General features: G+C 46.1%; 108 protein-coding genes and 2 tRNA genes (2 of these 110 only partly in view). 24 read left to right on the forward strand and 86 right to left on the reverse strand.

The window, feature by feature from the left end:
• The 7 genes from glsA to MHI06_RS19630 all read right to left on the reverse strand — a co-directional run.
• A protein-coding gene (gene glsA / locus MHI06_RS19600) for a glutaminase A (RefSeq protein ID WP_340398826.1) crosses the window boundary here: on the reverse strand, window positions 1–301 show its beginning. It extends 641 nt beyond the left edge of the window; only the first 301 of its 942 coding nucleotides appear in the window; the start codon lies at window positions 299–301; the stop codon falls past the left edge of the window.
• A gap of 320 nt (window positions 302–621) precedes the next feature.
• Window positions 622–1,104 (reverse strand): GNAT family N-acetyltransferase, encoded by a 483-nt coding sequence (locus tag MHI06_RS19605; RefSeq protein WP_340398827.1) that lies wholly within the window; start codon window positions 1,102–1,104, stop codon window positions 622–624.
• Window positions 1,105–1,356: 252 nt separating this feature from the next.
• The gene (locus tag MHI06_RS19610; protein WP_169483157.1) at window positions 1,357–2,592 is read right to left on the reverse strand and encodes an OFA family MFS transporter; all 1,236 of its coding nucleotides are present in this window, start codon (window positions 2,590–2,592) and stop codon (window positions 1,357–1,359) included.
• A gap of 180 nt (window positions 2,593–2,772) precedes the next feature.
• The gene (locus tag MHI06_RS19615) at window positions 2,773–3,573 is read right to left on the reverse strand and encodes a LytTR family DNA-binding domain-containing protein (protein ID WP_340398828.1); all 801 of its coding nucleotides are present in this window, start codon (window positions 3,571–3,573) and stop codon (window positions 2,773–2,775) included.
• Window positions 3,574–3,583: 10 nt separating this feature from the next.
• Complete coding sequence (locus MHI06_RS19620) at window positions 3,584–5,245, reverse strand: sensor histidine kinase (protein WP_340402153.1); 1,662 nt, start codon at window positions 5,243–5,245, stop codon at window positions 3,584–3,586.
• 957 nt (window positions 5,246–6,202) lie between these two features.
• Entirely contained in the window at window positions 6,203–6,625 is a 423-nt protein-coding gene (locus MHI06_RS19625) for a hypothetical protein (RefSeq protein WP_340398829.1), read from the reverse strand.
• A 13-nt stretch (window positions 6,626–6,638) separates the two neighbouring features.
• The gene (locus MHI06_RS19630) at window positions 6,639–7,427 is read right to left on the reverse strand and encodes a hypothetical protein (RefSeq protein WP_340398830.1); all 789 of its coding nucleotides are present in this window, start codon (window positions 7,425–7,427) and stop codon (window positions 6,639–6,641) included.
• Between the two features lie 480 nt (window positions 7,428–7,907).
• Here MHI06_RS19630 and MHI06_RS19635 point away from each other — a divergent pair, with 480 nt between their 5' ends.
• Window positions 7,908–9,467: an IS1182 family transposase gene (locus tag MHI06_RS19635; RefSeq protein WP_340398831.1), complete on the forward strand. Its 1,560-nt coding sequence runs from the start codon at window positions 7,908–7,910 to the stop codon at window positions 9,465–9,467.
• A 325-nt stretch (window positions 9,468–9,792) separates the two neighbouring features.
• Here the strand turns inward: MHI06_RS19635 and MHI06_RS19640 are convergent, their stop codons facing one another.
• From MHI06_RS19640 to MHI06_RS19655, 4 genes are all read right to left on the reverse strand, one after another.
• On the reverse strand, window positions 9,793–10,080 hold the full coding sequence (locus tag MHI06_RS19640) for a stage VI sporulation protein F (protein ID WP_062835347.1): 288 nt from the start codon (window positions 10,078–10,080) through the stop codon (window positions 9,793–9,795).
• Window positions 10,081–10,194: 114 nt separating this feature from the next.
• Window positions 10,195–12,240: an ATP-dependent DNA helicase RecG gene (recG, locus tag MHI06_RS19645; RefSeq protein ID WP_062835348.1), complete on the reverse strand. Its 2,046-nt coding sequence runs from the start codon at window positions 12,238–12,240 to the stop codon at window positions 10,195–10,197.
• A gap of 10 nt (window positions 12,241–12,250) precedes the next feature.
• A complete protein-coding gene (locus MHI06_RS19650; protein ID WP_340398832.1) occupies window positions 12,251–13,114 on the reverse strand; it encodes a DegV family protein in 864 nt (287 codons plus the stop codon).
• Window positions 13,115–13,189: 75 nt separating this feature from the next.
• Window positions 13,190–15,001 carry a DAK2 domain-containing protein gene (locus tag MHI06_RS19655; RefSeq protein WP_340398833.1) on the reverse strand — a complete coding sequence of 604 codons (1,812 nt, stop codon included), beginning with the start codon at window positions 14,999–15,001 and terminating at the stop codon, window positions 13,190–13,192.
• Window positions 15,002–15,637: 636 nt separating this feature from the next.
• Here MHI06_RS19655 and rpmB point away from each other — a divergent pair.
• The gene (gene rpmB, locus MHI06_RS19660; RefSeq protein WP_017687459.1) at window positions 15,638–15,826 is read left to right on the forward strand and encodes a 50S ribosomal protein L28; all 189 of its coding nucleotides are present in this window, start codon (window positions 15,638–15,640) and stop codon (window positions 15,824–15,826) included.
• Between the two features lie 194 nt (window positions 15,827–16,020).
• Here rpmB and spoVM read toward each other — a convergent pair whose 3' ends face one another.
• The 19 genes from spoVM to MHI06_RS19755 form a co-directional block, all read right to left on the reverse strand.
• The gene (gene spoVM / locus MHI06_RS19665; protein WP_019424875.1) at window positions 16,021–16,101 is read right to left on the reverse strand and encodes a stage V sporulation protein SpoVM; all 81 of its coding nucleotides are present in this window, start codon (window positions 16,099–16,101) and stop codon (window positions 16,021–16,023) included.
• A 167-nt stretch (window positions 16,102–16,268) separates the two neighbouring features.
• Window positions 16,269–16,520, reverse strand: a complete 252-nt coding sequence (locus tag MHI06_RS19670; protein WP_169481517.1) for a hypothetical protein — start codon at window positions 16,518–16,520, stop codon at window positions 16,269–16,271.
• Between the two features lie 3 nt (window positions 16,521–16,523).
• Entirely contained in the window at window positions 16,524–17,183 is a 660-nt protein-coding gene (gene rpe / locus MHI06_RS19675) for a ribulose-phosphate 3-epimerase (RefSeq protein ID WP_017687456.1), read from the reverse strand.
• Between the two features lies 1 nt (window position 17,184).
• Entirely contained in the window at window positions 17,185–18,093 is a 909-nt protein-coding gene (gene rsgA / locus MHI06_RS19680; RefSeq protein WP_340398834.1) for a ribosome small subunit-dependent GTPase A, read from the reverse strand.
• A 61-nt stretch (window positions 18,094–18,154) separates the two neighbouring features.
• Window positions 18,155–20,365 carry a Stk1 family PASTA domain-containing Ser/Thr kinase gene (gene pknB, locus MHI06_RS19685; RefSeq protein ID WP_340398835.1) on the reverse strand — a complete coding sequence of 737 codons (2,211 nt, stop codon included), beginning with the start codon at window positions 20,363–20,365 and terminating at the stop codon, window positions 18,155–18,157.
• Window positions 20,362–21,138, reverse strand: a complete 777-nt coding sequence (locus MHI06_RS19690; protein ID WP_169481520.1) for a Stp1/IreP family PP2C-type Ser/Thr phosphatase — start codon at window positions 21,136–21,138, stop codon at window positions 20,362–20,364. Before MHI06_RS19690 ends, pknB begins: the two co-directional genes overlap by 4 nt.
• A gap of 7 nt (window positions 21,139–21,145) precedes the next feature.
• On the reverse strand, window positions 21,146–22,186 hold the full coding sequence (rlmN, locus tag MHI06_RS19695; RefSeq protein ID WP_036614609.1) for a 23S rRNA (adenine(2503)-C(2))-methyltransferase RlmN: 1,041 nt from the start codon (window positions 22,184–22,186) through the stop codon (window positions 21,146–21,148).
• A 253-nt stretch (window positions 22,187–22,439) separates the two neighbouring features.
• The gene (gene rsmB, locus MHI06_RS19700) at window positions 22,440–23,918 is read right to left on the reverse strand and encodes a 16S rRNA (cytosine(967)-C(5))-methyltransferase RsmB (RefSeq protein ID WP_340398836.1); all 1,479 of its coding nucleotides are present in this window, start codon (window positions 23,916–23,918) and stop codon (window positions 22,440–22,442) included.
• Window positions 23,915–24,868, reverse strand: a complete 954-nt coding sequence (fmt, locus tag MHI06_RS19705; protein WP_340398837.1) for a methionyl-tRNA formyltransferase — start codon at window positions 24,866–24,868, stop codon at window positions 23,915–23,917. Before fmt ends, rsmB begins: the two co-directional genes overlap by 4 nt.
• A 12-nt stretch (window positions 24,869–24,880) precedes the next feature.
• Window positions 24,881–25,369 (reverse strand): peptide deformylase, encoded by a 489-nt coding sequence (def, locus tag MHI06_RS19710; RefSeq protein ID WP_169481523.1) that lies wholly within the window; start codon window positions 25,367–25,369, stop codon window positions 24,881–24,883.
• Between the two features lie 118 nt (window positions 25,370–25,487).
• Window positions 25,488–28,037 (reverse strand): primosomal protein N', encoded by a 2,550-nt coding sequence (gene priA / locus MHI06_RS19715; RefSeq protein WP_340398838.1) that lies wholly within the window; start codon window positions 28,035–28,037, stop codon window positions 25,488–25,490.
• 3 nt (window positions 28,038–28,040) lie between these two features.
• A complete protein-coding gene (gene coaBC, locus MHI06_RS19720; protein ID WP_340398839.1) occupies window positions 28,041–29,276 on the reverse strand; it encodes a bifunctional phosphopantothenoylcysteine decarboxylase/phosphopantothenate--cysteine ligase CoaBC in 1,236 nt (411 codons plus the stop codon).
• A 141-nt stretch (window positions 29,277–29,417) separates the two neighbouring features.
• A complete protein-coding gene (rpoZ, locus tag MHI06_RS19725) occupies window positions 29,418–29,630 on the reverse strand; it encodes a DNA-directed RNA polymerase subunit omega (RefSeq protein WP_036614619.1) in 213 nt (70 codons plus the stop codon).
• Between the two features lie 156 nt (window positions 29,631–29,786).
• Window positions 29,787–30,359: a guanylate kinase gene (gene gmk / locus MHI06_RS19730; RefSeq protein ID WP_017687445.1), complete on the reverse strand. Its 573-nt coding sequence runs from the start codon at window positions 30,357–30,359 to the stop codon at window positions 29,787–29,789.
• Window positions 30,360–30,372: 13 nt separating this feature from the next.
• Window positions 30,373–30,633, reverse strand: a complete 261-nt coding sequence (locus tag MHI06_RS19735; protein ID WP_006209218.1) for a DUF370 domain-containing protein — start codon at window positions 30,631–30,633, stop codon at window positions 30,373–30,375.
• Window positions 30,634–30,684: 51 nt separating this feature from the next.
• Window positions 30,685–31,584, reverse strand: a complete 900-nt coding sequence (locus MHI06_RS19740; protein ID WP_340398840.1) for a YicC/YloC family endoribonuclease — start codon at window positions 31,582–31,584, stop codon at window positions 30,685–30,687.
• 19 nt (window positions 31,585–31,603) lie between these two features.
• Complete coding sequence (locus tag MHI06_RS19745; RefSeq protein WP_340398841.1) at window positions 31,604–33,493, reverse strand: bifunctional homocysteine S-methyltransferase/methylenetetrahydrofolate reductase; 1,890 nt, start codon at window positions 33,491–33,493, stop codon at window positions 31,604–31,606.
• 227 nt (window positions 33,494–33,720) lie between these two features.
• Complete coding sequence (gene dapF, locus MHI06_RS19750; RefSeq protein WP_062836116.1) at window positions 33,721–34,554, reverse strand: diaminopimelate epimerase; 834 nt, start codon at window positions 34,552–34,554, stop codon at window positions 33,721–33,723.
• A gap of 184 nt (window positions 34,555–34,738) precedes the next feature.
• Window positions 34,739–37,597, reverse strand: coding sequence for a calcium-translocating P-type ATPase, SERCA-type (locus MHI06_RS19755; protein ID WP_340398842.1), 2,859 nt, complete (start codon window positions 37,595–37,597; stop codon window positions 34,739–34,741).
• Window positions 37,598–37,956: 359 nt separating this feature from the next.
• Here MHI06_RS19755 and MHI06_RS19760 point away from each other — a divergent pair, with 359 nt between their 5' ends.
• Together MHI06_RS19760 and MHI06_RS19765 are read left to right on the forward strand one after the other, a co-directional pair.
• The gene (locus tag MHI06_RS19760) at window positions 37,957–39,729 is read left to right on the forward strand and encodes an NFACT RNA binding domain-containing protein (RefSeq protein WP_340398844.1); all 1,773 of its coding nucleotides are present in this window, start codon (window positions 37,957–37,959) and stop codon (window positions 39,727–39,729) included.
• Between the two features lie 193 nt (window positions 39,730–39,922).
• Window positions 39,923–40,369, forward strand: coding sequence for a GNAT family N-acetyltransferase (locus MHI06_RS19765; RefSeq protein ID WP_340398845.1), 447 nt, complete (start codon window positions 39,923–39,925; stop codon window positions 40,367–40,369).
• 141 nt (window positions 40,370–40,510) lie between these two features.
• On the opposite strand, the gene MHI06_RS19770 is transcribed toward MHI06_RS19765, so the two are convergent.
• The 8 genes from MHI06_RS19770 to MHI06_RS19805 all read right to left on the reverse strand — a co-directional run bounded on the left by MHI06_RS19770 (window position 40,511) and on the right by MHI06_RS19805 (window position 48,796).
• Complete coding sequence (locus MHI06_RS19770; RefSeq protein WP_340398846.1) at window positions 40,511–41,380, reverse strand: PHP domain-containing protein; 870 nt, start codon at window positions 41,378–41,380, stop codon at window positions 40,511–40,513.
• Window positions 41,381–41,444: 64 nt separating this feature from the next.
• Window positions 41,445–42,368: a selenium metabolism-associated LysR family transcriptional regulator gene (locus MHI06_RS19775; RefSeq protein WP_340398847.1), complete on the reverse strand. Its 924-nt coding sequence runs from the start codon at window positions 42,366–42,368 to the stop codon at window positions 41,445–41,447.
• Between the two features lie 131 nt (window positions 42,369–42,499).
• Window positions 42,500–42,937, reverse strand: a complete 438-nt coding sequence (locus tag MHI06_RS19780; RefSeq protein WP_017687436.1) for a hypothetical protein — start codon at window positions 42,935–42,937, stop codon at window positions 42,500–42,502.
• A gap of 165 nt (window positions 42,938–43,102) precedes the next feature.
• Window positions 43,103–43,366, reverse strand: coding sequence for a YlbG family protein (locus MHI06_RS19785; protein WP_095290540.1), 264 nt, complete (start codon window positions 43,364–43,366; stop codon window positions 43,103–43,105).
• Window positions 43,367–43,396: 30 nt separating this feature from the next.
• Complete coding sequence (locus MHI06_RS19790) at window positions 43,397–43,834, reverse strand: YlbF family regulator (RefSeq protein ID WP_169481534.1); 438 nt, start codon at window positions 43,832–43,834, stop codon at window positions 43,397–43,399.
• A gap of 152 nt (window positions 43,835–43,986) precedes the next feature.
• Window positions 43,987–45,705 carry a helicase-associated domain-containing protein gene (locus tag MHI06_RS19795; protein WP_340398848.1) on the reverse strand — a complete coding sequence of 573 codons (1,719 nt, stop codon included), beginning with the start codon at window positions 45,703–45,705 and terminating at the stop codon, window positions 43,987–43,989.
• Between the two features lie 36 nt (window positions 45,706–45,741).
• Window positions 45,742–47,436, reverse strand: a complete 1,695-nt coding sequence (locus MHI06_RS19800) for a DNA repair helicase XPB (protein ID WP_340398849.1) — start codon at window positions 47,434–47,436, stop codon at window positions 45,742–45,744.
• A 190-nt stretch (window positions 47,437–47,626) separates the two neighbouring features.
• Window positions 47,627–48,796 (reverse strand): M20 family metallopeptidase, encoded by a 1,170-nt coding sequence (locus tag MHI06_RS19805; RefSeq protein WP_169481537.1) that lies wholly within the window; start codon window positions 48,794–48,796, stop codon window positions 47,627–47,629.
• A gap of 211 nt (window positions 48,797–49,007) precedes the next feature.
• Between MHI06_RS19805 and MHI06_RS19810 the strand changes: the two genes are divergently transcribed.
• Window positions 49,008–49,355 carry a YugN family protein gene (locus MHI06_RS19810; protein ID WP_062835371.1) on the forward strand — a complete coding sequence of 116 codons (348 nt, stop codon included), beginning with the start codon at window positions 49,008–49,010 and terminating at the stop codon, window positions 49,353–49,355.
• Between the two features lie 13 nt (window positions 49,356–49,368).
• On the forward strand, window positions 49,369–50,658 hold the full coding sequence (gene ftsW / locus MHI06_RS19815; RefSeq protein WP_340398850.1) for a putative lipid II flippase FtsW: 1,290 nt from the start codon (window positions 49,369–49,371) through the stop codon (window positions 50,656–50,658).
• 177 nt (window positions 50,659–50,835) lie between these two features.
• Here ftsW and MHI06_RS19820 read toward each other — a convergent pair whose 3' ends face one another.
• The gene (locus tag MHI06_RS19820; RefSeq protein WP_017687428.1) at window positions 50,836–51,198 is read right to left on the reverse strand and encodes an Asp23/Gls24 family envelope stress response protein; all 363 of its coding nucleotides are present in this window, start codon (window positions 51,196–51,198) and stop codon (window positions 50,836–50,838) included.
• Window positions 51,199–51,381: 183 nt separating this feature from the next.
• Between MHI06_RS19820 and cax the strand changes: the two genes are divergently transcribed.
• Window positions 51,382–52,452, forward strand: a complete 1,071-nt coding sequence (gene cax / locus MHI06_RS19825) for a calcium/proton exchanger (RefSeq protein WP_074095776.1) — start codon at window positions 51,382–51,384, stop codon at window positions 52,450–52,452.
• Window positions 52,453–52,636: 184 nt separating this feature from the next.
• Here the strand turns inward: cax and MHI06_RS19830 are convergent, their stop codons facing one another.
• The 5 genes from MHI06_RS19830 to MHI06_RS19850 all read right to left on the reverse strand — a co-directional run bounded on the left by MHI06_RS19830 (window position 52,637) and on the right by MHI06_RS19850 (window position 57,709).
• Window positions 52,637–52,930, reverse strand: a complete 294-nt coding sequence (locus tag MHI06_RS19830; protein WP_017687426.1) for a YlaN family protein — start codon at window positions 52,928–52,930, stop codon at window positions 52,637–52,639.
• A gap of 225 nt (window positions 52,931–53,155) precedes the next feature.
• Window positions 53,156–53,401 carry an HPr family phosphocarrier protein gene (locus MHI06_RS19835; RefSeq protein ID WP_036614658.1) on the reverse strand — a complete coding sequence of 82 codons (246 nt, stop codon included), beginning with the start codon at window positions 53,399–53,401 and terminating at the stop codon, window positions 53,156–53,158.
• Window positions 53,402–53,496: 95 nt separating this feature from the next.
• Window positions 53,497–54,612 (reverse strand): aminopeptidase, encoded by a 1,116-nt coding sequence (locus MHI06_RS19840; RefSeq protein ID WP_340398851.1) that lies wholly within the window; start codon window positions 54,610–54,612, stop codon window positions 53,497–53,499.
• A 111-nt stretch (window positions 54,613–54,723) separates the two neighbouring features.
• Complete coding sequence (locus MHI06_RS19845; protein ID WP_340398852.1) at window positions 54,724–55,581, reverse strand: hypothetical protein; 858 nt, start codon at window positions 55,579–55,581, stop codon at window positions 54,724–54,726.
• Between the two features lie 136 nt (window positions 55,582–55,717).
• Window positions 55,718–57,709 carry a GGDEF domain-containing protein gene (locus MHI06_RS19850; protein WP_340398853.1) on the reverse strand — a complete coding sequence of 664 codons (1,992 nt, stop codon included), beginning with the start codon at window positions 57,707–57,709 and terminating at the stop codon, window positions 55,718–55,720.
• 465 nt (window positions 57,710–58,174) lie between these two features.
• Here MHI06_RS19850 and rpsD point away from each other — a divergent pair, with 465 nt between their 5' ends.
• The 3 genes from rpsD to MHI06_RS19865 all read left to right on the forward strand — a co-directional run bounded on the left by rpsD (window position 58,175) and on the right by MHI06_RS19865 (window position 64,394).
• Window positions 58,175–58,774, forward strand: coding sequence for a 30S ribosomal protein S4 (rpsD, locus tag MHI06_RS19855; protein WP_169481541.1), 600 nt, complete (start codon window positions 58,175–58,177; stop codon window positions 58,772–58,774).
• 267 nt (window positions 58,775–59,041) lie between these two features.
• Window positions 59,042–61,066 (forward strand): methyl-accepting chemotaxis protein, encoded by a 2,025-nt coding sequence (locus MHI06_RS19860; protein ID WP_340398854.1) that lies wholly within the window; start codon window positions 59,042–59,044, stop codon window positions 61,064–61,066.
• 229 nt (window positions 61,067–61,295) lie between these two features.
• A complete protein-coding gene (locus MHI06_RS19865) occupies window positions 61,296–64,394 on the forward strand; it encodes a transglycosylase domain-containing protein (protein WP_340398855.1) in 3,099 nt (1,032 codons plus the stop codon).
• 181 nt (window positions 64,395–64,575) lie between these two features.
• On the opposite strand, the gene acsA is transcribed toward MHI06_RS19865, so the two are convergent.
• Complete coding sequence (gene acsA, locus MHI06_RS19870) at window positions 64,576–66,300, reverse strand: acetate--CoA ligase (protein ID WP_340398856.1); 1,725 nt, start codon at window positions 66,298–66,300, stop codon at window positions 64,576–64,578.
• A 295-nt stretch (window positions 66,301–66,595) separates the two neighbouring features.
• On the opposite strand from acsA, the gene MHI06_RS19875 reads away from it, so the two are divergent.
• Complete coding sequence (locus MHI06_RS19875) at window positions 66,596–67,228, forward strand: GNAT family N-acetyltransferase (protein ID WP_340398857.1); 633 nt, start codon at window positions 66,596–66,598, stop codon at window positions 67,226–67,228.
• A 136-nt stretch (window positions 67,229–67,364) separates the two neighbouring features.
• Here MHI06_RS19875 and MHI06_RS19880 read toward each other — a convergent pair whose 3' ends face one another.
• The 4 genes from MHI06_RS19880 to MHI06_RS19895 all read right to left on the reverse strand — a co-directional run bounded on the left by MHI06_RS19880 (window position 67,365) and on the right by MHI06_RS19895 (window position 70,170).
• Window positions 67,365–68,060, reverse strand: a complete 696-nt coding sequence (locus MHI06_RS19880; RefSeq protein WP_340398858.1) for a 5'-methylthioadenosine/adenosylhomocysteine nucleosidase — start codon at window positions 68,058–68,060, stop codon at window positions 67,365–67,367.
• A 120-nt stretch (window positions 68,061–68,180) separates the two neighbouring features.
• Window positions 68,181–69,194, reverse strand: a complete 1,014-nt coding sequence (gene ccpA, locus MHI06_RS19885; protein WP_169481547.1) for a catabolite control protein A — start codon at window positions 69,192–69,194, stop codon at window positions 68,181–68,183.
• Between the two features lie 92 nt (window positions 69,195–69,286).
• Window positions 69,287–69,634 (reverse strand): bacillithiol system redox-active protein YtxJ, encoded by a 348-nt coding sequence (ytxJ, locus tag MHI06_RS19890; RefSeq protein ID WP_340398859.1) that lies wholly within the window; start codon window positions 69,632–69,634, stop codon window positions 69,287–69,289.
• Between the two features lie 122 nt (window positions 69,635–69,756).
• Window positions 69,757–70,170 carry a hypothetical protein gene (locus tag MHI06_RS19895; protein ID WP_340398860.1) on the reverse strand — a complete coding sequence of 138 codons (414 nt, stop codon included), beginning with the start codon at window positions 70,168–70,170 and terminating at the stop codon, window positions 69,757–69,759.
• Between the two features lie 277 nt (window positions 70,171–70,447).
• Between MHI06_RS19895 and MHI06_RS19900 the strand changes: the two genes are divergently transcribed.
• Window positions 70,448–70,972 carry a type 1 glutamine amidotransferase domain-containing protein gene (locus MHI06_RS19900; RefSeq protein WP_340398861.1) on the forward strand — a complete coding sequence of 175 codons (525 nt, stop codon included), beginning with the start codon at window positions 70,448–70,450 and terminating at the stop codon, window positions 70,970–70,972.
• Window positions 70,973–71,096: 124 nt separating this feature from the next.
• Here the strand turns inward: MHI06_RS19900 and ptsP are convergent, their stop codons facing one another.
• The 4 genes from ptsP to aroA form a co-directional block, all read right to left on the reverse strand.
• Complete coding sequence (ptsP, locus tag MHI06_RS19905; protein ID WP_169481551.1) at window positions 71,097–72,857, reverse strand: phosphoenolpyruvate--protein phosphotransferase; 1,761 nt, start codon at window positions 72,855–72,857, stop codon at window positions 71,097–71,099.
• Window positions 72,854–74,734 (reverse strand): glucose PTS transporter subunit IIA, encoded by a 1,881-nt coding sequence (locus tag MHI06_RS19910; protein ID WP_169481552.1) that lies wholly within the window; start codon window positions 74,732–74,734, stop codon window positions 72,854–72,856. Before MHI06_RS19910 ends, ptsP begins: the two co-directional genes overlap by 4 nt.
• Window positions 74,735–74,930: 196 nt before the next feature.
• Window positions 74,931–75,365 carry a CoA-binding protein gene (locus MHI06_RS19915; RefSeq protein WP_127545397.1) on the reverse strand — a complete coding sequence of 145 codons (435 nt, stop codon included), beginning with the start codon at window positions 75,363–75,365 and terminating at the stop codon, window positions 74,931–74,933.
• Window positions 75,366–75,424: 59 nt separating this feature from the next.
• Entirely contained in the window at window positions 75,425–76,720 is a 1,296-nt protein-coding gene (aroA, locus tag MHI06_RS19920) for a 3-phosphoshikimate 1-carboxyvinyltransferase (protein WP_145151207.1), read from the reverse strand.
• 106 nt (window positions 76,721–76,826) lie between these two features.
• On the opposite strand from aroA, the gene MHI06_RS19925 reads away from it, so the two are divergent.
• Window positions 76,827–77,132, forward strand: coding sequence for a rhodanese-like domain-containing protein (locus MHI06_RS19925; protein WP_340398862.1), 306 nt, complete (start codon window positions 76,827–76,829; stop codon window positions 77,130–77,132).
• Between the two features lie 145 nt (window positions 77,133–77,277).
• Here MHI06_RS19925 and MHI06_RS19930 read toward each other — a convergent pair whose 3' ends face one another.
• From MHI06_RS19930 to MHI06_RS19945, 4 genes are all read right to left on the reverse strand, one after another.
• Complete coding sequence (locus tag MHI06_RS19930; RefSeq protein WP_248278203.1) at window positions 77,278–77,787, reverse strand: shikimate kinase; 510 nt, start codon at window positions 77,785–77,787, stop codon at window positions 77,278–77,280.
• A 314-nt stretch (window positions 77,788–78,101) separates the two neighbouring features.
• On the reverse strand, window positions 78,102–79,511 hold the full coding sequence (gndA, locus tag MHI06_RS19935) for an NADP-dependent phosphogluconate dehydrogenase (protein ID WP_169481556.1): 1,410 nt from the start codon (window positions 79,509–79,511) through the stop codon (window positions 78,102–78,104).
• A gap of 173 nt (window positions 79,512–79,684) precedes the next feature.
• On the reverse strand, window positions 79,685–80,284 hold the full coding sequence (locus MHI06_RS19940; RefSeq protein WP_145322902.1) for a hypothetical protein: 600 nt from the start codon (window positions 80,282–80,284) through the stop codon (window positions 79,685–79,687).
• A 253-nt stretch (window positions 80,285–80,537) separates the two neighbouring features.
• Window positions 80,538–81,830: an MFS transporter gene (locus MHI06_RS19945; RefSeq protein ID WP_133385500.1), complete on the reverse strand. Its 1,293-nt coding sequence runs from the start codon at window positions 81,828–81,830 to the stop codon at window positions 80,538–80,540.
• 176 nt (window positions 81,831–82,006) lie between these two features.
• On the opposite strand from MHI06_RS19945, the gene MHI06_RS19950 reads away from it, so the two are divergent.
• Complete coding sequence (locus MHI06_RS19950; protein ID WP_062836119.1) at window positions 82,007–83,482, forward strand: aminotransferase class I/II-fold pyridoxal phosphate-dependent enzyme; 1,476 nt, start codon at window positions 82,007–82,009, stop codon at window positions 83,480–83,482.
• A 208-nt stretch (window positions 83,483–83,690) separates the two neighbouring features.
• Here the strand turns inward: MHI06_RS19950 and MHI06_RS19955 are convergent, their stop codons facing one another.
• The 4 genes from MHI06_RS19955 to MHI06_RS19970 all read right to left on the reverse strand — a co-directional run bounded on the left by MHI06_RS19955 (window position 83,691) and on the right by MHI06_RS19970 (window position 85,880).
• Window positions 83,691–84,008 carry a DUF1292 domain-containing protein gene (locus MHI06_RS19955; protein ID WP_169481557.1) on the reverse strand — a complete coding sequence of 106 codons (318 nt, stop codon included), beginning with the start codon at window positions 84,006–84,008 and terminating at the stop codon, window positions 83,691–83,693.
• Between the two features lie 97 nt (window positions 84,009–84,105).
• A complete protein-coding gene (locus MHI06_RS19960; RefSeq protein WP_036614723.1) occupies window positions 84,106–84,660 on the reverse strand; it encodes a copper amine oxidase in 555 nt (184 codons plus the stop codon).
• Between the two features lie 474 nt (window positions 84,661–85,134).
• Window positions 85,135–85,314, reverse strand: a complete 180-nt coding sequence (locus MHI06_RS19965; protein WP_017687398.1) for a hypothetical protein — start codon at window positions 85,312–85,314, stop codon at window positions 85,135–85,137.
• 146 nt (window positions 85,315–85,460) lie between these two features.
• On the reverse strand, window positions 85,461–85,880 hold the full coding sequence (locus MHI06_RS19970) for an organic hydroperoxide resistance protein (protein WP_017687397.1): 420 nt from the start codon (window positions 85,878–85,880) through the stop codon (window positions 85,461–85,463).
• 258 nt (window positions 85,881–86,138) lie between these two features.
• Between MHI06_RS19970 and MHI06_RS19975 the strand changes: the two genes are divergently transcribed.
• Window positions 86,139–87,350 carry a chromate transporter gene (locus MHI06_RS19975; RefSeq protein WP_340398863.1) on the forward strand — a complete coding sequence of 404 codons (1,212 nt, stop codon included), beginning with the start codon at window positions 86,139–86,141 and terminating at the stop codon, window positions 87,348–87,350.
• Between the two features lie 125 nt (window positions 87,351–87,475).
• Here the strand turns inward: MHI06_RS19975 and MHI06_RS19980 are convergent, their stop codons facing one another.
• From MHI06_RS19980 to MHI06_RS19995, 4 genes are all read right to left on the reverse strand, one after another.
• The gene (locus MHI06_RS19980) at window positions 87,476–88,162 is read right to left on the reverse strand and encodes a hypothetical protein (protein ID WP_340398864.1); all 687 of its coding nucleotides are present in this window, start codon (window positions 88,160–88,162) and stop codon (window positions 87,476–87,478) included.
• A gap of 2 nt (window positions 88,163–88,164) precedes the next feature.
• Complete coding sequence (locus MHI06_RS19985) at window positions 88,165–89,163, reverse strand: hypothetical protein (protein WP_340398865.1); 999 nt, start codon at window positions 89,161–89,163, stop codon at window positions 88,165–88,167.
• A complete protein-coding gene (locus MHI06_RS19990; protein WP_169481562.1) occupies window positions 89,150–89,422 on the reverse strand; it encodes a hypothetical protein in 273 nt (90 codons plus the stop codon). Before MHI06_RS19990 ends, MHI06_RS19985 begins: the two co-directional genes overlap by 14 nt.
• A 264-nt stretch (window positions 89,423–89,686) precedes the next feature.
• Window positions 89,687–89,759 (reverse strand) — tRNA-Val (locus tag MHI06_RS19995).
• Between the two features lie 144 nt (window positions 89,760–89,903).
• Here MHI06_RS19995 and MHI06_RS20000 point away from each other — a divergent pair.
• From MHI06_RS20000 to MHI06_RS20010, 3 genes are all read left to right on the forward strand, one after another.
• Complete coding sequence (locus MHI06_RS20000) at window positions 89,904–90,161, forward strand: hypothetical protein (RefSeq protein ID WP_340398866.1); 258 nt, start codon at window positions 89,904–89,906, stop codon at window positions 90,159–90,161.
• A 238-nt stretch (window positions 90,162–90,399) separates the two neighbouring features.
• Window positions 90,400–90,843 (forward strand): GNAT family N-acetyltransferase, encoded by a 444-nt coding sequence (locus MHI06_RS20005; protein WP_340398867.1) that lies wholly within the window; start codon window positions 90,400–90,402, stop codon window positions 90,841–90,843.
• Between the two features lie 112 nt (window positions 90,844–90,955).
• The gene (locus tag MHI06_RS20010) at window positions 90,956–91,192 is read left to right on the forward strand and encodes a DUF3892 domain-containing protein (protein WP_017687389.1); all 237 of its coding nucleotides are present in this window, start codon (window positions 90,956–90,958) and stop codon (window positions 91,190–91,192) included.
• A gap of 75 nt (window positions 91,193–91,267) precedes the next feature.
• Here the strand turns inward: MHI06_RS20010 and MHI06_RS20015 are convergent, their stop codons facing one another.
• The 4 genes from MHI06_RS20015 to MHI06_RS20030 all read right to left on the reverse strand — a co-directional run bounded on the left by MHI06_RS20015 (window position 91,268) and on the right by MHI06_RS20030 (window position 92,636).
• A complete protein-coding gene (locus MHI06_RS20015) occupies window positions 91,268–91,549 on the reverse strand; it encodes a hypothetical protein (RefSeq protein WP_340398868.1) in 282 nt (93 codons plus the stop codon).
• Window positions 91,533–91,754, reverse strand: coding sequence for a hypothetical protein (locus MHI06_RS20020; RefSeq protein ID WP_017687387.1), 222 nt, complete (start codon window positions 91,752–91,754; stop codon window positions 91,533–91,535). Before MHI06_RS20020 ends, MHI06_RS20015 begins: the two co-directional genes overlap by 17 nt.
• 196 nt (window positions 91,755–91,950) lie before the next feature.
• On the reverse strand, window positions 91,951–92,271 hold the full coding sequence (locus MHI06_RS20025) for a DUF3889 domain-containing protein (RefSeq protein WP_340398870.1): 321 nt from the start codon (window positions 92,269–92,271) through the stop codon (window positions 91,951–91,953).
• Between the two features lie 56 nt (window positions 92,272–92,327).
• Window positions 92,328–92,636: a hypothetical protein gene (locus MHI06_RS20030; RefSeq protein WP_340398871.1), complete on the reverse strand. Its 309-nt coding sequence runs from the start codon at window positions 92,634–92,636 to the stop codon at window positions 92,328–92,330.
• A 174-nt stretch (window positions 92,637–92,810) separates the two neighbouring features.
• Between MHI06_RS20030 and MHI06_RS20035 the strand changes: the two genes are divergently transcribed.
• A complete protein-coding gene (locus MHI06_RS20035) occupies window positions 92,811–93,713 on the forward strand; it encodes a manganese catalase family protein (protein ID WP_340398872.1) in 903 nt (300 codons plus the stop codon).
• A 135-nt stretch (window positions 93,714–93,848) separates the two neighbouring features.
• Here MHI06_RS20035 and MHI06_RS20040 read toward each other — a convergent pair whose 3' ends face one another.
• The 8 genes from MHI06_RS20040 to MHI06_RS20075 form a co-directional block, all read right to left on the reverse strand.
• Window positions 93,849–94,283 carry an Imm8 family immunity protein gene (locus MHI06_RS20040; RefSeq protein WP_340398873.1) on the reverse strand — a complete coding sequence of 145 codons (435 nt, stop codon included), beginning with the start codon at window positions 94,281–94,283 and terminating at the stop codon, window positions 93,849–93,851.
• 103 nt (window positions 94,284–94,386) lie between these two features.
• Window positions 94,387–94,815, reverse strand: a complete 429-nt coding sequence (locus MHI06_RS20045) for a DUF5071 domain-containing protein (RefSeq protein ID WP_340398874.1) — start codon at window positions 94,813–94,815, stop codon at window positions 94,387–94,389.
• Between the two features lie 46 nt (window positions 94,816–94,861).
• A complete protein-coding gene (locus MHI06_RS20050; protein ID WP_340398875.1) occupies window positions 94,862–95,431 on the reverse strand; it encodes a DUF3221 domain-containing protein in 570 nt (189 codons plus the stop codon).
• A gap of 125 nt (window positions 95,432–95,556) precedes the next feature.
• The gene (locus tag MHI06_RS20055) at window positions 95,557–95,886 is read right to left on the reverse strand and encodes a hypothetical protein (protein ID WP_169481572.1); all 330 of its coding nucleotides are present in this window, start codon (window positions 95,884–95,886) and stop codon (window positions 95,557–95,559) included.
• Between the two features lie 234 nt (window positions 95,887–96,120).
• Window positions 96,121–97,836 carry an ABC transporter ATP-binding protein gene (locus MHI06_RS20060; RefSeq protein WP_340398876.1) on the reverse strand — a complete coding sequence of 572 codons (1,716 nt, stop codon included), beginning with the start codon at window positions 97,834–97,836 and terminating at the stop codon, window positions 96,121–96,123.
• A 44-nt stretch (window positions 97,837–97,880) separates the two neighbouring features.
• Window positions 97,881–98,912 carry an iron ABC transporter permease gene (locus MHI06_RS20065; RefSeq protein ID WP_169481574.1) on the reverse strand — a complete coding sequence of 344 codons (1,032 nt, stop codon included), beginning with the start codon at window positions 98,910–98,912 and terminating at the stop codon, window positions 97,881–97,883.
• A 2-nt stretch (window positions 98,913–98,914) separates the two neighbouring features.
• Window positions 98,915–99,970 (reverse strand): iron ABC transporter permease, encoded by a 1,056-nt coding sequence (locus MHI06_RS20070; RefSeq protein ID WP_169481575.1) that lies wholly within the window; start codon window positions 99,968–99,970, stop codon window positions 98,915–98,917.
• 274 nt (window positions 99,971–100,244) lie between these two features.
• Window positions 100,245–100,982 carry a glycerophosphodiester phosphodiesterase gene (locus tag MHI06_RS20075; protein ID WP_340398877.1) on the reverse strand — a complete coding sequence of 246 codons (738 nt, stop codon included), beginning with the start codon at window positions 100,980–100,982 and terminating at the stop codon, window positions 100,245–100,247.
• 235 nt (window positions 100,983–101,217) lie between these two features.
• Here MHI06_RS20075 and MHI06_RS20080 point away from each other — a divergent pair, with 235 nt between their 5' ends.
• On the forward strand, window positions 101,218–101,484 hold the full coding sequence (locus MHI06_RS20080; protein ID WP_340398878.1) for a hypothetical protein: 267 nt from the start codon (window positions 101,218–101,220) through the stop codon (window positions 101,482–101,484).
• Between the two features lie 220 nt (window positions 101,485–101,704).
• On the opposite strand, the gene MHI06_RS20085 is transcribed toward MHI06_RS20080, so the two are convergent.
• The 5 genes from MHI06_RS20085 to MHI06_RS20105 all read right to left on the reverse strand — a co-directional run bounded on the left by MHI06_RS20085 (window position 101,705) and on the right by MHI06_RS20105 (window position 105,339).
• Window positions 101,705–101,833 (reverse strand): hypothetical protein, encoded by a 129-nt coding sequence (locus MHI06_RS20085; RefSeq protein WP_017687371.1) that lies wholly within the window; start codon window positions 101,831–101,833, stop codon window positions 101,705–101,707.
• Window positions 101,834–101,953: 120 nt separating this feature from the next.
• Window positions 101,954–102,538 carry a TIGR00730 family Rossman fold protein gene (locus MHI06_RS20090; protein WP_340398879.1) on the reverse strand — a complete coding sequence of 195 codons (585 nt, stop codon included), beginning with the start codon at window positions 102,536–102,538 and terminating at the stop codon, window positions 101,954–101,956.
• 231 nt (window positions 102,539–102,769) lie between these two features.
• On the reverse strand, window positions 102,770–103,189 hold the full coding sequence (locus tag MHI06_RS20095) for a hypothetical protein (protein ID WP_169481579.1): 420 nt from the start codon (window positions 103,187–103,189) through the stop codon (window positions 102,770–102,772).
• A gap of 19 nt (window positions 103,190–103,208) precedes the next feature.
• Window positions 103,209–103,877 (reverse strand): uracil-DNA glycosylase, encoded by a 669-nt coding sequence (gene ung, locus MHI06_RS20100; protein ID WP_340398880.1) that lies wholly within the window; start codon window positions 103,875–103,877, stop codon window positions 103,209–103,211.
• 241 nt (window positions 103,878–104,118) lie between these two features.
• Window positions 104,119–105,339 (reverse strand): MalY/PatB family protein, encoded by a 1,221-nt coding sequence (locus tag MHI06_RS20105; RefSeq protein ID WP_340398881.1) that lies wholly within the window; start codon window positions 105,337–105,339, stop codon window positions 104,119–104,121.
• A 250-nt stretch (window positions 105,340–105,589) separates the two neighbouring features.
• Between MHI06_RS20105 and MHI06_RS20110 the strand changes: the two genes are divergently transcribed.
• A complete protein-coding gene (locus MHI06_RS20110; protein WP_017687366.1) occupies window positions 105,590–106,297 on the forward strand; it encodes a helix-turn-helix transcriptional regulator in 708 nt (235 codons plus the stop codon).
• A 153-nt stretch (window positions 106,298–106,450) separates the two neighbouring features.
• Here MHI06_RS20110 and MHI06_RS20115 read toward each other — a convergent pair whose 3' ends face one another.
• Window positions 106,451–109,372: an insulinase family protein gene (locus MHI06_RS20115; protein ID WP_340398882.1), complete on the reverse strand. Its 2,922-nt coding sequence runs from the start codon at window positions 109,370–109,372 to the stop codon at window positions 106,451–106,453.
• Window positions 109,373–110,679: 1,307 nt separating this feature from the next.
• Between MHI06_RS20115 and MHI06_RS20120 the strand changes: the two genes are divergently transcribed.
• Both MHI06_RS20120 and MHI06_RS20125 read left to right on the forward strand, forming a co-directional pair.
• On the forward strand, window positions 110,680–111,384 hold the full coding sequence (locus tag MHI06_RS20120) for a hypothetical protein (protein ID WP_340398883.1): 705 nt from the start codon (window positions 110,680–110,682) through the stop codon (window positions 111,382–111,384).
• 23 nt (window positions 111,385–111,407) lie between these two features.
• Window positions 111,408–111,632 (forward strand): hypothetical protein, encoded by a 225-nt coding sequence (locus tag MHI06_RS20125; RefSeq protein WP_340398884.1) that lies wholly within the window; start codon window positions 111,408–111,410, stop codon window positions 111,630–111,632.
• A gap of 992 nt (window positions 111,633–112,624) precedes the next feature.
• On the opposite strand, the gene MHI06_RS20130 is transcribed toward MHI06_RS20125, so the two are convergent.
• The 3 genes from MHI06_RS20130 to MHI06_RS20140 form a co-directional block, all read right to left on the reverse strand.
• Window positions 112,625–113,917 (reverse strand): hypothetical protein, encoded by a 1,293-nt coding sequence (locus tag MHI06_RS20130; protein WP_340398885.1) that lies wholly within the window; start codon window positions 113,915–113,917, stop codon window positions 112,625–112,627.
• 293 nt (window positions 113,918–114,210) lie between these two features.
• A tRNA-Leu gene (locus MHI06_RS20135) sits at window positions 114,211–114,296 on the reverse strand.
• A gap of 235 nt (window positions 114,297–114,531) precedes the next feature.
• Window positions 114,532–114,981, reverse strand: coding sequence for a hypothetical protein (locus MHI06_RS20140; RefSeq protein WP_340398886.1), 450 nt, complete (start codon window positions 114,979–114,981; stop codon window positions 114,532–114,534).
• Between the two features lie 207 nt (window positions 114,982–115,188).
• On the opposite strand from MHI06_RS20140, the gene MHI06_RS20145 reads away from it, so the two are divergent.
• Window positions 115,189–115,343: the 5' portion of a hypothetical protein gene (locus MHI06_RS20145; RefSeq protein ID WP_340398887.1), read on the forward strand. Its footprint extends 70 nt past the window's final position; the window shows 155 of its 225 coding nt (coding positions 1–155); its start codon is at window positions 115,189–115,191; its stop codon lies beyond the right edge, outside the window.

Below are 115,343 nucleotides of genomic sequence, written 5' to 3' on the forward strand. Positions count from 1 at the left end.
AATCGTCGCCTGTAGGTTCTTTTCCTACATTAAAGAAGACCGCTTCTTCCCCATGATCCATAAGGGCAAGAATAAGGGTAAATACTTTGGAGATACTTTGCATCGTAAACGGGACACCGCAATCCCCAGCCGACACATGGTTCCCTTCGGCGTCCATGATATGTATACCAAGCTCATCCTGAGAGGCTTTGACAAGCTCCGGGATATAAGAAGCCACCTTACCCTGCCCCGTGTGCAGACGACTGGTCTCCAGCCACTCCGGCAGTAATGCATTCAGACGTTCCATGGTTGAATTGCTCATATGTCATCTCCTCCACATCTCTATATTTGCCTGTTCAAAAAGTCTGGTTTTCAGTACCGAGAAGATGGAATAAAGCTAGAAATGGAGTAGCGGAGCGTAGGGAAACTACGTGAGCAACGGACATTTCGGCTGAATTTCATCTTCGATGCTGATGATGCCGCAGGCATGATTCGTAATCAAAAGTGGACTTTTTGAACTACCTCTATATAAGCATCTTGCATGAAATGTACATGGGTGAACCCATGCACCATGATGATACTGAGTTCCATCCGTCTCATGCAAGATGCCCTATATATCTGATTACCCTCAGAACAGTCCTTTTATCGCTTCATTTGAAGATTTAACTCCAAGATCTCACCAGGAAGACCATCGTAATCGCCTGTCCAGGTGGATACAAAGTTCTGTCTGGTTAAGATCTGGCGGGAAGCAGCGTTAGTTGGATCGATAACTGCATAGAGCGATCCAATCCCTGCGGCTTGTGCCTGGATAATCAACCGTGATGCTATGGATGTGCCCTGCCCTTTGCCCCAATGTTCAGGCAGGATCATGTAACCTATTTCAGCTCGGGTCGGGTCTGCCTGATCCGGAATCAATTTGGCATACGCCACACCGGCGCCATCTTCATTAAATACCCGGTAATGCCCACAAGTGGAACGCTCATTAAAATCAAGCATGGACTCGAATTGTGATCTCGCCTCTTGCTCCGGTAGTGCACGTTCTGTAATCTGTTTCATTACTTCCATATTGGAAACCAATGCATAATAATCATCAAAATCAGGTTGTGTGTATTTAATGAAATTCATGATATGCCTCCTCTGGGGTACATAGCTTGGTCTTAGTCTTCCTAGATTCACCTAGAGTATAACAGAAGCGAATGATGGAATGCACACAAGGCACCACGCTCGCTGGCAGCCGAGTAGTCCGATAGGTCAACAGGCCGGCTGGCAATCTGGCAACATAGATACCAAAAAGCGGCCTCATTTGGAGACCGCTCTGTTTTCATTTACTTTTAAGATGAAGAACTATCCTGTATTCGTACTTACAGCTCATGTTGCTTAACTTGCCCGTGATGAAGGATTAAGGTTCATCTGTTTTTCACGTTGACGTGCTCGACGACCTTGACCTGGAGGGGTAATGATCAGTGCGAGCAACAGCGAGACAGCGCAGAGTACAGCAATCACAATGAAGGTTAGATGGAATCCGCCCAGCAGGGCGCTGATGAATGATCCAGCCAACGCACCAAATCCAAATCCCTGATAGATCACGCCATAGTTTTTACTCTGATTTTTCAGTCCGAAGTAATCGGCCACAATTGCCGGGAATACCGTAATGTTACCACCGAAGCAGAATGCAATAGCCGCTACACAGGCGAAGAAGATCCCGAAGGTCAGTGGAACCAGACTAAGTGTCATGACAGCTACGGCTGTAACCAGCAGCGCACCAGCGATGACCTTCATTCGTCCTACTTTATCCGACAGCGCACCAAGAATAATACGTCCTGCCGTGTTAAAGATCGCAACCATGGCTACCGCATTCGCAGCTGTAGCTACATCAAGTCCAGCCAGCTGTACACCGATATCTTTGACAATACCGATCAGATACAGGCCGCTCATACACGCCGTGAAGAAAATAACGAACAGCATATACGCTTCTTTCGTACGCAGCATCTCTTTCACCGTATAGTCATGACGTGCTACGACTTGTTTTGATCCTTCCTTGCTTGCCGGAGCCTGTTCACGAACAACCGCTTCACGGATCAGGAATGAACCCGCAACGACCAGAACCAGAACGATAATGCCCCAGTACATAAATGCCTGAGCAGGACCAACGGCACCAATCAATGCCGAGTTCACATATTTGAACAATAGACTACCGGTACCGAAGGCGCCGACCGAGATTCCCGAGATCAGACCTTTACGCTCCGGGAACCACTTGATCAGATTAGATAACGACGTAATATACGCCGTACCATCTGCAAAACCAACGACAAATCCAGCCAAAATGTACAGCAGTGTTAGCGAAGTGACTTGGGAACTCAGAATAAGACCCAGCCCAAGCACAACCCCGGCTACACGGATAAGACGCTGAAGACCCCAACGTTCCTGCAACCGTCCTGCAAACAATGTGGCAAATGCCAATGCAAAACTGGTAATTGAAAAAGTTATCGCGACCGAGCTGACGTCCCATCCGAAACGGTCAGACAGCGGTTGATTAAATAAACTCCAAGTATAGATGGTTCCAAGACCCATTTGTACAATGATGGTCCCCAAAACAATAAGCCAGCGGTTCATTTTTGTAGGTGCAAATGTTGATTCAGGTGTTGATGAAACGGATGAAATTGCTGCTTTCATCGTGATCTCCCCTTTGCCGATGTCATATACATGAATGCGTTCACAAGCTAATCATACATGAAAGGGGATTCATTACACCGTTTTGAGCATGAGTTGCATCAGATGCGGAATGAAATGCTTCTAGATGCGCATGAGTTGCCTGAATTCTTTGACTTTACCGCGACTCACAGGTACTTCAGCCTCCAGATCGCGCAGACGAAGCAGATACGTATTGTTAAACCAAGGTACAATTTCACGGATTTGAGACAGATTTACGACGTACGAACGGTGGCAGCGAAAGAACGTGTCCTGTGGCAGACGGCTGTGAAAATCCGTAATACTCACTGGCATGGTGAACTCCCCATTTTTGGTATATACCTTCGTCACTTTCTCTTGCGCTTCCGCATAGTAGATGTCTGCCGTATCCGTAACAATAATATTGTCATTCCGCAGCAGATTAATTCTTTTGTCCGTATGGGAATTCGTATCTCGTTCTCGTAACAGTTCCCCTTGCACAGAAGGTCCGTCCGCCAGAGGGGCTAGTCCATCCTCAACACGTTGCTCCACTGGCGCATGATCGCGCTTGAATGCCAACTCCAGCTTATGGAGCATCGCAGCAATTCGTTTCTCGTCGTAAGGCTTGAGAATATAATCGAACGCCTCCAACTCAAAGGCTTCTGCCGCATGTTCCTTGTACGCCGTAGTAAATACAATATAGGGTTTCGTTGCAAACTTCCCAATATGATGGGCCAGCATCATGCCGTCCAACGAGGGAATATTGATATCGAGAAAAATCACATCAACTTCTTGTTCCTGCAAAAATTTCAGTACATCCAGCCCGTCTTCAAGGCGATCCACCACCTCAATCTGACTGTGCTCCTGGATCAGGTAATTCAATTCCTCGCTTGCCAGAATCTCGTCTTCCACAATAAGAGCTCTCATTGATCCATCATCACCTTGTTACGACATCTCCTTTGGGCACATCAAATAAAATATCGGTTCCTTGTTCCAGTCTTGTAATGGTTACACCTTGTCCGTAGATAAGCTTGACCCGGCGATGCACATTGTATAGCCCGATCTGGTTACCAGGCATACGGTCGTGGTAGACACGCTCAATAATATCTGCACTGATGCCTGCCCCTGTATCACTGACACTGATTCGTACAAACTCCGGATAATCCTGTACCCGAATTCGAACAGTCCCGGGTCCTTTCACCTTGAGAATGCCATGAATAATTGCATTTTCGACGAGCGGTTGGATAACAAGACTCGGAATATGCACCGCAACCTCATCAATGTCATAAATCACGTTAAGTCGACTGCCGAAGCGAGCTTTCTCAATCTCTACATAATTGCGGACCTGCTCCAGTTCCTTATGAATATCGATTAACTCATCCGACAGCTCCAGATTGTAGCGCATGTACCCGGATAGGTTCACAATCAGCTCCCGTGCACGATCCGGTTTGGTTCGGATGGACGAAGCAATCGCATTCAGCGCATTAAACAGAAAATGAGGATGGATGGTTGTCTGTAACGCACGCAGCTCTGCTTTGTTGGCAGCAGCCTTGATCTCCTCTACCCGCGATACCTCCATCTGGGTCGAGATGATCTGCGACAAACCTACAGCCATCGTTTGCAATGGATACGTAATTTTGTACGCTTTGCGATAATAAATTTTCAGCGCACCTGTAATGTCTCCTCGTTCTTTGAGCGGAATGATTAACAGCGAGTGGATATCCGGTGTTTTTTCATCAATGACATCATTACTAATCGTAATCTCCCCGCTGGATATCGTCTTCTTCGTCATCTCACTAATAATCTCATTACCAATATGATATCGTTCCTCACCAAATCCTACATACGCCAGTACATTCCGAGTATCCGTAATTGCAACCGCATCAGCCTGAATATCTTCCTGAATAATCCGGCAGATCTTACGCAGAGACTCCTCATCAATGGAACGGAAATACGGCAAGGTTTTGTTCGCAATCTCCAGCGCCAGCTTGGCCTGACGAGCTGCAATCATCTCCTTTTCCCCTTCAACACTCTGCACCAGGAGCACAATCAGTCCAATATTGACTTCACCCAGAATCATAGGCAGCGCAATCTGCGAAACAATATCGGCACCCAGTGGATCGGGGTAGGAAAATAGCAAAATCAGTAACATCGTCAGCGCTTCAATGATCATTCCGGCACCAATACCAATAATCCATCGCTTGGGCTTGGGCGTATACTTATGTATATATCCGGATACCAGACCTGCCAGGATACTCGTGATCAGACAAGGTATGGCTGTAACTCCATCCATATCAATTAAATACCGATGCACCCCGGAGACAATACCCGTAATAATTCCCACAGGCGCTCCGAACAAAATACCACCCGATAACACGGCGATGATCCGCACGTTTACCAGTGAACCTTCAACATTAATCCCCGTATACGTCCCGAAGATGGCAAAAGCACAAAATAACAAGGTAACCGCAATATACTCCTGCCACCTTAATTTCCCCTTTTGCAGAATCTGCCTAAACCTCGGCACCCTCGACAGAAAGAATAAAAATATAATCAACAGCGCCGCCCGTTCAAATAAACCCAGCAGCATCGTAAACATTTCCAATCGTACTTCCTCCACATCTGTTTGAAATAAAAACATGTCTCATCTTAACGCAATTTCCTTCATCTCGTATGCAACAGTTTACCGCTCCCCCCAGAGGAAAGCAAAGTCCATCCTGTGAAAATGCATCAACAATACTGCACTATGCCCTATAACGGTTCATCCCTTAACTTCTATGAAAATGTCCGACTCCAGAAAACCTATGTTATAATCAGTTGTCATGTTATTCCAATTATTCAATGAAATTAATACAGAAAGGTGTTCATGCATACTTGCCATTCTACTCCTAGATTCATTTTTTCTTTTTAGTGTTATATGGTTCACCCTATACTTTATCTCCAAACGAAGCCAACATCCCGATCGATTATCGGCGATTGTCCTGCGAATAATCTTAAGCATCTCAACTATGGCACTCATCGTTCAAGTCTACATACTTAAAGGAAACCCGTATGACTTTATTTTAATATTAGTATTTATCGCTTCATTAATAGCCACTCGTTCTTCATATGCGGAATATAAAAAGGAATAAGCGTACTCATACGTTTTAGGGATTGACAACACACCTCTAACAAATAACAAACAGTAAATAGTATCTCTAATGAAATGCAGCGGATTGTACTAAATATCAACAGAACCAAAATCTCCAAAAAAATCCTATCTCTATCCATCATTGTCCTTACAAACAAAAAGGGTGTTCCATAAGTCATCTGACTAGTGGAACACCCTTCATGAATTACCACACCAACTTGAGTGTATCTTGGCCTTTATAAGTTGGAGAGGGAAGAACCAATCTGAAGAAGCTAAGCGAGCGCCTCTATCTTGTATTTCACCCTTTTCAGCTGAAGACAGGGAAATTATAAAGAGGCAAGTCTCCAATCAAAAGCGAGTGATGGGCCAAATTGTAATTCATTGTAATTTATATCGAACCTACATTTCTACCAATTGTAGCTCCCCTCATTTAGTCATATTGTACAAAGCTTTTACGACATTCTTCACAGCATTGCTAGAAAGTATTTTTTCTAATTCTTTTTTAAACTCATCTTCATGATCTATCTGATAATACCCATAATTTGAAGGACCATACCCTAATTCTTCCCAAATATTGCCTTCAATGCGTAATTCTAGTGGGTAAGGTATGATATTATGAGAAATATCTAATATGGTAAATTGATAATTTGGTAAGAATTCACTTTTGATTTGTAATTCAAAAGTAAAATTATTATTATTATCAGATAAATCTTCTTGATTGATAACCTCTACTTCTCCATACAATCTACCTTTCGTTAAAATTGTTAGATGCTTTGCTTGTTCATCTAACAATGATTTTGGTGTTACATAAGAATCTAAATTACCAAAATCCCCCCATAAACTCGTCATTTGAAAAACCTCCTTAATTAATAGAAAATTTGATTGGTAAATGATCACTTAACAGAATTTTTTTTTCATCAAGTAGTTTCTCTTTTTTTATATAAGTTAATATTTCTAATTTACTAAACCTCTCAATCAGTTTTGGTCTAACTAGTACCTGATCGAATAAATTCCAATATAACCCATCACTATTAGGAGATGCATGTAAATAAGTACCTGGAACAGTATCTTCATCACCTAAAAATCTCCACATAGGATTGTAAAACATTTCATAGTAATCGTCATCCAGTATTCGTTTGATTTTATTAGCTTCATATTTTGTTGGGAAAGCATGAAGTCTCCCAGCACCTATCATACCAACTTCAAAAGGATTCATATTAAAATCCCCTAAAAGAACGGTGTTTTTCGATTTAACTCTATCCTCAATACTGATGATTTCGTTGTAAAAATTAGCTGATTTTAAAGTGAAGTCATTTTCTCCTTTCCACAGCTTACTAAAAAAATGCACGGCGAATAAAGTTATATATCCCAACTCTTCATGTGGCAACCTTAAGGCTAGATAATGTCTTTTATCAGCTAAACGTTGTACATTTCCATTAGGAAAACTCATAAAAATTTTAATTCGTTCATATCCAGGGAGAGAATTATATTCATACATAGGATATTCCTCACTCAGAAACAACTCATGTAAATTTCTAGTACTATCTTTATATTCTGCTATAACCAAAACATTTATATGATTCTCTACAGTGGCACTAACAATAGCCTCATCTATACTTTGTCGGTCGATATTCCAAAAGAGAAAATTCATTGTAATCACCACTTATTTTATTTTACAATATCAAACTTGATTAATATATTAGCCTGAACATTTAAATCCCAAATAAATCAGTAGATGGAGTGGCAATTCTAATCAATAAATAACCTTCTCAATATACTTACTTTGATAGAGGACCTCGTGGCACGCCTTCACAAAGAGCTACTTTTATCTAATTAAAAATTCGTATACCTCCGATTATCCGCTTTCCTCCAGTGTGAAAGTGCGAGTTAAACGGAATGGTACAGTTAATAAAATTATTTTAGCACAATCTAAAGACTAGCGTTACCTATATTCTAAAGCCAACTCATAATGGATGTATAAAGCTCGCAACTGCGTGTAACTAAAGAAGGGGCTGTCCCATAAGTCATAAAATGGCTAGAGACAGCTCTGTTTTCAAAATTGTAAAACAAAAAGAAACCGTTCCTTGGTAAAATGGAAGTGCGACCCACCATTTGAAAGGAGACGGTTTCTTTGTACATTCAATATACCATGGATCAACTTTTCTTGCCAATGGATTTGGAGACAGATATCCCCAAAAATCACCTCGTTCGTGTTGTGAATAACGCAATCAATCGCCTCAGCGATTCCATTTTTAACTCGGCGTATCCTGGCGGGGGTCGCCATAGCTATCATCCCAAAATGCTCACCAAAATCATCATCTACGCCTACACCCAGCGCATCTATTCTTCCCGGCAAATTGCCAAGGCGGTTCGCGAAAATATCATGTTCATGTGGATAGCCGGGCGGCAACAACCGGATTTCCGGACCATTAATCGCTTTCGTTCCGAGCGGATGAAAGAGGTCTTGGAAACTGTGTTTACCCATGTGCTGGAGCTGTTGGTTCAGGAGCAATACGTGTCCTTGGATCACTATTTTTTGGACGGAACCAAGCTTGAAGCGAATGCGAATCGCTACACCTTTGTGTGGAAAAAAGCCGTCGTCAAGCACCAGGCCAAGCTGCAAGAAAAAGTACATACCTTGTTTCAAGCCATCGAAGAAGCGGAAAACGAAGAAGATACCCTCCACACCGGAACCGACCTGCCTGAACTTGGCGAAGTCTCGGCTCTCACTGCGGAAAAACTGGAACAAGCCGTCAAGCAATTGGAGGAAAAGCTAAGCGAAAAACCGAAGAGCAAAACATTAAAAAAAGCGGTGCGACAGTTGTGCAAAGACTTCCTGCCCCGGTTGCAAAAGTATGAGCATCAGATCCAAACTGCTGGTGAGCGGGGCAGTTACAGCAAAACCGATCCAGATGCGACGTTCATGCGAATGAAAGAAGACCACATGCGAAATGGTCAACTAAAGCCTGGATACAATGTACAAATCGGAACGGAAAACCAGTTTGTATTGGGCTACAGTGTACACCAGCGGCCCACGGACACCAAATGTCTGAAACCGCACCTGGATCATCTGGAAGAGCAGCTTGGTAAAAGAGTGAAAACCGTCATTGCCGATGCCGGGTATGGAAGCGAAGAAAATTACAGCTATTTGGAAGAAAAAAACATCCACGGCATCGTCAAATACGGAACATACCATAAAGAGAAAACGAGGGCATGGAAGCAAGCGCTGGGCAAAGTGGACCACTGGAGCTACAACGAAACCGAAGATACATGGACCTGTGCGGCAGGGCAAACGTTACCATTCCGGTATGAAAGTCAGGCGGTCACGGAGAGTGGCTACGCGATTCGAACCCGCCATTATCGAAGTGCAGACTGTAGCGAATGTCCCCTGAAAACCAAATGCACAACAGCGAAAGGCAATCGGGAGATTACCGTCAGTCTTACCTATATGCGTCAAAAAAACGAGATGCGGGAACGGTTACGTAGTGAGGAAGGATATACCCTTTCAGTTCGGCGCATGACGGAGCCTGAGAGTGTGTTTGGACAAATTAAAAATAACCGGGGATTCCGAAGATTCCTGCTTCGCGGCTTGCAAAAAGTGAGCCTGGAGGTTGGGTGGCTTTGCCTTGCCCACAATCTACTCAAAAAAGCCACATTGACAGAAAAACGCAAAAAGGACAAAGCAGAATAAACCTCTGCTTTGTCCTTTTTTGAACGTATGCGTGGTATTTCTTTTTGCCTATACTTTTTTCAAGGGCTTTTGAGACAGCCCCTTCTTACATTACAACACCAACTTGAGTGTAATTTGGCTTTGCTAAAGTCCTTCCGTTTACACAACAACGGAGAGGACAGAAATAACCTAAAGAAGCGAAGCGTGCGCCTTTATCCCCGGATTTTACCCTTGGAAAGGGCCATTCAGAAAATCCGGAGATAACAGCGCTCCGAAGGTTATTCTGTCATCGTAGTGCCCTCCGTGTAAACACCCCACTTTATCCCACCCAACATTACATCTAATCCTACCTAAACATCCCCCACAGCTTAATCAAATGAAACGTATTGTTTGGATCAATCTTCTGCGCGAGCACAAAAGCAACAAACTGCTCCTCCTGCGCTGTAGAGAAATTCTCATTCATAATGACTGCCGAAGACTTGACCAACCTTCTGACCTTGGCCTTATCTTGCAGATCAGACTTGGTCACGCCATCAATCAACTTTTTGATACGCTCTTTGACAGCGGGATTTTTCATCTTTAATTTGATCCGCTCCACCAGCTGCGGACTGATTCCATATTGTTGGTAACCCAAAACGTATAGCACCTCCCAAAGAATAAACTCACTTCTTATTCATATGTCGGGAGGGCTTGTACACTTGTCTTTTTTTACAAAGGTAATACGAAAAACCAGTCGCCATGGGCAGCTTTAGTCAATCAGATCACCTTTAAATACTTGCTGTTGCTGTAGAAAATCACGCAGAGGTGTATAGTCCACAGACGTCCAGAAATCCGCTTCTGCAATCAACTGGGATACATCATCTCTGGCTTGTTCCAGCACAGCAAAATCTGCTACCATGTCGGCAAGACGGAACTCGGGTAATCCGCTCTGTTTTGTACCAAAGAAATCACCTGGACCCCGAAGATCCAGATCCCGACGCGATACCTCGAATCCATCCTCGGTCTCCGTCATGACCTTCATGCGCTCCTGTCCAACCTCCGTCTTGGGATCAGCAATGAGTACACAATAGGACGCATGAGCCCCACGACCAACCCGACCACGAAGCTGATGCAGCTGGGACAGACCGAAGCGGTCCGCATCCATAATGACCATTAGCGTTGCATTCGGCACATCGACCCCAACCTCCACAACGGTAGTCGAGACGAGAAGCTGAATATCATTGCTGTAGAAGTCACGCATCATCTCTTCTTTCTCCGCAGCCGTCATCCGTCCATGCAACAGACCTACACGATATTTCGGAAAGTTCTGCTGCATCTGCACATGCAGATCAATGGCATTCTGCACATCAAGCTTCTCCGACTCTTCAATAAGGGGACAGATCAGATAAGCCTGACGGCCTTGATCCACTTCTCTGGAAATAAAACCGAGCACCCGCTCCATCATATCGTGCTTGACCCAATACGTAGAGATCGGAATCCGTCCCTTCGGACGTTCTGAGATCGTGGATACTTCTATGTCACCAAAAGCAGTAATGGCAAGTGTCCGTGGAATTGGCGTAGCCGTCATCGTTAACACATCTGGATTATATCCTTTGCGTCGTAAAACGCTGCGCTGATTCACACCGAAGCGATGCTGCTCGTCCGTCACCACAAGGCCCAGATCACGGAAGAAGACATCTTCCTGAATCAGGGCGTGTGTACCTACCACAATATCAATCATGCCCATTTGCAACGAGGCGATCAGATCTTTACGTTTACGGCCATTTACACTGCCCGTTAACAGCCCTACGGTTACCCCAAATGGTTCAAACAGCTTTTGCAGTGAGCGCATATGCTGCTCCGCCAGAATCTCCGTAGGCACCATCAGAGCCCCCTGAAAACCGGATCGAACAGTTGTGTATAGCGCAATCGCCGCAATAACCGTTTTACCCGAACCTACATCGCCCTGCAATAACCGGTTCATTGCATAGGGCGAACGCATATCATGCAAAATTTCAAGCTCCACCTTTTTCTGAGCATCTGTCAGTTCAAAAGGTAAGCTACGTACAAACTCGCGAATCGTCGTATTATCCGTAGTATGTACCACGCCATCCATGCGATTTCGATTCAACGCACGATAAGCCTGCATTTTCAACTGGAATAGAAACAGCTCTTCATACACCATCCGCTGTCTCGCCTGCTGACCTTCCCGGTTGTCCTGCGGACGATGAATCCCCGCAATTGCCTGCTTGCGTGGCATCAAACTGTATTTCTTCATCAACGATTGGGGCAGAATCTCGGGAATCATATCACCGAATTGAACTAACCCCTGATTGATCGTTTTGCGCATCCATTGTTGGGTCAGCTTGCCGGTTACCGAATATACAGGTTGCAATGTGCCTGAACGCCCATCCCCTTTATCCGGGAACTCCGAGTCTGTCACCGTCATCTGCATACGCTTTTGTTCCCATTTCCCTGTGATCACAATCTCCCGATTGGGCGTAAGCTGTTCTTTGAGAAAATGGCGATTGAACCAGGTGGCGGTAATCATCCACTCTTCCGTCATGATCTTACAGGTGAGACGGGACTTTTTGCCGTATCGTTGTAATACAGGAATACCCATTACCTGTCCCTGGACCGTGATCTTGTCCCCATCTTTCACTTCACTAAGGGAGCGCAGACGATAGTCCTCATAACGGAACGGATAATATTCAAGCAGGTCTTTAACAGTAGAGATGCCAAAGGCGTGAAGCTCTCCCTCTTTGAGAGCACTCACGCCGTTAATTTGCTTAACTGATATTTCTTCCAATTTCATGTCTAATCCCTCATTCCGGAACAGGCCACATAAAGATCGCAATGACACCAGGTCCAACATGACTGCCTATTACGGCTCCGATATTGGTATAGATCACTTCATTCAGTGTAAAATGACCACGCAGCTGCTCTGCACAAGCGATCGCTGATCCCGGGTCTGCGGTATGACCTACCGCCAGGTTCACCCGTTTGCCTGCAAGATCCTTCTGGAACAGTTCAATAATGCGTGCCATTGCTTTTTTATGACCTCTGACTTTCTCAACTGCATAGATCACGCCTTCTTCATCAATAGACAGGATCGGCTTAATGTTAAGCAACGTTCCCAAGATGGCTGAAGCTTTGCCAATCCGACCGCCCTTTTGCAGATACTCAAGGGTATCAACGAGAAAGAACAATTTACGAGATTGTTGCATCCCTTCAATAGCGGCAGCGATTTCGACTGCTGACTTGCCCTGTTCGGCAAGTTCAGCAGCCTGTACTACCATCAGACCGTATCCATAAGATGCTGACTTCGAATCCAGCACGGTGATGTCACCCTCACGCTCCAGCAAAGACTTGCCGAGCATGGCCGATTGATAGGTACCACTCATGCCGGATGACAGGTGGATCGATACAATCGGACGTTCCGGGTTCTCATCAAGCAGTGCCTGATATACATTCATGAAATCCGTTGGAGATGGCTGTGAAGTTGTAGGCAACACAGATACCTTCTTCAATTTTTCATAGAACTGTTCCGAAGTCAGATCAACGCCGTCCGCATACGTTTCTTCCCCGAACAGAACACGCAGCGGAACAATGTGAACCCCGTATTTGCGAATGAGTTCTTCTGGAATATCTGCCGTACTGTCCGTTACAATTGCAACCTTGTGGCTCATGACTCTCCTCCTCTTCGCTAAAGTGCTATAGTGCATGTTCAAGCAGTCAATTGGAGACTTTTTGAACAACCTCTATTAGGACTCCACGGAGAACAAGTAATAGTACACAGGCTGTCCTCCAAGATGTACCTCTACCTCAGCATCAGGATACTGTTCTTCAAGCCATGCAGCGAGGGCAGCGGTAACCTCAGGGTCAGCTTCTTCCCCTTCAAGGATCGTCACCACTTCATCTCCACTCTCCATCATCTGCTTGAGCAGACCTTCACATGCTTGAAGCATGGTTTCATCCGTCGCTACAATTTTGGAGTTATGAATACCGATATAGTGCCCCGCCTTAATATCTAATTCATCGTATTGCGTATCGCGAACCGCATGAGTCACTTGACCGGATTGCACCCGGCTAATCGCCTCGAGCATCTGGTCACGGTTCGTTTCTGCAGACTCATCCTCTTGGAAAGCAAAAGCCGCAGCCATTCCCTGTGGAATCGTCTTGCTTGGAATGACCGTAATCCGACGCTCGTCTTCAAGCAATTCACGAGCCTGCTCAGCAGCCAGTACAATGTTAGAATTGTTCGGGAGTATAAATACCTGCTCCGCAGCAATGGAACGAACGGCTTTCACAAAATCCTCCGTACTTGGATTCATCGTCTGTCCACCAGACAGAACGACATCGACGCCAAGACTTTGGAAGATCTCTGCAATACCATCACCGGAGGATACCGCAATAAAACCGTACGGTGCCATCTCATCCGCAGGAAGCACAGCCTCTTCAAGGCTACGCGCTGCCTCAGGTGGAATCTCTGCAAACAATTCAGGTGAAGGAGCAATGTCCATACCTGCCGTCAGGAGATCCCGATGCTGTTCACGCATATTGAGAATATGAATCTGTGTGATTTCACCATATTGAAGTGCCAGGTTTAAAACATCCCCTGGTGTCTTGGAATGGACATGAACTTTGATCACTTCATCATCGGCAATGATAATGATTGAATCCCCATTTACTGACAACGCTTTCCGGAATGCTTCGTCATCGAATGCCACTCCTGCGTTCTCTCCAAGCTCACGATTAATGAAGAATTCCATGTCATACAGGAATTCAATATCTTCCGTTTCCAATCTCGCCTGAGCGGACAACGGCATCTCTGGTGCAATCACCTGCTGCTGTGCAGGTTTCTTGACAACCACTTCTGCCAGTGCAGCCGGTTTCAAAGCAGATGCTGCCACGGATGGAGTTACTTCTTTCTTCAAAGAAGTACGATTCACTCCGTCACTTTGAAGCAATACTTCCATAAAGCCCTCGTAGATATATACAAGCCCCTGACCACCTGAATCCACAACACCAACCTGTTTCAGTACAGGCAGCAATTCCGGAGTCATTGCCAGTGCTTCTTTTGCTTTTAACAAAACTTCATTCATTAATTCAGTAATATCATTCGTCCGTCTTGCGTAGTAATTGGCATGTTTAGCCGCTTCCTTGGCTACGGTAAGAATGGTCCCTTCAACGGGCTTTACGACAGCTTTGTAAGCTGCATCAACACCGTTCTGCAGGGCTGCTGCGAATTGGAGCGTATTCAGTTCCTCATAGGGAGCAGCTGAACGACTAAATCCACGGAACAATTGCGATAGAATAACTCCCGAATTTCCCCGTGCGCCCATAAGCAAGCCTTTCGATAAAATACCGGCAGCTTCGCCGATGGAGGCAGAACTTTTTCTTTTAATCTCTGCAACTCCTGCACTCATTGTCAAATTCATGTTCGTTCCCGTGTCACCATCCGGCACAGGGAAAACATTCAGGGAATTGACGTGCTCTGCATGCTGTCCAAGTTGTTCCGCTCCGGCAAGTACCATTGCGGTGAAATCTGTTCCATTTAAAGAACGTATACTCAAGTGAGAATTCCCCTTCCTAGCTTGATACACGAACACCTTGCACCAAGATGTGTCTGGTCTGTTCATGCGCTAACGCGGACTGCGTTATTCTTCGTCCATACCTTGTCCGGCACAGGCATACAATACATAATGTCAGCCGGATTAACGGTCTGGGCGGCCGGGCTACCAATATCCTGCACTCTCTGCACCCCTAACTTCGGGGCATACGGATATGCACCGGTATCAAGAGCCGGCATGAATGCCGCATGGAGACTGGTGCCAATGATGGAATGCCGCAGCTCACAGCGTTGCCAAAAAGCAGACCACCGACCTCTAAGTACGGTTTATTCTCCGACTTCCTCGCGGCAACAGCCTGTTCACCACTGTATTATGGACTATTCAACATTGTACTATATTAGACAGGAGAAATAAATAAAGTTTTTGGATCAGTTGACGAAGCTTTTTTGATTATGATATTATATTCAAGTATTGTTTTATGCAGGTTAAGTAATGGAAATGATCCGGTCATGCCGGCTTAAACAACACCATTAGCTACTGAAACCTGATCTTCTCGGTCAGGAAGAACAATTTAGTCCTTATGGAATGACTTCTCGTTTCCGAAGGCAACTGGTTATTTTAGGATAGGAGGTGTAATCTATGTCTCGCAAATGTTATGTGACAGGTAAGAAACCGGGCACCGGTAACCACGTATCCCACGCTAACAACCGTAACCGTCGTACTTGGGGCGTAAACGTTCAGAAGGTCCGCATTCTCGTTGACGGTAAACCAAAACGTGTATACGTAAGCACCCGTGCACTGAAAGCCGGTAAAGTGACTCGCGTATAATCACGCAAAGCTACTATAAATCGGGTAAGCAAAAAGCACCTTGTTCCTTGCAGGTGCTTTTTTGGTATTCAAAAAAGGAATGCATGAATACGCTCATTAACATGTGAATGGCCGCCGCATGACGCTTCGCAGGTACGAATTCCAGATAAGCCTGAGCCAAAGCGGCGGTATTCCCTGTTACCTCATCAATCTGATCAGTTCTTTTGAAACGTATTAAGAATCGCCTTTACAAACCCTCCCAAAAACTTCGGCAGTTTGAATGTGTAAAATTTCATAATTCACCCTCCCCATCATGCTCATGCGTCCGCCGTATCCTATGCTCCAGGCCTTCTTTACCTCTAACACGACAAAAAAGGCTACATGAGAAACCTGCTCATGTAACCATATTTATGCGGAACCTTCGATCCCTATTCCACAATGACAAGCCCGAAGATCAGGTCATTTACGATTGGGTAGGAATATATTGATAGACAGCGATCATGAAAACGCTCAGTAAATAATACAGTATGCTGAATATGACAAAAGTAACCCGATGTCCCGTACGATCAAATTTGCGGAAATACATAATAACAACGCCCACCCCGATCAATGATGTAATGGCGTTATACGGGGATTGAATAACCGCAAACAAAGCAAGCACAAGTCCCGTCGCGAGACTCGCAGCCATCGTCCACAGCGTCTCCTTGAGGGTCATAGATCAGCCTCCGTAGCTACGACGGATTTCAGTAATCGCGGCAGCACGATCCTCACGACCAAATACGGCACTTCCGGCAACGAGTACATCTGCTCCAGCTTCCACCACAAGCGGGGCTGTATCGGCAGCAATTCCGCCATCTACTTCGATATGTACATCATGGCGTCCCTTTTCGTTCAACCAAGTACGAATCTGCTTGATTTTGTTCATGGTACCCGAGATGAATGCCTGTCCGCCAAAACCAGGATTTACTGTCATGACAAGAACCATATCCACATCATCCAGAACTTCGAGAATGGCTGACGCTGGCGTTCCCGGATTCAGGGCAACCCCTGCCTTCACTCCCTGCTCCTTGATCAGATGAATAACCCGGTGCAGATGCACACAAGCCTCAGCATGAACCGTAATTACTGCTGCTCCTGCTTTGGCAAATTCCTCAACATAACGCTCCGGATTCTCAATCATCAAATGCACATCGAGCGGCAAACTTGTATGTGGAGCGATCGCCTTCACAATCGCAGGTCCAAGCGTAATATTAGGGACGAAATGACCGTCCATAACGTCAACATGAATCCAGTCTCCTCCTGCAGCTTGGGCTTCTGCAACTTCAGCACCAAGTCGGGCAAAATCAGCTGATAATATCGATGGGGCAATTTTAATCATGTTAATACCTCCGCTTCTTATCTTTCATTTCGGTCAGGAACAGCACATAGTGTTGATATCGGCTTTCGGAGATCAGACCTTCCTCCTTGGCCGCAAGCACACGACAGCCTGGTTCATGTGTATGGGTACAACCTCGGAATTTGCACTGATCTGCAAACTGGGCGAATTCCCGGAAACAAGTGGAGAGTTCCTCCACACCGATCTCCAGAAAGTCCAGTTGGCTGAATCCTGGCGTATCCGCAACAAATCCACCATTATCCAACGGAATAAGCTCCACGTGCCTAGTGGTGTGTTTCCCTCGCCCTAGACGCATGCTGATCGCACTCGTCTCCAGCGTCAGCCCGGGCATCAATGCATTTAACATGGATGACTTGCCTACACCGGATTGACCAGAGAATACGCTAATCTTACCAGCGAGACGGTCTCTGAGCAGTTCACTGCCTTCACCGGTACGTGAACTTGTGGAGATCACTTCGTAACCAACCTGTTCATACAATGCTTTCACTTCAGCAACAGTGTCTTTGGCTGGATCAGCCAGATCCTGCTTGGTCAGCACAATCAGAGCATCCAACCCAGCCTGCTCGATGTGAACAAGGAACTTGTCCAACAGATTCAGGTTCATATCCGGTTCTTTGACTGAGAATAACAGAACAGCCAAACTTACGTTGGCTACCTGAGGACGGATGAGTTCCGTCTCACGCTTCCGGATTTCATCTACCGTTCCTTCTCCGTTCTCTGTCAGCATGTAGCTGACGCGGTCACCTACAAGCGGTGACGTTCCCCGTTTTCTGAAGATACCTCTAGCTCGACATTGAACGGCGGAACCTTCAACCGAAGGAACCCCGTTGTCTTCCACTGGCATGACATAATAGTAACCGCTTAGCGCTTTAACGATGATACCTTCTGGCATAGCTCCGTCGCCCTCCTTTAGATGGTGGTACATTTACTCCAGACGCCAGCATAAGCCGCCCTTATGGACGGCTTGATGCGTTAATGACTTCCTTTTTCTTCTCTTTTTCCTTACCTTGCCCTTTACCATTATTCATGGCAGAAGTGTCTTCATCTACATTGTCACCCTCACCGTCTGCCGGTGTGGACTCAGGTTCACCTTCCTGATTGGGATCAACACTGCCCTCATCTACGCTACCTTCACCTGGATCAGGCTCATTTTCTGGCGGCGTTTGCGTGCTTTGTTCCGGGTCAATGGAAGGTACATTCACTGTTCCGTTTTTGGCTTCACTGTAGGAGACTAGATACGTATCCAGGAACTGTCCATCGCGATATACGGACACAGCCCCATTTTCATTTGGAGCGAGCACAAGTGGAATGGTCAAGATCTGGGTTGAGTTCACGGTGCGTGTTCCCCATTCCTGATTCTTGCCGCGTGCATCTTCATATGTGATACGGATTTTACTATTTTTGCCCTCTTCTTTGGGTGATACATTGATATTAAAAGGATATTGCAGTGCTTCAGGCGGATACCCTGTACTGATAAAGATCGTAATCTTATCGCCAGGACTCACCTCTGCGCCCGCTTCCACAGGCCATTGCTGCGTCACTTTGCCCTGGTCCACCGTATAACTTGATTCTTCCTGCACCTGAGCAAGCACAAGTCCAACAGATTTAAGTTTTTCTTCAGCTTCACTGCGGGTATGATTTTTCAGATCAGGCATTTTGACCGTTTCGGTACCTTTACTTACGGTTAACTCAATCTGAACAATCTCAGGATCGAATTCCTCATTGACACCAGGTGTCTGGGAAATAACAGTACCTGAAGCCACATCATTGGAGAACTCATCTTTCCGCTGAATCTGATCTTCCTTAATGCCAAGCGCAGTCAATTGTTTGACAGCCTCATCATAAGGGTCTTGCTTGACATCAATCATCTTCACCAGTTCTTTTTCTGCACCAACACTGATCTGGACCTCGGAACCTTCTTTGACGACATCGCCTTCTTTTCTGCTCTGCTCAAAGACAATCCCGGGTTCAACATCTTCCTGATACAGACGGATGACCTCATCACTGACGACGAGTCCTTTCTCCTCAAGCATTTCCCGAGCCTTTTCTTCCGTCTGGGTAATCACGTTAGGTACGGTTACTTCTGGTACAACCAGCATACCCTTGACATACCATACAACGCCCACCATGGCGATTAGAATAAGAACGGTTAATGAAATGAGTAGTGTTGGCTTCTTCCAGCTCTTGGCTTTCGCTTTACCCTTACCAGTTACTTCGTCAGACTCCATCACAGGTACTGCACCCGTCGATGTAACTCCGCGCGGTTCAGGCTTGATGGCTGGCATAACGCGAGTCTGGTCTATATCATCCTCATCCGGAAAATCAATCTTCGTTTCATTACGTCTCTCCGGCATCAGGCAAGTTTCCAGATCCGTCTGCATCTCTTTGGCCGACTGATAACGTTCCTGTGGATTTTTACGCATGGATTTTAAGATGACATTTTCCACACTTTGCGGAATCAATGGATTGAATTTACGTGGTTCATCGAACTCTTCCTGCAAATGCTTCAATGCCACACTGATTGGACTTTCACCCAGAAACGGAAGTTGCCCAGTCAGCATTTGATAGAGTACGATCCCAAGAGAATATAAGTCCGATTTTTCACCAGTAACGATGCCTTTGGCATGCTCCGGTGAGAAGTAATGTACAGAACCAACTACAGAACCCGTCTGTGTGATCGTTGTAGATGTAACGGCACGAGCGATCCCGAAATCCGTTACCTTCACGCGGCCATTCCGGCCAATTAATATATTATGGGGTTTGATATCCCGATGAATAATTTGATTATGATGTGCATGATCAAGAGCATCTGCAATCTGGGAAGCGATTCGGACCGATTCATCCACCTGCAGAGGTGCACGCTCTTTAATAATTTCATTCAGGTTTTTGCCTTCCACATACTCCATGACAATATAATGAACGTCATCTTCCTGCCCCACGTCATAAATACTGACTACATTCGGATGAGAAAGTGATGCTGCCGATTGTGCTTCCCTTCGGAAACGGCGAATAAACTCTTCGTCATGCACAAACTGTTGTCTAAGAACTTTGATCGCTACATTCCGGTTCAGCAGAAGATCCTGAGCTTTGTACACGAGAGCCATGCCGCCACCGCCGACACGCTCAATCACTTCATAGCGTCCGCCTAGCTGGTGCCCAATCATGACTCACACCCCGTTTCCGTATCCACGGAACCTTCCTTCTGCAACTCAAACAATGCAACCGTGATGTTGTCATCTCCCCCAGCAAGTAAAGCCAACTGAAGCAGTCGGTCTGCACGATCTTCCAATGCCAGTTCCAGATTGCCGGCAACCTGAATAATCTGCTCATTGCTAACCAGGTTACTGAGACCGTCACTGCACAAGAGCAGAACTTCGCCTTCCTCCAGCTTGACGGTATCCAGATCCACCTTCACTTCAGCATCTGTTCCAAGGGCACGAGTCAGCACGTTACGACGGGGATGATGAGACACATCCTCTTTGCTGATCTGGCCATTTTTGAACAATTCGTTCACCAGTGTATGGTCCTCGGTCAATTGGATCACAGCTTTATTAGCAATTTTGTAGGCTCTGCTATCCCCGATGTGTCCAATAACACCTTCCGTATCGTTCAATAACGCCGCAACCACCGTTGTTCCCATGTTGTGATACTTGTCATCTGTTGATGCCGTGCGGAAGATAACTTCGTTGGCATGCAAAATAGCATCGCTGAGAGCCGCAGACAGAGACGCATGTGACAGACCTGGTTCCAGTGTTCCCAGATCTTTCACCAACGTCTCTACTGCCAAGCGGCTTGCCGTATCCCCTGCAAGATGTCCACCCATGCCATCGGCAACAATACCCAGAATATATCCTGTATCGAGATTACGAATCCAGGCTGAATCTTCATTCACCGAACGCACTCGTCCGATATGGCTCACATGAACTGTTTTGATCAAAACGTTCTCACCTCAACTCCATATGCTTTGCACGAAGCTGACCGCAAGCGGCAGCAATATCATGTCCCTGTTCACGACGAATGGTTACATTAACACCCTGTTCCGAGAGAATCTTCTGAAAATTAAAAATGTCGCTTCTCGATGTTCTTACGTATTTGCGTTCAGGTACATGGTTAACCGGAATCAGATTCACGTGGCACAACATGTTCTTAAGCACACTTGCCAGTTCTGCTGCATGCTCTGGCTGATCGTTTACCCCACCAATAAGTGCATACTCGAACGTAATTCTCCGACCTGTTTTGGCCAGATAATAACGAAGGGACTCCATCACGTCTTCAAAAGGAAAACGACGGTTAACCGGCATCAATTTCGAACGCAGTGCATCATTTGGTGCATGGATCGAAATGGCGAGGTTAATCTGTGTATCTTCATCTGCAAACTTGTAGATGTTCGGAACGATTCCGCTCGTGGATACCGTGATGTGACGCTGACCGATGTTCAGCCCTTTTTCATGAATCATAATGCGCAGGAAAGTCATCGTAGCTTCATAGTTTTCGAAAGGTTCACCCGAACCCATGATTACAATGCTGCTGACACGCTCGCCGCGTTCATCGAGAATTTTCTGAGCCTGCACAACCTGGGCAACAATCTCCCCAGCCGTAAGGTTACGCTTGAGACCACCCAATGTGGATGCACAGAATGTACAACCAATACGACATCCAACCTGTGTGGTTACACAGATGCTGTTCCCGTAGTTATGCTTCATGATTACTGTCTCAATGGCATGATCATCATGAAGACCAAAGAGGAATTTAACCGTTCCATCTTTGGATTCAAACTTGGTAATTTCCTTAAGCGTTACAAATTCAAATTGCTCTGTCAGTTTTTCACGCAATGGCTTGGACAGATTGGTCATCTCACTGAAATCATTCACACGTTTTACATAAATCCAGTCAAAGATTTGGCCACCGCGAAACGCCGGCTCCCCATTCTCCACAGCCCATTGCTGCAGTTGTTCCAGAGAATAATCATATATAAAAGGTTTCATTTTGTTGTCAACACCTATTCCTTCTTTTCTTTTCGTTTGGCTTCCTTCTTTTCGTTCCATTCGTCCTATTCTATCACAAAGACCACGTTACATCCATGTATACCCTTGATATCTGTACTTCATGCATTATAACATCTCAATGCCGCCATCGCACCCTGTCATCACATTCTCTGACAATTATATCGAAGTCCCATCACAAAGAAATCCGCCGAAGTTCCCCTCGGCGGTCATACTTCCGTGCTCTATTAAACTGTTATTCCACTGTTTTTGTCAACCGTGCGATGAAAAATCCGTCACTGTGAGCGTATTGTGGCAAAATCTGAATACCACCGTTCACAACCTTCAAGTTCGCTGTCTCCGATTCAGACCAGACGGATGCTTCTGCTGGGCTATATTCCGGATGTCGATTCAAGAAGTCTGCAACCATATCCTCATTCTCAGCAGGCTCAATCGTACACGTGCTATACACCAGAATACCACCTGGTTTTAACAACGGCGCAACATGATCAAGCAATTCACGCTGCAAGCCTGCGATATCTTCGATATCTTTTACGGTTTTGGTCCATTTCACATCAGGCTTGCGGCGAATAACACCCAGACCTGAACATGGTGCATCCAGCAAAATGCGGTCAAACGACGCTTCCGGATACCGTTCATTCAGGTCTAGCGCATCTCCAGTTACAGCATCAATACAAGTCAGACCGAGACGCTCCGCCTGATCCAGGATCAGCTGGCGCTTGTGAGCATGTACATCATTCGCGACAATACGACCGCGATCCTGCATTTTCTCAGCCATGTGAGCTGTTTTACCACCTGGAGCTGCGCAGCAATCCAATACAAGTTGGTCTACTTCTGGCGCAACTGCTTCAGCGACAAGCATGGAACTTTCGTCCTGTACAGAGAACAACCCGTCCCGATACCAGGACGTTAGAGCCATGTTTCCGCCACTACGTACAAGAATTCCATCGGAACTCAGCTGAGAAGCTTCAACGACTGCACCTGTACTGGTCATCTCATGCATCAGTTTCTCCCGTGTGGTCATTGTTGTGTTGACCCGGACACTCACCGCTGGCGGCTCATTATTCGCACGACAGATCGCTTCCGCTGTCTCTTCGCCGTACTGGGCAATCCAGCGTTCAACCATCCATAACGGGTGGGAATGCTCCAGTGAAATACGTTCTGCAACGGGCAGATGTTCTGGAATACGAAGTTCATCCCGATTGCGGATCATATTGCGGAGCACTCCATTCACCATACCCGAGATTCCCTGATGGCCCAGTTTCTTCGCCAGATTAACCGCTTCGCTCACCACGGCATGTTCCGGAATACGATCCAGGTAGATCATCTGATATGCGCTGATCCGAAGCAGGCTACGAACCCAAGGTTGTAGTTTGGATACTCCTTTTGCAACGAAACGTTCCAAGTAATAATCAAGTGTATTCAATCTAGCGATTGTTCCGTACACTAACTCGGTAGCTAGTCCAGCATCCGCAGGGCTTAAATCCGCCTCTTTCAGACGACGGTTCAACTCCAGATTACTATATGCTCCATCTTGCTCAACAGCGCTAAGAACCTTGACTGCCAATGTACGAGCAGATGTTTTGGGTTGCTGGGAGCGCGATGCACCACCCGATTTACCCGAATTCGGACGACGGTTTCCTTCACGTCCAGATGAATTTCCATTAGCTTTCTGGCCTTTTCCTGACGAACGACCTGGTATGTTACCGCTCATCGCAGCACCGTTCCAGGTTTCAGTGTACCGCCACGGGCAAAGTCAGCGGCTTGCATCACCTTTTTCCCCGCAGGTTGCACCTCAGTCAACCAGAGAGATCCATTGCCTGTACACACTTCAATACCTGCCTTATTCAACTGCAGCACCGTTCCCGGCTCTGCTTGTCCAGCATCCGAAGAAGAGGTTATGTTCAAATGATCCGGATTGGCGGCCGCCCAGACTTTGAAGACCTGATCATCCCACATCGTAAATGCACCCGAGAATGGCACAAGACCACGGATCTGATTGAACAATTCGCGTGATGTGCGACTCCAGTCCATTTTCTCGTCATCCCGAGTCAGATTGCGAGCATACGAAGCCTCGGCATCATCCTGAGGGACAGCCGTTGTTTCGCCTGCAACCAATCGTGGCATTTCAGCCAGTAGCAATCTGGATCCGGCCTCACTTAGTTTGTCAAACATCGTTCCTGATGTATCTTCATCTGTAATCGGCAGTTGCACATACGAGATCATATCTCCCGTATCCAGGCCTTCAGCCATATACATTAATGTGACTCCTGTCACGGATTCCCCGTTAATAATGGAACGTTGGATCGGGGCTCCCCCCCGATATTTCGGCAAAAGAGAGCCATGCACGTTCACACAACCACGAACAGGCATATCCAGCACGGCTTTGGGCAGAATCTGCCCGAATGCCGCGGTAACGATCAGATCCGGCTTCCATTCAGCCAAGCGGGCTACGGCTTCCGGATCACGCAGTTTAACAGGCTGAAACACCGGCAGACCGTGGCGTTCTGCTGCGGCCTTAACCGGTGTTGGCGTAAGTACTTTTTTGCGCCCCTGTGGTTTATCAGGTTGAGTCACCACACCCACCACATTGTATCCCTCTGCAATCAGCATATCGAGAGAAGGAACTGCAAATTCAGGTGTTCCCATAAAAACAATATTCAAATCAATCACTCCTTAATTACGACGCGGTCCCGTTTGATCTGCTGCAATTTCGTACACTTTCTCGGCGATATCCGTAAAGAGTACGCCATCCAGATGATCAATTTCATGCTGGAATGCACGGGACAACAGGCCACTACCCGTAATAATCAACTCTTTGCCTTCACGATCCAGACCCTTTACCGTAACGGTCTCAAAACGACGAACGTCACCATTAATTCCAGGGATACTCAGACAACCTTCCGGTCCGAATTGCTCTCCCTCACTTGCGATAATCTCAGGGTTAATCATCTTGATCAGTCCTTGCTCATCACCAGCGTCAATAACGATCAGACGTTTTAAAATGCCGACCTGTGGCGCAGCAAGACCCACACCTTCCGCATCGTACATGGTATCAGCCATATCATCCAGCAATTTTTGTACATTCGGTGTAATTTTCGGTACTTCTTTGGCTCTCTTGTGGAGCACCTCATCTGGTTCTTGAACGATAATGCGAATCGACATGTTGTAAGCACCTTCCTAATCCTCATCATAATTTCAGGACGATATTCTTTATTTTTGGTGTATTCATTTTTAATCTATGTTTATACCGCTTGTTTACATCCGCATTGCTGCAAAATGCTTACATTAACATTTGCGGGTCTACATCCAGACTAATGAGCAGTTTTTGCGCCTGAACATCATCGTCCATGCGCCGGGCTGTTGCCAGAGCGAGTCCGATGGCGTCTACATCCCCCCGCCATTTTATCATACATTGGAATCTGTATCTATTCTTGATCCGTGGAATCGGGGACGCTACCGGCCCAAGCACATCAAAGGCATCATTGCTGAAACGATCCAGACTGCCGAGCCATCCTGCTGCATTAGCCTTCTCCTTCAGTATTCGCGTGTAGTTCTCGGCAAGACGAATCAATACCGGAAGTTGTTCATGCGAAAAGGTCACCAGAATCAGGCGACAGTATGGCGGATATTGCAGATTGCGACGGTGCAGCAACTCCTCACGTACAAACGATACATAGTCATGCTGACTCGCATGCCCAATGGAGTAATGCTCCGGCGTATAGGACTGAACGAACACCTCACCAGGCAATTGGTGACGACCCGCTCGGCCAGCTACCTGTGTTAGTAACTGAAACGTTTTTTCGGCAGCACGGAAATCAGGTAAATTCAGTGCTGAATCCGCTGTTATCACGCCAACCAGGGTTACATCGGGGAAATCAAGTCCCTTCGCAACCATCTGGGTGCCTAGCAACACGTCTGCTTTTTTCTCACGAAACTGTTTCAGCAGCTTCTCGTGAGCCCCTTTTTCCGTTGTCGTATCCACATCCATCCGAATGACCCGAATGCCCGGAAAGAGCTTCGCAAGCTCTTCCTCGACCCGCTGTGTACCTGTACCAAAGTATCGAATATGCTCACTTCCACAATCTGGACACACTTCAGGAGCCGCTTCCGCATACCCGCAGTAATGACAACGGAGATTATTCGAGCGCTGATGATACGTCAATGAAATATCACATTCGGGACAACCTGCCACATATCCACAACTTCGGCACATCACAAAGGTCGAATATCCACGGCGATTCAGCAGAAGCACCGTCTGTTCACCGCGCTCCAAGCGCTCCTCTAAACCTTTGTGCAAAGCCCTGCTGAACATGGAACGGTTGCCATCCTTCAATTCTTCGCGCATGTCAACAATTCGTACTTCAGGCAACTTGTTACCCAGTGCCCGTGTTGGCATCTCCAGCAAGAGTGGTGCAAAATCATCGTTGCTCTGCGAGCGTGCCGCATAGTAACTTTCCAGCGAAGGTGTCGCTGAACCCAGAACAACCACGGCCTGATGCTGCTGTGCTCTTTTTACGGCTACATCACGGGCATGATATTTCGGAGTTTCCTCCTGTTTGTAAGAAGTCTCGTGCTCTTCATCCATAATGATCAGCCCAAGGCGACTGAACGGAGCAAATACGGCTGAACGTGCCCCAATGGCAACCTTCACCTGACCCTCACGAATCTTGCGCCATTCATCATAACGTTCACCGCCTGACAGACGACTGTGCATGACCGCAACCTGATCACCAAAGCGCCCTTTGAAGCGCTCTACCATCTGCGGGGTCAGTGCAATCTCGGGCACCAATACGATGGCCTGCCGATCCTGCTCGATGCATTGTTGAATGGTTTGAAGATAGACTTCTGTCTTGCCGCTGCCTGTGACACCATGCAGTAAAAATACCCCATGGCGCTGTTCCTGCAATCGGCCATTGATATTGTCATAGACATGTTTTTGCTCATCGGTCAGAACCAGCGGTTCAGTCGCTTTGAACGTCCTGCCCTGATACGGGTCACGGAAGACCTCAACGTCCTCGGTGACGATCAGTCCCTTTTCCTCAAGCCCTTTAATCGTTGCGGCCGATACCTGTAGTGTAGATAACACTTCTTTCATCGGCATGGGCAACAGTTCTTTCATTTCCAGCAAAAAAGCCAGAATCTCCTTCTGTCGCTGTGCTTTCGCCGGGAATGAAGCAAGTGCTTCCTGAGCAGCAGCAATATCTACAGCCAGATCAACGGACTTCATCGTTTTTTTATTTAACTTGTCCTTGATGGCCTGACTTTCCAGCAGCACGCCACCAAGCAATAATTTCTTAATTAGTGCAGCATGATTGGGATATTTTCGACTCAGTTGTTGCAGCGGTACCTGACCCCGACTTTTGACAAAACGGATGATATCCTGCTGTACTTTCTCGGTCGTAGACTCTTCTCCCCAAACAAATAACACCTCATCATCCGGTTGTGCTCCCGCCATCTGTCCATCAAGTGCATCTCCCAGCGAGATGTATCGCTCTGCTTTCCCTTTCAATGCCGTCGGCACCATGACCTGCAATGACAAAATCCGGTTACTGGCATAACGTCCACTCATCCATTCGGCCAACTCAACCAAATCCTTTGACAACGGGGGAACAATGTCCAGTAACTCCTGAATCTGCTTAAGCTTGAATGTTTCCTCTCCGGTACGCGGCACAAGATCAATCACGAATCCCTGCACCGTCCGATGACCAAAAGGCACACCCACCCGGCTGCCAATCTCGATCCATTCCCTCATCGATTCAGGTACCAAGTAATCAAACGGCCGGTCTGTTTCCTTCACAGGAACATCGACAATGACCTTGGCAATCTCCATATCCTAATTCCTCCCTGCAATGCGCTCCGCCGCAATCCGGAGCAACCGATGAGCCACATCGTCCTTGGCCATCACTTGAAGCTCCTCCACCAAACCCTCCCGGTCATAGATATGTACCGCGTTGGTGTCTGTTCCAAATCCTGCACCCGTGCGGGTTACGTCATTGGCTACGATCAGATCACAATTTTTCCGTTCCAATTTCTCACGTGCATACATCTCAACCGACTGAGTTTCCGCAGCAAAACCAATCAAAAACTGATGGGTCTTCTGTTTACCCAGTGTTTCAAGAATATCTATATTTTTAACAAGTTCGAGCGACAGCGTGTCGCCTTTCTTCTTGATCTTCTCGGTATAAACTTCCTTTGGACGATAATCGGCAACTGCCGCCGCCTTAACCACGATATCTGCATCATCCCACTCGCGTGTTACCGCTTCATACATATCCTGTGCAGACTGTACAGGAATCAACTCAACATTCTCCGGCGGCTTGGCTTGGGTACTGCCCATAACCAATTTCACATCTGCCCCCAGATCACGCGCAGCTGCGGCTATGGCAAATCCCATTTTGCCAGATGAATCGTTCGTAATATATCGTACTGGATCAATGCGCTCAATCGTACCTCCAGCCGTAACGACAACCTTCTTGCCATGTAACAATGGAGCTTGTCCCTGCCGACTAATGTCTGCAGACTTGCGCTGTTCAAAGAAACGTTCCACCACATCCACAATGCTCTCCGGTTCTTCCAGACGTCCCTTGCCCACATATCCACACGCAAGCAGACCTTCACCCGGTTCAATCATCATGGCGCCCCGTTCAACAAGCAGGCTCATATTATGCTTTACAGCTGGATGATCATACATATGTACATTCATAGCTGGTGCAATCATGACAGGGGCTGTCGTGGCAAGCAACGTCGTTGAGAGCATATCATCTGCCATGCCATGCGCCATCTTGGCAATCACATTCGCTGTAGCCGGAGCAACCAGAACAAGATCAGCCAGATCGGCCAGATGAATATGAGATACGACTGCCGGCTCACGCTCATCAAATGTATCGGTATATACGGTGTTTCGGGTCAACGTTTGCAGCGTTAATTCGGTAATAAACTGTGTAGCGGAAGCTGTCATAATCACATGAACATCCGCTCCCTTTTGCACCAGTCTGCTGCATAATGTTGCCGCTTTGTAAGCGGCTATGCCGCCTGTCACACCAAGCACGATTTTTTTACCGTTCAACATGTTTACTTCCCCCGATATTTATACGACGTCTAATTATTAAGATTCCGTTAAAATATGCTTATTCGTAAAAAAATAACAACCTCGCGGTTGTCAATTAATCCGGCTTACGCCGTATGCAGTTGAAGAGCAGCCGCAGGCGGCTTACTCTTCTTCTTCGTCCTGTCCTTTGATGACAACGAGCAGGTCTCCATAGATTTCTTCCAGTGCAACGCCAACTTGCTTATGGGATCTCGCACCTCTTAAATCCGTTTTTTCACCTTCACGTAGCTGTCTAGCCCGGCGGGAAGCAGCAACAACAAGGGAATACTTGCTGTCGACTTTGTTCATCATTTCATCAATAGAAGGATACAGCATATTAACAAACACCTCTTCGCATTAGTATAATCGCAAGTTGCCGCCTGACAGAACTGATGTGGCATGTCTTCACATTCAGGCAGTCCGAGAGGACTACTTCAGTATATGATATGACAACTGCCCCACTTATATCGCATTCTGCAGCGGCAAAAGGGATTATTTATTGATCTTACAATGTTCGGCGATTATGATGCTTTCTATTCTCTTGCACGCCAAATCAATTTCATCATTAACAACAGCGTAATCATACTGCTCCAGCAGACTGATCTCATCGACCGCCACAGACATCCGGTGATCAATGGTCGCTTGACTTTCAGTACCACGACCCTGAATGCGATCTTTCAGCTCGTCCAATGAAGGAGGAAGCAGGAAAACAAAGATGCCTTCCGGGAATTTCTCTTTCACTTTTAACGCGCCTTGAACCTCAATCTCCAGAATGATGTCGCGGCCTTCGTTAATCGTTTTCTCTACAAAATCACGCGGTGTTCCGTAATAATTACCGACATACTCCGCATGTTCCAACAATTGATCTTCAGCAATCATGTTCTGGAACTCTTCATGACTTCTGAAGAAATAGTTCACACCATGTTCTTCACCAAGACGAGGCTGACGGGTTGTCGCCGATACGGAATAGATCAATTCCGGCACCCGTTTGCGCAAAGCGCTGCATACTGTACCCTTCCCGACCCCAGATGGGCCGGACAACACTACTAGTAATCCCTTAGACATATTACACTCCATTTTATTCGTCGTTATCATCATCTTTCGAAGAAAGACGATGGGCGACCGTCTCCGGCTGAACTGCAGACAGAATGACATGATCGCTATCCGTAATAATTACGGCACGAGTACGTCTTCCGTACGTTGCATCAATCAGCATGTGACGATCTCTTGCCTCTTGTATAATTCTCTTGATCGGCGCCGATTCCGGACTCACGATGGATATAATCCGGTTCGCCGATACGATGTTACCGAATCCAATGTTAATGAGTTTGATTGCCATAATCAGGTTCTTCCCCCTATACATGCGACTCTTATGCCGAAATGTGGCCGTTCATTCGATATTCGCCGCTTGCTCACGAATCTTCTCCAGCTCCGCCTTCATCTCGACAACACGGTTCACCAGAGCCAAGTGGTTGGCTTTTGATCCAATCGTATTGACTTCCCGATTCATCTCTTGAATTAGAAAGTCCAACTTACGACCTACCGGTTCATCACTCTTCAGCAGTTCCCTGCTCTGTCCAAAGTGACTGAGTAGACGCGTAAGCTCCTCTTCTATGTTAGAACGATCGGCAAACATTGCAATTTCCATACCCAATTTATGCTCATCAAAAGGGAAAGAGCCTTCTTCCTGCATTTCCGTAAGCCTCTGCCTTAACTTGTTGCGGTAATCACTCACCACAGTCGGTGCAAGAGCAAGCATCTCGGTATGCAGTGACTCCAGACGGATAATCCGCCGTTCCAGATCACTGGCCAGATGAAGACCCTCGCGTGCGCGCATCTGCTCCAGACTGGACAGAGCCTCTCTCAATCCTTCCTGCAAAACTCGCTCCCATTCGTCTTTCTGCTCTTCGGGAATGGAACTTGTCCCATCCGAATGAACCATGACGTCCGGCAGCCCAAGCATATCCACAATACTTGGTTTTCCGTGCATTCCAAATTGAGTCTCCAGTTGCTCTGCAGCCTGCAGATAGGCCCTGACCGTCTGTTCATTCAGAACAGCGGGAAGAGCCTGGTCTTCCTCTTTTTCTTTCATTACATAAACATCAATCCGCCCACGTTTCAAACGACTCTGTACGATCTTCCTCAAACCGTCTTCATAATACGTCCACTCTCTTGGCAGACGCATCATCACTTCGCAATAACGATGATTAACAGATTTGATCTCTAATTGTACCTTATAGCCGCCAAAATGAAAGGCGGATTGACCGTATCCGGTCATACTGAATGACATCGGCATCACATCCGTTTTACTATTGTAATTGATTATTAGGGTTGAAACAAGTAGGACATTGATGCTCCGACTTCTCCCATACATATTGAGTCAGTTCAGCCGTCATGCCGTAGAACATAAACGGTGTCATGAGATAGATGCCTTTGAAATGCGCTGTGGCTACGTCCAGCAGTTCCTTAGCAATTTTTACCCCCATCGCACGACCCTCTTCACCTTCCAGACCTGCCATCCGGGAACGCACTTCATCCGAAAGCTGGATTCCCGGAACCTCGTTGTGCAGATACTCTGCATTCCGTCCACTTGCCAGTGGCATCACACCTACAAAAATGGGCACATCCAGATGTTTGGTCGCTTCGTGCATTGCTACAATCAACTCAGGATCATAGATCGGTTGTGTCATGATGTAATCAGCGCCAGAGGCAATTTTCTTCTCCAGACGTTGTACAGCTTTCTCCAGATGTTTCACATTGGGATTGAACGCCGCTCCGATCACAAAGCCAGCTTTCTGCTTCAGCGGTTTACCCGAGAAGGCCACCCCATCGTTCAACTGCTTGATCATGCGTATGATTTCAAAAGAAGTCAGATCGTATACCGAGCTTGAACCTGGCAGATCGCCAAATCTTGCAGGGTCACCTGTAACAGCCAGTACATGATTAATGCCCAGAGCATCAAAACCCATCATGTGGGACTGCGTTCCAATCAGATTACGGTCACGGCAGGCAATATGCACCAGTGGACGGAGGCCCGTGCGATCCTGAACGAGGTGACCCAGCGCCATGTTGCTCATCCGTGTAACCGCTAATGAATTGTCCGCCAGTGTCAGGGCATCCGCTCCGGCTGCTTTCAGAGTCTCGGCACCTTTCATGAACTTGGCAATGTCCAGGTCCCGTGGCGGGTCAAGTTCAACAATGACTGTGTGACGTTGCTTGACCAGATCAACGATCGTAGGCTGTCCGCCACGTCCGGAACGCTCATCCACATTTTCATGCAGCACGATACGCGCTTTGGTTTCTGACGGATCAGGCTCCAAGATAGGCGAAGGTACATAGTTAGCGAGCGCCTCTTTCATTGCGGTAATATGATCAGGTGTCGTACCACAGCAACCGCCAATAATACGAGCGCCCAGTTCAGCAAATTGCACTGCCGTCTGACCGAAGTACTCCGGAGTCGCACCATAACGGAACTGACCATCGACATAGTCTGCTGCACCCGCATTCGGATAAACAGACATTGGGATACCGATACGTCCGGAAACGGTTTCCATGGCTCGCATAATCCCGTTTGGACCTGAGCGACAGTTAAAACCGATCACGTCTGCGCCCTGCTCCCGCATGATCCGGAATGCTTCAGGCATCGTATATCCGTCCAGTGTGTGTCCTACATCCTCTACCGCGAACTGTCCAATCACAGGCAGATCGCTCAGCTTGCGCGCTTGCAAAAGGGCAATATCCATTTCCTCGATATCATAGAAGGTTTCAAGCAGAATGCCATCCACACCTTCATCAAGCAAAGCAAAGATCTGTTGTTGATAGAAGCGTTTCAGTTCACTTGTAGACACGTTCGTCCGCTTGCCACCTCGAATGGAACCAACTGCACCAAGCACATAACCGTTATCTCCAGCTACCTCTTTGGCAATGCGTACGCCGGCACGGTTCACGTCCTCCACCTTGGACTCCAGACCGAACTTGGACAACTTGTCATAATTGGCAGAGTACGTATTGGTTTCAAATACTTCTGTACCTGCGTCCCGATAACGGCGATGTACATCTGCCACCACTTCAGGTGAAATCAAGTTCAACTCTTCATATGAAATCCCTACCGGAAATCCCATTTGGTACAGAAATGTTCCCATGGCCCCATCTCCAACGAGAACCCGTTCCTGCATAGCTTTGCGCAAATCCGCCTTCATCCCTTTTCCCCCCGCCTGACTGTGATCATTTTCATACTAATGTAACACAAAAAACGCTAAAAAACGAAGAAAAACACAGGTTTTTGATACAGATTAAAATCACCCCACAAAGTGGGGCTTTGGCTTCGAGGCTAACTCAGGTACTTTGCGGGGACCCCGAAATCTTATAAATTCTGTAAAGGTAAAAAAAGAGGCCCGCAGGCCTCTTTGGTTAAACCTTCCACTTTTTATGAAGTGATTCCCTTAAAAACAACTTCAGCAGGTCCGGTCATGTACACATGATTGTCAGCTTCATTCCACTCAATGTGGAGATCTCCACCCTTGAGGCTGATGATGGCTGTACGATCTGTATGTCCATTCAGGACAGAGGATACCAGTGTTGCACAAGCTCCGGTTCCGCAAGCAAGTGTTGGACCAGCTCCCCGTTCCCATACACGCATGTCCACATATCCACGGTCACGAACTGTGGCGAATTCCACATTGATTTTTTTCGGGAACATCGGATGTACTTCCAGAAGTGGGCCCCAAGTTGTGAGATCAAAATTCACAGCATCATCAACGTAGATGACGGCATGCGGGTTACCCATGGATACCGCAGTGAATTTGAACGCATGTCCATTCGCTTCAATGTGGTGATCAACCACGGGATTCGCATCCACCGTTGTCGGTACTTGAAGACCATTCAAGATCGGTTCACCCATGTCGACACGTACCGTTTCCACTTTACCATCACGAATGTTGAGACTCACTGGTTGTACGCCTGCCCCAATCGTTTCAATAGTAATTTGCTCCTGGCTAACATGACCATGATCGTACACATATTTGGATACACAGCGAATGGCATTACCACATTGCTCTGCTTCCGAACCATCTGAATTCATGATGCGCATCTGAAAGTCCGCCTTCTCCGAAGGTAGTATATAAACCAGGCCGTCCGCACCGATGCCGAAGAAACGGTTGCACCATTTCACAGCCAATTCTGCTGCATCTGCCGGAAGCTCCTTTTCACCAAATACAACGATAAAATCGTTACCAAGTCCATGCATTTTCGTAAATTCCATAATCTTGCCCACTCCTTTTGGCAGTCTGCTGCCAAAGCTATGTTCTTGCTCTTCTACAGGATCACCATAGAAATTCATATTCAACATTTGCACACAAAAAAGCTATCCTGCAAAATGCCAAAGCTGCCGCTTCGAATCATTTTGAGGATAGCATACCGAAATGGATCAGGAAAAGCTATTGATTTTATGCTGAAAACTTTGTACTTTTCGGTACGAAGCGGCCAGAACCACCCATACGACGGCGGTTACGACGACCACCCCACACGCTGCCTGCGCCCATAAGGAACGTCGGGATACCCGCAGCAACGATACAGATCGCCCATTCACGCAATCCTAGAGGTACGGTTTTGAAGATCGGCTGCAACGGTTCAACGTACATTACAACCAGCATCAGTACAACCGATGAAATAACCGCAAGAACCAGATATTTGTTCTGTAGCGGATTCCGGTGGAAGATGGACCGCGAACTACGGCAGTCAAAGACATGAATAAGCTGTGCCAAAACGAGTGTAGCAAAAGCCACAGACTGTGCCTTGATCAGTTGACCCGGGTTATCCGGTGCAGCCTGAAGGGTAAGCCAGAACGCTCCGAGTGTACATAATCCAATCAATACACCCCGGCTGACGATTTTCCAACCCAGTCTGCGGGCAAAAATATTTTCCTTGGCGCCACGGGGTTTGTGTTCCATTAAATCTTTCTCAGGCTGATCTACCCCGAGCGCCATGGCAGGTAAGCCATCCGTCACCAGGTTAACCCACAGAATCTGAATCGGTACGAGTGGCAGGGGCAAGCCCATCATCATCGCAAAGAACATTGTTAAAATCTCGCCCACGTTCGATGCCAGCAAATAACGGATAAACTTACGGATGTTCTCATAAATATTACGTCCTTCTTCAATCGCAGCCACAATGGTTGAGAAGTTATCATCACTTAGAATGAGCGCCGAAGCTTCCTTCGTCACATCTGTGCCTGTAATGCCCATCGCGATCCCGATGTCAGCCGCTTTAATCGCCGGAGCGTCGTTCACCCCATCCCCCGTCATGGCGACGACATGCCCTTTGCGCTGGAACGATTTCACGATGCGAAGTTTATGTTCAGGAGATACCCTTGAGAACACGTATATGCCCTCAACCTGTTTATCCAGTTGCTCGTCCGTCATGCCTGCCAGTTGCTGACCGCTTAGCGAGGCACCTCCACGTGGAAGAATCCCCAGCTGATGCGCAATGGCTTCTGCCGTTGTTCCATGATCACCTGTGATCATGACGGTACGTATGCCCGCCTTGCGGCATGTTGCAATCGCATCTCGCACTTCACGACGCGGCGGATCAATCATACCTGCAAGTCCGACGAAGACAAGCTGACTTTCGGCGGCGTGTTCGTCAGCCACTTTTTCCTCCGGTCGCACTTCACGATAGGCCATCCCGAGGACACGCAGTGCCGCTCCGGCCATGCTCTCGTTGGCTGCCATCACTTTTTGCCGCAGTGTTCCGGTGAAAGGTACTACCTTGCCTTCCCATAAAATATAACTGCAGTGTCCGATCAACACATCCGGTGCACCTTTGGTATAGATCATTCGTCCTCCCTGGTGATGAACCAGGACCGACATGCGTTTACGCTCCGAATCAAACGGGAACTCCTGCTGGCGGGCATACAACTCTTTGAGGCCAGTAGGCGTAAGCCCCATTTTGGAGGCCAGTGTAACCAGTGCCCCTTCCGTCGGATCACCCTTCAGCTCCCAGAATACATTATCTCGCTGGTCCGCTTCTTCTTTGTAATCATCTTTTTTTGTATTTTTCTTGCTTTCCTTTTTGGTATCTTTGCCTTTTTTCTTGTTTCCTAATTCGTTTGCATCACTCTCCACAATACTGGCATTGTTGCAAAGTGCGCTGATCTGAAGCATTCTGCGTAGAGATTGGTCACTCTTCAATTCCACCGTTCGACCGTTCTCCAGCATCTGCCCCTCAGGTGCATAACCATCCCCAGTAACCTTGATGCTGCGTCCCTCCAGCCACACATCCGTTACCGTCATCTTGTTCTGGGTGAGTGTGCCTGTCTTATCCGAACAGATTACGGACGCACAGCCAAGGGTTTCGACTGAAGGCAGTTTGCGCACAATGGCTTTACGTTTGATCATTCGCTGTACTCCAAGTGCGAGCGCAATGGTTACAATGGCCGGCAGACCCTCCGGTATGGCGGCCACCGCGAGGCTGACCCCTGCCAGAAACATGCCAACGGCTGGTTGTCCGTGCAATATTCCTGCGACAACGACCATGACGGTTAATCCCAATGCGACAAAAATCAAAATTTTGCCCAGTTGTTCCAGCCTGTGTTGTAGCGGTGTTTCCTGCTCCTCCGTATTCTGGATCAGATCGGCAATCTTGCCCATCTCGGTCTCCATTCCCGTACGGATAACCACACCTTTAGCCGTACCACGCGTGACCATGGTACCCATAAAACCAATATTCTTCTGATCACCCAACGGAACGTCCTCGTCGGCAATCGGAAGGCAATGCTTGCTTACGGGAACCGATTCCCCAGTAAGTGCCGACTCCTCGACATCCAGACTGTTCGTTTGCAGCCAGCGTACATCAGCAGGTATTCGGTCACCACTTTCAACCATGACAATATCCCCGGGTACGAGCTGTTTGGCGGCAAGATGTACTTCCTGGCCCGATCGAAGCACTTTGGCAAGAGGTGCGGACAACTGTTTCAATGCACGAAGAGATCGTTCTGCCCGGAATTCCTGTACAAACCCCAGAATGGCATTCAGTACGATAATGGCCACAATCGTTACTGCATCCAGATACTCACCTAACAATCCGGATACCAACGTTGCTCCCATCAACACCAGTACCATAAAATCCTTGAACTGATTCAAGAGCAATGTAATGGGAGAAATGCGTTTCCCCTCGCTCAGCTCATTTGAACCGACTACTTTCCTCTTCTCTGTTACAGCTTCATCCGTCAATCCTTCCTGCGGGCTGATGCCAAGAGTGTTACGAAGCTCTTCATCACTAAGTTGATGCCACTTGGTATGTTCCATGCTTCAAGGTTCCCTCCCAGTCTGTATTTCATCTGCAAAACAAGCTCAATGCTTCACCGGCGCGCTGGTCGACAGGCTGTACACTATGCCGGACAAACTACCTGCTCTATATGTATTCGGACAGGTCTGTGATTAGCACCCAAGAGGTGAATCCTTTCCCTGATGGACAGAATAGGCTAAAATAAAAGTCTGCGATGTTCTGCGCAGTACCGATTCCAGCGTTCAACAGGCAAGCAACGAAGAATCTGCAGCCAGTCCTGTTTTTTTACATAACCTGGTTGCTCGTTTCAGTTATATAGATGAAGCATTTGGCATGATGATAAAATGCAGATGCTCGATAGAGAGAGGAAGTGGAAAAAATGGCATTGGACGGCATCGTAACACGAGCCATTGTTCATGAATTGCAAGGCTGCATTGGTGGACGTATCAGCAAGATCCATCAGCCGAATGGCCATGACGTAGTTCTCACCCTGCGTGCTCAGCGCGGAAATAGTAAATTGCTTGTTTCGGCAAGCCCGACATATCCTCGTGTGCATTATACGGAAAAGACATTTCTAAACCCTACTGAAGCACCCATGTTCTGCATGTTGCTACGTAAGCACTGTGAAGGTGCAATCATTGAGGAGATCCGTCAGATTGGCATGGAGCGTATTATCCACATCAATGTGCGCCAGCGCGACGAACTGGGGGATGTTTCGGTTAAACGAATCATCATTGAATTGATGGGGCGTCACAGTAATATTATTTTACTTGATCCTGTAACTGGAACGATTCTGGATGGCATTCATCATGTGACTCCGTCCATCAGTAGCTATCGGGTAATCATGCCTGGATTCTCCTATACCGCTCCACCCGAACAACATAAAAGTAATCCGCTCGAAGTGAGCCGTGCAGCATTCGAGGACAGCTATCATGCCGCTGAAGAAGAGGCATCCCGCTGGCTTGTGAATGCCTTTAGCGGTCTTAGCCCGCTAATTGCGGGAGAGATTGCCGCTCGTGGGACTGCTGCTGAAGACACGGTAAGCACTCAGGCTGTAGTGGAGGGTGAGAGCCGGATTGAGGCGGGGGCACTCTGGAACGCTTTTGAAGCCGTGATGGGACCTGTCAGAGATCATATCTACATGCCTGTAACGGGAATGAACGCCAAAGGCAAAATGATTTTCTCGGCCGTTCATCTTGAGAGCATTCAGGACTTGGAGAAAACCTATGACACGATGAGCAAGTGCATGGAAGATTACTACGGAGACAAGGCTGAACGGGACACGGTAAAACAGAGAGTAAGTGATCTGCTCCGTTTTCTGCAGAATGAGCGCAGCAAGAACATCAAAAAGCTGGACAACCTGAACAAGGACCTGCTGGAAGCAGACGATGCAGACAAGTTCAGACTATGGGGTGAGTTACTGTTTGCCTCCCTGCATCAGGTCCACAAAGGGGACAAGAGTGTGGAGCTTGTGAACTTCTACGATGAAGACCAAGCCAACATTACTATTCAGCTTGATCCGCTGCTCACACCGTCTGACAACGCACAGCGTTACTTCAAGCGGTATAACAAATACAAGAACAGTCTGGCTGTTATTCATGAGCAACTTGGCAAAACCAAAGACGAGATTGACTATCTCGATAATCTGTTGCAGCAGCTGTCCATCGCATCGATGAACGACATTGAGGAAATTCGGGATGAGCTTGTGCAACAGGGATACCTTCGTGATCGTAACAAAAAGGGTAAAAAGAAGAAAAAAAGCGACCGTCCGACCGTACACCAGTTCACCTCCTCCGAGGGAATTGATATTCTTGTGGGCAAAAATAACCTGCAAAATGAGTATGTGACCAACCGTCTCGCTTCTTCCAACGACACTTGGCTGCACACCAAAGACATTCCAGGTTCCCATGTCGTCATTCGCAGTACGGACTTTGGTGAAGCTACATTGGAAGAAGCAGCACAGCTTGCTGCCTATTTCAGCCAAGCCAAGGAGTCGAGCAGCGTGCCTGTGGATTACACGTTTATCCGTCATGTACGCAAACCAAGTGGTGCGAAGCCTGGTTTTGTGATCTATGATCATCAGAAGACGTTGTTTGTCACGCCAAATGGTGAATTGATCAAGAGCCTGCCATCCACCATTAAAAATGGATAGTATATTATAGATGTAACAGTAACAATAGAAAAATCCCCAGACCATTAACGGTTCAGGGGATTTTTGTTATTGCATTATTTGTTTGAGTGATAGGTGAAGTTCAACTTATTTATTACTCTTATTGAATATTAATTCATTTATATGTATAATAATTCAATTGTGATGATTAAAATTACTGTTAAGGAAGTGTACCATGACCATACATATTCGAGAAACACAACCTGATGATCTGAAACCCCTGATGGCATTAATGCATGACTATGTGGTGGGGTTCTACAATAATCCCTGGCCTGGTGATCAATCCATCCAGCTTTTGATTAACAATCTGCTTAATCAGCAGATCGGCGCTCAATTCGTGGCAGAACAGGACGGGGAGCTTATCGGATTTTCCACCCTGTTCTTTACTTACAGCACGATGAAAGCAGAGCGTGTTGCCATTATGAATGATCTTTTTGTGACGGAAACATTCCGAGAGGGCGAAGCGGAAGCCAAATTATTTGCACACTGCCAACAATATACGCGTGAACAAGGATGTGCTTATATGTCCTGGATCACAGCAGTAACTAATGAGCGGGCACAGCAATTATTCGAGCGTCTTGGAGCTACACGTGGCGATTGGGTAAATTATTCGATTACATAGACTCTTATTAACACAAAAAAGGACACACACACATGAAGGTTTAGGCCTATCATGTTTGCATGTCCTATACTACTTCGACCTTAAAATATATTTCAATAATGCAGAATTCATTTAGTCAGATAAAGCTTTACCACGTTTCGCCTATACTCCCTTTTGCTGTGAAGCAGCAGCCTTCAGCCTCTCCAACACATCAAGCGTTACGGTCTTGCTACCGAGATCCCCGTGGAAAACAACACCTTGCCGTGCGCCATGATAATCCGATCCACCAGTCTCAATGAGGTCATATTCCCGGGCCATCTCAGCATACCTGCGTTCCTCTTCCGGGCCATGGTCCGAATGAAATACTTCAATACCATCTGGATGAGAGTCTTCGATGATACGTCGCACCAATTCATCATCATGATAGAGACCCGGATGGGCAATCACAGCGGCTCCCCCTGCGGCTCTGATCCACTCGCATGCATCCTTGGGTGCAACTCGGGGTACAGATACGAAGCCAGGCTTGCCTTCCGCAAGATATCGATCGAATGCATCCCGCATGTCGATAGCATATCCCTTCTTCACCAACACATCAGCCATATGAGGTCTTCCGATACTCTCATCCGGCTCTAACGGCCGTCCCAGCTCATCGAGTACCTCTTGCCAGGTTATATCAAGCCCGAGTTCCTGTAGCTTGCCAATAATCAGATGATTCCGCCCATCTCGCGCTTCACGTAATCCGCGCAACCGTTGCAGGAACTGCTCATCCTCCGTATTTACGTAATAGCCCAGTACATGAATATCTTTGCCGCCAGCCCGGGTGCTGATCTCCACTCCAGCAACTACATCAATTTCGAACTCTTTCCCCGCTTGCTGTGCTTCCGCTACACCAGCTACTGTATCATGGTCCGTTAGGGCAACCGCAGATAGTCCTTTTTGCTTGGCAAGCTTCACATTATCAGCTGGTGGCTGCATTCCGTCGGAGGCCTGACTATGGGTATGAAGATCACAGCGTCCTTGGTGTTGATCCATGTACAACAGCTCCTTTATGTGAGTCATTTGGATTAAATCTCATCTATCATTGAGTTTCCGTCTATTATGCCTTCCCTGTCTTGTGTTCCGGCTCAGGTTGCTCCTGTTGACGCAGATAATTCAGGAAAGCGACAGCTGACAGGGGCAACAAGGACGATTTTAGATGGATAGCATAGAACTGCCGTTTGAATTCGAGTCCACGGATATCCACAATATGAACGAGTCCCAGAGCTAGCTCATGCTGCACGGAAGAAGGAGATAACATCGTAATGCCTACCCCTGCCTCTACAGCCGATTTTACCGCTCCTGTACTGCCAAGTTCCATCACCACATTCATATCCTGTGGATCAATCTTTTTCTTTTGCAATTGGTCTTCCATCACCTGACGGGTACCTGAACCTTTCTCACGCAGCACAAAGGGATAATTCATCACATCTTCAAGGTTCACTTTGCTACGCTTAGCCAGATCATGCCCGGCAGGTACAATCAGTTTTAGCTCATCCTGCATGACAGGCTCTACAATCATGTCCGGGTGGTGTACTGGCGCTTCAATCAGACCAAAATTAAGCTGGTGCTTCAATATATCATCCATAATTTGCGTTGTATTCATCACTTTCATGACGATGGAAATATCGGGATACTGAAGCGCAAACGGTCCGAGCATGCGTGGAAGCACATACTCCCCGATCGTTAAACTCGCTCCAAGCTGGAGTCGGCCCTGTAACATCTGGGTAAACGCCGACATCGCTTCATCCGTCTGTCGGACCAGTTCTACGCTCCGTTTCGCATGAGGCAATAAAGTCCGGCCAGCCTCAGATAATTCTATTTTTTTGGTGGAACGATGCAATAACTTGGTTCCGAAATAGTCCTCCAGTGATTGAATCTGCATCGTTACTGCCGGTTGAGTCATATGTAATGCTTGTGCAGCAGCTGAGAAGCTGCCTTTCTCTGCTACCGTATAAAAAATATGCAATTGGTGAAAATTCATATCTTCGCCCCTCTTCGATTACACTCTCTACATTGTAGCCGATTTCCCGCTTGGCAACAAAAAAAGCATGCAGCTTGTCTGCATGCGATAATACTTGAATCTATGATTTCAACATATTGAATCTACTCAACTTACTTATGCTTGCGGCTATTTTTGACCAGCGTCATTCTTCTTGAATGTCTTAACCATGAATAATATGACTTCAGGTCCCTCAACTCAATGGTCTCCGACATACGTCCCAGAAACGTAACTACAATCATTTTGTGCAGCGGGTTGCCCGCAATATCATATTCTCCTTCAAGTTCGGAAAATTCGGCGACCACAACCAGATCCTCATCAATCAGGTAGACGTCCTGTTCATTACGGTAGTATGGTGTTATACGGTCCTGCTTCAGACACTCCCATAACCACGCTGCAATATGGTCATCATCACTACGTGCAGGCTCAATACGGTCTGCATACCGCATCTTGGCATGATGGGTAATGACGATGTCGGCCACTTTCTTGTCTCCAAGAGCCACAAAAAACGGCTCGTAGGTGCTCCAACGTTGCATCACCTTATCACGCAAGGGAATCACTCTCCACCAGATAGGACTTTCTATCTATTTATTACCAAATATATTACAACATAAGTCCTGCAACCTCAAGGCATAAGTTTAACTTTTTTTCACAAAAGTCCGTTTGTGCATAATTCAAGAAAGGAGCGACCCCAAAGGGCCCCTCCAGTTTCTTGTCTATATTCCGTAAAAACTTGTTTTGTCCATGGTTTTGCTGGCATACTCGGTTTTAATCTCATTTCGATACGAGCGTTCGATCTTGCGCACATAGGAAAGTCGCTTCACATTTTTCATCGTATCTTCTGCCCGTTCTGCATTAACATACATGACCACATAATGCATACGGCGGGAGATATAATGCACGGTGCCATATTTTTCGAGATTACGGGCAGCCTTCAAATCACTGACCCAAATAATGAATCCAGTCCTTTCCGCAAACATCATCGTTCCCCGCCCTTCTATAATGATTACTTAACTGCAACCACACTTGCCGCCACTACCGCAGCCGCCCTTCGGATTCGGATCGTTGCTCGGTACCTTAATGGTCGTTGACACTGCGAATGCAATGGTCTCTGACATCTGGAATAACATATCATCCAGGGACTTCTCTGCCTGTTTGAAGCGGATTACCGCCTCGAAATTTTCCAACTCCTGTTCCAGAGCCTTCACCTGATCTTTCGCTGCATGGTAATCCGGGTGAAAATGACCAAAACGCTGTGTTTCTTCAAACAATTCCTTCTTGGCATTCAGCTTCCGAATCCCTGTCTGAATCTCAGGGGTAGTTTCGACTTGCTGCTTCCAATATAAATAATCCGATACTTCGGCAGATTGGTTAATCATGTCGCCCAGTTCATATGCGCCCGTTAACACTTGGGCCATATCGACCGTGTTCATTTCCGCTACGCTCATGAAATATTCATCCTATCTATATATAAAGTTCTACTTAACGTAGACTATCTCATCATAGCATATCCATGAATAGTTAAGAAGAGTTTTTCCTGCAATTAGAAATAAGGGGAATTCGAAAATTCGCCTTTCAACCTGATATTCATTTGAAATAGTCAGGTTATGACATCATCTGGTAGGATAAGACGCATCGTATCCCACTCCGACGGGGAGAATGTACGCCATTCTATCTCAGATGTACGTTCACTTGAATCCAAAATACACCAACCGCTTAATGTCCATTCTTCACGCCCCTCCACCTGATGTGGAATGAGGTATTGAGTGCAATCATCCTGTTGTATCCCCAACTTGGTCTGCCACTCAATGGCTTTGGCAGCAATCTGTCGTGCTGTTGAACTGTGATATCGACGCCACTCCCTGTACCAGGTCTCCGGTATCTCCTCAACCCCCAACAGAGAGACCGTCTTCTCGATTACAGCATGATCACGTTCCATCCCATGCAGCAATGCAGGCATATCAACCAGACCTTGATTACCAGGTATGTAAAAAGAAGAATATACACCGCTCAAGACATCTTTTTCGAATAACTTTTGATTCTCTGTGAAGCCTGTACTTGCCTCCATTACCTCCATGTTCCGCTCTACAGCCACTGATGCAGCATCAGCTTCCTTCCCCCAATCTGCTAATGCAATACGTACATTCTCCGGCACGCCTGTCAGGGCATATTGATCCAGAAACTCCATCACTTCATGTAATGCATGTCCTTTGGCTATGGCCAAAATGATCCGCTCTCTTGTCATGCGGTAGATGGATATCCGATCACGCGTCACCCGCTCTACGCATTGCTCCAGCATCCAGATTACATCAGGGCCTGCTTCCGGTGGCACCAACATTTCGAAATCTGGCTGCATGTAAAATCCACACGACTCCGCCTCACCTTCCGCCTCTTGACGTAGATTCAGCAGGCTCTGTGGTTCAATTAACCAACGGAATGCCATTGCTCCTGACTGATCTTCTCCAACATCACCATAACCCCAACCAGCCAGTGCATAAAGCCAGCCCCTGATCTGAGGTTCCAATGTCGAATTCACTGTACGACACCATACGTTCTTCCCTGGAGCAAGTACGGCCAATTGATGACGGAAATGCTGTAGCGCAGGCTCGGTATTCCCGTATCTGTCCACACAAGCTTGATATACCTCCCGATGCATCTGTCCCCATGAAAGCTTCAACCACTGTTGTAATTGATGATCTACGATCCGAATTCGGCCATCTTCCTTCTGAGCCAGATTCAGACTGAGCAGTAGATCGAGAAGGATCGCTACGTGGATCGGATACAGATCCGAATGTTCATATCGGATGCCCAAACCATCAAAGTCTGTCGAAGATAATACGGTGATCGCACTTAATTTTTGAACGGTTTTCTTATGTATGGTGCCCTTACCTGTCAAGGGAAGTCCTTCTCTTCCGATCCAGGCTATCAGATGAAGTAACTCTGCAGCAATATCCGGCTTTCCCTCCTGTAGTACATGAGCATGCTTTGTATTCTGTTCAACGGTTAAACCTACTCTTTGCACATAAGCAATCGTTAATGTCTCCATCAGCGAAGCAGGAATATAGAATAATCGCTCCCCCCAACTCTTATGAACAGATTCTATCCATCTTTGCTGCCTAAGATTGGCGAATGAAGATTTGGCTTCTGCGACACTTAGTCCTTCGATGGCCCACTGTTCTCGCGGCAGGAGTGAGGAAAAAGGCTGACCGGCATGTTTGTGAAAAATTGCACCAAGCACTTTTTGTTCCACCAAAGCAAGCTTTGACCATGAATCGAGGTTCAGTACCACAGGCTCATCTATTGGTTCAAATGAAGACATATCCCAATCCCTCCTCTTTTCGCGAGTATAAATGGACTATTCGTTCTCATGAACGATGGCATATTCATATCCCTGCTCCACCAAGAACATCTGACGGTTTAACGCAAACTCTTGTTCCTTGCTGTCCTCTGATACCAGTGCATAGAAGTAAGCTTTGTTTTCCCCAGCTTTTGGTCTGAGAATTCGTCCCAACCGTTGTGCTTCTTCCTGCCTTGAACCGAAACTCCCAGATATCTCAAGCGCAACCGCAGCATCTGGCAGATCCACGGCAAAATTGGCAACCTTGGATACAACAATCGTTTTAATCTCCCCACGTCGAAAAGCGGCAAACCATTTTATTCGCTCTTGCTGCGACATTGTGCCTGAAATCAAAGGCGCTTTAATTTCCCGGGCAATCAACTCAAGTTGATCCAGATATTGTCCAATCACAAGTGCAGGCAGATCGCGATGACGCTCCAGCAAACGTTTGACCACATGTACCTTCGCCGGATTCTCGGCAGCCAATCGAAATTGATGCTTAACCTCGGCTTGCAGATAATTCGATCTTAGTTCTGGGGAGAACGGGATACGTATCTCCTGGCATTGTACATCGGCAATCCACCCTTGCTGCTCCAGCTGTTTCCACGGCATATCATAGAGCTTCGGCCCAATCAACGAGAATACATCCTGTTCACAGCCATCCTCTCGAACCAAGGTAGCCGTTAATCCCAGTCTTCGAGTAGCTTGAATATCCGCAGTTGCACGAAACACCGGGGCTGGCAGCAAATGCACTTCGTCATATATGATCAGACCCCATTGCCGCTCACTGAGCAGTTTGATATGGGTAAAATCAGCATCCTTGGATTTCCGATGTGTAAGAATCTGATAGGTAGCTACAGTCACAGGTTTCACCTGTTTTTTCTGACCGGAATATTCACCAATCTGTTCGCTGGTAATCGTTGTTTTGTCTTGAATTTCCTGAATCCACTGTCGCACAGACGTTGTATTGGACGTCAAAATAAGGCATTCACATTGAAGCCGCTCCAGAACGGCCATGCCAATGACCGTTTTGCCTGCTCCGCAAGGTAACACCAGCAATCCGCTTCCTCCCATGCCCTCACTGCCTTCGAATGCATCCACAGCCTCTCTCTGATAGGAACGCAACGCAAATCGCTCTGATTGGTCCCCTGAATCATTGGTTCGCCACTCGAATGAAAGTCTGGTTCCCTCCCGATATCCCACATAATCAAGTACCGGGTAACCCAGCCGTGTTAATTCCCTTTTCAATAACCCTCGCTGCTCTCCTGAGAGCAGCAGCTCATGGGCGTCCGTGCGTTGCATACGAAAGGCAGCTATCGTTTTCAATCCACTCAACTCATCCAGCAAGCGTTCATCCTCACTGTAAAGACGCATTCTGGCGTGATCTGCTTGGGAATGCAGCTTTAATTTGCCGTACTGATCCATGATCCTGCAGACATCCTGAATGAGTGCAGCAGGCACGTTCCAGCGGGATACCGACTCCAGACTTGCGATCACCTGATCTGCATTCCATCCCAGTGCAGCCGCATTCCAGAGCGATAACGGAGTGATTCGATAGGTATGAAATGTTGTCGGTGTCTTGACCAGTTCTGAATACTTCCCAAGCTGCCCTCTCGCTCTGTCGAATCCGGGGTGGCCGACTTCCAGCAAAACCGTAAAATCCCGTTGAACGATACAAGCATCCGTTCTCTCTGTATGTTCTGTTCCTTCCATTCGAAACTTCCTCCTATCACAAAAAAGTCCAGTTCCGGAAGCTTCCGAAAATGAACCTCCATAATTTCGAGTTCAAAAAGTCTAATTTCAGTAACGAAAAGTGGACTTTTTGAACAACTTCTATAAAATCCACAAAAAAAACATCCTGCCCATACCTTGGTATGAACAGGATGCCCAACTGCATCTAAAGTCATTCGGCTGTGTAACCCTTAGCCATGGCGATAAATAATCTAACGGCCGTCTGCATCGCATCTTCATCAAAATCAAACATTGGATGATGATGCGGGTAAATCGCATTTTTATCCGGATTACCTGCTCCAACAAACATAAAGCACCCTGGAACCTTCTGCAGATAATACGCGAAATCTTCCGCTGGCATCAACATCGGCGACGTTTGCACTCGTTCTGCCCCAAATACTTCTGTAGCCTCCCTGAAGAAACGCGCTGTCTCCAGTTCATCATTCACCACAGGCGGATATCCCATAATATATTTCACTTGAGTCTCTGCCCCGTACGCAGCCCCTGTCTGGGCCACCATAGTAAGCACTCGCTCTTTCATCCCATTACGTGTCTCTTCGTCGAATGTTCTTACCGTACCACTCATTTTGCATTGCTCTGCAATTACATTCTGAGCGGAGCCAGCCTGCATTGTACCAATGGTCAGCACTGCTGGTTGCAATGGATCAACAGAACGACTAACAACCGTCTGAAGCTGCATCACAAGCGCAGAACCCGCGATAAGACTGTCTATCGTGGATTGCGGCATACCGCCATGTCCACCTTTGCCTTTGATCTCAATGTAAAAGTCGTCGGCCGCCGCCATCATCGGTCCTGCTTTACTGGCCACAACGCCTACAGGCAGCGGGGTCCACAAATGAATCCCGTATATGACATCCACACCTTCAAGCGCACCATCCGCAATGACCTGGACTGCACCGCCCGGAAGCAGTTCTTCTGCGGGCTGGAACAAAAAGCGGATCTCGCCTCGGATCTCCTGCTTGTGACGGCTGAAATACAATGCCGTACCGAGCAAGATCGAGATATGACCATCGTGGCCGCATGCATGCATCGCTCCGGCTTGTTGTGAGGCATATTCGATATTCTTCTCATCCTGAATCGGCAATGCGTCCATATCGGCCCGCAGCATAACGACAGGCCCTGGCTTGTCCCCACGAATCGTACCGATGACTCCGTGACCGCCTACATGACGCTTCACTTCAACGCCAAAGCTCTCCAACATATCCGCTACAAAAGAGGATGTCTTCTCCTCATGAAAGGAAACCTCAGGATTGCGATGAAGGTGACGCCGCCATTCCACCATGTGGATCTGCAGATCTTCCCACCATATATTATTAGTCATGTCTCTCCACCCTTTCAATCTTGAACGGGACTTTGAATCAACCCCGAACCTTCCTCTTCAAACCTATTGCTGTATATTGTAGCAGAATTGGAAGAAAACCGATACGAAACACCCCTTGAAAGCTTGCACGGGAAGGGGAAACATACTATCATGAACTAGAGAAATGCACGAGAAATTACACTCGGAAGCTTATGAGGAGGATCAGACGCTTATGATTTTTGAGAATACAGGCTTGGATGGCTTGAAGAGCGACTTGGCATACCTGGATGAGAGCGCCGAGAAAGTCGGATTTGTCCGGTGGCAATGGGAATATTACCGTGCTACATATGACTACAAAATTGAAGATGAACAAACCAAATCAGAATACTTTGTACGCATTAATACCCGCGCAGTGGAAGGCAAATTGGAAAAACCGGATACCGTTCTTGCTGTTGAAGCCGTTTATCTTGGCAAAGCCACCTTCCCTCACGGTCTGGATTATGACTCTTCCGTTCCACAGCCAGTCGTGAAGCTGGCAGCCGAAAAATTACAGCAGCTTAAAGAACTGCTGGAAGCATAGGCTGGGCCAAACGATGAAACAACAAACGGCCCAAACGAAAACGAAGAGAGGCACGCCGGATTTTCAACTGCTAATCCTCACTTTATTGTTGGTGGGCTTCGGACTGGTGATGGTATTCAGCTCCAGTTCCAGCATTGCAATCGCAAGCGAAAGATTTAACAATGATGCCCTTTACTTCACGAAAAAACAACTTATGTGGGCGATTATCGGTCTATTTGGCATGTTCTTTGCCATGAATATCCGCTTCAACAAGTACAAAAAGCTCTATGCACCATTTTTCCTACTTACTACGGTCATGCTAGTGATTGTTTTGATCTCAGGTGCAGTATTGAACGGTGCACGAAGCTGGATTCACATTTTTGGTTTCAGTCTTCAGCCTGCAGAGTTCGCAAAAATTGCTATCATTCTATATCTCTCTGCTCTTATCACCAAAAAAGGTGAAAAATTCAGGGTTTTCAAGACAGGGTATGTTCCCGTCTTGTTCATCGTTGGATTCATCGCAGGACTGATCATGCTGCAACCAGACTTTGGTACCACCTTCATCCTGGTATCTACCTGTGGTCTCTTGATCTATGCCGGTGGCGCCAGTATGAAACATATCCTGGGTTCAATTCTCTTGGTTGTACTCGGTGGAGCACTGGCGTTCGGAGCAAATTCCCTGTTCTCTTCCATGTCTCCTTCAGACACGACGACTGCTGCAACAGCGGTTACTGCGGAGCAGAACTACAAGATCGGACGTATTCAGGCTTTTCTGAATCCATTATCTGATATCAATGGCGGAAGTCTTAACCTCTACCGTTCTCTTGTGGCCATTGGTGATGGCGGCATGACGGGTTCCGGGATTGGACAAGGTACGATGAAGCTGCACTATTTGCCAAATGCGTATAATGACTTTATTTTCTCCGTAATTGGGGAAGAACTCGGATTCATCGGAAGTACATTATTCCTGCTGGTTTATCTGTACTTCATCTGGCGAGGAATTATTGTATCTCTACGTTGTCCCGATCCATTCGGAACACTAGTCGGCATAGGCATCATGGGACTGATCGCGATACAGGCATTCATCAACATTGGCGGTGTAACTCAGACCATTCCGGTGACGGGGGTCACACTTCCCTTTATCAGTTATGGAGGTACCTCACTCTTTGTGATGATGGTCGCCATGGGCATTTTGCTGAGTATCTCGCGTACCAACAACCTGGACGTGATCAAGGAAGAGAAAACTAAGTCCGTGACTGTACAGACACAGACCCGCACCTCTCCTGCTCTTCGTTCACGGGAGTCCATCCGTCGGATTCGGTAAACGGGACTGGTCGTCAAGGAACGGAACACGTCTCCATTCAAAATAAAAGCTAACACAAAAAAGGCTGTGCACCCCATCGGATGCGCAGCCTTCTTGTGTGTACTGGGTACACTCTGTCTATCAAGATGAAGAACAAAGCCAATATCACCTCTGTACTCCATTGCGGATTGCGAAATTTTACAGATCGTCGCCTTTGAAAGATACGCCTTCTACCTTTACATTGACTTCAACCACACGTAATCCGGTCATGGTCTCTACCGCTTCTCTTACATTCTGCTGAAGCATACGGGAAACTTCATGAATCGGGGTTTCGTACAGGACGATGATGCGCAGGTCAATGGCTGCTTCCAGCTGGCCGACCTCAACGCTCACGCCTTTCTGTACGTTTTTACCGCTGAGTCGCTTCGCCCAGCCCTCTGACAATCCTCCAGACATTGCGGCAATTCCGGGCGTTTCCATTGCAGCCATTCCGGCAATTTTCGCAACCACGTCATCGGCAATCCGGATGTTTCCGCTCTCCAGTTGAAGTTGTTCTGCCATGCCACATCCTCCTTCACTTCGTTACTCGTATTTTAAATCCTTTCCACCCCAAAAAGCAAATTAAACTCAAAAAGATGCGTTTACAACCTACCACCATTTGGTTATATTGAAATATGAAAATAATCTCATAAGCGTTTTACAATGCAATTCAAAACAAAATATTTTATAACCGAGGTGTTTGTTGTGAGAAACCGGATTTCATCCATTTTACTGATTGCTTTCTTTGCACTCAGTGCCATCGCCCACTACATGAAATGGGATTCGATTCTACAGTTCGTGATATCAGCCATTTCGGTTATTTTTGTGGCCGGTTTTTTAGGCAAAGCCACCGAAAATGTTGCCCACTACGCCGGACAGCGGCTGGGTGGATTCTTGAATGCGACCTTCGGCAATGCCGCCGAATTGATTATCGCCATTTTCCTCGTGAAAGAGGGACTGTTCGACATGGTCAAAGCAAGTCTGACAGGCTCCATCATCGGAAATTTGCTGTTAGTGCTCGGGTTAAGTATTTTTGCCGGAGGACTCAAGTTCAAAATCCAGAATTATAATGTTTCACTTGCAGGCCTGAATGGTTCCCTGATGATTGTTGCCATCATTGCCCTGTTTATTCCCGCAGTCTTTCTCAATACACATTCCATTACACAGAAAGACACGAATACACTAAGTCTCATTGTGGCCGGGTTGCTCATCCTCGCGTACATCGCCTGGTTACTGTTCTCCATGGTGACGCACAAGAACTATCTTGCGGACGTCACTGAGGATCGTGATGAAGAGCTACCGCATGAGCATGCTCCGGCATGGTCCAAGAAAAAATCAATTCTCTACCTTGTGCTCGCGACGGTCATGGTTGCCTTTGTCAGTGAATGGCTGGTCGGCACGCTCGAAGTATTCACTTCGGAATTTGGCCTTAGCGAACTGTTTGTCGGTGCATTCCTTGTGGCCATCATCGGTAATGCAGCGGAACACAGTGCAGCCATCATGCTTGCCATGAAAAATAAAATCGGAGCAGCCGTCGAGATTGCTGTCGGCAGCAGCTTGCAGATTGCACTCTTCGTTGCCCCTGTGCTGATTTTTGTCAGCTACTTCACAGGCAGAACCATGGATATCGTGTTTACAACGATTGAGCTGGTCGCCATCGGCGTATCCGTATTCATTGCGAAGTCGATCACCCAAGATGGTTCTACGAACTGGTATGAGGGTCTACTCCTGCTCGTCGTATATATCATTTTGGGAGTATCTTTCTTCCTGGTATAACCTTTCCCTCAGCAAACTAGTATAAAATAAACAAGCCATAAGAGACAGCCCGAATATCCATATCGAGCTGTCTCTTCGCTTATACGCGTCTTCGGAGTGACTTGCATCACAATCAATTCAGACGCACAAAAAAAGCATGCATTAACGCCTGCATGCCTTCTATTCTGACCTGCGCAATTGCAGGCTATTGCTCATTCTTTTTGTTCAAGGCTTCATATAAAATGGCCAAATTCCGCTCAAGCGCGCTAACCAGCTGCTTACCTGCACCTTCTGGAAGGAGCCCTGCACGAACAGCAAAGTCAACTTCCTTGGAGAACCCATACATCTGTGTATCCAATACTTCCTCATAGAGAGGGCAGTAGCGGGTAGCCAGATTCTCCATCTGTACTTCAATAAGCTTCTGTATTTTATCTGCATCTTCTTGAAGAAGACTGATCGCTTTCAAATTCAGCTGGTCCTGCAGATCAGATGAAGTCATGCATTTTTCCCCCCTATGTCCCAAAAATCGCGTAAAGACGTTCTACCTCTAATATTAGACGAAATGGAGAGCTAATACAAGAACCTGACCAAAATAAGCCCACAAAGTGAAGCCTTCTCTTGTAGCTTATTCCCCCTGTTCCAGGGATGTCCAGATGAGCGCTCAGGTCATGTAATGCCAAAAAACACCCCTGCCAAAAAAGGCAGAGGTGCTTCTTGAGAGCTATTACTCAGATGCGATGCTTACATTCAGTCCATGCTTGGCAAATACTTCTGACATGGCTGCTTTCGCTTCAACTGCATCTGGACCATGAACATGCAGTTCATAGCTGTGCGTGCTGATCAGCGTTGTAAACAACCCGAGAATGCTTTTCACATCGATATACTTGTTCTCCGAATGAAGCACGATTGAAGAAGTAAACTTGCCTGCTGTTTGAGCAATTTCCACTACAGCCGCGTTATTACTCGACATAGGAATCCCTCCGTCTTTTTACTTTGGTATCATCTATTAATTACCACTACATGATACCGTGAATCCGCTTTCCTAGCAACAGCAAAATCCTGTTCCTATTTCAAACGGTCCGGATTGAGGCATTCCAGCTCAGGAATAACAAAGATACCGTCTTTACGAATCAGTACATCATCAAAATAAATTTCTCCGCCGCCATAATCTGGACGCTGAATCAATACCAGATCCCAGTGAATGGAGGAACGGTTTCCGTTATCTGTTTCTTCATACGCTTGACCTGGCGTAAAGTGCAAGCTACCTGCGATTTTCTCATCGAACAAGATATCTTTCATCGGATGCAGAATATGCGGATTAAATCCAATCGCGAATTCACCGATATGACGGGCACCCTCATCCGAATTCAGAATTTCATTCAAGCGCTCTGTATCGTTGCTTGTCGCTTCGACGATTTTGCCATCCTTGAACGTGAACTTGATATTTTCAAAAGTTACTCCATTGTACAGGGTTGGCGAGTTATAACTAATCGTTCCGTTCACGGAATCACGTACAGGGGCACTGTACACTTCGCCATCCGGAATATTTTTTTGGCCAGAGCATTTCTCTGCACCGATATCTTTAATGGAGAAGCTCAGCTCTGTTCCTGGTCCCGTGATGGTAACTTTGTCCGTACGTTTCATCAGGTTAGCCAGTGAGTCCTGCGCTTTGTCCATTTTGGCATAATCCAGGTTACATACGTCAAAGTAGAAATCTTCGAACGCTTCTGTACTCGTATTGGCGAGTTGCGCCATACTTGCGTTAGGGTAACGAAGTACAACCCATTTCGTATGTTTGACACGTTGTTCACTATGTACCGGGTGGGAGTACAAAGAATTGTACATTTTCATTTTTTCTTCCGGCACATCGGACAGATCATTCACATTTTCTCCCGCACGAATACCGATATAACAATCCATCTGCTTCATACGGTTCAGATCAATCTCTGCCCACGTTTTCATCATTTCTTCTGTCGCATTTTTCAACATCGCACGCTGTACGGTCTTATCCGTCAACTGTACAAAGACGTTACCACCTTTTTTGCCTACCTCTTCAATAATGGCGTTAATCAGATCACGTTCTGATCCAATCATCTCAACCAATACATTTTCACCAGGCTGTACATCTACAGAATAGCCCACCAGGCTTGCTGCAAGCTTTTGAATTCTCGGGTCCTTCATCTTGGTAAAATCCTCCTGTCATCTGCCATGCTTAAATTGAACAACGGTAAATTACGATACTATTGTAGCACGCGAACAGTCATCCCGTCAGCAGGCAGTCCCTCACTTCATTTATTGATATGACTTGAAGTTTACATCGGTGACAAGAGCTTCTTTGTTGCTCTTACGGTTGTTGTCCGTGTAACTCACCTGACTTTCAGAGGATAAGCGAAGAGGCAAACTGCTCTTCCGATCTACCGTGAGATGATATACCGTCTGCACGTTAGCTTTTTCCATCATCTGTTGCATCGTTGTTTCACCCTGTTTCCATACTTTCTCCAGATCCCTCTCAAGCTTCTCTTTACGCGCTCCTTTCACCGTAGCTACCTTATGCATATATTCTGCGCGAATAGCGTTCATCTCGTCGTTTAGCTGGGCTACAGCCCATGTTTTGGCGTCTTCCGCTGCAAGTTCAATCCGTAACGTTCTGGTTCGACGCCCGGACCCATACTCGGATTGAATCGTTTTGTGCATCCCGTCGATCTTCTCCAATTGCGCGATTGGATTAAACCGAGAAAGAGAACCACGCAGCGGCTCATGCTGCGCTGACAATGCCATCCATTGCCCTTGTTTTCGCTCGAAAGAAGCGCTAAATCCACCGGGCTGTCCGTTATTGTTTACGGCGGTTGTATGAATACCTCTGCCCACAGCGGTTACCTCTCCAGGCAAACGGGTCTGAAGGGTCAGACGATCATGATTCTCCAGCTTGCCTTCAAATTTGAACTGATTCTCGAACAGCCCACTGTCCTCCCGTCGCAGTCCTGCTTCCCCTTCAAAACTTAACGTTTCTTTACCCGCTATCCCGGATAAGGCCAGGGAAAAAACTTCTTCAGGTGTTCGATCTCGCTGAATCAATCCACAACCCGGAACACCAATTATTACGATGCTCACGAGTAACCATAACGTACATACCGACCGGCGGTTAAGCATGTCCATCTTCACCCTTCCGTCAACTTTCTCCTTAGATTGCCCTGCCCGTATTTGCTTATACTTCCTTCTATAAACAACTTGGACTCCAAGACATAAAAAAAAGAGAGCACGACTCCGCAATTGGAATGGCTCTCTCTTAACGCGTTACTTCCTGTTCTTCTATAACGATTCTGTTCCGACCGCCATTCTTGGCGCTGTACAAAGCCATGTCAGCCCGATAAAACAAGGACTCCACACTAACCTTCTCATCCATCCAATTCCACTCGGCGATGCCACTGGATACCGTTACAAAAGGTCTGGTCTCCTCCGCGACTCTCCTTCGGATCACTTCCGCGTATTCTAGCGCCTGATGCACACTTACCTGCGGCATATAGATGGCCAATTCTTCTCCACCCCATCTGGCGCAGATGTCTTCCGGACGAACAGAGCTGGTGACAATTTCACTCACCTGCTTCAGTACTTGATCCCCCGTCTGGTGTCCAAAGGTGTCATTCACCTGTTTGAACTGATCAATATCCACCACAATGAGAGAGCCGCAGAACTCATGAGCCTGACGCTCGTGAATGACGCTATCGAGGTAATGCCTTACGTACAATCCTGTCAGCATATCCAGATTAGCCAAACGTCGAACCTCAGCATGCAGCGTGGCATTCGACAGGGCAAGCCCGATATGAATAGACAACATCTGCAAGAGCCGATAATTATCGTATGAAAAATATTGCTCTCTGCTGTGTCCCAACAAAATGGCACCCTTCACTTCACCATTGACTCTGATCGGTGATGCAATCAGTGACATGGAGCCGGTATCTTCCATGAAAAAGGAGGACACTTTATCATATTGCGCATAATTGGATATAATTAGCGGTTCCTCTGTTCGATATAGCAAGCCTGCGATACCGTAATCTACAGAAAATGATTGGTGAAAAACATCTTTCACGTTAGAAGACATGACTTCAAAGTCACTCGTACTATCATTCAGTTGTAAAATGCAGCACGTTTCAGCCTGAAATATTTCCTTTAGCTCTTGCTCGGATAATTGATAAATCTCCGAAAGATGCAGACTCTTGTTCAAGCGCTGTGTAAGATCATTGATTAGACGAAGTTCCTGTATCAACATATTGGATTGTTCGTGCAACTTGGCGTTCTCAAAGGCCGTGCCTGCGGTATCTACCATCATCGTAATCAATTGCAGATCCGATTCTTCCATGATCTCTTCGTTCATTTCGATATGGAACACACCGTATATGCCTTGTTTTCCTTTCAAAGGAAGACCTACCTCTACGATGCGATTCTCTTCATCATCTGAACGAGCAACGATCAGCTTGCCTTCCATAAACGAACGCACACATATATCTTCTCCTCGTTCCTGGACAAGCAACGGTTTAATCCGTGGATTAAAGTTGCTCTGATCCTGAGACATATACAGTTTGATATACGTGGCCGGGTACAGATAGTCCATACTGTCAAATACCTCATCCAATATGGCGTCGACATCCATTTTGTCATGCATTCGCTGAACAATCTGAAAGAGGATGGACCTCCGGTGTTCTTCACGCGCTGTTTGTTCATGAGCATGTAACAGGTCCGTCATAAATATGTATTCAAATCTTCGGTAAAAGCAGGTGCGGTAATGCAATGCCTCAGATCGAACCACAGCTTCAGACGTTTCATATCGATTGGATTCATAGATTACAGCAGTAAATACGGCAAACATATCCTTGTTCGTTCTGGAGAATAAAGGATGTGTTAACAGGAGATATTCTCCACGTTCGCTAGTCCCTCTGAGGGACAGGGCCTGTCTCTTATCCAAACATTCCAATACAAGCCTGCGTGCATCCACGCCCGGATCAGCAGCAGGATCACTATCGTATCCTATACAAACGCCTTCCGTGTTCCATACACTATAAAAGGTTGATCTCCTGTCCAGGTCCGAATCTACTTTGGAGTTCCAGTCACTGTAAGCCTGCTCTAGCAAGCTGCCCAAATATGAAAAATCAAAAGGTGTGATATCCATTTTTTGCATCCACAACACATGCTCTTCATGAGGATGAGGAGCGGCAAAAGATGCGGAATCGCCCGAACTTCGTGAATTCAAGCTGGCAGGTAAACTTCTTAGATGTTCTAACATGTCAGGCGCTCCTTTGCACCGTTTTTGCATCCACCAGGATGCATTAATCTGCAGACGTTATCGCAAACCTGCAAATTCGTTGCGATAACCTTGCTACATAAAGATGATTTAAAGTTAAGATACAATCTATTTTACTCTGTTTAAAGCTTTTTTGCATCCATATTTCAGAAAATTGTCCCATTATTTTAGGCCCAATGACCTATCGACAAATTTAGACGTTTTTTTACTTTTATTCTACGCTTGACTTTGGTTCTCTTAAACTGTAATATAAATTGTTGATGAAGACTACTAATGGGTCTTTAAATTTGGGCATTACCGGTTGTGTCACCCTCATTCTTTTTGTTGCTTTCAGGACAGCGGCTGAACTTTCCTGATCGTTCTATGCGAGGCCAAGCCCGCATCAACAAATTGGAGCGCAAACAGAGCCCTAATATGAACTTTAACTAAAAAGGAGCTACTTTAAACATGGCACGTTACACTGGTCCTAAATTTAAATTGAGCCGTCGCCTCGGCATTTCCCTTAGCGGAACAGGCAAAGAATTGAAACGCCCTTTCCCTCCAGGTCAGCACGGAGCTAACCAACGCAGAAAAATGAGCAACTACGGTATGCAATTGCAAGAAAAACAAAAATTGCGCCACATGTACGGTTTGGGCGAGAAGCAATTCCGCACACTGTTCTCCAAAGCTCAAAAAATGCAAGGTATTGCCGGCGAAAACTTCATGTTCTTGCTTGAGTGCCGCCTTGACAACCTCGTTTACCGCCTTGGTTTTGCTAACTCCCGCGCTGGAGCGCGTCAGTTGGTAGCACACGGTCACGTAACTGTAAACGGCAAAAAAGTCGATATCGCTTCTTACCAAGTAAGCACTGGCGATCTAATCGGCTTGCGTGAGAAGAGCCGCGCTCTTTCTTCCGTTAAAGAAGCTTTGGAAGGCCGTTCGCATCTTCCAGCATACGTTGAATACAACGAAGCAGCTGTAGAAGGTAAATTCATCCGCTTGCCTGAGCGTGCTGAATTGTCCCAAGACATCGATGAAAAACAAATCGTCGAGTTCTACAACCGTTAATCGTTGCAATCACATTAAAGTTTCAATCCAAACAGCTGTCGAGATTTTCTCGGCAGCTGTTTTTCTATGCTTTTTTCTATTTATCTTCATTATAGAAGCTTAAATATCGATATAAAATATAGACTCCCTATAGGAGAAGCACACATCCATACTAACATCACTAGAGTAACATCGAGGGGGATTAAACATGCATTTTTTTCGCAATCGCAAGCTCGCTGTTAAGCTCGGACTTTTACTCGGAGTAGTACTACTCTGTGTATTGGAGCCTTGATTGCATTTAACACAAAATCCATTTACGACAAAAGCCTGCAGTACGGTGAATCCGTTGCTGGAAAGGCAGCAAATCGGGCTACGAACGAGTTCATGACTGACATTAATCAGGTCAAAAACACATTAGACACCATGAGTACCACGTTATTGGATGCGGCTCAGAACGGGTCTCTCAACCGCGAGGAAGTTGTTAGACTGCTTGAACAGTATCTGAAAAAGGACCAGAAAGTTTTCGGCTTTTATACAGGCTGGGAACCTAATGCTTTTGATGGAAACGATGCGGATCACGTGAATAAAAATGTATATAATGATGCTACGGGTCGATTCGTTCCATATGCCATACGGGACGGTAACTCTCTGTATTTTGAACCTCTGACTACCTATGAGGGGAACAGTGAAACCAGTACGTACTATCAACAACCTAAGAAAACCCAATCTATCTATTGGTCTGAGCCTGTTACCTATACGGTTGGCGGAAAAGAAACACTACTCGTTTCGATTGTCCTCCCCCTATTAGATGAAAACAAAACATTTTTGGGCATTGTTGGAGCCGACTTTACCATTGACCGTTTTCAGCAAAACATAGCATCGCTCAATCCGGATCAAGGTTACGCCATGCTGATTACTGGTGAAGGACAGATTGCTGCTCACGGCTCCAAACCGGAACTGGCCAATGAAGGAGCCGTAATTCCATCTGAAGTGAAGACAGTCATTCAGCGTATACAGTCTGGAGAATCCCAATTTTACGCTACTGACCCCGAAATAGGTGAAGAATTATTTATTGCCGAGCCCGCCAGGTTGCAAGGAACAGATTCGAACTGGTACCTCGTCTCGGCGCTGCCAAAGAGTCATATCCTTCAACCTTTCTATGACAGCTTGAACTGGTCCATATTGATTGCTGCACTGGCTGTACTTCTGCTTGCAGGTGTGGTCACCTACACCATCATCTCCATTGTAAGGCAGTTGAATCAAGTCAATATCGTCGCTGGACAGCTCGCTGGCGGAGATCTGACACAAAAGTTACCCGTACGATCCAAAGATGAATTCGGTATCATGGCAGGCCATATGAATCAGATGATGGATACATTGCGTCATACGATATCGGTTATTTCCGAACATGCGTTATCTGTGGGCTCCACCTCTCAACAGTTGACCGCCGGAGCCGAAGAAACAGGTAAATCCGCCGAGCTGATTGCATTAACAGGACTGGAAGTTGCAGATAAAGCAGGTAAACAGGTACAGGAGTTGCAAGAGTCCTCCCGTTCCATGAATGAAATATCTGCGGGAATCGGAAGAATTGCAAAAGCCGCCTCCGATGTATCCGATTCATCTCGAGCTGTGGCTGAGCGAACAACCGTTGGAACCGATAAGATTCAGTCCGCCATGCGTATGGTGGATAGTGCCACCTCTTCTGTGCAGACGTCCATGACTGCTCTCGAGAATTTCCGTCAACGTTCTGAGGAGATTGGCCATATTACAGGTATGATCACGGAAGTTAGCCGTCAAACCAATCTTCTCGCACTTAATGCTTCCATTGAAGCATCACGTGCAGGTGAACACGGACGCGGGTTTGGTGTTGTTGCCTCCGAAATTCGTAATCTGGCTGAACAATCCAGAATATCAGCAGCGCAGATTGCAGCGTTGATTCATAGCGTTCAGCAAGAGGTCCTTGCTCTCGTTGAAAATATGGAACACGGGAACTCCGAAGTTAGTCATATTGCGGAAGTGATTAATGAGAGTGGTGAACTATTCCTCTCCATCTCTTCACAGATTTCAGATGTTAATGAGCAGATTGAGCATGTCTCAGCCATTGCGCAGCAGATGTCAGCTGGATCGCAACAAGTGGATGCCACGTTGGTGCAACTCAAAACCATTGGACATGAGACAGCCGATCATGCGACTCGTGTTGCCTCTGCTTCTGAAGAACAACTTGCATCCATGGAAGAGATCACAGCAGCATCTGCATCGCTGGCTAACCTTACCCAGGAACTATTGGAACTGATTCAACGCTTCAAAACCTGATATAGAAGACCTCAAATACGACACATCATTCAGGCCATCCTATGCACCACAGCATGGAGGTGGCCTGCTTATTTTGGCTTACAACTCATGAAATGTGCTTCAATATCGCATGATATATAGCATAATCCATGGCAGAATGGCAAATTTCGACCATTACTTGTATTTCTCAGGCATGCAAACCCGCCTTTTTATGCTATAATAAGTGCTGTTAAAAGGAGGAAGACACTGAATGGTTGATGTTAATAAGAAAAAGCCCGATGCACAGCCTGCACGCAAGCGTAGCTTTGCCCGCAGACTGGGAAGTTTCGTCAGTTGGATGGTTGTCCTTGGCTTTATGGGGGCACTATTTGTAGGCGGTGCTTTGATGGGATACGTCAGTTCCATTGTGAAAGACGAGCCTGTCCGTTCAAGGGCCCTGATTGAACAAAAAGTCAGCGAAAACTCCATCACAGGCTTTGCTTACTTTGCCGACGGCAGTCCGATCGGTCAATTACGTACGGAAGAAGACAGGCGTCCGGTCACTACGGACCAGATCCCACAAAAGGTTATTGATGCTGTCGTTTCAATTGAAGACAATCATTTTTACGAACATAAAGGTGTAGACATGAGCGGAACGCTCCGTGCCGTGAAACAGAAAGTGCTGAAAGAATCAGTACAAACCGGCGGTAGTACACTGACTCAGCAATTGGCGCGTCGTGTGTTTCTGAATTTGGATCGCACAGAAGATCGGAAAGTGAAAGAAATCTTGCTCTCACTCCGACTCGAACGTTTCCTGACGAAAGATGAGATCATGACAGCCTATCTGAACAAGGTTCCTTTCGGTAACGGTTCCAGCGGATACAACGTTTTTGGAATCAAGGCCGCTGCTAAAGGTCTGTTCAATATTAATGATCTTGAAAAAATCAACATCGCTCAGGCTGCTTATCTTGCTGGATTGCCGCAGCTCCCCTCCTCTTACTCTGCCTTTAACGGTAAAGGCGATTTTGTAGAGGAAAATTTTGACCGCGCAATCAACCGTCAGCATCTGGTATTGCGCCGTATGCTTGAACTGGGCAAAATCAATCAGTCCCAGCATGACGAAGCTCTAGCTTTTGATATCAAAAGTTCACTCGCTCCGAAGACCATCAAGGCTTACAATACTTATCCATACCTTATGATGGAAACGGAACGACAAGCTGCACAGATTTTGATGAAACAATTGAATTCCGATACAGCTGAATCCACAGATAAAGGTACGGATGCGGACACACCTCAGAAGGAAAGTAGTGCGTTATTAGAGGAAGCTCAGACGCAACTGCGTACAGGTGGATACCGTATCTATACGACCATTAACAAAAGTATCTACAAAACGATGCGTACCATTGCGGAAGATGACAGCAATTTCTCAGCAGATGATCCTGTCAAAGGGAAAGAACAAACTGCTGCCATGCTGATTAATCACAAAACGGGTGCTATTCTAGGCATGATTGAGGGACGGGATTTCCAGGATGAACAGATGAACTACGCAACGCAGATGGTGCGTCAGCCAGGTTCAACGATGAAACCTATTGCCGCTTATCTTCCTGCGCTAGATGAAGGTCTTGTTCAGCCTGCTTCAATTATTGATGACTCACCGATCATCTTGAAAAACGGTCCGAGCGGGTACCACATTGCAAAGAATGCCAATAACCGTTATCAAGGACTTGTCACAGCTCGGAGAGCACTGAATTATTCACTTAATATACCGGCTCTGAAGTTGTTCAATGAAGAAGTAGGCATCGACAAGGCTTGGGCATTCGCCAAGAAACTAGGAATTACTACCATTCAGAAGGAAGACTATCAGGCTCAGACAGGTGTTCTGGGAGGTCTCCAATACGGTGTAACCGTTGAAGAACTAACTAGTGCCTACGGTGCTATCGCCAATAATGGTGTGTATAACGATTCCTACATGATTAGTAAAATTGTAGATTCCAAAGGCAACATCGTGTATAAACATGATACTGAACCTGTCCAAGCCTTCTCGGAGCAGACAGCATACCTGATGACCGATATGCTGCGGACCGTTATTACGGAAGGTACGGCAGATAAAGTACGGGAGAATTACAAATATTCCAAGAGTGTGCCGATCGTAGGTAAAACAGGTTCCACTCAAAACTATGCGGATGTATGGTTTGAAGGCTACACACCAGATGTCACACTTGGCGTGTGGGTTGGATACAAACAGCCAGTGAATACACTGGAAAGCAAATCACAGAGAAAACGTGCGCAGCAACTGTGGTCGAAAATCCTGAATGAAGTGATCGATACGCAAAAAGATCTGTTCGTCACGGATTCGTTCAAAAAACCATCTGGTATTGAAACGCGGACGGTATCGGCTTACAGCGGCAAATTGCCAACATCCATGACTGACAAATTTGTTACGGATATTTTCAACAGCAAATTTGTTCCGAAGGATAGCGATGACGGCGTCGCCAAAGCCAAGTACATTATTTACAATGGTGTAAATTACATTCCGCGTGATGGAACGCCTGCGGACATGTTGAAGGAAAAAACGGTAATCAAGCGTAAAAAACCGATCTCTGATCTCATCAAGGAATTGCAAAATGCATTCTCACGCATGAGTCGACATGAGTCACTTGCTTATTACCTTCCTGAAGATGCTGATGCAGACATGCCGACACAGATCGATCCAAGAACGGATAACGGCAAAGCTCCTGATGCACCAGGTAATGTACGAATCTCGACCTCGGGTGACCGAGCTGTAATTACATTTAATGCCACACCTGAAAATGACGTCGTGGGGTATCGTCTGTACCGCTCTGTAAACGGTGGAGGATTCCAGAACCAGGGACAGGTTGTTCTGACGGGTGAATCCCGATCATTCTCGGCATATGCAGCACAAGGCGGCAATTTCGCCTTCTATGTGACCGCAGTGGATGTTGCGGGCAGAGAGTCTGCTCCTAGCGCTACCGTAAATAGTGTTGGAAGTGTAGCCCCCCCTGTGGAAGAAGAGATTAATGAGCCGATTGAAGTTCCAGGTACAGTCATTACTCCGGGAGAAACGCAGAACGATAATACAACAACGACAGCCCCAGGCACACCTGGTCAAGTCAGCGTATCTGCGCTCTCTCAAGGACTGCGTATTCAATGGGCGTCCACTCCGAACGCAGATAGTTACGCTGTATATTACAGTGAAACAGGTTCGGCTCCTTACACCAAAATTGGAACAACGTCGGGAACGACCATGGATTATGGAGTGCCTGTAGCGACCAGTGGATGGTTCAAAGTATCTGCCAGCAACAGTGCGGGTGAATCCGAACCTTCTGCAGCCGTACATTTTCAACCCTGATTAACTTAGCAATCTACAAAAAGCCGCATTCTCAGACGCATCTGAGGGTGCGGCTTTCATTTTCATTTGCAGCTAAAAGCCTGCTTCATGTCATGGACATAAAGCAGGCTTCAGCAACCGATTTTGATAGAGAGCATCACCGTGTTTGGCTTCGTTTAGTTATGACTTCGCCCCTAGTGCGTTAGTCTTCAATGGTGGATAGATCCCCTGCTGGCAGATCAAGCTCCCAGGCTTTCAGTACACGGCGCATGATCTTGCCGGAACGTGTCTTAGGCAGTTTATCCTTAAACTCAATCTCACGCGGAGCAGCGTGAGCAGACAGGCCTTCTTTTACAAAACGATAAATCTCTTCTTTTAGCTCCGGGGTCGGCTCATATCCTTCACGAAGCGCTACAAAGGCCTTGATAATCTCCCCACGTGTCACATCTGGCTTACCGATTACACCCGCCTCTGCTACCGCAGGATGCTCCACGAGCTTACTCTCCACCTCAAAGGGTCCAATACGCTCGCCTGACGAGTTAATTACATCATCAATCCGTCCCTGGAACCAGAAATATCCTTCTTCATCCATGTAAGCAGAGTCGCCAGATACATACCAGCCCGTAAACCTGAAATACTCCTCGTATTTCGCAGGATTATTCCAGATCTTCGCCATCATGGATGGCCAAGGTGTTCGTATGGCCAGATTGCCCATACTGTACGGCGGCAATTCCTGCCCGCGATCATCAATAATAGCTGCCTCAATTCCAGGCAATGGACGTCCCATGGAGCCAGGCTTGATCGGCATTCCGGGATAGTTACAGATCAGCTGCGCACCTGTTTCGGTCATCCACCATGTATCATGAATTCGCTGACCATAGGCTTTCCATCCCCATCGAACAACCTCCGGATTGAGCGGTTCACCGACAGACATCACGTGACGCAGGCTGCTCAGATCATGCTGGGCAATCGTCTCCTCCCCTGCTCCCATCAGCATACGGAAGGCTGTTGGTGCGCTGTACCAGATGGTGACTTTGTTCTTCTGGATGGTGCTGTACCAATCTTGAGGACTGAAACGACCACCACGTATCACATTGGTTACTCCATTAAGCCACGGAGCAAAGATCCCATAAGAGGTGCCTGTCACCCAACCAGGATCAGCTGTGCACCAGTACACGTCATCTTCACGCAAATCCAGAACAACCTTACCTGTATAATAGTGCTGAATCATGGCATTCTGAACATGGTAGACCCCTTTGGGTTTACCCGTTGAGCCTGAGGTATAGTGAATCAACAAACCATCCTCACGATTCAACCACTCCACTTCCATCTCATCCGAAGCTGCAGACATCTCTGCATCAAAATCAATAAGTCCTTCTTCCGTTTGTGCGCCGCCACCCACAATAAAGATATGTTTGAGTTCAGGCAGTTCGGAACGTTTGATTCGTCCCAGCAATTCTGGAGTCGTGACAAGTGCTACAGCACCGCTATCCTCCAGCCGATCCTTCACAGCCGTTTCCATAAAAGCTTCGAACAAAGGGCCAGCGATGGCTCCAGCCTTCAATATACCCAAAAGACTAAAATACAGCTCCGGGCTTCGCGGCATAAAAATAAACACACGTTCCCCTTTGGCTATGCCATATTTGCGGAGAACATTCCCGAACCGACTCGACTGTTCACTCAGATCAGCAAAGGTATAGGCCTCTTCACGCGAAGCATCACTATACAATAAAGCGGTTCTTCCGCCCCTTCCTTCCAGTAAATGACGGTCAATCGCTTCATGTGCCATGTTCACTTTTCCGCTGGCGTGCCACGTAAAGTGCCTTTCCACCGATTCCCAATCGAACCGGCTTCTCGCCTCCGTGTAATCGCCCAGGTTAGATTCGGACACAACCGTTTGCAGCATCTCACCATGTGCTTGACTCATGCTTGCCAGCCTCCTTCAACTCGACATTTCGATTCCCGTTATGGGTTAATTCTCATTGCCTTTGTGTTGACTGAACTTCCAGTTAGCGCTTACATTAGTAGAGAGAACTTCTCATCATGTACTTGCTCTGCCAAACAAATGTTATCCATACTGCGATCAATTGTGAACATTTTTTGTCTACGCAATTATAGCAAATATTTTCAATTGTCGTCTATGGCTTTTCATTTTTTTGGATTTTTGCTATAGCGGACTTTTTGAACAACCTCAAAAAGAAGGGGAGAGAGGAGCGTGAACTATGGAACATGTCAAGGAATATCATATCCGGTCCATCCTCAAGTCAGGCCATCGAATTACGATTGAAGGTCCCGTGCAAGCCGAGGAGATAACCAGTCTTGCCTTCCATCCGGATCTGGATGCCTTTCGGCGCCCAATCGAGCAACAAGAAGCATTGGCTGAGATCGCAGCATTGCCAGAAGGGCGAATCATCCTCGCACACGAAAATGAAACGATAATTGGCTATGTAACTTTTCACTATGCGGATGAATGTGAACGCTGGTCCGAGGGCAACATGACTGATCTGATTGAGCTTGGAGCAATTGAGGTTGCGGACGACTACCGCTCGCTTGGCATTGGACGTGAAATGTTGCTTACCGCTCTGGAAGATAAACACATGGAGAACTACATTATTTTCACAACAGAATATTATTGGCATTGGGACCTCAAGGGCAGCGGACTAAACCTATGGGATTATCGCAAAATGATGGAGAAGCTGATGCAGACGATTGACATGACCTGGTATGCAACAGACGACCCCGAAATCTGTTCACATCCTGCGAACTGTTTGATGGTGCGAATCGGAAGTCATGTGCCCATAACATCGGAAGAACAGTTCGATCGTGTGCGCTTCCGCCATCGATTCATGTATTAATTCAATGATCTGTTCGAAAACGACATACATAACAAAAACCGCCTCTCGCAGCGTTGCTCCATAATTCATGGAACAGCTGATCGAAGGGCGGTTTTTCATTGATTTTGGGTCGGCATTGCAATCGTAGTTTATGCCATTACATATTTCCTAACATATGCTCCACAATGCGGTGTGAACGCTGCGAAGATTCCACAGTAAATTCAGCAAAGTTAACATGCGCCGAGCCATCCGCTTTATCTGACATACCACGCAGGACAACAAATGGTACACGATTCATGTAACAGACCTGAGCGACTGCCGCCCCTTCCATTTCGGCACATGCACCGTCCATTTCAGTATATAACATATTAACCGTATCTTTATTGGCGATAAATTGGTCTCCCGATAACACTTTACCAATCAGGTAATTGGCTCCCTGAGCTTTACATGCTTCTTCAGCCAGCGCAATAAGCGAAGCCTCGGCTGGGAATGCAGATGTCTCCTGGTAAGGAATTACCCCGCGTTCGAATCCAAGTGGTGTTACATCCATGTCATGCTGTACACACAAGGACGATATAACCATATCTCCAATGTTCAACTCCGGGTTAACTGCACCCGCAACACCTGTGAAGATAATGCGATTAACCTGAAAGCGATCAATCAAGATCTGTGTCGTAACCGCTGCGTTTACTTTACCTACACCAGATTTACAGACAACGATTTGCTTGCCAAGCCACTCGCCTGCAACGTATGTAATCCCGGTTTGTTTGACCGTCTCAAGTTGCTTCATACCTGCCAGTAAAAGCTCTACTTCCTCATCCATCGCTCCGATAATACCAATCGTTTCACGCATCTTCTGATACCCCCTGTTTTCATTATTAAACTCATTCAGCACAAAAGCTCCGTCTCCGGAGCTTTCGCATATCCACTATGTAGAGAGAATGACTTCTCCCTTTCCTGTATATAATCCCGATTAAACTACATCTGCGTGACTTACAGACAGACGAAGAATCGTTTCATGCGGCAAAATAACCCGTGGGTTCTCCACATTTTCCTTCTTCATCAGCTTGGTCAGCAAACGCATTGCTACCGCGCCAAGATCGTACATTGGCTGAGCCACTGTCGTCAACTGAGGACGCACCATGGAAGCCATACGGATGTTATCCACACTAATAATGGAGAAATCATCCGGTACTTTCAGGCCTTCATCCTGAATGCTGTGAATGGCACCAATCGCCATTTCATCTGTTGCAGCAAAGATCGCCGACGGTTTCTTCTTCAGTCCGAGGAAATACTTCATTGCTTCCACACCTGATTCATAACGATAGTTACCAATACGTACCAGATCCTCTTGGTATTCCATGCCTGCTGCTTCCAGTGCTTTCTTGTAACCTTGGAAACGAGCATATCCATTCGCAGGATCTTGCAGTGTACCACTGATCATTGCGATTTCCTTGTGTCCATGACGAATCAAGGTGTTTACCGCGTCAAACGCAGCTGCCTCATGGTCAATATCCACAGAAGGGAATGATCCCTTCTCATCACTCGTTGCACAAAGTACGATCGGCACAGCCGCAGACTGGAACGCCTGAATGTGTTCGTCCGTTACTGTTCCGCCCATGAAGAGCAGTCCGTCTACTTGTTTTTCAAGCAGAGTGTTAATAACACGAATTTCTTTTTCTTTCTTCTTATCCGCATTACACAAAATAATATTGTAGTGATACATATTCGCAATATCTTCAATTCCGCGGGCAATCTCCGCGAAGGTTGAGTTCGAAATATCCGGTATAACGACCCCGACCGTGGTTGTCTTCTTGCTTGCCAGACCTCTGGCTACCGCATTTGGACGATATCCCAACCGCTCGATGGCTTCATATACTTTTTTCCGCGTTTGCGGTTTGACATTAGGGTTATTATTAACTACCCGTGATACCGTTGCCATAGACACTCCAGCTTCACGTGCCACATCATAAATGGTTACCGTCACAGTACTTCTCTCCATTACCAGTAAATTTTCATACCATTTTCATTAAGATTTATATTACGACAAATTTTTGCATTAATCAATTAAAATAGGCTTTAGGACTCACTCAAAACATTCGTAAGTGTGGCGCTAGTAATATCTGAATGGGAAGTATGCCATACAGGAATTCCCTTTTTGATCAGGATCGCCTGTGGAGATTCGTGCTTAACACCCAGCTTGTCAGCTGCTTCATTGGATACCGAGCGATCTTCCACAACATAGATGATGCCATATTTCACTTGTTCATTGGGATTGTTATGCAAATAATCGTTCATCTCCTGATAAGCATTTGAGCTGATCGGGCAGCGTGTACTGTGCTTAAACAGAAGCAAGGGTTGATCCTTGGTAGCCTCCACTGCGGAGTTTAGCTGTTCAATACTTGTCATTTTAGTCATGTCAGCCATTAGATATACATCCTCCTTTACCAGGAATACCGCTATGTTGAGCGTTTTCACTCTTCGATATCTTAACAAAAAGTGCGCGAAAAAGCCAATTTTCATGAAAACAAGCATTTTACACGTCAAAATTAGACAGCATTCGAGAAGTACTCCTGCCACACAAATCCCGATAATTGACTTAATCTGCGCTCCGTGGTCTCCATCCACGCTGCATCTCCAGACTTCGTTGCGTACCCCATAATGTCCAACAGCAGATTGATACGTTCCTCAACCGCTTGCTGCATTCGATATTCCATCTCCCGATCCGTCGCATCCGGCCAGGCTAGCAGTTGTTCATGAAACAGATCTGCCAGTTCATTCCGTTCACCAAAAGATACGTCCTGCTTCACGGGTTGTTCACCCAGTGTGCTTATGCATTCTGTTAAGTCCGGCTTGACCGGCGGAAGCACTTCGTATGATACACAGTCTGTACACGCAAATACAGGAACGTTTCGAATCTCCACCTTTTTGGCGTATACCACTGTTCTTAACTCCAACTCCATTACATGTCCACATCTGCACGACTTGCGCACAACCATCACCTCATTCGTTCTATACTCTTATATAAGTACCATTCGACCTATTTCGGCTCAAATCCTGCTGCAAATCAGAGGTTGCACAAATTACCACTCCCACCAGAAGAAGGTTGTCGAATGCAGGTAGCCCTTGACTTGTAATCGCTTCCTCAAAAGTGAATATGCACTTCCATGAACTCCCACGGAGAATCTGTTACAATTAAAGACGCGACATCCCTAATCACCGCAAAAAGGAGAGATGGATATGAGATTAACCGGTAAAAAAGTCATCGCTCTGGTCGATGAAGAATTCGAAGATCTGGAATTGTGGTACCCTGTGCATCGTGTTCGTGAAGAAGGCGCAGAGGTGCATCTGGCTGGAGAGAAAAAAGGAAAAACCTATATTGGCAAATATGGTGTCCCTGCTGAAGCTGAATACAGTTTCGATGAACTCGACAGTTCACAGTATGATGGTATTCTCGTGCCAGGCGGCTGGGCGCCGGACAAGCTGCGTCGTTATCCCAAAGTACTTGAGCTTGTGAAGGAAATGAATACAGACCGGAAACCGATCGGACAAATCTGTCATGCAGGTTGGGTTCTGATCTCCGCCAAAATTCTGGACGGAGTAACGGTAACCTCTACACCAGGCATTCGGGATGACATGGAAAATGCAGGTGCCATCTGGAAAGATGAAGCGGTTGTTGTTGATGGACATATCATCTCAGCGCGTCGTCCACCTGACCTTCCACCTTACGGTAAGGCATTTTGTGATGCACTCGCTGACAAATAAAAATAACCCCGTTGTGCTTGAGATCAGCACAACGGGGTTATTTTACGATCAGAAGTTTCTCAACAACAATTTATCACAAATGCAAATATATTAACTTAAAGGTATTTATATCCAATTATCTGTTTCATGATGCATTCGAACCACTTTGTTCGTCTGGACTACCTGTGGAATCATTAAAAACCTGTAGGCGCTCCTCAATATCTCCACTGGTTCGCAAGGCGAAGCACTTACGAGCTTCTTCTTTGGCTGCCGATGCCGTTGTGTTCAGCACTCTGTGTTTCACACGCAGCAGGGATTGTGGAGACATACTCAAGTGGCGAATGCCAAGCTCCAACCAAAGCGGAATGGCACGTTCGTCCCCTGCCATCTCTCCGCACACACTAACATCAATTCCGGCCGTGTGAGCCGCATCTGCTGTGGCACGAAGCATCCGTAGAACAGCCGGATGATACGGATGATACATATGGGCAATCTGTTCGTTCATTCGATCTACTGCCAATACATATTGAACCAGATCGTTTGTACCAATACTGAAGAAATCCGCTTCCTCAGCGAGCAGATCTGCAATCATCACCGCTGCTGGAACTTCAATCATGATCCCCACCTGAATGTGAGGATCATATGACAGTCCCCGCTCGTCCAGATCGGACATCGCCTCACGAAGAATCTCATTGGCCTGCTGAAGCTCTTCCACCGATGAGATCATCGGATACATGATTTTGACATTACCGGCAGCACTGGCACGCAGAATGGCTGTAAGCTGTGTTTTGAACAGATCCTTGCGGTCCAGACTAATCCGAATGGCACGGTAACCCAGAAACGGATTATCTTCCTCTGGCAGTTCAAAATAATCGAGTTGCTTGTCACCACCAATATCCAGTGTACGAATGACAACGGATTGGCCTGCTGTTTTCTCTGCCACAAGGCGGTATACCTCATACTGTTCTTGCTCACCTGGGAACGTAGCCCGATCCATATACAGGAACTCTGTCCGGAACAAACCTACGCCCTTCGCTCCATGTTTCAAAGCCATGTCCAGTTCCTTCACGGAACTGATATTGGAAGCAAGATGTAATACGGCCCCGTCTTTAGTTACGGCATCTACCGTAGCAAGCACTTGAAGTTGTTCCTTTTTCTTCAGTTGCTTACTGCGCAGCATCGTATACCGTTCAATTGTCTTGCGGTCCGGATCGGTAAATACCAAACCATTGTCACCATCTACCACAAGCATATCCCCTGTCTCTACCGGCATGCCAAGACTCGCTTCCAGACCGGAAACGAGAGGAATGCCAAGTGCACGAGCCATAATCGCAGAATGTGATGTTTTCCCACCAATCAAGGTTACAATACCTAGCACATGAGTGGGATTCAGATGTGCCAGTTGAGATGGCGACAACTCTTTCGCAACGAGTACATAAGGCTGGGTATCCGAAGGAAGTGTAATCTCGGGTGCGCCGAGCAAATGCTTGAGCAGACGGTTACCCACATCCTTGATGTCAATAGCCCGCTCCTTCATATACTCATCTTCCAGCAGATCAAACATCGTGACAAAATGGTCAATGGCTTCTTTGACCGCCACTTCTGCCGCCTTGTATTGACGTTCGATAATGCCGCGAATTTCGTTCATGAATACCGGATCTTCGAGGATCGCCAGATGTGCATCAAAAATACTGGACTCCTCTGGACCAACGACTTCCTTGAACTCATTTTTGATATATTCGATCTCATCCTTTGATGTCCGTATGCCCTCATACAGCCGTTCGAACTCCTGGGCGAGATCCACCGAGTCCATCTTCTGATCCGGCAGATCCCATTCCCAACTGGGCAGGACAAATGCTTTGCCGATGGCTATGCCTGCAGCTCCGTTGATGCCTTGTATCTTCATTCTACCCCTCCAACGTTCCTGTCATAGAGCACCACGGACATAACGGATGCCTGACCTTTCTTAACTTGCTTAAATGGAGCAAAACTCCATGATTTTACACGATCCGGATTCGTAATTACCATTGGTGTTGTCAGTGACGCCGCTTGCTCGCGAAGTACTGCCAGATCAAACTTGATCAACAACTGCCCTGGCTCCACCGTATCGCCCTCCTGAACAAAAGCTTCAAAATGGCCTTTCAACTGAGAGGTATCAATGCCGATATGCAGCAACACCTCAAGCCCTTCCCGGGTGGAAATACCCAGGGCATGCATGGTCGGGTACAAGTGCATAATCGTTCCATACACGGGTGAGACCAGCTCTCCCTTTTCCGGAACAAAGGCTACACCATCCCCAACAAGCTTGGCTGCAAAGATCTGATCCGGCACCTCTTCGATCGGTAGCATTTTACCCTGAACGGGGGCACAGAACAGAACCTGTTGCAGATCTCTTTCTAGCAACTTCGCAATTTCTTCCCGAATCAATTCCGAGTAGGTACCGAATACCACCTGTACGTTACCGCCACCCAGCTTGATTAGTCCAGCGGACCCCATACTCTTCATGGCACCCGTGTCGATCAGGCGGTCATCATGAACAGTCAGGCGAAGTCGCGTAATACAGGCTTCAACCTGCACAATGTTACCTTTTCCACCCAATGCTTCGAGAATCAAAGGTGCCTGATAAGGAATGTTACCTACCCAATCTTCCAACATAGACCCCTCTTCACGTCCTGGTGTTGGTATCTTGAACGTACGAATCGCCCATCGGAAAAGGAAGTAATAGACCAGCCCATATAGTATGCCAACCGGAATGAGCTTCCAAGCATTCTCCGATAGATGGAAATTGAGTATGTAATCAATAATACCTGCGGAGTAAGAAAAGCCGTGCCGGATGTCGAGCCAGTAGCTAATCCACATGGCAACACCGGACATGACTGCATGCACGATGAACAGATAAGGTGCAGCGAACAAAAAAGCAAACTCAATCTGCTCCGATACCCCGGTCAGAAAACAAACGAGTGCCGATGTCAGAAAGGTTTTCTTGATTTTCGGTTTCAGATCTTCCCTGGCTTCCTGAATAATAGCGAAGGCTATTGCCGGAATGGCGAACATCATGATGGGAAATAAACCCGCCATAAAGAATCCTGCTGTTGGATCACCTGCAAAAAATCGAGGCAAATCCCCTTGCACAATGTTACCATCAGGCGTTTCAAACGTCCCTAACTGGAACCAAAACACATTGTTAAGCAGGTGATGAAGCCCGAAAGCGACCAGCACCCTGTATAACACCCCGTAGATGAACAGTCCAAACCCCCCGAGACTGTATTCCCAAGTGGCGATGGCGTTCAATCCATGCTGCAGGATCGGAGCAAGCCATAACATAAAACAGGAGAACAGTGCCGAACAGAGTCCAACAATGAGTAAAACAAACCTTGACCCCCCGAAGAATTGTAAAATTTCAGGTAGTTTAATGCTTTTAAAGCGATTATGCATTCCCCCGGCAAGCGCGCCGAGTATGATTCCGATTAAGGAAGCGGGCTGAACGGTGCCGTCGCCGAAGTTGCGAGTCACCTGATCATATATCACGATACCAGCCAGCGCAGCGAGTCCCGCTTGTCCGGCCTGGTTGGAGAGTCCCAGCGCTACACCGACAGCGAACAGATACGGTAAGAAATAAAAAATACCGTGTCCGGCCACGGTAGACACTTCACCGACAACATCCAATCCCCAGGCGTCCCAAGGCAGACTGCCAACACTGAGCAAAATTGCGGCGGCGGGCAGGACCATTGTAGGCAGCATTACCGCTCGTCCGAGCTGCTGCAAGGATCCGAGCCAATTCATGGCGACCTCTCCTTTCTATCCTAGATGGTAAGCTTTACACAACGTTTTGTCAAAGCAAAACAGTAACCAATTGGTAATTAATACAGCAAAAATGGAACAGAAAAAATCCCGTCAACTTCAAGTTAACGGGATTCATCCTATAATCATTCAATTGGGTGAGATCAGGAGATCATCCGATCACAGGTGAACGAGCCTCTCAGCCGCGTCCAGCGCCGCGCAGAACGATGGAATCCTCTACCTTGATACAACGATTCGTTACCGCTGTCATGCCGTTCTCTGCAGCAATCTGGACCGCTTCATCACTATGGATGCCAAGCTGCAGCCACAGCACATTCGCTTTGATGGCGGCAGCGTCACGAGCTACATCCGCGCAAAACTCTTCGCGACGAAACACATTGACGATGTCTACCGGCTCTGGAATATCCGCGAGTGTGGCATATACCGTCTCTCCAAGGATTTCACCTTGCACCTGTGGATTAACCGGGATGATGCGATAGCCTCTGCTCTGCATGGCTTCAGCTACCATATAGGAAGTGCGATCCGATTTGTCTGATAAGCCGACGACTGCGATGTTGCCTGCATTGCGCAAAAGTTGTCCAATTTCTTCACGAGTAGGGTTGTTAAATTCCATGTTCAAGCACCATCCTTTTCTGATTAAAGTGCGTGTTCAAAAGACAGGTTTTCAGTTATTTACTCTTTTACCCATTGAACCGAGGCGCCAAGCGCCTGCAAATGATCGAAATATTGCGGATAAGACTTGGCTACATGGTGTGCATCCCGAATACGAAGTGGTTCCTTGGAACGCAGGCCAACGACTGTAAGCGCCATAATTACGCGATGATCGTAATGAGCGTTAATCTCAACGCCACCTTCGACGCCTTCCGGACGCCCGTGTACGATAATCTCAGCCTGACGCTCTTCGACGTTCGCTCCTGCCTTTCGCAGCTCGTTCAAATAATCGGTGATTCGGTCACATTCCTTGTAACGCAGGTTCTCTACATTATAGAACCGTGAGGTGCCTTCCGCAAACACAGCTGCGGCTACCATAGCCAAAACGGCGTCCGTCGCGGCATCCCCGTCGAATTCGATCGCTTTCAGTCTGCCATTGCCTTGAACGTGAACGACATCGTTCTCATGTGTCAACGGTACTTCCATCATGCGCAACACGTCAACGATGGCACGTTCACCTTGTTTGCTCTGCTCCATCAGGCGCAGAATTTTCACATCAGACTGTGTAACCGCTGCTGCGGCAAGAACCGCTGCTGAGCCAGGGTAGTCCCCTTGAACCGTGTAGGTTGTTGGTTGGTAAGCCTGTCCACCTGGTACACGGAAGGACATGTAATCATCACTTGCATGGATAACGATGCCTGCCTGCTCCAGCACTTCCAGCGTCTGTCCGATAACGACCTTGGACTTCAGGTCATTCAGCACTTCAATGGTGCTGTCTTCTGCAAGCAAAGGTGTAACAAACAGCAATGCGCTCAGATATTGGGAGCTGACGGAGCCGGATACACGAATGTGTCCACCCTTGGCATTGCCACCTTTGATCGTAATCGGCAGGCGTCCTTGTTCATGTTGTACTTCTACACCCAGTTGACCCAGCGCATCGATCAGGTCATCATGTGGCCGTTTGCCCAGAGAATCCGGGTACGTATTCACAAAAGTAACTTCAGGGCAGAGCGCTGTAACGCCCATCAGGAAACGAAGTACAGCACCTGCATTCCCTACATTCAATTCACGCACATCACGGGGATGACTGCCAAAGCCCTGGATCACAATCTTGCTGTCGTCTTCTTCAAGCACTGCCCCCAGATCGCGAATACATCTACGCATGGCGTCACTGTCTTCACTGTGTGCCGGGAAATGAATGGTACTTGTACCTTCTGCCAGCGCAGCAGCCAGCAAATAGCGAGTCGTGTAGTTTTTGGAGGACAGAGCTCCGATTTCCCCGTTCAGGGTAGGGGTTGGTTTAACAATAACGTCCATGGATGAAATTCTCCTTCATTGATTATATTGTGGCCAAATTGACATTCCGTGCATCGCTTGGGTATCATTATAGGCGTTAAGTCCATACAGAAAAGAGGACCTGAATATGACACAAATAGCTGAAATTGAAACATCTGAGCTGCGCCGCCGTTTACAGGCAGGAGAGAAGCTGCAGATGATAGACGTCCGCGAGGACGATGAAGTGGCACAAGGCATGATCGAAGGAGCCAAGCATATCCCGCTTGGACAGATTCCGGACCGACTGTCTGAGATTGATAAGTCAGGCGAGATCGTAATCATCTGTCGTAGCGGTTACCGCAGTGAACGTGCCTGTGAATATCTGCAGCAACTCGGATATGAAGGCTGTACGAACATGATTGGCGGCATGCTTCAATGGCAACAGGAAGACTAGAGAAACTCGGAGCGGAGCAAAGTCATTGTAACCTAGTGACCTCTACTCTACTCTACTCTACTCCACTACTAGAAACGGGCCATATGGCCCGTTTTGTTATATCCGCCACCTATCTATCAACCAACAAACTTCGACGATCACAAGCTTAGACGCGGTAATGCACTAAAATTAAACGAGTCACTTCAGCAGCGGATAACTCCGTTGTATCCACCGTATAATGCGCGAACCGATATGCGTCTTTCCGTTCTTCCATAATCGTTTTGATACGTTCCTCTGCATTGCCTGCAAGAAGCGGACGATTGTCACAGCCGCTAACACGTTCTACAATCACTGCTGGATCAGCAGTCAGGGCAACAACCCAGCCATTCTTCGACATCACGTCACAATTATCCGAACGCAGCACCACGCCACCTCCGGTCGCAATGACCTGTGACTTTTTCTCCAGTACCGAGCACAACATACGGCTCTCGGCATCACGGAAATACGTCTCTCCCTTGTCAGTGAACAGTTCTGGAATCGTACAGCCTTCCTCTTTTTCCACCGCGGCGTCCACATCAATCAATCGGTAGCCAAGCTCGCGTGCAAGCATGTCAGCGACGGTTGATTTGCCAGTTCCCATCATGCCGATGAGAATAATATTGTTAGACTTGCTCAAGGTGTACACTCCTTTAATTCAAGCAATTCGTGAGCACTTTTGTCCTATCATAACACAGCCCTGCGGACTGGGAAAGACCATCTCCTTACCGACTTCCTTTGGACCATCCGCAAGCACTTTTTAGGCCCCCAACATATCAATCGGTAAACATCCAACAACCTAACGAACTCCAATGAGCTTATTCATAAAAAAGAGGCCTGGCGTTAACCGGCAATCACCGGAACACCAAACCTCTTTATGAGCCTTTCAACAGGCCAAAGCTGCCACCTAAAGGGGCACTAGCCATATCTGATCGACTCGTATATGCGGTGGTACTACTCCATCCAGTTGTGGTGGAAGCTGCCTTCTTTGTCTACACGTTTGAATGTGTGAGCACCGAAGTAGTCACGTTGTGCTTGCAGCAAGTTGGCTGGCAAACGCTCCGTACGGTAGCTGTCGTAGTAAGACAATGCGCTGGAGAATCCAGGTACTGGAACACCTTGTTTTACAGCAGCCGCTACAACTTCACGCCATGCGCCTTGATAAGACTCAACGATGTTTTGGAAGTACGGATCCAAGAGCAGGTTTTTCAGTGCTGCGTCTTTATCATAAGCTTCCTTGATATTTTGCAAGAACTGCGAACGGATGATGCAGCCGCCGCGGAAGATCATGGCAATGTTGCCGTATTTCAGATCCCAGCCATACTCATCGGAAGCTGCACGCATTTGTGCAAATCCTTGTGCGTAGGATACGATTTTACTTGCAAAGAGGGCTTTACGCACGCTCTCGATAAATGCTTTTTTGTCACCGGAGAACGCTTCAGTCGCTGGTCCATTCAGGATTTTGCTAGCTGCTACACGCTCGTCCTTCATCGCAGACAAGAAACGGGAGAATACGGATTCTGTAATCATGGACAATGGTACGCCGAGATCCAGCGCGCTTTGGCTTGTCCATTTACCTGTTCCTTTTTGTCCAGCCGCGTCCAGAATAACGTCAACCATTGGTTTGCCGGTTTCCGGATCATATTTGGAGAAGATATCTGCCGTGATTTCGATCAGGTAGCTATCCAGCTCTCCTTGGTTCCATTCCGTAAAGATTGCATGAAGCTCTTCAACGGAAACGTTCAATACGGATTTGAGCAAGTGGTACGCTTCACCAATCAACTGCATGTCTCCGTACTCGATACCGTTATGCACCATTTTCACATAGTGTCCGGCACCGTCAGGTCCAATATATGTACAACATGGATCGTCACCGACTTTGGCCGAGATTGCCGTCAGAATCGGTTCAACCAGTTTATAAGCACTTTCCTGTCCACCTGGCATGATTGAAGGGCCTTTCAATGCGCCTTCTTCACCACCGGATACACCTGTACCGATGAAGCGAATGCCTTTGTCTTCCAACTCTTTGCTGCGACGTTGCGTGTCAGGGAAGTATGCGTTACCTCCATCAATGATGATGTCGCCCTCATCCAAGTGAGGAAGCAGTTGTTCAATGGTAGCGTCGGTCGCTTTGCCGGCTTGTACCATGATCAAAATTTTGCGCGGGGATTCCAGGGATGCTACGAACTCTTCAATGGAGAATGAGCCTGTCAGGTTTTTACCTTCAGCTTCTTTCAGAAGATCATTGGTTTTCTCCGGGGAACGGTTATATACCGATACCGAGAAACCTCTGCTTTCAATGTTAAGGGCCAAATTTTTGCCCATGACAGCCAGGCCAATTACGCCGATTTGTTGTTTTGTCATCTGGTCCTCCATCCTTTGCTCCAATTAATTTTATTGAAATAAATTCTCAACAATACTCCTATTTTAACGGTTTTATGTATAGAAGTGAACCCCGTGGCATAGTTACGCAACGAGAAAACACCCCAATCTGCTGAGGTGTTCATCGTATTTTCATAAATACGGCCTTGCTTTCATCAACCTTCCAACATTAACAGATGTCCGGACAGCTGTTTTAAGACTTCACGACAAGCATTGGCTTTTTCAATATTATCCATCTGCATGGCGGTGTACAGGCGCTCCAGCTCATCATCCACTTCCATGCGCAATAACATGAGTCGCTCCTCGCCTTCGCGAGAGAGGAACATTTCTTCCATCTCTTCCGCCGTCGGCGCAGGTTCCTTTTGAAAAATGACACGCTGTTTGAACCCAGACACTTCCACGAGCCGAATGACTTCACCGAATAAAATGTTCTCCACGGTCATCTGCTGATCCTTGAACCGCTTCACAACCGCATGCCCGCGTGTATCTCCAATCAGCTTCTCAAGCCACTCTGCCAGCTTCGCGTCCTTGATAATATAATCACCTGTCATCTTGTAGTTCCCACTGCGTGTCTGTTGAAAACGGAGCTTTACCAGCTTACGGCCGGTACGGACAGACAGGATAAAAAAGGATTCGTCCTCGCTCCAATATAGTGAATACCCCTCACGAATAAGGTCTTTAATCAAATTTTGGATATGCCGACGGTTGAACCGCAGCTCCAGATTGCAATATTCAACTTCATAACTCTTATTCACGGCACTCCCTCCATCTGTACCGGAATTGCTCCGGCCCTCGTCTTCAATCGCTTCTACTCAATCGGCTTACCCTATTTTATACTTCATTTTATGTAAGGGTACTTGGTTATTTGACTATTTTTCACCGAAAGAGCCGCAGGATTGCAGCTTTCCGCAGGAGCACAGGGGCAAGCCCCCGATTTTCATGACATTATGGACGCGAAAAAGGGAGCTCCACAACCACGAAGGTTGACGGAACTCCCTTTTCTGTTGCTTATTTGGCCGGAGCAGTACGGAACGGATTCCGAGATAATACAAAATGCACGACGGCAAGTCCTGCCATGACGATGGCACTGCCGATGAATGGAGCCGGATGGCTAACATGGTCCCACAGCAGTCCGGATACAATGGGGCCTACGACCATACCTGATCCTTGCAGTGTAAGGAAAAATCCCCAGATCGCTCCCCGCTCCCCTTTGGGAATCAGTGTAGCTACAAAAGCATTCCAGGCTGGCAAAATCATGGCGTAACTGATCCCCACCAGCATGACAACACCGAACACCACGGGAATGGATGTTATGGAAGAAAACGCGAACAGACTCGCTGCCGCCATCAAAAAACCAACGTTCAGGAACGGTTTCGTGCCGAACCGGTCTACCATTTTACCAACAGGCAGCAAGGCAATAACGGTTATTCCACCACCCGCAATCAGCAACAAACTGTAAAGGTTCGGTGAGATGTGCAGATCTGTGCGTGTATATAGCGTGATTACTGGACTGAGCAGCCCGATGACAAACGACTGCATAAACAATGCAGGATACACGAGTGGATTAACATTAAGTGTGCTGCGTACCCGTTGCAGTGTGCCCTTTACACTCTTTTGCAGCCGTATGAACGGCGTGAGCAGATTCGGTTTGGCAGGATATTTCACATCACTATTTTTCGCTGCTTGCTCGGCATGCTCTCCTTCAACAATGACACGTCCAGGCAGAATCATCGCTACCAGGATAACCAGTATAGCGCATCCCATCAGCACGAGGAATATAGTTCGATAATCATGATGCGTACGCTCCAACAGCCAGTTCATGCCTATAGGTCCAAGCCCCGTTCCGCCGAGAGCAGCCATCTCCAGCGCCCCCATTGCTGTACCATTCTTGTTCTGCGGGCCTGACATCGCCGTCACCCCTGTCATGGCGCAAGGCCAGAGTGGTGACGTACCAATGCCAAGAATGAGACAGGCCATGGCCAGTCCAAAGGCACTTTTGAGAAAAAGGATCATAATAACAGCGATTAAGGTACAGATTAATGCTGTAACCATCGTTGCACGAAAACCGATCCGTTCTGCGGCCCAGCCGGAAGGTGCCCGAAACAGATTATCTCCAAGATATTGAAGGGCAAAGGCCACACCGATAACACCAGCGGACAGGCCCAGTATATTGTCCATATACACAGGCAGAACAGCTACCAACAAGGCCCCTTTGATAATTTCAACTAGAAAAAGTGTCAGCCACATCGCGATAAAAAATGGTGATCGCAAAATTTTGGCTGGTTTTGTGTCGGTTTGCATTCTTTTTCCCCTTTCGGCGTTCATTAACCCATCCCCTATCCTTAGTGTAACCCTGGGGAATGTGCCCAAATCTCGGCAATTTAAAAAATTGTCGATTATACTGTTGCATTCGGTTCTTAATTTGCTATACTCATCTTTGTTTACCAATTTTATTAGGAAGGGTTGTGACAGCACTGATGAATCACCACCGTACGCCGCTGTTTACCGCTTTAAAAAATCATGCGGCACTCAATCCGGTACAGTTTCATATTCCGGGCCATAAAAAAGGATTGGGAGCGGATACCGAATTCCGTGAATTTATTGGCGATAATGCCTTCTCCATAGATTTGATTAACATCGCACCGCTGGATGATCTTCATCAGCCAACGGGTGTCATTCAGGAAGCACAGATCCTGGCAGCAGATGCCTTCGGAGCAGATTATACCTATTTTAGTGTACAAGGCACAAGCAGTGCCATTATGACCATGATCCTGTCTGTATGCACACCGGGCGACAAAATTATTGTGCCCCGTAATGTGCATAAATCGGTTCTTTCGGCCATTATTTTTTCAGGCGCCAAACCTGTATTTGTCTCACCTTCACAAGACGTCAATCTAGGTATTGATCACGGAGTGACCACACAGTCTATCCGTCGCGCACTTGAGCGTCATCCAGATGCCAAGGCATTGCTCGTGATTAACCCGACCTATTACGGTGTAGTTACCGATCTGAAAGAGATTGTTGAGCTGGCACACAGCTATCAAGTCCCTGTGCTTGTTGATGAAGCACATGGCGTACTTATTCATTTCCATGAGGATCTGCCGTTGTCAGCGATGGCAGCAGGTGCCGATATGGCTGCAACCAGTGTTCACAAGCTTGGTGGCTCCATGACACAGAGCTCCGTACTCAACCTGAACACAAAGAACGGGTTCGTGAATCCACAACGTGTACAGACGATCTTGAGCCTTCTCACTTCAACATCAACTTCATATATTTTGCTCGCTTCACTCGACACATCCAGACGTAATCTGGCACTCCACGGTCGTGAAATTGCTCAGAAGGCGATTGAATTGGCTGAGTTCGCCAGACGTTCGATTAACGATATGGATGGACTGTATTGCTTCGGCAAAGAGCTGCTGGGTACAGAAGCTACCTTTAACTATGATCCCACCAAAGTAACGATTCATGTCCGCCATCTAGGCATTACAGGATATGAGACAGAGAACTGGCTGCGTGAGCATTACAACATCGAGGTCGAACTTAGTGATATGTACAATATTCTGTGTCTCATCACGCCAGGAGATACGGATGACAGCGTAGATATCTTGCTGAACGCTTTGCAGGATCTCTCCCGTACCTATTATCAAGTGAACCCGGCCCATGAACTGGTGGTTAAAGTTCCGGATATTCCACAGTTGATGCTGACTCCACGGGACGCATTCTACGGTGACACCGAAGTCATTCCGTTCAAGGAATCCGCAGGACGTATTATTTCGGAATTCATCTATGTCTATCCGCCAGGAATTCCGATTCTGTTACCGGGTGAGGTTATTACCCAAGAGAACATCGACTACATCATCGACCATGTCGAAGTTGGATTGCCTGTCAAAGGACCCGAAGATCGCAGCGTAACCAACGTTAAAGTGATTGTGGAAGCCGATGCTATTTTCTAGAACAACCCCATTTGTGCTGTAAATGGGATGGACTTAAAGGACCAAGCCTTAAGCTTGGTCCTTTTTTATTTTATGGGACAATCGAGTTTGCATTTTCCCGTCTATTTCGTCATTCGAACCGTCCATGAAAATACTCGTCTACCTCTTGAAAACAAACAAAAGGCCCCCTGAAATCAAGGAGCCTTCATGTTATGTTCCAAAAGAATGACTATTCTTGTGATGCAACGAGTTCGTTGTAAGCCGCTTCAACGCGGTTCCACTCTTCTTCGTCTTCAATATTGTAGAGCACCATTTCCTCGTCTTCTTCTTCCATACGCAGGATGATGCCGTCAGCTTCAGGATTGTTACGTTCCAGCAGGAGCGCATAAACATGCTTCTCCACGTCAAACGTCTCCACCAAAACCATCTCCACGTCTTGGCCGTTCTCGTCTGTTAATGTGAGAAGGACTTCTTCATGCTCGTGTTCGTGGTCGTGGTCTTGCCCGCATCCGCAGCCATCGCCGTGTTCATGTGTGTGATCGCTCATTGAAATACCTCGCTTTATAAATAGAAATTGTGTAACCTTGCATATCGTAACATGTTCAATGACCCAGGTCAATTTAACTCACAGGGTAATTTTCGCTTCAATCGTTCAGCGCTGTAATGATTTTCTCCGCTACCAGGACGTAGCTGCTGTTTGCATTTTCTTTAATATGAAAGCCGACTTGGTACTTGCCAGCACGACTGAAATCGTACGTAAAATCATATGTGCGGAACCAGAAGTTATCCTTCTGGGTCGTAAGCTCCTGAGACTGGATATCCTTCACCTGACCGCTCGGGTTAGTGATCGTTACTTTCACGGCAGCTACATCTGCTGTTAAACTGTCCACTTGTGAAAATACATTGAATTTCAGCTTACCTACGTTAACGTTGCCAAATACAGTGTCTCCCTTGAAGAGAAAAATATGTACATTCGGTTTGATCACCGTTACTCTCTTGTTGCTGCTATCCCATTTGACGACGCCTCCGGCTTCTCTTACAGGTACATAGGTCGTTCCATCAATTAGATAACCTCCATCAGCTGCTTCCTTGCCGTTAATGAGAACTCGAATCTTCTCGTTCACCGAATCCGCAAACAATAAAGACCCGCCGAGCAAGGAGAATACCGTGACACAAAGCAATATTCGTTTCCATTTCATCCCGTCAATATTCCCTCCCCTGCTGCTAGCTGTTGTACATTTATACTGCAGAGTCATCCACAAAGTTGCGCTGTTTTTCATCATTTTTCATTTTTTATCCAGAATTTTTTCCACCCCTTGGAATGCTCAAAAAGAGGCGATCCTCATTAAAGGATGCCTCTGTCCTATTATTGTTATATATACGGGATTATACGAAGAGTTACGAAGAAGTATGGCGGGTCAATATACAGGGAACGCCCTTGCCTAATGCCCCTTCAATTCTCATACGTGCAGCATAATCCATTCCTCGCGTACATGGTGTCTTGCATCTCTCACATACATCCGAAGTGACCAACTTCATGGATACACGAATTTTGTCACTCTTTAACGCGGGAGCTTTCTTTCCTTTTGCCTTTGCCATCCCGGATTCCCCATTTCCCCAAGTGCTTACTGATGTAATGCATCATATGGGGATTCGCCCGGTTGTGTGTCTATTTAGAAAACGTATTTAAATAATAAAAATATGACAAGGAGGATACCTCCGAGAATGAGCCAGTTGCTGATTTCATACCAAATGCTCTTGCCTCCGGACAGGTATTTCTGTTCATTCTCCTGATGACGCTGACGATGGGTATCGGTCTCAGAGCCATGGGGTGGTTTGCTAAAATCCATCATAAGTACATTCCCCTTTCAGCAGTTTTGTGTAATCTTAATACCATTATAACCCACAATTGAGTATGGAATTGATTTTTATGCATAAAACACCAAAAAAGCCTCCGATTTCTCGGAGGCTTCTTATCAACAACAAATAGTATCAATGATTACGCGAGTTCCACGTTAACATTCACGTTTCCTTTGATTCCTTTGGAATATGGGCAGTAGTCATGGGCAAGTTTCACAAACTTCTGTGCTGTTTCTTCATCCAGACCAAGGATTTTAACTTCCAAATCTACTTGAAGTTTCACGCCGTTATCCTCAGAGTCCGTCACCAACATTACCGTTGCAGCTACAGTACTTCTTTCAATTTCAACTTTGTGTTTCTTCAATTGAAACTCCAGGGCGGAGTTAAAACAAGCACTATACCCTGCTGCAAACAACTGCTCCGGATTGGTAGCTGTCGTCACTTGTCCTCCAAGTTCAGGCGGTGCAGCAACATCCAACATAAACACGTTATCTGGAGATTGTACGATTCCTTGACGTCCGCCTGTATTGATGACTGTTGTTTCATATAATGTTTTCATTTGTGAAAACTCCTTTAGTTAATTAGATTTATTTTTTGACTAAATTTCGATCTCTCTTTTATCGCTAACAATTACATTGTACACAATTAAATTGTGTATGTAAATAGTTTGTGTTAAAAAATAATATAGTTTAATGCTGCGTTTAAATGAATGACGATGAGGATGATTATAATATAGCTATCTGTAGAGAAAATTGTCCTTCCTTAACTGACATCCATCGGATAACCTAGGTCGAACCGTTAAGGAGGAATAACACGTTTGGAGAATAATTTATTTCTAACCCCGGACAAGCCCAAACATAAAGTCAGAGCACTTTCTGAGGTGTTGGCTGTATCAACCAAACTCGGCCTGACTTCATTTGGAGGACCGATCGCTCATCTTGGTTACTTTCATGAAGAATATGTTGTCCGTAGAAAATGGATGGATGAACGAAGCTATGCAGATTTAGTTGCGCTATGTCAATTTTTGCCCGGGCCTGCCAGCAGTCAAGTCGGGATTGGAATTGGCATCATCCGGGGCGGTTTGCTGGGGGGACTAACAGCTTGGTTAGGTTTCACATTTCCTTCTGTCATTGCGTTAGTTTTGTTCGCTTTCCTTCTACAAGGATTTGATATCAGCCATACTGGCTGGATTCACGGCCTTAAGATTGTTGCTGTAGCTATTGTTGCTCAAGCGATATTGGGCATGGGGCAAAAACTAACTCCTGACCGTTACAGGGCAACCATCGCTATCTTCACTGCAGCGTCGACTCTTGTGTGGCAGACTGCGTTCACTCCAATCCTTTTTATTGTTATTGCAGGTATGGTAGGCATGATCCATTTCAGAAAAATGACAGGTACTAAGACAGTAGACTTGTCTATCCCAGTGAGTCGTAACTTGGCAATATTCTGTTTGGCTACGTTCTTTGGAATCCTAATTCTTCTACCGGTATTCACACCATTTGATCGTTCGGGATGGCTGTTATTCTTTGATAGCTTCTACCGTTCAGGATCACTTGTATTTGGTGGAGGGCATGTTGTACTTCCGTTACTGGAACGTGAATTCGTCCCTACAGGTCTGATCAACAAGTCCGACTTTTTGGCAGGATATGGAGCAACGCAAGCTGTTCCAGGACCATTGTTCACCTTTGCTGGTTATTTAGGAGCGATGATGCGTGGGGTTACGGGTGCTTTGGTCGCAACGATCGCTATCTTTTTGCCAGCGTTCCTTCTGATCGTAGGAGCATTACCCTTCTGGAATTCTTTATGTAAAAGCTCAAAAATTCAAGGAGCATTTATCGGAATTAATGCAGCCGTTGTAGGTATTTTGTTGGCTTCGTTGTACGATCCGCTTTGGACAACTTCGATCCTAACTCCTGTTGATTTTGCACTGGTATGCATGTTGTTTCTAATGCTCGTTTTTTGGAAAGTACCACCCTGGATCGTTGTCATTACTGGTGCAGCAGGCGGTACAATCATGAACTTTCTCTAAATAAAAAAGGTACCCAAACACTGCACTTCTTTTTCAAAGCGTCCGTGTTTAGGTACCAAATTACTGCAAGTATGTCTTTTTACCGATGCATGCAGATAATCTATTTATTCTCTTCGTCATTCCAATTAGTTACTCCAGATATCCACTTTCATCTGTGCACACTTGAAATACTTGGCCTCTGCCGGGCTTGTTGTCAGCTTCAACAGACATTGTAGGTTTCCATGTTGGAATATCCCGCCACTGAGGTCAGCAGCAACACCACCATACTGGTCATCCGCACCAAGCCATACAGACGGTCTCTCGAACCCAGCTGAGAACTGTAATCCGGTGCAGAGCAGCACAGTCAGGTTCTTACGGTTCTGTGCCTCATCTCCTGCTACGCCATGTGTGGTGAAGAACACCATGTTTTGCTTGAAATCGGTGTACGTTCCATCTGCTTTATAGGCACGAACCATACCATACTTCTGATTCACGTTCTGAAAAAACGTGATTCCAGCCTTGCTATCCTTCGATTTAATACCAAGCTGAACAGAAATTCCAATGTTCCCGTTCAATTGGAGCGCTTCCAAGGTAACTGCAATTGCGGTTACTTTCGAGCTGTCAATCAGATGTTTCATTTTTAACTCTGCCGAAGCTCCTGCCGTTGCCGGTGTTGTAACTGTAATGGTTCCTCTGTCGGGCAAAGGCTCAAACGTAGACGTTCCCACCACCTCAAGCCAATCCGGTAACGTTCCGAGAAGAAAATCGGCCACAAGCTGTTTGTGGACCTTTCCAAAGGGCACGATCTGACCCGCTGCATCACGTATAACCATCTCTACACCTCCACCGAATAGGCTACGCCGATATTATGATCGGTATTGTAATACACGTACACTACACCGTCCATAACGGACACCATCATGGATTGCATGTTCGTCGTTTCCCAATTCAATGCCGGAAAATGTATATCTGAAGGTTTGTCCAGCAGTTGACGAAAATCTGTGCTGATCTTGGCAATGGCAGGCCGAGCTACGGTCGTAACTCCACCTGAAGCATAAGCCGATAACATGCCGAGCCACCACATGCTCCCTTTGTACATAAATACACCAGCATTGGGTCTCGAAATGTTTTCTCCCGCAGTTAAAGTGGCATCATTACCACCCATTAATGGTCTAGGATCAGCTAGCCAGCTGCGCCCATCATGAGAATGCCAGATACATTTACGGCCAAAGTCACCGCCGCCCATCACCGAGAAACCGATCCATTTGCCGCCATTTCTAAAGCATGAGAAGTATCCTGTATGACCATCACCTGGGAAACCTGGAGGTTTGTCCAGAATCAAACCCACTCTTGTCCAGTTGATCATGTCTACAGAGGTCGCGAGTGCCGTCGATTGATTGATCCCCAGTCCGTTTTGTTGATAATACATGAAGAATAATTGTTCAACATCGTTCCAGATTACAAATGGTGTTTCCGTCGAATTCCCAACCACAGTATCCAGATATATCTGTCCGTGTTTGGTCCATGGTCCTGTTGGGCTGTTCGAGTAGGCTAGTCCAATTCCTCCGATGTTATTATGATTGGTAGAATACGTGGCATAATAATCCGCCTTGGCATCAGTAATAAGCCCCTTTACCTTGATCGCCCGGAACCAATAGATCGATTGTAGCCCCGCCATTGCAGCGGTATACATAGGATTGTCCATCTTTTTATCAAATTGAGGTGTGTACATCCGTCTGGATTCTGCATCGCAATAATCGTATGGCGCAATAGCCCTATTCGCCTTCATCGCTGCATCGAGTGCTGCCTGAGCAATATTATCAGTCATAGACATGAGAACTCAACTCCTTCGTGAGCAGGGTATTACCATTTACCGGTGACGAATATAAACTATCCGAAGTGTCTTTTAATAGGATTGAACAATCAACAACATTACCCACATTCGTAGCTGGTTCCTGAGTAATACGAATGATAGGGCGAATATCAGCATTATATGAATACGCTTTCATTTTGTTGATTCCTTTACTTCTCTTACCGTTGTGATTAGCAAACCTCCTTTTCATAGGCACGCCCGGATAATGTTGATCCTTCATATTAATCCCTCCTATTGTTTTCTCCCGATAAGTATATTCATGAAGTTGCCTTTATGTTAAAGCATCATGCCCATCTTGCAGCCTAATATTCCAAAATGAGCTATGAATCATTTAGAACAATCGCCGAACAAAAAATGAAAAGAAATCTGGAAAACTTATTCTATTCTCTATTACTAAAACTTCTGTCCCCAAAACTTATTTTACGCCTTCTTCACAGTTCATAAAAAAAGAAAAGAAGCCTTACATCGTAAGGCTTCTCATGTATGATCTGTAGTGGGCTCGAACCACTGACCCCTACCCTGTCAAGATAGTGCTCTCCCAGCTGAGCTAACAGATCATGATATATAATTGTTTCCCAATCAAGTAACAGTATCATATCAAGTAACCGTGTTCATTGTCAATAATTTATTTGGTTATAATTCACCCGAAATGGTGCACAATAAAGGAAAGATTACCATTTCTACAGCGAGGTGAATTCCCTATGAGAAACATAACAAAACGTCCACCCCTCAATAAATATACATTCACCAAATGCTTCTTCCCCTTCGTTGGGCTTATGGTTCTGATTACAACCGTTACGGGTTGCAGCTTGGAGCGGGATGAACATACGGTACAATTCCAACAATTACAGCAGCCTAATGAAAATGGTGATTCTCTGCCTGTCTGGTTAGACGTGTACTCCAAATCTGTGATTCAAGATGTATATTCTCCGCGAGGGAGCAGTGAAGTCTTACCGTGAAGGTTAACAGGTGAATTACTCATCTTCATCCCACTTCCGTGAATATGCTTTCTTGGTCACGTAATACAACAGAGCAATCATTCCCGCCGACATTAGCAATGTAATTACCATAATGCCTGCCATGCCCATCGCCAGCCCCTCCTCTCCCAATATGTTCCATACTTAACTATACAGGAAAAGCATTTTTTTGTATAATTCAGTCTGATATGTCGCGCAAGAGCAGAAAGAAGGAATGGAATTGGCAGCTGAGATTAGTTATGTAACGACGGAAGAACAACTGGAGCAAGCCTTGGGGATTCGCCATCACGTTTTTGTGATCGAGCAACAGGTGCCTGCTGAGATTGAGATTGATCAATATGATGTCATCAGTCCGGATGTGCATCATGTATTGTTATGTACGGATGGGCAGGCTGTGGCCACGGGGCGTCTGATCTATTACAGCAAGGATACGGCCAAGATGCAGCGGATCGCGGTACTTGAGTCTCATCGTTCATTTGGTTATGGAAGTGTGCTTCTGTTGGCCATGGAGGAGCGGGCTCGTGAACTCGGCTTATCCTATTCTATACTGGATGCTCAATGTCAGGCTCAGAAATTCTATGAAAAACTGGGCTATGAAGTGATTTCGGAAGAACCTTTTTATGATGCAGATATTCTGCATGTTCGTATGAGAAAAAGCCTGTAAAACCTCGGGTTGGCAGGTCTTTATCAGCATATGGTGCATACTTCCGATGAATTCGGATAGGCTAATCAGGTAAACAGATTCCTATCTCGTCATATAAGGAGAGTGTGACATCATGGATCAAACGACACGCGAGAGTTTCACAGCAGTACAGAAAAATGGCGACGGTGACCTGACGGCCTTTCAGACTTCAGCAGGACGTGTACTGGATTACCAACAGGCACTTGCAGAAGTAAAAGCTGGGGCTATTGCCGGCGTGAATGTATTTAAAGGTAAGGATGGAGAAATGTACATTCGCGGCGATGCCGACGGCGACCCAACCAATAACCTGGATCAACTTCCCCATTTCTAAAATAGATGCACACCTCGTACGTGTGACATAGTAAGCGCCGATCCGGTTATCCGGGTTGGCGTTTTCTTATTATGACTAGTAGTCCGTAAAATATTTTACGGAATCCCCGGCAGGCTGGCTTTTGCGAATCGGCTGTTGTACCTGTTCCCATGCCTGCAAAATCTGTATACCTTCGAGAGTAGAATGGTTATCCCACGCGATATGCCCGGTCCGTTCAAGCTCCAGCAATGACTCATGAATAAATGCTTTACTTCGTCCCGTCTTGTTCTCCAATTCATCCATACGCGGCAACCGGCGCCGTTGTCCTGCATAGTTCACCATAATTCGCAAAATCTTGCGTTCAAAGTCGTTCAGCATACTTTACCTCCCCGTTCAGATCCGTAACAGGACGCCATGCCAGAATACCTTGCTCCAGAAATGTTCGGGGTGAGCCTTCTTTTCCTGCTGATGCCCTAATCATCCCGCCACGTACACTGTTAATTCGAATCTGTCGCTGCGTGATCTGCCCTGCACGATCCATGTAGACAAGCTCCACCATCTGGCCAATATATTTCCCTAGCATAATCATCCCTCCGATAAGAACATTTGTTTGTATTTATTATTATATGCGAACATAAGTTCTTTATTCAATAGTAAAAAAAGGATTTTGTAAAATAAAAAAACCAGACTTTCACCTTAAAGATTAAGGCAGTCTGGTTCAACCCATAGTGTAGCTAATGTGAAAACAATGTATTGTACTCACTACGTTCATTAACGGATCAGTGTCGATCCGATTCCGAAAATTGTACTTTTTTCAATTGCTGTGTAGACGGATTAAAATCAACATTCACATAGACTGCGAACTGCTTGCCGTCTTTTGCACGAACCCATAACTTAAACTGTTCCCGTGATTCGTTCGCTGTTAGAGAGGTGCGACCGATATGCTTGTAGTCCAAAATATCCACATTATATTTGGTTTGTGTTTCTTTGACCGCGATAATTCCCCACTTCGCATAATCAGGGATAGCGGCGCCTGTTCCTGATGTAATTCCAGCCAAACTCAGGACTACCGACATGACGGTAACGATGAGCATTCTCATTTCACTCACTCCTTGGGACAATATGTTTCTGTTATATTGCCCGTCCGGGTTTTATTTTACACGAATAAACGAAAGATCCAGGCCAGTGGCCGTAGGGAAAAAGGAACCACATGAACAAGTCGGTCAAACGAATCAGGAGGCTCCGTCCGCAAACTCATTCCCCAATCACCCGAGAGAAAGTGTTGTTGAGTCTGTGGTTCCTGAGGACGTTCCAACCCGTATTTCTTTTCGAGCAATTGCCTCGTTTCTTCATCCACCTGAACCTCATTTGTAACGACATATGCTGTGACAGGCTCGCTGCTTATGTACATCAGAATCATTAGAAACATCAAAATCCACACCATTTTTATCCAACGTTTGTTCATCTCTTACTCCTTTGAAAAATCATGGTTCTCTTGTAACTGGAAGACTCGTTTGAGTGTTTGATTATACATAAAATTCACCGTATTGGAAATAACAAAAGGGAGAAGATATGAGGTGAATTCACGATCTGAAACCCTACACGATCTGCAATACCACTATGAGGAGGTTACACCCGAATGTTCAAACGCTTGGATGAAATCCTGATTGAGATTCCCAATGTCGAGAAGCCAGATCCGAATGCTGCGGCAGCCATACAAGAATTGCTCGGTGGCAAATTCGGAGAAATGTCAACGTTGAACAACTACCTCTATCAATCGTTTAATTTTCGCTCCAAAGAAAAGTTAAAGCCCTTCTATGACCTCGTCATGAGTATCACGGCCGAAGAATTGGGTCATGTTGAGCTAGTGTCTCATGGTATTAACAAATGCCTCAGAGGATCAACCGAGTACAAAGAACCCGACGATACACCGCTTGGCTCCGTGAAGGATGCTCGTCTGTCGTATCATTTTCTGGCAGGTGCGCAGGGAGCGATGCCTTTCGACTCCATGGGTAATCCGTGGACAGGAGCACACGTCTTCAATAGTGGTAACTTGGTCGAGGATCTGCTGCACAACTTTTTCCTTGAATGCGGAGCGCGTACCCATAAAATGAAAGTATACGAAATGACCGATCACCCCGCAGCCCGGGAAGTTGTCGGTTACCTGCTGGTGCGTGGCGGCGTGCATGTCGTGGCATATGCAAAAGCACTTGAGATTGCAACTGGCGTAAATGTAACCAAGCTGGTTCCTATCCCTTCACTGAACAACAAAGCCTTCAATGAGGCTCGTAAATATGAAGAAAAAGGGGTACACACCAAGCTGTATACCTATAGTGATAAAGACTTCAACACGATCGGTCAGATCTGGAAAGGAACTCACCCCGAAGATGGACAACCTTTGGAAGTCATTCAAGGGATACCTGAAGGATTCCCGATTCCGGAATCTCCAGCAGTGGAGGAAGAATTTGCACCAGGCATCTCTCAGGAAGAATTCAAAGAAATTGCTCGCCGTCTGAAGATGGCAGGGAATATTGTGGATTAATTCAGCAAAGTAACAAAATAAGCCCAACCTTCAAAGGTTTGGGCTTATTACAGTTGTAACAAGATTTCAATATTTCACTTTGCTACAATATACCGAAACAATCATCTGAAAACTCACCATTAATCTTATATTCAATTAAATATCGTTATCCGAATGTTTCTTAATCATCTCCAAGAGCTCTTCTTCACTATTCAAACGTATAGAATCCGTATATTCCCATATAAAATAAGGAGCTAGGTCTTTGGCTATTTCTTCCCAAGTCTCCCCCTGATGCTGCATCAGAATTTGCTGAATGGTTTCCGTAATCAATTCAAAATCTAACTTATTAACAATAAAATGCCTCATACCCAAGACTACGTTAATCTCGTTTTTCAGTTCTCTTTCTAATGCTTTCGGAGTTATGATTGTAAAATCAAAATTATCCTCACCTTCAGAATCTTCCGTTCCAATACAGGCTGTACCTGACAAGTAAAAATCGTCTCCGATATCTTCAGTCTCCGTGAATTGTAACTTGCCATGAATATTCGGATTTCCAGTAATAATAAGATCTTTTAAGATCGGCTTAATCACGTTTTACACCTCTTAGGTATCTAGTTCTTCCATTAATCGCTATTTTTCTTGTTTCGGTGCTTCATAGCATATTCCATTTTCTTAGAACGCTAATTACCAATTTCTATGTATCCAAACTTCCATATCCACCTATCTCTCGTTGGTCTCCCTTCATCTTTTCCAAAAGCTCCAAGATAACCTCATCCAACTCCTCTAGTATCTCATCATGTGTAGGAGACTCCAGTATTCTTACCAAATCCGTCTGTAGCATATTTAGATGTGATACAGGCAATCGATCAATCAAACCGACCAAAACAAAATATTCCCACGTAGAATCATGTGTTTGCAATACATCCTTAATATGAGGAATTAAGTCTTCGCCCAGTCTCAATAGCAGATCCTCTATCGGCTTAGAGATAGGCCAATTCCCGTCTTGCAACCACTCCATAAGCATTGGGATGATAACTTTTAATTCGACATCACTAAATTCACTTAACTTGCGCACCGCTTCAAAATCAGACTTATCGCGGGGAAAATACTCCCTAATCTCCATTTAAATCCCCTCTCCCATCCCATATAAATACTTTTGTTCTCTTCTATTACTCGACTGACTCTACATCCTCTACTCTGATATCAATCTCATCTTGATTCTCTGTCGTTGACATCGCATCTTTCATGCGAATAGTCCACATTCCTGCATCCTGATAAAATTGTACATCTTCAATCACGGGAATACGTACCTTTTCTCCATCTGGTGAGTATAATGCACCCCGAATTGCGTCCGCCTCACTTAGATGAGCACCATCTGGAGTATTTGGACAAGATACCGCTATCGTTTCTGCTCTGGCCTGCCCAGGATAGGGTTCGTTTTCCGGGCCTCCATCCGTCCAGATTTCAACATAGGAGCCGATCTGCTGATCAGGCGCGTTGGAGAACCATTTTGCCGGATAATACCGACTGTCTCCCCCATTGGAACTGTAATCTTGAAATGCGGGATCAACAACAAGAATAGAATCGTCTTTGCGTTCAACCACATAACCAGTGAAACCTCTATCATCTGGTACATCCGTTGTAGTCTGCGCCGACTTACATGCATTTTGTTCCGCACATCCCGTAAGACATCCTAGCAAGATTGAAATTGATATGAAGGCTGTACGAAGATTGGACATATGTCCGTCCTCCTTAACTATATTCCCTTTCTAATGCTAACGTCCAATACCAAGTTATTGTTGCAAACACAGCCTTCAACTCATCCTCGTCTCTCACATGGCTCGTCTCAAGCAATCAGAATACTTCACTTCTTAATGTTTCTCTTATACAAATACCTGCCCCATACCACCAACGCCGTACACAACAAGATCACACAATAGGCCCACACAAAAAACATGGCAAGCCCCAACCCGATGTTGGCATCCAGGCGCTCATCAAAGATCTTCGTGTACAACGCAAAACCGAGTGGCACGGCGCCAACAATGAAAAGTCCAATAAGCCATCCACCCCAGCGTCGGAAACTGGAACCCCTGCCATTACCGGTATGCTTGCGAATTCCTTGAATCAGAAACCACAAAATCAGAATAAATAATAGACAGGTCATAAGAATTTTCTGCATATCGCTCAATTGCATCTCGTTCGCCTCCTACGTCATATATAATGATGAACATATTAACTCATTGAAGTTGAAGACTTAACTATCATTACCCGATTCTATGCCCATGATCACAGGCAGACAACAGCATGGCACCCCAGACCCACACAATAATTATGAAAAAGAAAATAACGCCACCGTCCTGACTCCTTCCAAGTCAAGAACGATGGCGTTACTTCTCATATTTACATTGTTACATCCACATCGAATAGGTTACGAGCCAAACTGCGCATAGTGAAGGCGACTGTACACCCCACCTGCCGCGAGTAATTCTTCATGACGCCCCTGCTCCGTTATGCCTTGTTCAGCAACGACAACAATGCGATCTGCATTTTTGATCGTAGCCAATCGGTGAGCAATGACCAGTGTGGTCCGACCCTCGGACAGCTCAGCAAGCGATTGCTGAATCGCTGCTTCCGTTTCTGTATCCAGCGCTGATGTGGCTTCGTCCAGGATCAGAATTGGTGGATTTTTCAGGAACATACGGGCAATAGACAAACGCTGTTTCTGTCCACCGGACAGCTTCACGCCGCGTTCACCAATTAACGTATCCAATCCTTCCGGCATCGATTGAATCAAAGGTTCCATCTGTGCACGTCTAGCAGCCATCCAGATTTCTTCTTCGGACGCATCCAGCTTGCCATAGGCAATATTCTCGCGAATGGATCCATCGAAGAGGAACACGTCCTGTTGTACAATTCCGATATGACTACGCAAGGAATCCAGTGTCATATCCTGTATCTCCTGACCATCAATCGTGATGCGACCTTCCAGCACATCATAGAACCGTGGCAGCAGACTGCATAGCGTTGTTTTACCTGCCCCCGATGGACCGACAAGCGCTACAGTTTCACCTGCACGTACGTTTAGATCAATACCTTTGAGCACAGGTTCCTGATCGGAATAACCAAAGGTTACTTGCTCATAACGAATATCTCCACGCAAATGGGATACCGTAACGGCCCCTGGACGATCTTCCACATCCGGTTCCATATCGAGCAGTTCCGTATAACGTTTGAAGCCCGCAATCCCCTTGGGATACGTCTCGATCACCGAGTTAATCTTCTGGATCGGTGTCAGGAACACATTGGACAACATAATAAATGCAATGAACTGACCGTAGGTCATACTGCCTTGAATAACAAACCATGTTCCGCATACCAGGACAAAGAGGGATACCAGCTTCATCAGCATATAACTGACAGAGGAGTTCCAGGCCATGATTTTATATGCGATCAGTTTGGTCTGACGGAAACGACCGTTGTTCACAGCGAATTGTGCTTTTTCATGCTCTTCATTAGCAAAAGCCTGAACAACACGAATACCTGTAATATTGTTCTCAACACGAGCGTTGAAGTCGGCAATATCACCGAACATTCGGCTGAATGCCTTGGACATTTTGCTACCAAAGTAGAGTGACAGATAAATAATCAACGGAACGATGATAAAGGTTAACACCGCCAGATTTCCATTAATGCTCATCATGATGCTGAATGCACCAATCAGTGTCATCACCGCGATAAATACATCCTCTGGACCATGATGGGCAATCTCACCGATATCCATTAGATCGTTAGTCATGCGGGACACGAGGTGTCCTGTTTTTGTATTATCGAAGAAACGGAACGATAGCTTCTGCACATGATTAAACAGACTTTTACGCATATCCGTCTCAATGTTAATGCCCAGCTTGTGTCCCCAATAGGTAACCACAAAGTTCAGAAATGAATTCAATAAGTAGATGCCCAGCAATGCCAGACAGGCCCATAGAATCCAGTCCCAGCGGCCGCCTGGCAGCAGATCATCGACTACCCGGTTGACCGCCAGTGGAAAAGCCAGCTCCAGCAGAGCGACTAGAATCGCACAACTGAAGTCAAGAATAAAGAGCTTTTTGTAAGGCCTGTAATAGGCAAAGAAACGGCGAAGCATGGACTGAAGTCCTCCTTATGCAACCACACATTGATGATTACGTTCTATTTCGTCTTGCTTAAGAGGTACAGGAAGTATGGCGCACCAATAATGGCAACCAGTATACCCGCAGGTATCTCTGAAGGCTGTAGAATGACACGGCCCAGCGTATCTGCAACGAGCACGAGCAATGAGCCAACCAGTGCAGATGCGGGTAAAAGGAACTGATGTTTTGGACCCACCAGACGACGCGCCAAATGCGGTCCGATCAGACCGACAAAACCAATTCCCCCGCTCACAGATACACATGAGCCTGCAAGCCCTACGGCAGCCGCAAGCAGAATCAGACGCTCACGCTCAACCGGAGCCCCGAGTCCACTCGCAGTCTGGTCACCCAGATTAAGTACGTTCAATACTCGTGCCTTATACAGAACAATCGGTACAAGCACGATTAGAAACGGCAGCAATGCCGTTACAAATTTCCAGTTCGAGCCCCAGATGCTGCCTGCCATCCAGGTAGCTACAAACTGATACTTTTCCGGACTAAGCCGCAAGGTAAGCACGATCATGACCGAGCTGATTCCTGCTGCTACCCCGATACCCGTAAGTAACATCCGAGTGGGCATAATGCCCTCTCCTTTTTTGTAAGAGAGCACATAGATCAGAAATGCAGCAAAACCGGAACCGATCAGGGCCAGAATTGGCAACAGAAATACCGGAGCCGCTGTGGTTGTCGGGAAAAAGGAAACAAATAACATAACGACAAGTCCAGCACCTGCATTAATCCCGAGGATACCCGGATCTGCCAGCGCATTGCGAGATACCCCCTGCAAAATACAACCAGATAACGCAAGTCCTGCACCGACCATTACCGAAATAACGATACGCGGCAGACGGAATTCAAACAGGATCAATTCCTGTTTCGCCGTACCTCCGCCAAACAAGGTACGCATCACCTCAAGCGGCGAAAGCTTGGTAAAACCTGTGTTCATGCTCACCACAAAAGCCGTAATAATTAATAGGGCAAGCACAATGAGGACAATCGCGCTCTTGGCTCTCTTTTTGCGCTCTGCTCCAACTATTGTTGAGGATTCCATCGTTACAGAGTCCTCCTTTCTTTACGCGCCAGATACAGGAAGAATGGTACCCCGATGAGGGCAACCAATGCGCCAATTGGCGTCTCGTACGGCGGGTTAATCATACGTGCAGCCAGATCCGCAAATACAAGTAACAGACTGCCCATTACTGCGGAACATGGAATAATCCAACGATAATCTACCCCAACCATCTTTCGAGTAAGATGGGGAATAATAAGTCCAACAAAACCAACCGCACCCACAACGGACACAGCCGTACCCGCGAGGATCAGTACAACAATCAGACCCACGAGCTTGATCAGCCCCGTACGTTGGCCCAAGCCAACGGCAATATCTTCTCCGAGGCTAAGCAGAGTAATGGAACGGGAGATGAGAAGACCTGCAATCAGTGCAGCGAGTACCCATGGGAACATGACCTCCAGTTGAGACCACTTCGTTCCGGCTACACCGCCGGCTGTCCAGAAAGCCAGATCTTGTCCAATTCTGAAATACAATGCAATCCCTTCACTGAGTGCTGATAGCATCGCTGATACAGCTGCACCTGCAAGCACAAGGCGTAGAGGTGTAAGACCCGATTTGGAAGCTGCACCAAAACCGTACACCAACAGAACACCAAGCCCTGCTCCAATGAATGAATACATAATGATGTACATAAACGGCAAGCCTGGGAAAAAGGCAAAACAGATCGCAAGCGCAAATCCAGCGCCCGCATTCAGCCCAAGCAGACCAGAATCGGCCAGCGGGTTACGGGTCATGCCTTGCATGATCGCACCAGCTACAGCGAAGCATGCACCTACCATCGCCCCGCCAAGAATACGCGGCAATCGAATCTCCCATATGATCTGATGCGGAGTTAGCTCAGGATTGAAATCAAAGATGGCTTTCCAGACAACACCAAGCTTAATATCAGCAGCGCCAAAAGAAATGGACAATGCCATGCCCAGAGCGAGTAGTAAAACTCCCCCTGTAAGAATAAGTGTGGCTGCCCACGGACGAGTGTGTATCTTCGCTGTGGGTGATTCCGGATTATGATTTGCTGGTGAAGCTTTTGAACTCATACGCGCCCACCCTCGTTATGAGTGGAGCTGCTCAAACCTATGTACATAACAATCACCTCTCTATAAATACCGAACTTTAATGATATTGATTCTCATTCCCATAGACCATTGTAAGTGAATCCACGGACTCTGGCAATGGACAAATGGGACATGTTTATTGCATATATGAAGATTTGCACACAATTTTGCACGCAAAAAGGCTGTGCAGGAGCCAAAAAGCTCGAACACAACCTTGTGATTGCTTATGTAGAACACATGTATAACACAGACTCGATTAACGGGCAGGTACCCTAATTAAGGATGCCAGGACATCAGGAACATCGGTAATAATGCCTTGCACACCCATGTCAATCATGGCTTGCATCTCGGCAGGATCATTCACCGTAAATGGATAGGTAACAACGCCATGTGACAATGCTGCGGCAACATCTTCATAGGTAACAGCCAGCTTGTAGGGATGAAGGCCGGAAGCTTCAACTTTGACGGCATAGTCATAGGGACGATACAACTTTTCCATATATAGAAGTGCTGTACGAATATCCGGGGCAAGACGCTTACACCTTACCAGCGAAGCATGATTGAAGCTAGACAGAACGACCTGTTGCTCCAGTTTCCAGTCCCGGATCGCCTGTATAATCTTCTCTTCCATTCCCTTGTAACTCACAATACCATTTTTTAACTCCAGATTAAGCAAGGTTCCTTTCCCCTGTACCAGCCTGAATAACTCCTCCAGAGAAGGAATGCGTTCCCCGGCAAAATCGTTGTGAAACCAGGACCCAGCATCGTATGTGCGTAATTGATCGTAAGTTATATCTTTAACCCAGCCCTCTACACCCGCAGTACGGCTTAACGTCTCATCATGAATCAGCACCAATCGGCCATCACTCGTCATCTGCACATCGGTTTCCATGCCTGTCGCTCCAAGCTCCAGGCTACGTTCAAAAGCAATCATCGTATTCTCCGGGCATACGGCAGATGCACCGCGATGGGCAATAATTTCAAAGTTCCTCATTCCAGCGCCTCCTGCGTTCAACGTTAACTCTATGATCTACACTATAAACACCGTTTGTTAGACCTGTATTAACAGAGCGTTTAATTGGTTGTTTACTTAGTCAATACATGCGGTATGGTTGAACATCCAACGGGCTGGGGATTCACTCATTTTTGCGAACTCAATCTGAAAATCGACATAATATAGTATGAACGAACGATGGAAGCACTGCACTCCGTTATAAGGAGGTTGACTATTGAATCCCTCAAAGAAAAAATCGACACCTACGCGTCCTCGCACATCCCAGTTACAGTCGGCTTCCAGGCTTTCCAGATCATCTGTCCATATCAAAAACAAATCCAGCAAGACGGCTAAACAGCGTTCCTATAACTCCAGTTCACCCAACACACTGGATCAGCTGGCTATTGTTGCAGCTATACTTTCCTTAATTGCTGCCGCCATCGGGCTATATATCGCCTGGAAATCGTTAAGTAATCCGAATCAAACTGCTGTTGTGGTGTAAGCTGCTTAATACGCAGCTATTGGCTCAGGAGGCTCTCTCCTGCTTCTGACCTTATTCAGGGGCAGGTTTTTGCTTTTTCAATCGCTTAACGTATGCTGGAAACGTCAAAAAACCGTTCCCCTGAAACGCCGGCATGTACCGGCGTCTCTTTGGAAAGGTCATTTTGTATCCGGGCGACTGCCTCTGCAGCACGATCCCTCATCTCGGAATGTGGACCGAATTACAGAATGAATGTACGAGAGATGATAACCAACAGAATGAACAACACCAGAATTGCTCCTGTCGATGTCCATGCTCCACCACTGAAGCCTCCGCCGTATCCGTAACCTGTGCCTTTAAGTTCGCTCATGAGTGACACTCCCCTCTTCACTAAAGTACACTATAGACTATGTCCGATAGCGCAACTTGCTTGGGCAGATCGAAATTTCTCCTCAAAAGCGATTGGTTACAGCCCTCTATTCTTGTATAATCATTGTCCGTTCAGCTGTGACCACTTCTGGGTCAACTCTGCCGGAATATAGGATGACATCTGGTTGAGTAGTTCAGCTGGATCGGATTCCAGACTCCACAGACTAAGATGTGATGTGTTGGAGAACCCTTCCTGTACGCTATGCTCTACCATCTTCATCAGCGGGCCATAATATCCGTTGACGTTCAATAAGCCGACAGGCTTGCGATGAATGCCAATCTGTGCCCAGCACAGTACCTCAAATAGTTCTTCAAATGTACCCATGCCTCCAGGAAGTGCAATGAATCCATCGGATAATTCCGCCATCGTAGCCTTCCGTTCATGCATGGTTCCCACTTCAATCAGCTGTGTAAGCCCTCCATGGACAACCTCACCCCGGAACAATCCGGTAGGCATGACACCAATCACTTCTCCACCTTGCTTCAGAGCCGCATCGGCAACTGCGCCCATTAAGCCCATGCAAGAACCACCATAAACCAGTGCATATCCGCGATCAGCAATCTGTTTGCCCAGTTGAACAGCCTTCTCTGTATAATCGGGGTGATTCCCCGGGTTCGAGCCTGCAAAAACACATATACGTTTCAATGGGTTTCACTCCTCATCATGATCTATTTTAATAATATATAACATGAATGTTATGGGTATGTACAACAGGTTAAAAGATGAATGGACAAAAAAATACCCGGCCGTTTGCAGCCGGCCGGGCTCCCATTTCAATACATATCAATTTAGAAGGGGTTGTTACTACCTAATATACAGACCGAACATTAAATCCGTATGATCTTTGCATGAAATGAATATTAAATCTTCGTGGTACTAACGTATCCCACGGCGTGAACGCACGACAAACATATGCTTGTCTTTACGCAGAATCCGGCCATCTGCAAGTTCAACCTGATCCTCATCATGACGCAGAATCGTCGTGGATAATGCTACAATTTTGGCCCGGCGCCAGATCATAACCTGTGATTTGAAATAGATGGCATTTTCGAACTGAATCGCCTTTTTCATCACATATCCAACCTTGTGCACTTCAGAACGTGCTTTCTTTAAGGGAAGACTCTCTTCGGGAAGAGGTCTGATCATTGCGATATTGTCAAACGACACCTTAATCCGTTTCGGTCCGATTCGTACACATTCCCCTTCTTCATCCCACTCGACCAGCGTTCCCTTCAAAGGCTCCCGTATGCCTGTCGCACGATATACCGCTACTTTTCGTCCTATCCAATGTCGCAATGCTCTCACCTCCATCTGTCTAGTTTTCAGGTATCTTCCAATCGATCGGTTCAATACCTTTGGAGGTCAAGAAGTCATTGGCTTTGGAAAAGGGACGACTGCCGAGGAATCCACGATGCGCAGCCAGCGGACTCGGATGTGTAGACTCCAGTACCAGATGCTTGTCCCTGTTGATAAATGCACCTTTTTTCTGGGCATGACTACCCCACAGCATATATACCATCGGCTCTGGGCGTTCATTCAGCGCACGAATAACAGCATCCGTAAACGTCTGCCAGCCCAGTGCCTGATGCGAATTCGGCTGACCTTCACGGACCGTCAGAACAGCATTTAATAGCAGGACTCCCTGCTGTGCCCAATGGACCAAAGATCCATGATTCGGAATCGGCAGGTCCAGATCGGCCTGAAGTTCCTTATATATATTTTTCAGAGAAGGTGGTACGCGAACTCCCGGTCTAACCGAAAAGCTCAATCCGTGAGCCTGACCCGCTCCGTGATAAGGGTCCTGACCAATAATAACAGCCTTAACCTGATGATACGGAGTCAACTTCAGTGCGGAGAACAGGTCTTCTTTGGGCGGAAAGACCGTCTGCGTTTTATACTCGGCGGCGAGGGTGTAACGAATCTTGTTGAAATATTCGGCTTCCGTCTCTTCCTGAAGCACCTTGTCCCAATCGTTTCCAAACATATGTATAGGCTCCTTTCCCCTGATGAATACAGTTTCGTGCAGCCCAACTACTGGGCTCTTCCTTCTGAGAGCCGCATGTCATGCAACTCATAGACTATCCACCATTTTAACATAACCGGGGACAGCAGACCAGAATTGCACATCGGGGTATACGTTCACCTCGAAATAAATCGTATTCTTGCTACATTCAGTATACTCATACAAAAAAGTCACCTCGCTGTTGCGTGATGACTTGATGACTTTATACTTGGACGGGCACCTCTTCGACTTCTTTCACAAGCACACTGCTGATTCTTCGTAGCCCTTCCTGAAGGACAGAACGGGGACAAGCCAGATTCAACCGAATGCAACCCTCACCATTGGCTACAAACATATGACCATCTTCGAGTAATACACCCGCTTGCTCAGCGAAGAATAAAGGTAAACTTACATTTTGGGGAGCATATGCCGAAATATCGATCCAGGCCAGATACGTGGCTTCCGGGATGTGAAAGACAGCCCGTGGTAGATGTTGTTTCAAATACTGTTCTACGCAGTCGAAATTGGCGTCTAAATAACCTTTTAATTGTTTCAGCCATTCATCACCCGTTTCGTAAGCCGCTTGAGTGGCAGCGATGCTCAGTGGGTTTTTAAAACCATAATGGCGCGCCTGCCAGATGTCTCGAAGTGCCTTGTTGGGAATAATGACATTGGAGAACATCAGACCAGCCATGTTGAATGTTTTGCTCGGAGACATACATGTAATGATTCGATCCGTATCGGGAAACAGCTTCGCAAGTGGCGTATGTCTTTTTCCAGTCCGCAGCAGATCACAGTGAATTTCATCCGAAATGACCCATACATTGTTCCGCAGGCAGATCTCACCCACACGTTGTAACTCTTCCGTTGTCCAGACACGTCCAGATGGATTATGCGGGTTACAGAAAATACATACCCTTACCTTCTCATCCTTCGCCTTAGCTTCAAAATCCTCAAAATCAATCGAGTAACGCCCCTGCTCGTTGATCATATCCGAACACACCAGTTCAAGATTGTTATGCTCCGCAGCTGACTTGAAGAAACCATAAGACGGGGTTACGATCAGTACTTTCTCATCCGATTGACAGATATATTCCACCAGTTCATACAAAGCGGGGATGATGCCGTTCGAGGTCTCCAAATGCTCCTTCGGGAAGGACCAGTCATAGTATCTCTTCATCCAATTCGAAACAGCTTCATAGTATGCCGGATCAAATACCTGAGAGTAACCCATGATTCTACGGTCCAGACGCTCCTTAACTGCATCCAGAATCTCGGGAGGTGTGGCAAATTCCATATCTGCAATCCACATGCGAATGAATTCTTCGTCCTTGAATGGAAATGTCATATCTTCTGTGGCGTTAAAAATATATTGACGGAAACCATCCGTATTCATGGCATTTGTTCCTGTTCGGTCTATAATCTCATCAAAGTCGTATTTCATAGCTTCTACTCCTCTATCTGCTTTACTTTTTCATTGTCGTTTCATGTCGTATTACACCTATTATTTCATGATGCAGGAATTGCATCAAATGCAATACAATCTATTCTGACGAAACAAATAAAGTTTATTGTTTCTCCAGAATAGGTATTTCGGTTAAAAAGTGATATATTTCTCATATAGAATCATTTTTATGAATGACTTTCATCATTTTCACGTACTCTCAAGAAACATTACATAAGGAGAACCGACTATGAACAATATCAATCAAGAAGTTGGCAAGAAGATACGAAACTTTCGGAAATGGCGGGGACTGACCATTCAACAGCTTGCGGACCAGATCTTCAAGAGCAAGGGCACGCTATCCAAATATGAGAGCGGAGATATTACACTTGATCTGGTCACGTTACATCATATTGCGAACGCGCTCAACATTCAGGTGGAGCAGCTCTTGTACCAAGAACCCAGACACGCTTCTCCCTTGATGAATGCGGTGCCGTCCAGCTTTTTCAAGAACTCCACACGTTTCTATTCCTACTTCTATGATGGGCGTAACAACAGTCTCATTCGTTGTGTCATTGACATGATGGCTCAATCGGATGCCAACCGTTATCGCACCGTGATGTATATGAATGTGAAGGATTTTGAGAACTACCAGGAGTGCGAGAATATGTATTGGGGCCACACCGAGCATTATGATACACTCACCACCCTGATTTTAAAAAATCAGGCCACGCCGCTGGAGAATCTATATATTAATATTCTGGCGTCTTTTCAGGAATCAGAGAAAAAATGGGGACTGATGGCGGGTGTCTCCTTCAGACCTTTCATGCCTATCGCGCTCAAAATGTTATTCTCCAGAACCCCGCTGCCCGAGAATCAGGAGTTATATAATGAATTAAAAATCTCAAAGGAAGATCTGCGGACTCTGAAAATATACAACATGCTCGCCGTCACCTGAACAATGCAGCGTGTCACACATTCTCATGTCATATGGAAATGGAGACAGTCCCTCCCCATTAGAAAAGGCACTTCTATAAGCTGTTGAAACCAGCTCATAAAAGTGCCTTTCGCTTTGACGCTTATTAGATCGTGGAATAAACGAGACTAACGCTTAGTTTTTAATTAAATCCAGCGTCTCGTCAAACATTTGCTTCTGTTCCTCTATCTTGTTCTCATTACCGATCACGCAGCGCTGTTGCTGTTCAAGTATGGCCGATAAAAGCTCAGCAAAACCGATAATGTCACTTTCCTTCGTGCTTAACACTTCGTCACGTTCCTGTTGCAGATCCGCTTCAGTCACATTCGACAGATAACACTCCAGGGAGAAAGCTCCTTCTCCATAAGGCGTTCGCGGCGTATCGAGATCCTGTATCGCACCAATGATATAACGCGTCATTTCCCGCTCGTCTGCCCGGAAGTCGGTCAAATATTGCGGTATCTCTTCATAAACTTTGTACGTTTTATCGAGATTTGGATCACGGTACGATGCAACGTAGCTGTCTCCGTTCCGTCTGAAGCCTGACATGCAGCCATAAGCTCCGCCTTTGGCCCGGATATTGGTCCACAAGTAATCCAGGGACAGAATGCCCTGCAAGACACGCAGTGAACCGGTGTATTGATATCCTTTGTCGATATAATTACCCGTTTGCACCACGTACTGCACCTCCGAAGGAGAACGGAATCCTTCCTTATGAGTAGCAGGTGTGAATGTAAATTCTTCCTTGGCAACCTCATGTGTGAACAGCTTCGCTTTCAGATCGGATACCTGTTGCTCCAATCCTTCATATCCCTGTTCATCGGCAGTGTAACTGACAAGCAAGTTCTCCGGTCTGAAAATATACCCCGTCAACTCTTGCAGGCTGGAGGATAGCTCTTCTTTTCTGGCCTCAAAGTTTGCCTGAAGATCCTCAAGCCACTGGTAAAAGGCAATGCCACTCACAGCTTCTCTGAAATCTGCGACCGCTGAATGTTTGGACGACGACCGGCCAATTCCCGCAGAGTGTCCGCTGTTGATCAGATTACGTTGCAGATTACCTTTCATCTGAGAGATGATCTCATACAACCGCTTCGAATTATCGAAGCGGGATGTGAACACAATTTCTTTAATCATATCAAAGGCAAATCCAAGCTTGTCATATAACACTTTTGCGTTGAACTCATAGGTAGCCTTGAATTCATTATGCTTATGCGCGTTGGCATAAGATCCAATTCCGCTATGAATACCACCCGAATGGATATGGATTTCATTGGATAGTTCATTGAACGAGTAGTTTTGAGTGTCCACGTAACCCAGCACATTCTTGAGCAACCCTGCATACGGCAGGAGATGACGTGGCACTTCTTTGATATCAAACAGCAGTCTCAGATAACCAATTCCGTTGGTGTAAAGGTTATGATGCAGAATGGTTGTGCCGTCGACCTGGTTCTCCGTTTGATGCAACGTAGAGGCCTTCGGTTCAATATCTTCGATCGATAACGTCGGAATGACCTGCTGCTGCTCTTTGGTTGAAGGTGTATTCTGATACTCGGCGAGTGCTTCCGTTTTTTGAATCAACGTCTGAACTTCTTCCTCACTAAGACCGGCCTGAATAGTTTTCAGACGTGCTTTCAACACCTCATCCTTGCGTGAGTTCAGCCCTTTATCCGGGGTAAGCGCCACAAAAGAAGTATGTGTGTTCTGCAAAATATATTTCTCAATAAGTTGCTCGAAGTAACCTTCGTTCATTTTTGTCCGCAGTTCAGCAAATACGTCATTGGCTTCTAAATGAGTGAAAGGTGCTTCTTCATCGTACAACCAGCTTTGTAGGGAGGAGAATCCGTAGATCAGGCCCTTCGGCATTCTGCCGTAGTCCGCTTCCCTGTGATTGAACTCATATGAGTTAATGCCTGCGAGCAGCGCTTTCGGATCAAAGCCTTCTTTCACCACACGCTCAAGCACTTCTTTTACCGTTCCCAGGAAATCCTCTTTGCTCGCCAGATTGCTCTTCTTCAGTCCGACAGTGAATACAGGCTGATACAGGCTGTCATCATACGAACCGTAGACGTCCTTCGCAATTCCTTTATCCAGCAAAGCCTGTTTCAATACCGCTCCCGGAGCGTTCAGCAGTGCGTATAACAAAATTTGAAACGAGATGTTCAGTTCCTTATCCAGACTTGTGCCGATTACCGCGTTGTAGGTCAAGAAGCTGTTATCCACTTCCGATTCCGTACTTCCCGCAGAGTAAGTCTTAACTGTGTCTACCCGTTCTGCAAAAGCAGGTTGAAGTTGAATGTCCGAATCAATCTCGATTCGATCATATGCGCTCAGATAATTTTCATCCAGCCATTGCAGTTTCTCTTCCATATCCATATCGCCATACAGATAGATGTAACTGTTGGACGGATGATAGTATCTCGTGTGGAAATCCAGCAGCCCTTGATAGGTTAGGTCCAGAATAGCTTCCGGGAATCCGCCAGATTCGGAGGAGTATGTGGTATCCGGGAAAAGGGAGTTCAGTACTTCTCTGCGCACCATTCGTTCCGGTGAAGAAAAGGCACCCTTCATCTCGTTATATACAACTCCGTTATAGGATAACTCATCATCTGCAGAGGCCAGGTTGTAGTTCCAACCTTCCTGCAAAAATATTTTTTCATTCTCATAAATATTCGTATTCAATACCGCATCCAGATATATATCCATCAGATTGTGGAAGTCGTGGTCATTACGACTAGCGATCGGGTAGATCGTCTTATCCGGATACGTCATGGCGTTAAGGAATGTATTCAATGAACCTTTCAGCAACTCAACAAAAGAATCCTTGGCCGGAAATTTCTTGGACCCACAGAGCACGGAGTGTTCGAGAATATGGGCTACCCCTGTATCATCTTCCGGAGGTGTGCGGAAACCGATACTGAATACTTTGTTGTCATCCTGATTGGACAAAAGTACAATTTTGGCCCCGGATTTCTGGTGTTCCAACAGATACGCATCCGATTTCAATTCTTCGATTCTGCGCTCTTGCAACACCTTGTATGGCTTAAGCTGTTTCAACATAAACTTGAGTCCTCCGTCCATAAGATTGTTTTATTGGTTTTGTGACTCTACATAAGTTCAAATATGTTTATTTACACGGGCACTCCGATGACAGAACAACAGCTGTCCTTTCCGTTATCATGTAAATGTGTAGTTGAACTTATATCGTTCAGCAAGGTAAAGGTAATATATGCCTATGGATAGTATACACCATTGTTCCATCTCTTCATAAAAAGACCGTCGAATCCACTTTCTGATATGTATTAGGCAGCGTTTGTGTTTATGAACTGCATGGTGAAGTAGTTGATCATGACATTCCAAGTAATCCCATTACAATGGAAATTATAAAAATAAACAAGAATACGCCCCAAAACAATTACAATTTTACTCTTTATAACAAATATTAAAAAAAACTAAGTTTAACGGAGGAGCTTCTAAGGAGTAAGTTCTATATGGTGGTTAACAGTCAAAACTTTAATTTGCAAGATTTACTCAAATTCACCGTTTTTAGACGGTACCCACTTTTTGAAAAAAACCGGAGATGCTTTCCCTTAGAAAGGGTTAGTTTGTAGCCTTATATGACATCAGCTATCATGTGAACGTGGTAGCCAAAAAAAGTACTTGAGTGTCCTTTGACGTCATGAACACGCAAATAGATTAGGCAGAGATATTAAGCTAGAGGGACCTGATTTTCTGCAAGGAAGTTTGAGTAAGGAACACACCAATCTGATAATATCGAAATCACAGATCTTGACGTCAAGTAATAACATGTAGTGATTGAAAGAAGGAACATTATGATTGTTACAAGACAAAACAAAAAATAAATATTGGAAGCAATATTTATGAGCGTGGATATTTTGTACATACGTTAAGAAGTGTGATAGAAGAATGTTTAGGAAACATATAGGTAATGAATTAATGAAGTAAGCAATGAATTACTAAAATGAAGGAAGAAAGTTTTTGACTGATCAATGCACTTAAGAGTAAAGACTTTCAGAAGAATTTCATTGGTAACTACTTTATGGCATAGGATAAATGTCAAAGTGTATCTGCTTCACAACTTAAATTATTTTCTTGATAGCAACCTTCATAGACCAGTTGAAGATGGAATTAAGTGTTAGCCAGAACACTTAACTTATAGGACTGAGATTTAGATTCATAGATGGTGTGCATGCAGATATATCACGTTACATATTTATAATAAATAATATCGTGTAACAAAAATTTAAATTAGAATTAGAGGGGAATGGGAATCTGCATAGAATTTAAATATAGTGTGAGATGTGTCGCACAAAAGTCATATACTATAGAAAGGATGATAACGGAAGATGTGGTTTGAAGCTCCTTGGATAAAAGGACTATCATTTTTAATCGAGTTAATTTATTACATAGCTAGTATAGGTTTATTTGCATCGGTAATCATTGGTTTAAGACAGCTACAAATTGTAAAAGATGATAACAAGATCAGAAATCAAAGAGCATCTATTGAAAAAAGCCTTGAATATCTTGAGTGGTTTGCGAAAGATTTTATACCATATCATTCTGATTTCAGAAAAAACCTTAAAGAAAAAATATCTGAACGCTTAGAGGATGATGATGAAGAAATAGAAGTCAAAATGAGTATTATCGAGCAATACAAAATTATTCATGCAGTGAAGGATATTGATCAGAATGACAACTTCGATGTTTCACTCCCTTCATTGGAAATGATAAATCGAATCTATGCTAAAGCACAATCTGGGAACGTATTAAACCAGTTAGAGTATTTTGCAGCAGCAATGACATCTGGTCTAGCTGATGAGGAGTTAGCATACAATCCATTAGCTTCTCTTTACTGCGAACTAATCGAAGAGATGTATCATAATATTATCTTTCTGCGTGGAGAGAGTAACAGAATGTATTCCAACATCATAAAGTTATATAAAATATGGAAACCAAGATTAAAAAAAGAAGACATTCGACATCATCAGGATAGACTAAGTAAAGAATCTGAAATGCTGCCTGATGTTAAAATTAAATCAATTGGGTTATAATATTTATTGAGAGGTGAAATTATATGATTGATTTTGATGCGAAATTTCTTGAGATGTGGACTAAAGAAGACGAGGACTTGCTTGGACTTAAAAATAATATTAATACCTTGGGTTTGAAAAAAACATCTAAAAATATAGATAAAACTAACCTAAGTAAATCATCAATTCCGTTAACTCAAGCTATCCTTGCTCTTGAAAAAAAACGAAATGATGATAAAGAGCTGAATGACTTGCTTTGCGCATTTTAAATAGTTGCTCAAAAAAGTAACGCATAAGTATGCGTTACTTTTTTCTTTGCAGTTTATAATTAAAGAAAAATCACAGGAAAACTTTATAACAGAAAGACACGAGAGGCTTTCCTAATGTTTCATCTTAGATATAAGTCTTCATATGCGAAACATTAGGAAAGCAGGTAAGAATCAAGCGTGTTCAGTACTTTACAATGTGACCGTGAGTATCCCATCAAATGGGATGTACTTCTTTAATGTCATCCTGCGCCACGAAACCAGTAAGGAGAAAAAATAAGAAAGAAGTTTTTGAGGAATAAGATACTAATGAGGTGATTGATATTAGTTAACTTTGTAAACTCTGCTTTTTGAGGAGTTGGAGACGGAGAGTAAAATTCTGAATCCCATGCAGGGAATGGGATTCTTATTAACAAACTCCACTGTCCCACTAGGGCGTGTCTTCAAATTATTTAAATGGTAATTAATAGTTAATTATATCAAATGAATACACGATACGAAATTCACGAGAGACAATGGGCGGCTTATTCAAGATTTGTTTCCACCTGAACGAAAACCACAAGGAAGACGTCCCGCAGTGGACAATCGAATCATGTTAAACGCGAGGCTATGGGTAGCTCGTTCACGTGCCCCTTGGCGATCTACCAGGCCACTTCCCGAATTGAAAATCCGTCTAAACCCGCTTTCGACGCTGGCAGCAAGCGGGCATTTGGGATGAAGTGTAAAGCATGTTTCCCTAGATTCTGAGGAGGAAAGTATCATGATTGACGCCACGGTTGTGCGAGTTCACCAGCATGGATCGGGCGTTCCCGGGGTGAATTAAGCACGTATTCAGCGCGTTAGGGCTTCGGTAAGGGAAACGTACCCTGACGGGGGTGCCGCGCTATATGTACGGGAATTTGACGGTGAGAACACAAAATAACCGCTAACCCTGCGTGAGGGCTGCGGTTATTTAAAATGTGAAGGAATAATACGCAATCTCGATGTTCCATGATTTATTTTAAAAGAGCAGGTACGTTATCTAAGGTAAGATAATCTTGCCAGTTGTATTTATTAAAATGACCGCAAGTACTGAGAAGTTCATCAATCACTTGCTCTTTTTCCTCTGGATGATTCTGAATATAAAAATATACTGCTAAGAGGTCTAGTCCAGTCAATAGACAATGATTTCGACTCGTGCTAAAGTTCATCATTTGATCAGGGAAGGCTTTCTCATTTCTCTCTTCTAAAGTAATATCTCTATAAGCATTTACCACTAGAAAACCTTTTGGCGTCCGCTCTTTAGATATGATATATTCACTAACCCATTTCTCAAGTTGTGCAGCGTGTTTTTCTGCAGCACTTTTGGTAACTCCTTTTACTTCTACAACAGCAGCATGATCCTTATATTCTAAAATCAGATCATCTCTCCCTGGAACTCCTTCACTAACATTAAATCCAAGTTCCTTAAAAACTCTATTGACCATATTCTCCAAGTAAGTGCCGGTACCAGTAAAAAGAACTTTTAACGCTTCTAAAGATTTTAATTCGGAGTCCAATGTCTCTAGCCTGGATTGTAATACTTTTAATTCGTCTTTCTTTTTTGTGATTTCTTGCTTAATGTCACTTTCGCCCGGTACTTCTATTAAGCGACTCCACTCAGGGAGCATCATCTTAGGAGTTTGATTTAAATCTAAGTTCAGATTACTCACTATGTTAATAAGATCATCAAGAAATTCTTTATTTTCAAACGGAATTACTGGCAAGTTTGGAATAAATACAATATTACCTTTACCTAACTTGACAGAGGCACTGACGAACGAGTTTGTATCTTTTATTTTTAGTAGCGGCCTACCGAAATCATGTTTGTAGTATGATTCATATCTCCATTCCCCTTCGTACTTAGTATATAAAGGTTTTAAAAACGAGTTGCCTACAGGTTCAATGCTAGATCCTTTACCAATATCTGTTTTGGGGTAAACAGGTAACAATTCCTTTCTTAGATCGAATGCCGCCGCTGGGGCTTTTCTTTGTAGTCTAACTGGGGGTGGGGTACAAACAAAAATAGTCCTACCTAAACTTAAGAACTCGTTAATTTCCGCCCTTCTCCTATATACGTCACGTACGAAATGATTAATGTCATCAACGTATGTCCAATCTGTAGAGTATTGACTAAGTTTTCGTTCACTACGGTATTCGTTCACTACGTCAAGTAGGTTGATAAGTAATACGTCAAATTCAAGCAATGAAACTTGAGATTTAAAGATTACGCTTTTAGAATAATTTCCTGCAATACTTGCTATCTTCATAAATATCATCCTCTATGTCTCATTGTTTTATCCCGCATATTTAAACGTACAGACTCCGCGCATATAACGCTCCCCGTTCACCGCAACGCTCATCTCCGTTATGTCCTCGATCACACCGCTGCCGACTAAATCGCGCCAATGCAAAAAGCACCCCTTCCGAATGTAAACGGTGGGATGCTCCGATGTGTTTGCGCGAATCCTGTGTACCTGCGAATTACTCCGAGACAAGTACGCAGGACCCATCGCATTTTTACGCTCATTTAACGCTGTGTTAGCGTTCAAAAACGCTGTTATGCCGAGGACCGGGATCGAACCGGTACGGTAGTCACCTACCGCAGGATTTTAAGTCCTGTGCGTCTGCCAATTCCGCCACCCCGGCAGGATTATGTATTTCTTGGCGACAAGAAATATCTTACCATGAACTAATTAACTTTGCAACACCTTTATTAAAAATAATAAAAAAATGAAACAGGCACTGCAAGCGTCAGCTCACAGTGCCTAGAAAGTCCGAGTTGCGGTCCCGGACTTCCGGTAAACCAATCTATATTAAGGGAGGTGTAAGATAAGAATACCTCCCCAACATTAAAGAAACCTAAAATCAGCCTTAAATTAAACTAAAAAAGTAAAATAGGTCGAACACGAGCCGCTTCTTCCTCACTGCACTCCACGATAACCAAGATATGGTCCTTTAACAGCCAATCTTCGTAATACCGCGCATCCTCCTCCGAGATTCCCGCTTCAGTCAGTGTGAGCACCAAATCATCGGTCTCACTCCCAATCTCATTACCAGCGAGTCTACGGACTGCATTTCCAATCGACATCGTCTGATCCATTCGCTTCCCCAGACCAGCCAATATGCCTTTCAGAGCGCCAAAGGCACCATCTGTTCCGGCACCCTTCAAAGGTTTGGACAGCCCCGTCTTTTCGCTCACCAGCTCCAGATTAAGCTGTTCCTTCGCCACCGCTCCTAAATATTTATCCTTAATCCCTTCCTCTTTGACCTTATTCAGCATAATTATAGCCTCGTTCTCGGTACGTGCCAGCCCAATAATCAATTGTGTCATTCCGTTCCCCTCCTTTTACCCTAATATAACCCCGTAATCCCCATTCAAAAACGGATAAAGCCTAGCTATGACAAATCACCTAGAAGATTGTTGATTTCTCTTCTGGAAATCTATACCTAGTTCTGATAGACTAGATAAAGAAGACAAATTAACCATTGAAAACATTGACATATGGATTTAACATCTCATAATCAGGAGCAATGACTTATGAAAAAAGAGGTAGAAATTTCCATCCGGCGCAAACAACAGATCATGGTTCGTAATACAAGCGGTCAGACGGTAACCGGATTTCCCGAGCGTACCGCCGATACATCCATTCTCTCCTTACGTACCGTTCACGGAAGTCTGTGGATACCGTTCGA

It is taken from the genome of Paenibacillus sp. FSL H8-0079 (assembly GCF_037991315.1).
Lineage (GTDB): Bacteria > Bacillota > Bacilli > Paenibacillales > Paenibacillaceae > Paenibacillus.

What these genes read in the sequence shown, in the direction of transcription:
- MHI06_RS20015 (WP_340398868.1), bottom strand. Translation starts at nt 91,549, where the DNA reads ATGCTGAACGACTTTGAACGCAAGATTTTGCGAATTATGGTGAACTAT.
- MHI06_RS20035 (WP_340398872.1), top strand. Translation starts at nt 92,811, where the DNA reads ATGTTCAAACGCTTGGATGAAATCCTGATTGAGATTCCCAATGTCGAG.
- MHI06_RS19735 (WP_006209218.1), bottom strand. Translation starts at nt 30,633, where the DNA reads ATGGCAATCAAACTCATTAACATTGGATTCGGTAACATCGTATCGGCG.
- MHI06_RS19950 (WP_062836119.1), top strand. Translation starts at nt 82,007, where the DNA reads ATGAATCACCACCGTACGCCGCTGTTTACCGCTTTAAAAAATCATGCG.
- MHI06_RS20105 (WP_340398881.1), bottom strand. Translation starts at nt 105,339, where the DNA reads ATGAAATACGACTTTGATGAGATTATAGACCGAACAGGAACAAATGCC.
- MHI06_RS20125 (WP_340398884.1), top strand. Translation starts at nt 111,408, where the DNA reads ATGATTGATTTTGATGCGAAATTTCTTGAGATGTGGACTAAAGAAGAC.
- MHI06_RS19740 (WP_340398840.1), bottom strand. Translation starts at nt 31,584, where the DNA reads ATGTCATTCAGTATGACCGGATACGGTCAATCCGCCTTTCATTTTGGC.
- MHI06_RS20060 (WP_340398876.1), bottom strand. Translation starts at nt 97,836, where the DNA reads ATGCTTCGCCGTTTCTTTGCCTATTACAGGCCTTACAAAAAGCTCTTT.
- MHI06_RS19915 (WP_127545397.1), bottom strand. Translation starts at nt 75,365, where the DNA reads ATGGAATTTAACAACCCTACTCGTGAAGAAATTGGACAACTTTTGCGC.
- rpmB (WP_017687459.1), top strand. Translation starts at nt 15,638, where the DNA reads ATGTCTCGCAAATGTTATGTGACAGGTAAGAAACCGGGCACCGGTAAC.
- MHI06_RS19875 (WP_340398857.1), top strand. Translation starts at nt 66,596, where the DNA reads ATGGAACATGTCAAGGAATATCATATCCGGTCCATCCTCAAGTCAGGC.
- MHI06_RS19760 (WP_340398844.1), top strand. Translation starts at nt 37,957, where the DNA reads ATGGCATTGGACGGCATCGTAACACGAGCCATTGTTCATGAATTGCAA.
- MHI06_RS19910 (WP_169481552.1), bottom strand. Translation starts at nt 74,734, where the DNA reads ATGAATTGGCTCGGATCCTTGCAGCAGCTCGGACGAGCGGTAATGCTG.
- MHI06_RS19960 (WP_036614723.1), bottom strand. Translation starts at nt 84,660, where the DNA reads ATGAAATGGAAACGAATATTGCTTTGTGTCACGGTATTCTCCTTGCTC.
- MHI06_RS20115 (WP_340398882.1), bottom strand. Translation starts at nt 109,372, where the DNA reads ATGTTGAAACAGCTTAAGCCATACAAGGTGTTGCAAGAGCGCAGAATC.
- MHI06_RS19625 (WP_340398829.1), bottom strand. Translation starts at nt 6,625, where the DNA reads ATGACGAGTTTATGGGGGGATTTTGGTAATTTAGATTCTTATGTAACA.
- MHI06_RS20070 (WP_169481575.1), bottom strand. Translation starts at nt 99,970, where the DNA reads ATGAGTTCAAAAGCTTCACCAGCAAATCATAATCCGGAATCACCCACA.
- MHI06_RS20045 (WP_340398874.1), bottom strand. Translation starts at nt 94,815, where the DNA reads ATGGAGATTAGGGAGTATTTTCCCCGCGATAAGTCTGATTTTGAAGCG.
- MHI06_RS19985 (WP_340398865.1), bottom strand. Translation starts at nt 89,163, where the DNA reads ATGTCTATGACTGATAATATTGCTCAGGCAGCACTCGATGCAGCGATG.
- MHI06_RS20030 (WP_340398871.1), bottom strand. Translation starts at nt 92,636, where the DNA reads ATGAACAAACGTTGGATAAAAATGGTGTGGATTTTGATGTTTCTAATG.
- MHI06_RS20065 (WP_169481574.1), bottom strand. Translation starts at nt 98,912, where the DNA reads ATGGAATCCTCAACAATAGTTGGAGCAGAGCGCAAAAAGAGAGCCAAG.
- def (WP_169481523.1), bottom strand. Translation starts at nt 25,369, where the DNA reads ATGTCGATTCGCATTATCGTTCAAGAACCAGATGAGGTGCTCCACAAG.
- acsA (WP_340398856.1), bottom strand. Translation starts at nt 66,300, where the DNA reads ATGAGTCAAGCACATGGTGAGATGCTGCAAACGGTTGTGTCCGAATCT.
- MHI06_RS19850 (WP_340398853.1), bottom strand. Translation starts at nt 57,709, where the DNA reads ATGTTAGAACATCTAAGAAGTTTACCTGCCAGCTTGAATTCACGAAGT.
- ftsW (WP_340398850.1), top strand. Translation starts at nt 49,369, where the DNA reads ATGAAACAACAAACGGCCCAAACGAAAACGAAGAGAGGCACGCCGGAT.
- MHI06_RS19965 (WP_017687398.1), bottom strand. Translation starts at nt 85,314, where the DNA reads ATGATGGATTTTAGCAAACCACCCCATGGCTCTGAGACCGATACCCAT.
- MHI06_RS20120 (WP_340398883.1), top strand. Translation starts at nt 110,680, where the DNA reads ATGTGGTTTGAAGCTCCTTGGATAAAAGGACTATCATTTTTAATCGAG.
- MHI06_RS19925 (WP_340398862.1), top strand. Translation starts at nt 76,827, where the DNA reads ATGACACAAATAGCTGAAATTGAAACATCTGAGCTGCGCCGCCGTTTA.
- coaBC (WP_340398839.1), bottom strand. Translation starts at nt 29,276, where the DNA reads ATGTTGAACGGTAAAAAAATCGTGCTTGGTGTGACAGGCGGCATAGCC.
- rsmB (WP_340398836.1), bottom strand. Translation starts at nt 23,918, where the DNA reads ATGAGCGGTAACATACCAGGTCGTTCGTCAGGAAAAGGCCAGAAAGCT.
- priA (WP_340398838.1), bottom strand. Translation starts at nt 28,037, where the DNA reads ATGGAGATTGCCAAGGTCATTGTCGATGTTCCTGTGAAGGAAACAGAC.
- MHI06_RS19620 (WP_340402153.1), bottom strand. Translation starts at nt 5,245, where the DNA reads ATGTTTACGATGCTGCTGGGTTTATTTGAACGGGCGGCGCTGTTGATT.
- MHI06_RS19820 (WP_017687428.1), bottom strand. Translation starts at nt 51,198, where the DNA reads ATGGCAGAACAACTTCAACTGGAGAGCGGAAACATCCGGATTGCCGAT.
- MHI06_RS19865 (WP_340398855.1), top strand. Translation starts at nt 61,296, where the DNA reads ATGGTTGATGTTAATAAGAAAAAGCCCGATGCACAGCCTGCACGCAAG.
- MHI06_RS19895 (WP_340398860.1), bottom strand. Translation starts at nt 70,170, where the DNA reads ATGGAGTTGGAGTTAAGAACAGTGGTATACGCCAAAAAGGTGGAGATT.
- MHI06_RS19790 (WP_169481534.1), bottom strand. Translation starts at nt 43,834, where the DNA reads ATGAGCGTAGCGGAAATGAACACGGTCGATATGGCCCAAGTGTTAACG.
- MHI06_RS20085 (WP_017687371.1), bottom strand. Translation starts at nt 101,833, where the DNA reads ATGAGCGAACTTAAAGGCACAGGTTACGGATACGGCGGAGGCTTCAGT.
- MHI06_RS20020 (WP_017687387.1), bottom strand. Translation starts at nt 91,754, where the DNA reads ATGCTAGGGAAATATATTGGCCAGATGGTGGAGCTTGTCTACATGGAT.
- rpsD (WP_169481541.1), top strand. Translation starts at nt 58,175, where the DNA reads ATGGCACGTTACACTGGTCCTAAATTTAAATTGAGCCGTCGCCTCGGC.
- MHI06_RS20130 (WP_340398885.1), bottom strand. Translation starts at nt 113,917, where the DNA reads ATGAAGATAGCAAGTATTGCAGGAAATTATTCTAAAAGCGTAATCTTT.
- MHI06_RS19615 (WP_340398828.1), bottom strand. Translation starts at nt 3,573, where the DNA reads ATGAGAGCTCTTATTGTGGAAGACGAGATTCTGGCAAGCGAGGAATTG.
- MHI06_RS19900 (WP_340398861.1), top strand. Translation starts at nt 70,448, where the DNA reads ATGAGATTAACCGGTAAAAAAGTCATCGCTCTGGTCGATGAAGAATTC.
- ytxJ (WP_340398859.1), bottom strand. Translation starts at nt 69,634, where the DNA reads ATGGCTGACATGACTAAAATGACAAGTATTGAACAGCTAAACTCCGCA.
- MHI06_RS19770 (WP_340398846.1), bottom strand. Translation starts at nt 41,380, where the DNA reads ATGGATCAACACCAAGGACGCTGTGATCTTCATACCCATAGTCAGGCC.
- MHI06_RS19610 (WP_169483157.1), bottom strand. Translation starts at nt 2,592, where the DNA reads ATGAACCGCTGGCTTATTGTTTTGGGGACCATCATTGTACAAATGGGT.
- MHI06_RS19835 (WP_036614658.1), bottom strand. Translation starts at nt 53,401, where the DNA reads ATGTCGAGTAATAACGCGGCTGTAGTGGAAATTGCTCAAACAGCAGGC.
- dapF (WP_062836116.1), bottom strand. Translation starts at nt 34,554, where the DNA reads ATGGAATTTACGAAAATGCATGGACTTGGTAACGATTTTATCGTTGTA.
- MHI06_RS19650 (WP_340398832.1), bottom strand. Translation starts at nt 13,114, where the DNA reads ATGAGCCACAAGGTTGCAATTGTAACGGACAGTACGGCAGATATTCCA.
- MHI06_RS19810 (WP_062835371.1), top strand. Translation starts at nt 49,008, where the DNA reads ATGATTTTTGAGAATACAGGCTTGGATGGCTTGAAGAGCGACTTGGCA.
- MHI06_RS20000 (WP_340398866.1), top strand. Translation starts at nt 89,904, where the DNA reads ATGAGAAACATAACAAAACGTCCACCCCTCAATAAATATACATTCACC.
- ung (WP_340398880.1), bottom strand. Translation starts at nt 103,877, where the DNA reads ATGTTTGGAAACGATTGGGACAAGGTGCTTCAGGAAGAGACGGAAGCC.
- MHI06_RS19980 (WP_340398864.1), bottom strand. Translation starts at nt 88,162, where the DNA reads ATGGTTATACGTGATGCAGCGGGTCAGATCGTGCCCTTTGGAAAGGTC.
- MHI06_RS19955 (WP_169481557.1), bottom strand. Translation starts at nt 84,008, where the DNA reads ATGAGCGATCACACACATGAACACGGCGATGGCTGCGGATGCGGGCAA.
- MHI06_RS19970 (WP_017687397.1), bottom strand. Translation starts at nt 85,880, where the DNA reads ATGAAAACATTATATGAAACAACAGTCATCAATACAGGCGGACGTCAA.
- MHI06_RS19945 (WP_133385500.1), bottom strand. Translation starts at nt 81,830, where the DNA reads ATGCAAACCGACACAAAACCAGCCAAAATTTTGCGATCACCATTTTTT.
- aroA (WP_145151207.1), bottom strand. Translation starts at nt 76,720, where the DNA reads ATGGACGTTATTGTTAAACCAACCCCTACCCTGAACGGGGAAATCGGA.
- MHI06_RS20075 (WP_340398877.1), bottom strand. Translation starts at nt 100,982, where the DNA reads ATGAGGAACTTTGAAATTATTGCCCATCGCGGTGCATCTGCCGTATGC.
- MHI06_RS20025 (WP_340398870.1), bottom strand. Translation starts at nt 92,271, where the DNA reads ATGAGAATGCTCATCGTTACCGTCATGTCGGTAGTCCTGAGTTTGGCT.
- MHI06_RS19605 (WP_340398827.1), bottom strand. Translation starts at nt 1,104, where the DNA reads ATGAATTTCATTAAATACACACAACCTGATTTTGATGATTATTATGCA.
- MHI06_RS19785 (WP_095290540.1), bottom strand. Translation starts at nt 43,366, where the DNA reads ATGTTTGCGGAAAGGACTGGATTCATTATTTGGGTCAGTGATTTGAAG.
- MHI06_RS20140 (WP_340398886.1), bottom strand. Translation starts at nt 114,981, where the DNA reads ATGACACAATTGATTATTGGGCTGGCACGTACCGAGAACGAGGCTATA.
- MHI06_RS19670 (WP_169481517.1), bottom strand. Translation starts at nt 16,520, where the DNA reads ATGACCCTCAAGGAGACGCTGTGGACGATGGCTGCGAGTCTCGCGACG.
- MHI06_RS19845 (WP_340398852.1), bottom strand. Translation starts at nt 55,581, where the DNA reads ATGCTTAACCGCCGGTCGGTATGTACGTTATGGTTACTCGTGAGCATC.
- MHI06_RS19795 (WP_340398848.1), bottom strand. Translation starts at nt 45,705, where the DNA reads ATGTCTTCATTTGAACCAATAGATGAGCCTGTGGTACTGAACCTCGAT.
- MHI06_RS19755 (WP_340398842.1), bottom strand. Translation starts at nt 37,597, where the DNA reads ATGGAACATACCAAGTGGCATCAACTTAGTGATGAAGAGCTTCGTAAC.
- rlmN (WP_036614609.1), bottom strand. Translation starts at nt 22,186, where the DNA reads ATGAAACCTTTTATATATGATTATTCTCTGGAACAACTGCAGCAATGG.
- MHI06_RS19840 (WP_340398851.1), bottom strand. Translation starts at nt 54,612, where the DNA reads ATGAAGGACCCGAGAATTCAAAAGCTTGCAGCAAGCCTGGTGGGCTAT.
- MHI06_RS19805 (WP_169481537.1), bottom strand. Translation starts at nt 48,796, where the DNA reads ATGACTAATAATATATGGTGGGAAGATCTGCAGATCCACATGGTGGAA.
- MHI06_RS19765 (WP_340398845.1), top strand. Translation starts at nt 39,923, where the DNA reads ATGACCATACATATTCGAGAAACACAACCTGATGATCTGAAACCCCTG.
- rpe (WP_017687456.1), bottom strand. Translation starts at nt 17,183, where the DNA reads ATGATTAAAATTGCCCCATCGATATTATCAGCTGATTTTGCCCGACTT.
- recG (WP_062835348.1), bottom strand. Translation starts at nt 12,240, where the DNA reads ATGAAATTGGAAGAAATATCAGTTAAGCAAATTAACGGCGTGAGTGCT.
- gndA (WP_169481556.1), bottom strand. Translation starts at nt 79,511, where the DNA reads ATGACAAAACAACAAATCGGCGTAATTGGCCTGGCTGTCATGGGCAAA.
- MHI06_RS20050 (WP_340398875.1), bottom strand. Translation starts at nt 95,431, where the DNA reads ATGTCCAATCTTCGTACAGCCTTCATATCAATTTCAATCTTGCTAGGA.
- MHI06_RS19830 (WP_017687426.1), bottom strand. Translation starts at nt 52,930, where the DNA reads ATGACTTCATCTGATCTGCAGGACCAGCTGAATTTGAAAGCGATCAGT.
- MHI06_RS19880 (WP_340398858.1), bottom strand. Translation starts at nt 68,060, where the DNA reads ATGCGTGAAACGATTGGTATTATCGGAGCGATGGATGAGGAAGTAGAG.
- MHI06_RS19775 (WP_340398847.1), bottom strand. Translation starts at nt 42,368, where the DNA reads ATGAATTTTCACCAATTGCATATTTTTTATACGGTAGCAGAGAAAGGC.
- rpoZ (WP_036614619.1), bottom strand. Translation starts at nt 29,630, where the DNA reads ATGCTGTATCCTTCTATTGATGAAATGATGAACAAAGTCGACAGCAAG.
- MHI06_RS19800 (WP_340398849.1), bottom strand. Translation starts at nt 47,436, where the DNA reads ATGGAAGGAACAGAACATACAGAGAGAACGGATGCTTGTATCGTTCAA.
- spoVM (WP_019424875.1), bottom strand. Translation starts at nt 16,101, where the DNA reads ATGAAATTTTACACATTCAAACTGCCGAAGTTTTTGGGAGGGTTTGTA.
- MHI06_RS20055 (WP_169481572.1), bottom strand. Translation starts at nt 95,886, where the DNA reads ATGCAATTGAGCGATATGCAGAAAATTCTTATGACCTGTCTATTATTT.
- MHI06_RS20110 (WP_017687366.1), top strand. Translation starts at nt 105,590, where the DNA reads ATGAACAATATCAATCAAGAAGTTGGCAAGAAGATACGAAACTTTCGG.
- gmk (WP_017687445.1), bottom strand. Translation starts at nt 30,359, where the DNA reads ATGTCTAAGGGATTACTAGTAGTGTTGTCCGGCCCATCTGGGGTCGGG.
- ptsP (WP_169481551.1), bottom strand. Translation starts at nt 72,857, where the DNA reads ATGAAGATACAAGGCATCAACGGAGCTGCAGGCATAGCCATCGGCAAA.
- pknB (WP_340398835.1), bottom strand. Translation starts at nt 20,365, where the DNA reads ATGATTGGGCACCAGCTAGGCGGACGCTATGAAGTGATTGAGCGTGTC.
- MHI06_RS19990 (WP_169481562.1), bottom strand. Translation starts at nt 89,422, where the DNA reads ATGAAGGATCAACATTATCCGGGCGTGCCTATGAAAAGGAGGTTTGCT.
- MHI06_RS20010 (WP_017687389.1), top strand. Translation starts at nt 90,956, where the DNA reads ATGGATCAAACGACACGCGAGAGTTTCACAGCAGTACAGAAAAATGGC.
- rsgA (WP_340398834.1), bottom strand. Translation starts at nt 18,093, where the DNA reads ATGCCAGAAGGTATCATCGTTAAAGCGCTAAGCGGTTACTATTATGTC.
- MHI06_RS19745 (WP_340398841.1), bottom strand. Translation starts at nt 33,493, where the DNA reads ATGAAGGCGGATTTGCGCAAAGCTATGCAGGAACGGGTTCTCGTTGGA.
- MHI06_RS19630 (WP_340398830.1), bottom strand. Translation starts at nt 7,427, where the DNA reads ATGAATTTTCTCTTTTGGAATATCGACCGACAAAGTATAGATGAGGCT.